103 protein-coding genes, 1 tRNA gene and 1 pseudogene (1 of these 105 cut by a window edge) are annotated in these 115343 nt (G+C 70.6%); 65 read left to right on the forward strand and 40 right to left on the reverse strand.

Going from position 1 to position 115343, the window contains the following annotated elements:
- Nucleotides 1-10: 10 nt before the first annotated feature.
- Both OG574_RS35580 and OG574_RS35585 read right to left on the reverse strand, forming a co-directional pair.
- On the reverse strand, nucleotides 11-1408 hold the full coding sequence (locus OG574_RS35580; protein ID WP_100598145.1) for a GntT/GntP/DsdX family permease: 1398 nt from the start codon (nucleotides 1406-1408) through the stop codon (nucleotides 11-13).
- A 38-nt stretch (nucleotides 1409-1446) separates the two neighbouring features.
- Complete coding sequence (locus tag OG574_RS35585; RefSeq protein WP_100598146.1) at nucleotides 1447-1992, reverse strand: gluconokinase; 546 nt, start codon at nucleotides 1990-1992, stop codon at nucleotides 1447-1449.
- 130 nt (nucleotides 1993-2122) lie between these two features.
- Between OG574_RS35585 and OG574_RS35590 the strand changes: the two genes are divergently transcribed.
- A complete protein-coding gene (locus OG574_RS35590) occupies nucleotides 2123-2824 on the forward strand; it encodes a FadR/GntR family transcriptional regulator (RefSeq protein WP_100598147.1) in 702 nt (233 codons plus the stop codon).
- Between the two features lie 15 nt (nucleotides 2825-2839).
- Here OG574_RS35590 and OG574_RS35595 read toward each other — a convergent pair whose 3' ends face one another.
- From OG574_RS35595 to OG574_RS35630, 8 genes are all read right to left on the reverse strand, one after another.
- A complete protein-coding gene (locus tag OG574_RS35595; RefSeq protein ID WP_100598148.1) occupies nucleotides 2840-3232 on the reverse strand; it encodes a YchJ family protein in 393 nt (130 codons plus the stop codon).
- Between the two features lie 55 nt (nucleotides 3233-3287).
- Nucleotides 3288-5549 carry a glycoside hydrolase family 3 N-terminal domain-containing protein gene (locus OG574_RS35600; RefSeq protein WP_326776549.1) on the reverse strand — a complete coding sequence of 754 codons (2262 nt, stop codon included), beginning with the start codon at nucleotides 5547-5549 and terminating at the stop codon, nucleotides 3288-3290.
- Nucleotides 5546-7480, reverse strand: a complete 1935-nt coding sequence (locus OG574_RS35605) for a glycoside hydrolase 5 family protein (protein WP_326776550.1) — start codon at nucleotides 7478-7480, stop codon at nucleotides 5546-5548. Before OG574_RS35605 ends, OG574_RS35600 begins: the two co-directional genes overlap by 4 nt.
- Nucleotides 7481-7514: 34 nt before the next feature.
- Nucleotides 7515-8552: a LacI family DNA-binding transcriptional regulator gene (locus OG574_RS35610; protein WP_326776551.1), complete on the reverse strand. Its 1038-nt coding sequence runs from the start codon at nucleotides 8550-8552 to the stop codon at nucleotides 7515-7517.
- Nucleotides 8549-9394 carry a carbohydrate ABC transporter permease gene (locus tag OG574_RS35615; protein WP_326776552.1) on the reverse strand — a complete coding sequence of 282 codons (846 nt, stop codon included), beginning with the start codon at nucleotides 9392-9394 and terminating at the stop codon, nucleotides 8549-8551. The genes OG574_RS35610 and OG574_RS35615 overlap by 4 nt, the downstream gene beginning before the upstream one ends.
- 14 nt (nucleotides 9395-9408) lie before the next feature.
- Entirely contained in the window at nucleotides 9409-10347 is a 939-nt protein-coding gene (locus OG574_RS35620) for a carbohydrate ABC transporter permease (protein WP_326776553.1), read from the reverse strand.
- A gap of 41 nt (nucleotides 10348-10388) precedes the next feature.
- On the reverse strand, nucleotides 10389-11666 hold the full coding sequence (locus tag OG574_RS35625; protein WP_326778736.1) for an ABC transporter substrate-binding protein: 1278 nt from the start codon (nucleotides 11664-11666) through the stop codon (nucleotides 10389-10391).
- Nucleotides 11667-11827: 161 nt separating this feature from the next.
- A complete protein-coding gene (locus tag OG574_RS35630) occupies nucleotides 11828-12742 on the reverse strand; it encodes a helix-turn-helix transcriptional regulator (protein WP_326776554.1) in 915 nt (304 codons plus the stop codon).
- Nucleotides 12743-12935: 193 nt separating this feature from the next.
- Here OG574_RS35630 and tkt point away from each other — a divergent pair, with 193 nt between their 5' ends.
- The 15 genes and pseudogenes from tkt to OG574_RS35705 all read left to right on the forward strand — a co-directional run.
- Nucleotides 12936-15020, forward strand: coding sequence for a transketolase (gene tkt / locus OG574_RS35635; protein WP_326776555.1), 2085 nt, complete (start codon nucleotides 12936-12938; stop codon nucleotides 15018-15020).
- A 38-nt stretch (nucleotides 15021-15058) separates the two neighbouring features.
- Entirely contained in the window at nucleotides 15059-16195 is a 1137-nt protein-coding gene (gene tal, locus OG574_RS35640; protein WP_398377215.1) for a transaldolase, read from the forward strand.
- Entirely contained in the window at nucleotides 16192-17724 is a 1533-nt protein-coding gene (gene zwf / locus OG574_RS35645; RefSeq protein WP_326776557.1) for a glucose-6-phosphate dehydrogenase, read from the forward strand. Before tal ends, zwf begins: the two co-directional genes overlap by 4 nt.
- Nucleotides 17721-18656, forward strand: a complete 936-nt coding sequence (gene opcA / locus OG574_RS35650; RefSeq protein ID WP_326776558.1) for a glucose-6-phosphate dehydrogenase assembly protein OpcA — start codon at nucleotides 17721-17723, stop codon at nucleotides 18654-18656. The genes zwf and opcA overlap by 4 nt, the downstream gene beginning before the upstream one ends.
- Nucleotides 18649-20295, forward strand: a complete 1647-nt coding sequence (gene pgi, locus OG574_RS35655) for a glucose-6-phosphate isomerase (protein WP_326776559.1) — start codon at nucleotides 18649-18651, stop codon at nucleotides 20293-20295. The genes opcA and pgi overlap by 8 nt, the downstream gene beginning before the upstream one ends.
- A 17-nt stretch (nucleotides 20296-20312) precedes the next feature.
- Nucleotides 20313-21188, forward strand: a complete 876-nt coding sequence (gene gnd / locus OG574_RS35660) for a phosphogluconate dehydrogenase (NAD(+)-dependent, decarboxylating) (RefSeq protein ID WP_326778737.1) — start codon at nucleotides 20313-20315, stop codon at nucleotides 21186-21188.
- Between the two features lie 19 nt (nucleotides 21189-21207).
- Complete coding sequence (locus OG574_RS35665; protein ID WP_326776560.1) at nucleotides 21208-21807, forward strand: histidine phosphatase family protein; 600 nt, start codon at nucleotides 21208-21210, stop codon at nucleotides 21805-21807.
- A gap of 112 nt (nucleotides 21808-21919) precedes the next feature.
- On the forward strand, nucleotides 21920-23611 hold the full coding sequence (locus OG574_RS35670; protein WP_326776561.1) for a carbohydrate binding domain-containing protein: 1692 nt from the start codon (nucleotides 21920-21922) through the stop codon (nucleotides 23609-23611).
- Nucleotides 23612-23840: 229 nt separating this feature from the next.
- On the forward strand, nucleotides 23841-24707 hold the full coding sequence (locus OG574_RS35675; protein WP_326776562.1) for an ROK family protein: 867 nt from the start codon (nucleotides 23841-23843) through the stop codon (nucleotides 24705-24707).
- A 31-nt stretch (nucleotides 24708-24738) separates the two neighbouring features.
- Complete coding sequence (locus OG574_RS35680) at nucleotides 24739-26433, forward strand: ABC transporter substrate-binding protein (protein WP_326776563.1); 1695 nt, start codon at nucleotides 24739-24741, stop codon at nucleotides 26431-26433.
- Nucleotides 26434-26443: 10 nt separating this feature from the next.
- The gene (locus tag OG574_RS35685; protein ID WP_100599079.1) at nucleotides 26444-27433 is read left to right on the forward strand and encodes an ABC transporter permease; all 990 of its coding nucleotides are present in this window, start codon (nucleotides 26444-26446) and stop codon (nucleotides 27431-27433) included.
- A gap of 7 nt (nucleotides 27434-27440) precedes the next feature.
- The gene (locus OG574_RS35690) at nucleotides 27441-28364 is read left to right on the forward strand and encodes an ABC transporter permease (protein ID WP_326776564.1); all 924 of its coding nucleotides are present in this window, start codon (nucleotides 27441-27443) and stop codon (nucleotides 28362-28364) included.
- Nucleotides 28357-29328, forward strand: coding sequence for an ABC transporter ATP-binding protein (locus tag OG574_RS35695; RefSeq protein ID WP_326776565.1), 972 nt, complete (start codon nucleotides 28357-28359; stop codon nucleotides 29326-29328). The genes OG574_RS35690 and OG574_RS35695 overlap by 8 nt, the downstream gene beginning before the upstream one ends.
- Complete coding sequence (locus tag OG574_RS35700; protein ID WP_326776566.1) at nucleotides 29325-30311, forward strand: ABC transporter ATP-binding protein; 987 nt, start codon at nucleotides 29325-29327, stop codon at nucleotides 30309-30311. The genes OG574_RS35695 and OG574_RS35700 overlap by 4 nt, the downstream gene beginning before the upstream one ends.
- Nucleotides 30308-31468: pseudogene (locus OG574_RS35705) on the forward strand (ROK family protein); the annotation flags it as partial. The gene OG574_RS35700 and the pseudogene OG574_RS35705, both read left to right, overlap by 4 nt.
- A gap of 67 nt (nucleotides 31469-31535) precedes the next feature.
- On the opposite strand, the gene OG574_RS35710 reads toward OG574_RS35705, so the two are convergent.
- Nucleotides 31536-31623, reverse strand: a tRNA-Leu gene (locus tag OG574_RS35710).
- A 188-nt stretch (nucleotides 31624-31811) separates the two neighbouring features.
- Here OG574_RS35710 and OG574_RS35715 point away from each other — a divergent pair.
- The 3 genes from OG574_RS35715 (at nucleotide 31812) to OG574_RS35725 (ending at nucleotide 34359) form a co-directional block, all read left to right on the forward strand.
- Complete coding sequence (locus OG574_RS35715; RefSeq protein WP_326776567.1) at nucleotides 31812-33137, forward strand: M20/M25/M40 family metallo-hydrolase; 1326 nt, start codon at nucleotides 31812-31814, stop codon at nucleotides 33135-33137.
- A 152-nt stretch (nucleotides 33138-33289) separates the two neighbouring features.
- Nucleotides 33290-33523 (forward strand): chaplin, encoded by a 234-nt coding sequence (locus tag OG574_RS35720; protein WP_100599074.1) that lies wholly within the window; start codon nucleotides 33290-33292, stop codon nucleotides 33521-33523.
- Nucleotides 33524-33663: 140 nt separating this feature from the next.
- Entirely contained in the window at nucleotides 33664-34359 is a 696-nt protein-coding gene (locus OG574_RS35725) for a chaplin (protein ID WP_326776568.1), read from the forward strand.
- A gap of 76 nt (nucleotides 34360-34435) precedes the next feature.
- Here OG574_RS35725 and OG574_RS35730 read toward each other — a convergent pair whose 3' ends face one another.
- On the reverse strand, nucleotides 34436-34624 hold the full coding sequence (locus OG574_RS35730) for a DUF5703 family protein (protein ID WP_067429589.1): 189 nt from the start codon (nucleotides 34622-34624) through the stop codon (nucleotides 34436-34438).
- A gap of 47 nt (nucleotides 34625-34671) precedes the next feature.
- Between OG574_RS35730 and OG574_RS35735 the strand changes: the two genes are divergently transcribed.
- Nucleotides 34672-35373 carry a hypothetical protein gene (locus OG574_RS35735; RefSeq protein WP_326776569.1) on the forward strand — a complete coding sequence of 234 codons (702 nt, stop codon included), beginning with the start codon at nucleotides 34672-34674 and terminating at the stop codon, nucleotides 35371-35373.
- Nucleotides 35374-35471: 98 nt separating this feature from the next.
- Here the strand turns inward: OG574_RS35735 and OG574_RS35740 are convergent, their stop codons facing one another.
- Both OG574_RS35740 and OG574_RS35745 read right to left on the reverse strand, forming a co-directional pair.
- The gene (locus OG574_RS35740) at nucleotides 35472-37751 is read right to left on the reverse strand and encodes a helix-hairpin-helix domain-containing protein (protein WP_326776570.1); all 2280 of its coding nucleotides are present in this window, start codon (nucleotides 37749-37751) and stop codon (nucleotides 35472-35474) included.
- The gene (locus OG574_RS35745; protein WP_326776571.1) at nucleotides 37748-38731 is read right to left on the reverse strand and encodes an aldo/keto reductase; all 984 of its coding nucleotides are present in this window, start codon (nucleotides 38729-38731) and stop codon (nucleotides 37748-37750) included. The genes OG574_RS35740 and OG574_RS35745 overlap by 4 nt, the downstream gene beginning before the upstream one ends.
- Nucleotides 38732-38859: 128 nt before the next feature.
- On the opposite strand from OG574_RS35745, the gene OG574_RS35750 reads away from it, so the two are divergent.
- Both OG574_RS35750 and OG574_RS35755 read left to right on the forward strand, forming a co-directional pair.
- Nucleotides 38860-39915: an LLM class F420-dependent oxidoreductase gene (locus tag OG574_RS35750; protein WP_326776572.1), complete on the forward strand. Its 1056-nt coding sequence runs from the start codon at nucleotides 38860-38862 to the stop codon at nucleotides 39913-39915.
- A 235-nt stretch (nucleotides 39916-40150) separates the two neighbouring features.
- Nucleotides 40151-40939: a ferritin-like domain-containing protein gene (locus OG574_RS35755; protein ID WP_326776573.1), complete on the forward strand. Its 789-nt coding sequence runs from the start codon at nucleotides 40151-40153 to the stop codon at nucleotides 40937-40939.
- Between the two features lie 20 nt (nucleotides 40940-40959).
- On the opposite strand, the gene corA is transcribed toward OG574_RS35755, so the two are convergent.
- Nucleotides 40960-41958, reverse strand: coding sequence for a magnesium/cobalt transporter CorA (gene corA / locus OG574_RS35760; RefSeq protein WP_326776574.1), 999 nt, complete (start codon nucleotides 41956-41958; stop codon nucleotides 40960-40962).
- Between the two features lie 136 nt (nucleotides 41959-42094).
- Between corA and OG574_RS35765 the strand changes: the two genes are divergently transcribed.
- The 5 genes from OG574_RS35765 to mshC all read left to right on the forward strand — a co-directional run bounded on the left by OG574_RS35765 (nucleotide 42095) and on the right by mshC (nucleotide 46142).
- Nucleotides 42095-42781, forward strand: a complete 687-nt coding sequence (locus OG574_RS35765; RefSeq protein WP_326776575.1) for a histidine phosphatase family protein — start codon at nucleotides 42095-42097, stop codon at nucleotides 42779-42781.
- 100 nt (nucleotides 42782-42881) lie between these two features.
- Nucleotides 42882-43472 (forward strand): DUF3090 domain-containing protein, encoded by a 591-nt coding sequence (locus OG574_RS35770; protein WP_100599066.1) that lies wholly within the window; start codon nucleotides 42882-42884, stop codon nucleotides 43470-43472.
- Entirely contained in the window at nucleotides 43436-44272 is an 837-nt protein-coding gene (locus OG574_RS35775) for an SCO1664 family protein (RefSeq protein ID WP_326776576.1), read from the forward strand. Before OG574_RS35770 ends, OG574_RS35775 begins: the two co-directional genes overlap by 37 nt.
- 107 nt (nucleotides 44273-44379) lie before the next feature.
- Nucleotides 44380-44820: an SRPBCC domain-containing protein gene (locus OG574_RS35780; RefSeq protein WP_159032687.1), complete on the forward strand. Its 441-nt coding sequence runs from the start codon at nucleotides 44380-44382 to the stop codon at nucleotides 44818-44820.
- A 92-nt stretch (nucleotides 44821-44912) separates the two neighbouring features.
- Nucleotides 44913-46142 carry a cysteine--1-D-myo-inosityl 2-amino-2-deoxy-alpha-D-glucopyranoside ligase gene (gene mshC / locus OG574_RS35785; RefSeq protein ID WP_326776577.1) on the forward strand — a complete coding sequence of 410 codons (1230 nt, stop codon included), beginning with the start codon at nucleotides 44913-44915 and terminating at the stop codon, nucleotides 46140-46142.
- A gap of 160 nt (nucleotides 46143-46302) precedes the next feature.
- Here mshC and OG574_RS35790 read toward each other — a convergent pair whose 3' ends face one another.
- The 13 genes from OG574_RS35790 to OG574_RS35850 all read right to left on the reverse strand — a co-directional run bounded on the left by OG574_RS35790 (nucleotide 46303) and on the right by OG574_RS35850 (nucleotide 58315).
- The gene (locus tag OG574_RS35790; protein WP_326776578.1) at nucleotides 46303-47343 is read right to left on the reverse strand and encodes a PAC2 family protein; all 1041 of its coding nucleotides are present in this window, start codon (nucleotides 47341-47343) and stop codon (nucleotides 46303-46305) included.
- A 184-nt stretch (nucleotides 47344-47527) separates the two neighbouring features.
- Entirely contained in the window at nucleotides 47528-48199 is a 672-nt protein-coding gene (locus OG574_RS35795) for a FadR/GntR family transcriptional regulator (protein WP_100599061.1), read from the reverse strand.
- 136 nt (nucleotides 48200-48335) lie between these two features.
- Entirely contained in the window at nucleotides 48336-49364 is a 1029-nt protein-coding gene (locus OG574_RS35800; protein ID WP_326776579.1) for an aromatic ring-hydroxylating dioxygenase subunit alpha, read from the reverse strand.
- 4 nt (nucleotides 49365-49368) lie between these two features.
- Nucleotides 49369-49593 carry a recombinase-like helix-turn-helix domain-containing protein gene (locus OG574_RS35805; protein ID WP_100599058.1) on the reverse strand — a complete coding sequence of 75 codons (225 nt, stop codon included), beginning with the start codon at nucleotides 49591-49593 and terminating at the stop codon, nucleotides 49369-49371.
- A gap of 20 nt (nucleotides 49594-49613) precedes the next feature.
- Nucleotides 49614-50558: a PDR/VanB family oxidoreductase gene (locus OG574_RS35810; protein WP_326776580.1), complete on the reverse strand. Its 945-nt coding sequence runs from the start codon at nucleotides 50556-50558 to the stop codon at nucleotides 49614-49616.
- A gap of 15 nt (nucleotides 50559-50573) precedes the next feature.
- Nucleotides 50574-52202 carry a thiamine pyrophosphate-binding protein gene (locus tag OG574_RS35815; protein ID WP_326776581.1) on the reverse strand — a complete coding sequence of 543 codons (1629 nt, stop codon included), beginning with the start codon at nucleotides 52200-52202 and terminating at the stop codon, nucleotides 50574-50576.
- A 10-nt stretch (nucleotides 52203-52212) separates the two neighbouring features.
- On the reverse strand, nucleotides 52213-52995 hold the full coding sequence (locus OG574_RS35820; RefSeq protein ID WP_326776582.1) for an SDR family oxidoreductase: 783 nt from the start codon (nucleotides 52993-52995) through the stop codon (nucleotides 52213-52215).
- Between the two features lie 19 nt (nucleotides 52996-53014).
- On the reverse strand, nucleotides 53015-53767 hold the full coding sequence (locus OG574_RS35825; RefSeq protein WP_326776583.1) for an SDR family oxidoreductase: 753 nt from the start codon (nucleotides 53765-53767) through the stop codon (nucleotides 53015-53017).
- On the reverse strand, nucleotides 53760-54281 hold the full coding sequence (locus tag OG574_RS35830; RefSeq protein ID WP_100599053.1) for a cupin domain-containing protein: 522 nt from the start codon (nucleotides 54279-54281) through the stop codon (nucleotides 53760-53762). The genes OG574_RS35825 and OG574_RS35830 overlap by 8 nt, the downstream gene beginning before the upstream one ends.
- 10 nt (nucleotides 54282-54291) lie before the next feature.
- Entirely contained in the window at nucleotides 54292-55071 is a 780-nt protein-coding gene (locus OG574_RS35835) for an alpha/beta fold hydrolase (protein ID WP_326776584.1), read from the reverse strand.
- Nucleotides 55068-55865 carry an aspartate dehydrogenase domain-containing protein gene (locus OG574_RS35840; RefSeq protein WP_266739654.1) on the reverse strand — a complete coding sequence of 266 codons (798 nt, stop codon included), beginning with the start codon at nucleotides 55863-55865 and terminating at the stop codon, nucleotides 55068-55070. The genes OG574_RS35835 and OG574_RS35840 overlap by 4 nt, the downstream gene beginning before the upstream one ends.
- Nucleotides 55862-56806, reverse strand: coding sequence for a VOC family protein (locus OG574_RS35845; RefSeq protein WP_326776585.1), 945 nt, complete (start codon nucleotides 56804-56806; stop codon nucleotides 55862-55864). The genes OG574_RS35840 and OG574_RS35845 overlap by 4 nt, the downstream gene beginning before the upstream one ends.
- A 24-nt stretch (nucleotides 56807-56830) precedes the next feature.
- A complete protein-coding gene (locus tag OG574_RS35850; protein WP_326776586.1) occupies nucleotides 56831-58315 on the reverse strand; it encodes an aldehyde dehydrogenase in 1485 nt (494 codons plus the stop codon).
- Between the two features lie 299 nt (nucleotides 58316-58614).
- Here OG574_RS35850 and OG574_RS35855 point away from each other — a divergent pair, with 299 nt between their 5' ends.
- Nucleotides 58615-59979 (forward strand): MFS transporter, encoded by a 1365-nt coding sequence (locus OG574_RS35855; RefSeq protein ID WP_326776587.1) that lies wholly within the window; start codon nucleotides 58615-58617, stop codon nucleotides 59977-59979.
- A 106-nt stretch (nucleotides 59980-60085) separates the two neighbouring features.
- On the opposite strand, the gene OG574_RS35860 is transcribed toward OG574_RS35855, so the two are convergent.
- Entirely contained in the window at nucleotides 60086-61216 is a 1131-nt protein-coding gene (locus OG574_RS35860; protein WP_326776588.1) for a TetR/AcrR family transcriptional regulator, read from the reverse strand.
- A 170-nt stretch (nucleotides 61217-61386) separates the two neighbouring features.
- Nucleotides 61387-62481, reverse strand: coding sequence for an XdhC family protein (locus tag OG574_RS35865; protein WP_326776589.1), 1095 nt, complete (start codon nucleotides 62479-62481; stop codon nucleotides 61387-61389).
- Nucleotides 62482-62598: 117 nt separating this feature from the next.
- Here OG574_RS35865 and OG574_RS35870 point away from each other — a divergent pair, with 117 nt between their 5' ends.
- The 5 genes from OG574_RS35870 to OG574_RS35890 are packed head-to-tail and all read left to right on the forward strand — an operon-like array spanning nucleotide 62599 to nucleotide 67703.
- The gene (locus OG574_RS35870) at nucleotides 62599-63468 is read left to right on the forward strand and encodes an FAD binding domain-containing protein (RefSeq protein WP_326776590.1); all 870 of its coding nucleotides are present in this window, start codon (nucleotides 62599-62601) and stop codon (nucleotides 63466-63468) included.
- Nucleotides 63465-64037, forward strand: a complete 573-nt coding sequence (locus OG574_RS35875) for a (2Fe-2S)-binding protein (RefSeq protein ID WP_326776591.1) — start codon at nucleotides 63465-63467, stop codon at nucleotides 64035-64037. The genes OG574_RS35870 and OG574_RS35875 overlap by 4 nt, the downstream gene beginning before the upstream one ends.
- 5 nt (nucleotides 64038-64042) lie before the next feature.
- Nucleotides 64043-66442: a xanthine dehydrogenase family protein molybdopterin-binding subunit gene (locus OG574_RS35880; RefSeq protein ID WP_326776592.1), complete on the forward strand. Its 2400-nt coding sequence runs from the start codon at nucleotides 64043-64045 to the stop codon at nucleotides 66440-66442.
- Nucleotides 66443-66480: 38 nt separating this feature from the next.
- On the forward strand, nucleotides 66481-67110 hold the full coding sequence (locus tag OG574_RS35885; RefSeq protein WP_326776593.1) for an SRPBCC family protein: 630 nt from the start codon (nucleotides 66481-66483) through the stop codon (nucleotides 67108-67110).
- A 56-nt stretch (nucleotides 67111-67166) separates the two neighbouring features.
- Nucleotides 67167-67703, forward strand: coding sequence for a MarR family winged helix-turn-helix transcriptional regulator (locus tag OG574_RS35890; protein ID WP_100599042.1), 537 nt, complete (start codon nucleotides 67167-67169; stop codon nucleotides 67701-67703).
- Nucleotides 67704-67752: 49 nt separating this feature from the next.
- Here OG574_RS35890 and OG574_RS35895 read toward each other — a convergent pair whose 3' ends face one another.
- The 5 genes from OG574_RS35895 to OG574_RS35915 form a co-directional block, all read right to left on the reverse strand.
- Complete coding sequence (locus OG574_RS35895) at nucleotides 67753-68811, reverse strand: LLM class flavin-dependent oxidoreductase (RefSeq protein ID WP_326776594.1); 1059 nt, start codon at nucleotides 68809-68811, stop codon at nucleotides 67753-67755.
- Nucleotides 68812-68935: 124 nt separating this feature from the next.
- Nucleotides 68936-70558 carry a glycerol-3-phosphate dehydrogenase/oxidase gene (locus OG574_RS35900; protein ID WP_100599040.1) on the reverse strand — a complete coding sequence of 541 codons (1623 nt, stop codon included), beginning with the start codon at nucleotides 70556-70558 and terminating at the stop codon, nucleotides 68936-68938.
- Nucleotides 70559-70561: 3 nt separating this feature from the next.
- The gene (gene glpK / locus OG574_RS35905) at nucleotides 70562-72106 is read right to left on the reverse strand and encodes a glycerol kinase GlpK (protein WP_326776595.1); all 1545 of its coding nucleotides are present in this window, start codon (nucleotides 72104-72106) and stop codon (nucleotides 70562-70564) included.
- Nucleotides 72107-72167: 61 nt separating this feature from the next.
- A complete protein-coding gene (locus OG574_RS35910) occupies nucleotides 72168-72959 on the reverse strand; it encodes an MIP/aquaporin family protein (protein ID WP_326776596.1) in 792 nt (263 codons plus the stop codon).
- A 366-nt stretch (nucleotides 72960-73325) separates the two neighbouring features.
- Entirely contained in the window at nucleotides 73326-74090 is a 765-nt protein-coding gene (locus OG574_RS35915) for an IclR family transcriptional regulator (RefSeq protein WP_326776597.1), read from the reverse strand.
- Between the two features lie 286 nt (nucleotides 74091-74376).
- Here OG574_RS35915 and metH point away from each other — a divergent pair, with 286 nt between their 5' ends.
- The 4 genes from metH (at nucleotide 74377) to OG574_RS35935 (ending at nucleotide 82385) form a co-directional block, all read left to right on the forward strand.
- Nucleotides 74377-77898 carry a methionine synthase gene (gene metH, locus OG574_RS35920; protein WP_326776598.1) on the forward strand — a complete coding sequence of 1174 codons (3522 nt, stop codon included), beginning with the start codon at nucleotides 74377-74379 and terminating at the stop codon, nucleotides 77896-77898.
- Between the two features lie 150 nt (nucleotides 77899-78048).
- On the forward strand, nucleotides 78049-78744 hold the full coding sequence (locus OG574_RS35925) for an HAD family hydrolase (protein WP_100597129.1): 696 nt from the start codon (nucleotides 78049-78051) through the stop codon (nucleotides 78742-78744).
- A gap of 369 nt (nucleotides 78745-79113) precedes the next feature.
- Complete coding sequence (locus tag OG574_RS35930; protein WP_326776599.1) at nucleotides 79114-80718, forward strand: ABC transporter substrate-binding protein; 1605 nt, start codon at nucleotides 79114-79116, stop codon at nucleotides 80716-80718.
- 77 nt (nucleotides 80719-80795) lie between these two features.
- Nucleotides 80796-82385 carry an ABC transporter substrate-binding protein gene (locus tag OG574_RS35935; protein ID WP_326776600.1) on the forward strand — a complete coding sequence of 530 codons (1590 nt, stop codon included), beginning with the start codon at nucleotides 80796-80798 and terminating at the stop codon, nucleotides 82383-82385.
- A 66-nt stretch (nucleotides 82386-82451) separates the two neighbouring features.
- On the opposite strand, the gene OG574_RS35940 is transcribed toward OG574_RS35935, so the two are convergent.
- Nucleotides 82452-83123, reverse strand: a complete 672-nt coding sequence (locus OG574_RS35940) for a response regulator (protein ID WP_018535046.1) — start codon at nucleotides 83121-83123, stop codon at nucleotides 82452-82454.
- Nucleotides 83124-83161: 38 nt separating this feature from the next.
- Complete coding sequence (locus OG574_RS35945; RefSeq protein WP_100597126.1) at nucleotides 83162-84019, reverse strand: RecB family exonuclease; 858 nt, start codon at nucleotides 84017-84019, stop codon at nucleotides 83162-83164.
- A 206-nt stretch (nucleotides 84020-84225) separates the two neighbouring features.
- On the opposite strand from OG574_RS35945, the gene OG574_RS35950 reads away from it, so the two are divergent.
- The 3 genes from OG574_RS35950 to OG574_RS35960 all read left to right on the forward strand — a co-directional run bounded on the left by OG574_RS35950 (nucleotide 84226) and on the right by OG574_RS35960 (nucleotide 87517).
- Complete coding sequence (locus OG574_RS35950; protein ID WP_326776601.1) at nucleotides 84226-85752, forward strand: site-2 protease family protein; 1527 nt, start codon at nucleotides 84226-84228, stop codon at nucleotides 85750-85752.
- 61 nt (nucleotides 85753-85813) lie between these two features.
- Nucleotides 85814-86719, forward strand: a complete 906-nt coding sequence (locus OG574_RS35955; protein ID WP_100597125.1) for a tRNA (adenine-N1)-methyltransferase — start codon at nucleotides 85814-85816, stop codon at nucleotides 86717-86719.
- 219 nt (nucleotides 86720-86938) lie between these two features.
- Nucleotides 86939-87517: a hypothetical protein gene (locus OG574_RS35960; protein WP_100597124.1), complete on the forward strand. Its 579-nt coding sequence runs from the start codon at nucleotides 86939-86941 to the stop codon at nucleotides 87515-87517.
- Nucleotides 87518-87617: 100 nt separating this feature from the next.
- On the opposite strand, the gene OG574_RS35965 is transcribed toward OG574_RS35960, so the two are convergent.
- Nucleotides 87618-87932: a ferredoxin gene (locus tag OG574_RS35965; protein ID WP_100597123.1), complete on the reverse strand. Its 315-nt coding sequence runs from the start codon at nucleotides 87930-87932 to the stop codon at nucleotides 87618-87620.
- A 254-nt stretch (nucleotides 87933-88186) separates the two neighbouring features.
- On the opposite strand from OG574_RS35965, the gene arc reads away from it, so the two are divergent.
- The 6 genes from arc to prcA all read left to right on the forward strand — a co-directional run bounded on the left by arc (nucleotide 88187) and on the right by prcA (nucleotide 94217).
- On the forward strand, nucleotides 88187-89953 hold the full coding sequence (arc, locus tag OG574_RS35970) for a proteasome ATPase (protein ID WP_100597121.1): 1767 nt from the start codon (nucleotides 88187-88189) through the stop codon (nucleotides 89951-89953).
- A 278-nt stretch (nucleotides 89954-90231) separates the two neighbouring features.
- Entirely contained in the window at nucleotides 90232-91743 is a 1512-nt protein-coding gene (dop, locus tag OG574_RS35975) for a depupylase/deamidase Dop (RefSeq protein WP_398377075.1), read from the forward strand.
- A gap of 120 nt (nucleotides 91744-91863) precedes the next feature.
- Entirely contained in the window at nucleotides 91864-92082 is a 219-nt protein-coding gene (locus OG574_RS35980) for a ubiquitin-like protein Pup (protein ID WP_016325855.1), read from the forward strand.
- Nucleotides 92083-92344: 262 nt separating this feature from the next.
- Complete coding sequence (locus OG574_RS35985) at nucleotides 92345-92602, forward strand: endonuclease VII domain-containing protein (RefSeq protein ID WP_326776602.1); 258 nt, start codon at nucleotides 92345-92347, stop codon at nucleotides 92600-92602.
- Nucleotides 92554-93396 carry a proteasome subunit beta gene (gene prcB / locus OG574_RS35990; protein ID WP_326776603.1) on the forward strand — a complete coding sequence of 281 codons (843 nt, stop codon included), beginning with the start codon at nucleotides 92554-92556 and terminating at the stop codon, nucleotides 93394-93396. Before OG574_RS35985 ends, prcB begins: the two co-directional genes overlap by 49 nt.
- A gap of 62 nt (nucleotides 93397-93458) precedes the next feature.
- A complete protein-coding gene (gene prcA, locus OG574_RS35995; protein WP_326776604.1) occupies nucleotides 93459-94217 on the forward strand; it encodes a proteasome subunit alpha in 759 nt (252 codons plus the stop codon).
- A 66-nt stretch (nucleotides 94218-94283) separates the two neighbouring features.
- Here prcA and OG574_RS36000 read toward each other — a convergent pair whose 3' ends face one another.
- Entirely contained in the window at nucleotides 94284-95318 is a 1035-nt protein-coding gene (locus tag OG574_RS36000) for a LacI family DNA-binding transcriptional regulator (protein ID WP_326776605.1), read from the reverse strand.
- A gap of 124 nt (nucleotides 95319-95442) precedes the next feature.
- Between OG574_RS36000 and OG574_RS36005 the strand changes: the two genes are divergently transcribed.
- From OG574_RS36005 to OG574_RS36085, 17 genes are all read left to right on the forward strand, one after another.
- Nucleotides 95443-96702 (forward strand): MFS transporter, encoded by a 1260-nt coding sequence (locus OG574_RS36005; protein WP_326776606.1) that lies wholly within the window; start codon nucleotides 95443-95445, stop codon nucleotides 96700-96702.
- Between the two features lie 9 nt (nucleotides 96703-96711).
- Complete coding sequence (gene pafA, locus OG574_RS36010) at nucleotides 96712-98073, forward strand: Pup--protein ligase (RefSeq protein ID WP_100597114.1); 1362 nt, start codon at nucleotides 96712-96714, stop codon at nucleotides 98071-98073.
- A 136-nt stretch (nucleotides 98074-98209) separates the two neighbouring features.
- A complete protein-coding gene (locus OG574_RS36015) occupies nucleotides 98210-99226 on the forward strand; it encodes an FKBP-type peptidyl-prolyl cis-trans isomerase (RefSeq protein WP_326776607.1) in 1017 nt (338 codons plus the stop codon).
- Between the two features lie 59 nt (nucleotides 99227-99285).
- On the forward strand, nucleotides 99286-99660 hold the full coding sequence (locus OG574_RS36020) for an FKBP-type peptidyl-prolyl cis-trans isomerase (protein WP_100597112.1): 375 nt from the start codon (nucleotides 99286-99288) through the stop codon (nucleotides 99658-99660).
- Nucleotides 99661-99887: 227 nt separating this feature from the next.
- Nucleotides 99888-100841, forward strand: coding sequence for a helix-turn-helix transcriptional regulator (locus OG574_RS36025; RefSeq protein WP_326776608.1), 954 nt, complete (start codon nucleotides 99888-99890; stop codon nucleotides 100839-100841).
- A gap of 15 nt (nucleotides 100842-100856) precedes the next feature.
- Nucleotides 100857-101813: a helix-turn-helix transcriptional regulator gene (locus OG574_RS36030; protein ID WP_326776609.1), complete on the forward strand. Its 957-nt coding sequence runs from the start codon at nucleotides 100857-100859 to the stop codon at nucleotides 101811-101813.
- 148 nt (nucleotides 101814-101961) lie between these two features.
- Complete coding sequence (locus OG574_RS36035) at nucleotides 101962-102207, forward strand: hypothetical protein (RefSeq protein WP_199841987.1); 246 nt, start codon at nucleotides 101962-101964, stop codon at nucleotides 102205-102207.
- 9 nt (nucleotides 102208-102216) lie between these two features.
- Entirely contained in the window at nucleotides 102217-102414 is a 198-nt protein-coding gene (locus OG574_RS36040) for a hypothetical protein (protein WP_266566293.1), read from the forward strand.
- A 255-nt stretch (nucleotides 102415-102669) separates the two neighbouring features.
- Nucleotides 102670-102957, forward strand: a complete 288-nt coding sequence (gene tatA / locus OG574_RS36045) for a Sec-independent protein translocase subunit TatA (protein WP_326776610.1) — start codon at nucleotides 102670-102672, stop codon at nucleotides 102955-102957.
- A gap of 50 nt (nucleotides 102958-103007) precedes the next feature.
- Nucleotides 103008-103952 (forward strand): twin-arginine translocase subunit TatC, encoded by a 945-nt coding sequence (tatC, locus tag OG574_RS36050; RefSeq protein ID WP_100597106.1) that lies wholly within the window; start codon nucleotides 103008-103010, stop codon nucleotides 103950-103952.
- Between the two features lie 30 nt (nucleotides 103953-103982).
- Complete coding sequence (locus tag OG574_RS36055) at nucleotides 103983-104873, forward strand: diacylglycerol kinase (RefSeq protein ID WP_326776611.1); 891 nt, start codon at nucleotides 103983-103985, stop codon at nucleotides 104871-104873.
- Between the two features lie 138 nt (nucleotides 104874-105011).
- A complete protein-coding gene (locus OG574_RS36060) occupies nucleotides 105012-107837 on the forward strand; it encodes a DEAD/DEAH box helicase (RefSeq protein WP_100597104.1) in 2826 nt (941 codons plus the stop codon).
- A 626-nt stretch (nucleotides 107838-108463) separates the two neighbouring features.
- Nucleotides 108464-110086, forward strand: coding sequence for a sensor histidine kinase (locus tag OG574_RS36065; protein WP_326776612.1), 1623 nt, complete (start codon nucleotides 108464-108466; stop codon nucleotides 110084-110086).
- The gene (locus tag OG574_RS36070) at nucleotides 110083-110490 is read left to right on the forward strand and encodes a roadblock/LC7 domain-containing protein (RefSeq protein ID WP_100597102.1); all 408 of its coding nucleotides are present in this window, start codon (nucleotides 110083-110085) and stop codon (nucleotides 110488-110490) included. The genes OG574_RS36065 and OG574_RS36070 overlap by 4 nt, the downstream gene beginning before the upstream one ends.
- Nucleotides 110487-110897 carry a DUF742 domain-containing protein gene (locus OG574_RS36075; RefSeq protein WP_326776613.1) on the forward strand — a complete coding sequence of 137 codons (411 nt, stop codon included), beginning with the start codon at nucleotides 110487-110489 and terminating at the stop codon, nucleotides 110895-110897. Before OG574_RS36070 ends, OG574_RS36075 begins: the two co-directional genes overlap by 4 nt.
- On the forward strand, nucleotides 110878-111510 hold the full coding sequence (locus tag OG574_RS36080) for a GTP-binding protein (RefSeq protein WP_326776614.1): 633 nt from the start codon (nucleotides 110878-110880) through the stop codon (nucleotides 111508-111510). The genes OG574_RS36075 and OG574_RS36080 overlap by 20 nt, the downstream gene beginning before the upstream one ends.
- A 76-nt stretch (nucleotides 111511-111586) precedes the next feature.
- Complete coding sequence (locus tag OG574_RS36085) at nucleotides 111587-113077, forward strand: cytochrome P450 (protein WP_326776615.1); 1491 nt, start codon at nucleotides 111587-111589, stop codon at nucleotides 113075-113077.
- Nucleotides 113078-113095: 18 nt separating this feature from the next.
- Here OG574_RS36085 and OG574_RS36090 read toward each other — a convergent pair whose 3' ends face one another.
- Complete coding sequence (locus tag OG574_RS36090; RefSeq protein WP_326776616.1) at nucleotides 113096-114070, reverse strand: RluA family pseudouridine synthase; 975 nt, start codon at nucleotides 114068-114070, stop codon at nucleotides 113096-113098.
- A 78-nt stretch (nucleotides 114071-114148) separates the two neighbouring features.
- Between OG574_RS36090 and OG574_RS36095 the strand changes: the two genes are divergently transcribed.
- On the forward strand, nucleotides 114149-114745 hold the full coding sequence (locus OG574_RS36095) for a GNAT family N-acetyltransferase (RefSeq protein ID WP_326776617.1): 597 nt from the start codon (nucleotides 114149-114151) through the stop codon (nucleotides 114743-114745).
- 174 nt (nucleotides 114746-114919) lie between these two features.
- On the forward strand, nucleotides 114920-115343 hold the 5' portion of the coding sequence (locus OG574_RS36100; RefSeq protein ID WP_326776618.1) for a PadR family transcriptional regulator. Its footprint extends 257 nt past the window's final position; 424 of the gene's 681 nt are visible here — the first part of the coding sequence; it begins with the start codon at nucleotides 114920-114922; its stop codon lies beyond the right edge, outside the window.

A 115343-nucleotide genomic window follows, 5' to 3' on the forward strand; every position in this document is an offset into this window, starting at 1 on the left:
ACTCCCGTCGCTAAATGACCAGGGACAGCAGCAGGACCAGGCCACCGGCGACGACCGAGATGATCGTCTCCATGACGGACCAGGTCTTGATGGTCTGCCCGACGTTCAGGCCGAAGTACTCCTTCACCAGCCAGAAGCCCGCGTCGTTCACGTGGCTGAAGAAGAGCGAGCCGGCGCCGATCGCGAGGACCAGCAGGGCCGTGTGCGCGGTCGACATGTCGGCCGCGAGCGGCGCCACGAGACCGGCCGCCGAGATGGTCGCGACGGTGGCGGAGCCCGTGGCGAGGCGTATGACGACCGCGATCAGCCAGGCGAGCAGCAGGGCCGGGATCGCCCAGTCCTTGGAGATGTCGAGGACCATCTGGCCCACGCCGGAGTCGATGAGGGTCTGCTTGAAGCCGCCGCCCGCGCCGACGATGAGGAGGACGCCCGCGATCGGGGCGAGCGACTTCTCGACGGTGGAGGACAGCCTGTCCTTGGTGAACCCGGCCGCGCGGCCCAGCGTGAACATGCCGACGATCACGGCGGCGAGCAGGGCGATCAGCGGCGAGCCGATGACGTCGAAGACGCGCTGCACGGTGTGCTCGGGCTTGTCCACGACGATGTCGACGAGTGCCTTGGCGAGCATCAGGACGACGGGGAGCAGGATCGTGGCGACGGCCGCGCGGAAGCTGGGACGCTTCTCCAGGTCGTCGCTGGCCCGCGCCGGGGTCATCTTGTCCGGGGCCTGGACGTCCACCCAGCGTGCGGCGACCTTCGAGAACAGCGGACCCGCGATGATCACCGTCGGGATGGCGATGAGGACACCCAGGGCGAGCGTGACGCCGAGGTTGGCGCCGACGGCGTCGATCGCGACGAGCGGGCCGGGGTGCGGCGGAATCAGGCCGTGCATGACCGACAGGCCGGCGAGGGCCGGGATGCCGATACGCATCAGCGAGTAGTTGCCGCGCTTGGCGACCATCAGGACGACCGGGATCAGCAGCACGATGCCGACCTCGAAGAACAGCGGCAGACCGATCACCGAGGCGATCAGGACCATCGCCCACGGCATGGCGCGCCCGCCGGCCTTGGCGAGGATCGTGTCGACGATCTGGTCGGCGCCGCCGGAGTCGGCGAGCAGCTTGCCCAGGATCGCGCCGAGCGCGATCAGCACACCCACACCGGCCACGGTGGAACCAAGGCCCGCGGTGAAGCTGACGATGGTCTTGTCGAGGGGGGCGCCCGCGAAGGCTCCCAGGGCCAGAGAACCGATGGTCAGCGCCAGGAAGGCGTGGACCCGGAACTTCGTGATGAGCAGAACGATGACAGCGATGCCCGCGAGGACGGCGATCCCCAGCTGGGCGTGGCCCGCCGAGGTGATCGGTTCGACGGCATCCGCTGCCAGCGTCTCGACGCTGAGACTGGTCACGGCTTTTCCTTGGTGGTGGTGGGGACTTCTGGGCTACTTCAGCGCCGGGCGCTGGGGGACGGGGACCGGCCTTCGAGGCTGTCGAGGGCCGCGACGGCCCGCTCCGTGATCTCCTCGGGGCTGCCCGACACATCGACGTCGACGCCCGCCTCGTCCGCCGCGAGCGGCTGGAGCGTGGCGAACTGCGAGTCCAGCAGGGCCGTGGGCATGAAGTGCCCCTGGCGGTGCGACATCCGGTCCTCGATGAGGGCGCGGTCACCCGTGAGGTGGACGAACACGACTCCGGGGGCCTCGGCCCTGAGCCGGTCGCGATAGCTCCGCTTGAGCGCGGAGCTGCTGACGACGCCGCCGAGTCCCGCCCGTCCGTGCGCCCACTCGCCGATGGCGTCGAGCCACGGCCACCGGTCGTCGTCGGTCAGGGGGGTGCCGGCCGACATCTTGGCGATGTTCGCCGGCGGGTGGAAGTCGTCGCCCTCGGCGTACGGAACGCCGAGCCTGTCTGCGAGCAGGGGGCCGATCGTGGTCTTGCCGGTCCCTGCCACGCCCATGACTACGACGACGTGGGGGGTGCGTCGTGTCTTCATCGCGTCCTCGCTGTCTTCTTCGACATCGCTGTGTCACGCCACTGAAACCTAAATGGTCGGACAAATTCAAGAGACTGTGACACAAAAGTCTGACTTTTTATTCCGTCGGCCCGCCTCGTACGCTGACGTCATGACCACACAGGGCCGGGGGCTGCACGCCCACGTACTGGAGAACCTCGGCCCCGCCATCACCGCGGGGGAGTACCCACCGGGCAGCGTGCTGCGCACGGACGAGCTGGCCCAGCGCTACGAGGTGTCGCGCTCCGTCATGCGGGAGGCCGTACGGGTGCTCGAGTCGATGCACCTCGTGGAGTCCCGGCGCCGGGTCGGCGTGACCGTACGGCCCACGCAGGAGTGGAACGTCTATGACCCGCAGGTCATCCGCTGGCGGCTGGCCGGCGCGGACCGGCCGCGGCAGCTGCGCTCTCTCACGGTGCTGCGTTCCGCGGTCGAGCCGGTCGCGGCCGGACTCGCCGCGACCCACGCCACGGCCGAGCAGTGCGCGGCGCTCACCGAGTGCGCGCTCGGCATGGTCGCCACGTCACGCGGCCATCAGCTGGAGGCGTACCTCGTCCACGACATCGAGTTCCACCGGGTCGTCCTGAACGCGTCGGGCAACGAGATGTTCGCCCGGCTCGGCGATGTGGTCGCGGAGGTCCTCGCGGGCCGCACGCACCACCAGGTGATGTTCGAGGACCCGGACCCGGCGGCCGTGTCACTGCATGTGCACGTGGCCGAGGCCGTCCGCGAGGGGGACGCGATCCGCGCGGAGGCGCTCACGCGCGAGATCGCGGTGGGTGCGCTCCAGGAACTGGACATCCTCGCGCCCTGATTGCAGGGCCGGGCCCTACTCGATGAAGTCGCCGTCCACGTACACCCAGGCGCCGTCGAGCCGTATGAACCGACTGCGCTCGTGAAGCGAGCCGGGCCGCCCGCCGTCGGTGTAGCGGGCCCGGAAGGTCACGGTGCCGGTGGTGTGGAAGGCCGACCCCTCGCTCGTCCCCAGGATCTCCAGACCGGTCCACTTCGTCCCCGGCTCGAAGGTGATGGCCGGGGGCCGGGTGGCCGGGTGCCAGGTCCGCAGCAGATACGCGGCGTCCTTGACGGCGAAGGCGCAGTAGCGGGACCGCATCAGGGCCTCGGCGGTGGGCGCGTTCGCCCCTCCGGAGTGATACCGGCCGCAACAGGCGTCATACGCGGAGGGGAGCCCGCAGGGGCAGGTGGGGGCGGGGCGTGACATACGGACGATTCAACCAGCTCCGCGGCCGATCACCCGGCCCCCACCCCCACCCCTGTCACCGCGTCACGGTCAGTGCCGTGCCCCGCGTGCGGTCCGACGAGGGTCCCGTCTCGATCGAGAACTCGCCGGGCTCCACGGCGAGGTCCAGGCCGCGGGTGACCGAGGCGAGCACCTCGGCGTCGAGGGCGAACACGGCCTCGGCGCTCCCGCCGGGCTCCAGGTCGAGCCGTACGAACCCGCGCAGCTCCCGCGCCCGCGGCCACGACGTACCGCCCGACACCCGGCGCACATACAGCTGCACCGTCTCGCGCACGGGCCGCGTCCCGGTGTTGGTCACGGTGACGGAGCACGTCGTGCCGGGTTCACCGGCCGTGACGGTGGAGTGCGCGAGGCGGGGCGCCGCGTACTCCACCGTCGAGTAGGACAGGCCGTGACCGAAGGCGTGCCGCGCGGTGGCGCTCTGGTCCACGTAGCCGCGGTAGTCGTGGTCCTTGGCGTTGTAGAACACCGGCAGCTGCGCGGCGGACCGCGGCACCGACACCGGGAGCCGGCCCGCCGGCGACGCGGCCCCGAACAGGACGTCGGCCACGGCCCGTCCGCCCCACGGCCCCGGATACCAGGCGCACAGCACGCCCTTCGCCTTCCCCGTGAGGTCGGGCAGCGCGTGCGGGCGGCCCTGGACCAGGACCACGACGACCGGGGTGCCCGTCGCCGCCACCGCGTCGAGCAGCGCCGACTGCCCGTCCGGCAGGCGCAGATCGGCCAGGTCGACGCCTTCGCCGCAGGTCATGCCTACCGGGTTCCCCGAGGAGACGACGGCCGCCCCGTTGGCCTCGAAGCGCGTGTCGCCCTCGCGGGCGCTCGACCCGCCGAGGACGAGCACGGCCACCTCGGCCGACGCGGCCAGAGCGACCGCCTCCGGCACGCCGGACAGGTCGCCGCCGACGAGCTCGCACCCGCGCGCGTACGTCACTTCGGCGCCGGGCGCGGCCCCCGCCCGGATCCCGTCGAGCACGGTGACACCCGAGCCGGGCCGCTGCGGCGCGGTGTAGTCACCGATCTGGCCGGGAACGGAGTCCGCGCCGGGGCCCATGACCGCGATGCGGCGCAGGGAAAGGCCGAGTGGCAGCGTCACCCCGTCGTGCTCCAGGAGCACGATCGACTCACGTGCCAGGCGCTCGCTCAACTTCCGGACACCGGACGGCTGTTCAGGCCTGCCGACGTACGGCCGCTCGAAGAGGCCGAGCCGGAACTTGAGCGCGAGGACGCGCTCCACCGCCGAGTCCACGGTCGCCTCCGCGACGAGCCCCCGCTCGACGGCCTCGCCCAGTCGCGGGAAGCAGTCGTCCCACAGGCTCAGATCGGTGCCCGCCGCCAGGGCGAGCGCGCCCGCCGCCGCGGGATCGCCGGCCAGGCGCGTCAGCCGGTCGAGCGCGCCCCCGTCGGCCATCACGACGCCGTCGAACCCCCAGCGCTCCCGCAGGAGTTCGGTCAGGAGATACCGGCTCGCGGCGCACGGCAGACCGTCGAACTCGTTGTACGCCGCCATCACGCCCGCGGCGCCCGCGCGGACCCCCGCCCGCGCCGCCGCCAGATGGATCTCGTGCAGCTCGCGGACCCCGAGCTCGGTGGCCGCGCTGTTGCGCCCGCCCACCGAGGAACCCTGGCCCGCGAAGTGCTTCAGCACCACCCCGACCCCGGCCCGCCGCATGCCCCGTACGAGCGCCTCGGTGAACCGGGCCGCCAGATACGGGTCCTCGCCGAAGCACTCCTCGGCCCGGCCCCAGCGCGGGTCGCGGACGAGGTCGAGCGCCGACACCAGGGCCAGATGGCCGCCCCTGGCCCGCAGTTCGGCCCCGGCCCCGGCCGCCGCCTCCTCGTAGAGGTCCGGGTCCCACGTCGAGCCGACGGCCAGGTTCACCGGCAGGACGGTGCCGTCGAGCGCCTGGTGGCCGTGCGGGACCTCCTCGACCAGCAGCACGGGGATGCCGAGCCGCGTCTGTTCGACCATGTGCCGCTGTACCGCGTCCGCGACACCCGCCGCGTCCGCCGCCGTGATCCCGTCGGCGAAGGTCACCCCGGACCACGGGTCCGCGCGCTGGAGCCCGTACAGGGCGCCCATGCCGTCGTACGCGGCGACCTCGGAGCGGAACGCGTCCGTCAGCCGGTGGCCCGAGCCGGTGCGCCGGTACGCGTGCCAGCCGTACATCCGCTGGTTGAGCTGCCCGACCTTCTCGGTGAGCGTCATCCGGCCGAGCAGATCCCGCACGCGCTCGCGCACTGGGGCCGCCGGGTCGCGGTACAGCGGCTCGTTCATCGCAGTTCCAGAACGCGCACGCCGTACGGGTCCAGGGTGACGTCCGTGACGGGCTCGCCCGTCCCCGCGTCGTGCAGCGTCCCGGCGGCCTGCGGGCGCGACGTCATCTCCTGCCCGGACTGGCTCACCAGCCACACGAACCGCCGCCCGTCCTCGTGGACCAGCACATCGGCCGACGCATACGGGCTCTCGACCGTCACGGGCCGTGCCACACCGGCGACCTCGGCGAGCGCCGCGTACAGCCGGTGCGTCTGCTCCGGGTTGACGTGCGCCGTGCGGGCGGCCATGTGCTCCAGCGGATACGTCGCGAGGACGGTGCGGCCGAGGCCCGTGGCCCGCGAGAGGAGTGCGGGGCGGCCGTGCGCGTCGACGGCGACGACCTCCGCGTCGCGCGCCTCGACCGGCAGGTACGCCCGGCTGTCCTCGTTGCCCGCGACCGGGAAGCGCAGGGTCTCACCGGCCCTGATGCCCCCGAAGTCCCCCGTGAACGTCATCTCCAGGACGTCGTCCTCGATCGGCTCGGCCACCCCGTACGACAGCTGCATCTCGACGCCGAACAGCCCGTCCAGGTCGTCGAACCACGGCCCGCGCGTCCCAGGGTGCTCGCCCGAGCAGAACGACAGGTAGACCGTGGCTCCCTCGGTGGCCCGCCGAGCCAGCGCGCGCCGGGTGCGGGTCGTCAACTGCCTTGTCGCGGGCAGGAGATAGAGCTGCGCGTCCTCGCTGAGGCCGTCCGCCTCCCGGGTGAGGCCCACCGCCAGGTCCGCGGCGCGCGCCGCGACGTACCCCTGGTGGAGCGAGGTGAAGATGAGCGGGCGGTCGGCGGGGCGGCTGTACGGGTAGCCGCGCTCCAGGAACGCGGGCACGACGAGCGCGGCCCCGGCGTCCGAGCGGCGGCAGCGCGTGAAGTCGACCTGCTCCAACACCTTCGCGAACGCGGCGAGTTCGACGAGCGGGGCCTTCGGGGCGCCCGCGCTGTCCGTGATGCCGAAGTGCATCTCGAAGGGGTGGTGGTCGTAGGGGGACCGGTCCCACAGGTCGTCGTAGTCCGTGTTGTTCCAGGCGACCCAGCCCGTCGCGCCGCCGAGCAGTGAGTTGTGCAGGGTCTGGCGGTAGTACACGCCCGCGTTCTCGGCGGACACCGTGTCCGTCGACAGGCCGAACTCCTCCAGGACCACCGGCTGCCCCGTGACGGCCGCGAGCTCGCACTCGAACGCGGCGCGGTAGTGCTGGCGCGGCCGGTCCGTGTCGGAGCGGTAGACGTGCGGGCCCACGAAGTCGACGTACTCGGCGGTGTCCCGCAGCGAGAAACCGTTGTCGCGGCCCGTGACCTCGATGCCCCACGCGCCGTCGCCCAGGGAGACGGGCTGGGTGCCGCCGGCCGCGCGCACGGCGTTGCACATGGCCTGCGCCCACGCCGTGACGACGTCACTGGAGGGCGGATCGACCTGGTAGATCCGCCCGTAGCCCGGCATCTCGTTGGTGATCAGCCAGCCCGTGACGGCCGGGTGGTCCTTGAAGCGGCGCGTCATCTGAGACACGAACCACGCCTGGCGGCCGACCATCCACACGTCCTCGTACAGGTCCCGGCCCCCGCGCCAGGCCGGATCCCAGTTCTCGCCGGACATGTGGCCGACGATGAACGTCGGCACGGTGCCCATGCCCGCCTCGGTGTGCGCGTCGAGGAAGTCGCGGAAGCGCTCGCACAACTCCTCGTCGATCCGGTGCGGTTCGGGGTGGAAGTCGGGCCAGTAGAAGAACGAGCGGGTCATGTTCAGACCGTGCTCGCGCAGCACCGCCAGTTCCTCGCGCACCGTCTTCGGCTCGTAGTCGCGCCACATCAGGGGACCGCCGGTGCGGGACCAGAAGTTGGCGCCGAGCCAGGGCAGGACGGCGGAGTCGTGGGTGAGGTGGGCGCTGTGGCGTCGCATGGTGGTACCTAGCTCCGTTGGAATGCGGGACTTGTCAGGGGGTTGCGGGGCCGGTCGACTCGCGGACGACCAGGTGCGGGCGCCCTTCGAGAGGTGTCTCGGGAACGTCCTCGCCGCACCGGGCGAGCAGCACGCGCGCGGCTGCCGCGCCGACCCGCTGCACCTGCTGGTCGACGGTCGTCAGGCGCGGGTGCAGCCAGCTGCCGAGCGGGAGGTTGTCGTAGCCGACGACGGACAGGTCGTCGGGCACGCGCAGGCCGGCGCGCTGGGCGGTTCCGATGCCGCACACGGCCATCGAGTCGTTGGCGTACACGATCGCGGTGGGCCGCTCGGTGCGCCCGATCAGCTCCTCGGTCGCGGCGACGGCGGCCCCCTCCGAGAAGTCGGTGCTCAGGACGGCGACGGGCCGGAGCCCGGCGAGGCCGAGCGTCTCCTCGAAGACCGTGCGCCGCAGCCGGGTGTGCTGGAGCTCGGCGGGCCCGCAGACGTACGCGATGCGCCGGTGGCCGAGCCCGAGCAGATGGTCGACCGCCTCGTGGACGCCCGACCCCTGGTTGCCGAGGCCGACGGTCGGCACGGTGGCCTCCGGGTCGGGTGCGCCGAGCAGTACCGACGGAAGCCCGATGCGGCGCAGCAGGGCCGGGCGCGGGTCGTCGGCCCGCGCGTCCGTGAGGACGGCCCCGTCGACCCGTCCCTCCGCGGCGAGCCGCTCGTACAGGGCGCTCTCCTCGTCGACACCGGCCACCAGATGCAGCAGCAGACCGTAGCCGCGCGGCGCCAGCTCTCCCTCTATGCCGGTGATCAGCTCACTGAAGTGCGGGTCGGCCCCGAGCACGTCGGTGGGCCTGCGCACGACGAGCGCGAGCGTACGGGTACGGGCGCTGCGCAGCGCCGCCGCCGACGCGCTCGGCGACCAGCCGAGCTCCGCCGCCGCGTCGAGGATCCGCCGCCTGGTCGGCTCGGCGAGGCGCCCCTTGTCGTTGAACGCCTGCGACACCGCCGCCGTCGACACACCGGCCGCGGCCGCCACCGCCTTGATGGTCGGCCGGCTTCCGGTACGGGCCTTGCTCACATCTTCACCGCCCCACTGACGAGTGCCTGCTGCATCCGCTTCTGGAGCACCGTATAGACGATCCACACCGGTACGAGGGTGAGGACGGTCCCCGCGGTCAGGACCCCGTAGTCCGTCCCGGTGATGGACTTCAGCGTGGGCAGCGCCACTTGGACCGTGCGCTGAGCGGGGTCAGGGCCGATGATCACGAGCGAGTACAGGTACTCGTTCCAGAACGTCAGGAAGTTCAGGAGCAGCACGGTCGCGATGCCGGGCAGGCACATCGGCGTGTACACGTGCCGGAGCACCGCGAAGGTCGAGGCGCCGTCCATACGGGCCGCCTCCTCCATCTCCCTGGGGACGGTCCGCATGAACTGGACCAGGATCACCACCGAGAGCGGCATCGCCGTGGCCGGCAGGAAAAGGATCATGAACGTGCGGGTGTGGAACAGGCCGGTGGCCGCGGCCAGCAGGAACGTCGGGAAGAGCGCCGCGAACGTCGGGATCAGGAACCCCAGCGAGAAGACACTCTCGACCACGGAGGCGAGCCGGCCCGTCGAGCGGGCCAGCGCGAACGCCGCCGGTATCGCGAGCGCGAGCGTCAGGACGAGCGAGAACACCGTCACCAGCGCCGAGTTGACGACCGCGAGCCCAAGGCCGGCGCTGTGGAAGGCGGTACTGAAGTTGCCGAGGCCGAACGACGACGGCAGCGCGAACGGACTGGCGAAGATCTCCTCGTTCGTCTTGAACGCCGAGGCGACGAAGTAGTACAGGGGGATGACCAGGAGCACCGCGTACAGCCAGACGAGGATGTGCGCGGGCAGCCAGGACCTGCCGAGGCGGCTGTGCTTGGCGGACTTCATGGCGACGGCTCCGATCAGTGGTTCTGGCGGAACGCGCGCCGGATGGCGAGCAGTCCGACGAGCCCGGCGAGGAAGAGGAAGACACCTACGGTCTGGCTGTAGCCGAGGTCGGCCGCGATGAACGCCTTCTGGTAGACGAGGAACGACAGCGTTGTCGACGAGCTGCCCGGGCCGCCCTGCGTCAGCAGCAGCACATGCTGCGCCGAGCCGAACAGCGTCCACAGGAACTGGAGCATCGTCACGACGCCCACATAGTCCTTGATCACCGGGAAGTGGATGCGCCACATGGTCCGCCAGTGCCCGGCTCCGTCGAGCTGTGCGGCCTCGCCCAGCTCGTCCGGCACACTGCCGAGCCGCGCCGCGAACAGCACCGCCGTGAACCCGATCCCGGCCCAGATGTCCAGCGCGATCAGAGACGCGAGGGCGGTCGAGGGCGAGGCGAGCCACGCGTCGGCGAGCGAGCCGAGACCGACCGCCTTCAGGCCGCCGTTGACCAGGCCGTCGGGGGAGAGGGCCGCGTAGAAGACCATGGCCTTCGCCGGGGTCGAGATCAGCCCGGGGATGAACAGCAGATACCGGATGGCCTTGTGGCCGGGCGGCTTCTGCGCGACGTAGTAGCCCAGCATGTACGCGCACACCACCATCACCGGGACGGCGACGACGAGCTGGATCGCCGTGTTGCTCACCGCGTCCCAGAACACCGGGTCGGCGAAGACCGTGCGCACGTTGTCGAACCCGGCGAACGACACCGGCTGCAGCATGCCCGGCCAGTGCAGCGCCGCCACCACGAAGATGGCGACCAGCGGGCCGACCATGAACACGAGGTACCAGACGAGCGCGGGCAGCGCGAGGATGGTGCCGCCCTGGCGGCGCGGCCGCCGGGCGGCGTCCGGGGAAGACGGGGTGGGGCGGCGGACCGCGGTCTCGCCCGCTGTCGACGTCATCGTCGTCATGAGCAACTCCCTTACCTATGAGGAGAGATGGGGGCGGGCGGTCAGACGCCGCGGTACGCGGCCTCGAGTACCGAGCGGACCCTGGCCGCGCTCGTGCCGCGCGTGAAGGACGTACTCGTCGCCGTGATCAGCGGCTGTGTCGCGGCCGGCGGGACGAACAGGTCGGGCAGCAGGACCTGGCCCACATCGCCGCCGAGCCCCTGCGCCGCCGCCACCAGCGGGAAGTCCGAGCTGACCGTGTCGGACCGCAGCGCCATGTCGCGCCCGGCCTCCTCGATGAAGCGGGAGACGGTGTCCGCGCGGTACATGAACCGCAGGAACTTCTCGACGGCGTCGATCTTCTTCGTGCCGTTCGGGCTGATCCAGAAGCCGATCAGCGTGTACGTGCGCAGGATCGTCGGCTTGTCGTGTGCGGCCCCTGGCGCCAGCGGCCAGCCACCCACGTCCGTGTGGCGTGCCACCGGCTCCGGAACCTTCGCGAGCGCCGACGACATCGCCGACTGCATCGCCGCGGCCTGCGTGTTGAACTGCGTGGTCATCGAATCCGAGGTGAGGCCCTGGGCCTTGTCGGCAAACACCCCGGCGTCGCGCAGCTCGACGAAGTAGTCGATGCCCTGTCGTGCGCCCCGGCTGCCGAAGTCCCCGGTCGCGTAGACGTGCCTGGCCTCGTCCTCGGTCAGGAACGTCTGGATGATCTGCGCGAGCAGCTTCTGCCCGGTCCAGTCGTTGCCGCCGACGGTCACCGGCGCGATGTTCTTCCTGCGCAACTTCCGTGCGGCGGCGATGAGCTGGTCCCCGGTGGCGGGGATCTCGCCGACCCCCGCCTTGTCGAGGAGCGCCCGGTTGAAGGCGACCGGCCAGTTCGTGGCGAAGTACGGGAACGCGCGCAGCCGTCCCTTGCCGTCGGTCCACGCGTCCAGGGCCACGGGCAGCACGCGCTCGCGCAGCCCCCAGTCGTCCAGGTAGCCCTTCACGTCCACGGTGGCGCCGACATCGGTCCAGGCCAGCGTCTTGTCGTAGAGGTTCACCATGACGACGTCCGGCTCCTTGCGGGCCAGTCGCGAGGTCTCGTAGACCTGTGAGAGGTCGTCGCCGTTGACGAGGTTGCGCACCTTGAGGCCGGTCTCCTTGCGGAACCGGTCCAGGGCCGAGAGATAGGTGGGGGAGCCGGGGGCCGTGGTGCCGAGCTGGCTGTGCACCACGAGCGTGTCGGGGTCGTCGTCGGCAGCGGCGAGGGCGGAGCAGCCGGACAGGGCGGAAGCGGCGGCGAGCGCGCCACCGGCGGCGAGGAATCCGCGCCGACTCATCGTCGAGGGCACAGAGGGCACAGCGGTATGTCTCCAACCGGGAGTGGTTAATCGATATACCTGTGGGAGGTGCGAGCACCGTAAGGGGCGGCAGGGGAACGGTCAACCCCCCGTTGCGCAGGGTGAAACGGGGCCGCCGCAGGCCGGTGCATACCCGGAGGAGAGGGCCCGTATCAGGCCTGTTCGGCCCGGAATGCCGCCGGTGTCACGCCCGTGTGCTGCTGGAAGTACTTCGAGAAGTTCGCCGAGTCGCCGATGCCGACGGCCACGCCGATGCGGCCCACCGGCAGGTCCGTGTGGGCGAGCAGGCGCTTCGCCTCCAGGGTCACCCGGCGGTCGATGAACGCCTTCGGGGTCTGGCCCGTCGCCGCCCGCACCGCGCGGACGAGGGTGCGCCGGGAGTAGCCGAGCTCGTCTGCGTACGCGCTCACGCTGTGGTTCGTGGTGAAGCCCTGCTCGACCGCCGTGCGGAAGCGGCTGAACGTCGTGTCCGGCTGCGGCCTGCACTCGTCCGCCGCCGCCTGCGCCGACACATGGGCGACCCGCAGCATGAAGGCCGTCAGGGAGTGCCGCAGGACCGATGTGTGCAGGCTGAGCGGGAGTGTCGCCGTGTCCAGGTACTCGCGCTGGAGTTGGTCCAGGGAGGCGTCCAGGGCGGCGAGCTGGGCCTCGTCGGGGTGGAGCAGGGGCGGCCGGTCGTAGCGGTACAGGCCCGTCGCCTCGACGATGGCGCGCGGCAGGAAGCCGGGCTGCATGGTGAGCGCGGTGCCGACGTAGCGCTCGCCCGTGGAGAAGCCGTGCACCTGGCCGGGCCGGATCCACAGGATGTCGCCGGCGCCGACCTCGTACTCCGTGAAGTCGATCATGTGGTGGACCGGGCCCTCGCGGAAGAAGAGCAGGACGTGGAAGTCGATCCGGTGCACGCGGCGCGACAGGCCGACCCCGCCCGCCCAGGGACCCTCCGTGCCCATCGGGCCGATCTGTATCCCGACCCCGGACACGCTGGCGCTCGGGTCGAAGGGATACGTACGGATGTGCTCCCCGGCTCCCATATGTGCGCTCGGATGTGCGCTGCCCTGCTCCGTCATCCACTTTCCTTGACTTAAACCGGCTCGGTCTCTCGTAGGTGTCCCATTTTCACCGAACGCTGGCGCGGGCGCACCTGCCGCGCCAAAAGTATGACCTTTAGATTCGTAGGTAGTTCGACCAGGGCTTTAGCCCCGGTCGGGTGGTGCCTTTCGGTACCTCGGATGCCATACGGATGCGAAGGAAGTCGTACAGATGAGCACGCAGACACCGGACGCCCTCGGCCCCTTCGAGTGGAGTGACCTCGACCGGCGTGCCGTCGACACCGCGCGCCTGCTCGCGGCCGACGCCGTACAGCAGGTCGGCAACGGCCACCCCGGCACGGCGATGAGCCTGGCCCCCGCCGCGTACACCCTTTTCCAGAAGGTCATGCGCCACGACCCGGCCGACCCCGAGTGGACCGGCCGCGACCGCTTCGTCCTCTCTCCGGGCCACACCAGCCTCACCCTCTACACGCAGCTCTTCCTCTCCGGCTACGAGCTGGAGCTCGACGACCTGAAGGCGTTCCGCACCCACGGTTCGAAGACGCCCGGCCACCCCGAGTACGGCCACACCGCCGGTGTCGAGACGACGACCGGCCCGCTCGGCCAGGGCGTCGCCAACGCCGTCGGCATGGCGATGGCCGCCCGCTACGAGCGCGGCCTCTTCGACCCCGAGGCCCCCGAGGGTGAGTCCCCCTTCGACCACACCATCTGGGCGATCGTCTCCGACGGCGACCTGGAGGAGGGCATCTCCGCCGAGGCATCCTCCCTCGCCGGCCACCAGAAGCTCGGCAACCTCGTCTTCGTCTACGACGACAACCACATCTCCATCGAGGGCGACACCGCCACCGCGTTCTCCGAGGACGTCCTCAAGCGCTACGAGGCCTACGGCTGGCACGTCCAGCGCATCGAGCCCAAGGCCGACGGCGACACCGACGTGCACGCCCTGTACGAGGCCCTGGCCGCGGCGAAGGCCGACACCGGCCGCCCGTCCATCATCGCGATGCGCACGATCATCGCCTGGCCCGCCCCGAACGCGCAGAACACCGAGGCCTCCCACGGCTCCGCGCTCGGCGCCGAGGAGATCGCCGCCACCAAGCGCGTCCTCGGCTTCGACCCGGAGCAGACGTTCGAGGTCGCCGACGACGTCATCGCCCACACCCGCGGGGCCCTCGACCGCGGCGCCGACGCGCACGCCGAGTGGGACAAGCGGCTCGGCGAGTGGCGCACGGCCGAGCCCGAGCGCTCCGCCCTCCTCGACCGCATCGTCGCCGGCCGCCTCCCCGAGGGCTGGGAGCAGGCGCTCCCGTCCTTCGACGAGGGCACGAAGGTCGCGACGCGCGCCGCGTCCGGCAAGGTCCTCCAGGCGCTCGGCCCGGTCATCCCCGAGCTGTGGGGCGGCTCGGCCGACCTGGCGGGCTCGAACAACACGACGATCGACAAGGCCAGTTCCTTCTTGCCCAAGGGCAACCCGCTGCCGGAGGCCGACCCGTACGGCCGCACGATCCACTTCGGTATCCGCGAGCACTCGATGGCTGCCGAGATGAACGGCATCGCGCTGCACGGCAACACCCGCATCTACGGCGGCACGTTCCTCGTCTTCTCGGACTACATGCGCAACGCCGTCCGGCTGTCCGCGCTGATGCAGCTCCCCGTCACGTACGTGTGGACCCACGACTCCATCGGCCTGGGCGAGGACGGCCCCACGCACCAGCCCGTCGAGCACCTCGCCTCCCTGCGCGCCATCCCGGGTCTGAACATCGTCCGCCCGGCCGACGCCAACGAGACCGCTGTCGCCTGGCGCGAGATCCTGCGCCGCGGCACCACGAAGCCCGCCCCGCACGGCCTCGCGCTGACCCGCCAGGGCGTGCCCACGTACGAGCTCGACGAGCAGGCGGCTAAGGGCGGTTACGTTCTGCGTGAGGCGTCCACCGCGACGCCCGGCCTCATCCTGATCGCGACCGGCTCCGAGGTGCACCTCGCCGTGGCCGCCCGTGAGCAGCTGGAGGCCGAGGGGGTCGGCACGCGCGTCGTGTCGATGCCGTCCGTCGAGTGGTTCGAGGAGCAGTCGCAGGACTACAAGGACAGCGTCCTGCCGTCGTCCGTGAAGGCGCGCGTCGCCGTCGAGGCCGGCATCGGTCTGACCTGGTACCGCTACGTCGGCGACGCCGGCCGCATCGTCTCCCTGGAGCACTTCGGCGCCTCCGCCGACGCCGCGACGCTCTTCGCCGAGTACGGCTTCACCGCCGACAACATCGCCGCCCAGGCGCGCGAGTCCCTCACCGCCGCCCGCGCCTGACCCGTACGCACCCGTACACCCGAAAGAAGATGAAGAACATGAGCAACGCCGACTCCACCGTCACGCCCCTCAAGTCCCTTGCCGGCGAAGGCGTTTCCATCTGGCTGGACGACCTGTCCCGCAAGCGCATCGAGTCCGGCAACCTCGCCGAACTGATCGAGAACAGCCACGTCGTGGGCGTCACGACGAACCCCTCGATCTTCCAGGCGGCCATCGGCTCCGGTGAGGGTTACGAGGAGCAGCTCGCCGACCTCGCCACCCGCGGCGTCACCGTCGACGAGGCGGTCCGCATGATGACCACCGCCGACGTCCGCGCCGCCGCCGACATCCTGCGCCCCGTGTACGACGCGACGCAGGGCCGCGACGGCCGCGTCTCCATCGAGGTCGACCCGCGCCTCGCCCACGACACGACGGCCACCGTCGCCGAGGCCAAGCAGCTGTCCTGGCTGGTCGACCGCCCGAACGTCATGATCAAGATCCCTGCGACGAAGGCGGGTCTCCCGGCCATCACCGAGGTCATCGGCCTCGGCATCAGCGTCAACGTCACCCTGATCTTCTCCCTCGACCGCTACAAGGCCGTCATGGACGCCTACCTCGCGGGCCTGGAGAAGGCGCAGGCCGCGGGCATCGACCTGGCGGGCATCCACTCCGTCGCCTCCTTCTTCGTCTCGCGCGTCGACGCCGAGATCGACAAGCGGCTCGACCAGGTCGGCAGCGACGAGGCCAAGTCCCTCAAGGGCAAGGCCGCCCTCGCCAACGCCCGTCTCGCGTACGAGGCGTACGAAGAGGTCTTCGCCTCCGAGCGTGCGGGCAAGCTGGAGGCGGCCGGCGCCAACAAGCAGCGCCCGCTGTGGGCCTCCACCGGCGTCAAGGACCCCGCGTACAAGGACACCCTGTACGTCGACGAGCTCGTCGCCCCGGGCACGGTCAACACCATGCCGGAGGCCACCCTGAAGGCCACCGCCGACCACGGCGTGATCACCGGCGACACGGTGACGGGCGGCTACGAGCAGGCGCGCACCGACCTCAAGGCCGTCGACGCGCTCGGCATCTCCTACGACGAGGTCGTGCAGCAGCTGGAGGACGAGGGCGTCGCCAAGTTCGACGTGGCGTGGAACGACCTGCTCGGCACGGTCGCCGGCCGCCTCGCCGACAAGGAGGCGCAGGCCAAGTGAGCACCACTGCTTGGCAGAACCCGCTGAGGGACCCCCGCGACCGCCGCCTGCCGCGCATCGCGGGCCCCTCCGGCCTCGTCATCTTCGGCGTCACGGGCGACCTGTCCCGCAAGAAGCTGATGCCGGCGGTCTACGACCTCGCCAACCGCGGACTGCTGCCGCCGGGCTTCTCGCTCGTCGGCTTCGCCCGCCGCGACTGGGAGGACCAGGACTTCGCCCAGGTCGTCCACGACGCGGTGCGCGAGCACTCCCGCACCGAGTTCCGCGAGGAAGTCTGGCAGCAGCTCGCCGAGGGCATGCGCTTCATCCCCGGCGACTTCGACGACGACACGGCCTTCAAGCAGCTGCGCGAGGCCGTCGACGACCTCGACGAGAAGCGCGGCACCAGCGGTAACTACGCCTTCTACCTCTCCGTGCCGCCGAAGTTCTTCCCGCAGGTCGTGCAGCAGCTCAAGAAGCACGGCCTCGCCGACGGACCCGAGGGCTCCTGGCGCCGCGCCGTCATCGAGAAGCCGTTCGGCCACGACCTGGCCAGCGCCCGCGAACTCAACGCGATCGTGCACGACGTCTTCGCCCCGGACCAGGTCTTCCGCATCGACCACTACCTCGGCAAGGAGACCGTCCAGAACATCCTGGCCCTCCGCTTCGCCAACCAGATGTACGAACCCATCTGGAACCGGAGTTACGTCGACCACGTGCAGATCACGATGGCCGAGGACATCGGCATCGGCGGCCGCGCCGGCTACTACGACGGCATCGGCGCCGCCCGCGACGTCATCCAGAACCACCTCCTCCAGCTCATGGCCCTCACCGCCATGGAGGAGCCGGCCTCCTTCGACGCCGAGTCGCTCCTCACCGAGAAGCTCAAGGTCCTCAAGTCGGTGCGGCTGCCCGAGAACCTCGGCGAGCACACCGTCCGCGCCCAGTACGCGGCCGGCTGGCAGGGCGGCGAGAAGGTCCCCGGCTACCTCCAGGAAGACGGCATCGACCCCAAGTCGAAGACCGACACCTATGCGGCCGTCAAGCTGGAGGTCGACAACCGCCGTTGGGCGGGCGTCCCCTTCTACCTGCGCACCGGCAAGCGCCTCGGCCGCCGCGTCACCGAGATCGCCGTCGTCTTCCAGCGCGCCCCGCACTCCCCGTTCGACTCCACCGCCACGGAGGAACTCGGCCAGAACGCCGTGGTCATCCGCGTCCAGCCCGACGAGGGCATGACCGTACGCTTCGGCTCGAAGGTCCCGGGTACCTCGATGGAGATCCGGGACGTGTCGATGGACTTCGCCTACGGCGAGTCCTTCACCGAGTCCAGCCCGGAGGCGTACGAACGGCTCATCCTGGACGTCCTGCTCGGCGATGCCAACCTCTTCCCCCGCACGGAGGAGGTGGAGGAGTCCTGGAAGATCCTCGACCCGATCGAGGGCCACTGGGACACCCACGGCCGGCCCGCGCAGTACGCCTCGGGAAGCTGGGGCCCGAAGGAAGCGGACGAGATGCTCGCACGAGACGGACGGAGCTGGCGCAGGCCATGAAGATCGACCTCACCGACACGACGGCAAGCAAGGTCAACAAGGCCCTGGTGGAAGGCCGCAGGGCGATTGGCACCCCGGCCGTGGGCATGGTCCTCACGATGGTCATCGTGACCGACGAGGAGAACGCCTACGACTCCATCAAGGCCGCCGAGGAGGCCTCCCGCGAGCACCCCTCGCGCACCCTCGTCGTGATCAAGCGGCACGCCCGCTCGCCCCGCGACCGCCAGGGCAACCGCCTCGACGCCGAGGTGCGCGTCGGCGCGGACGCCGGCACCGGCGAGACCGTCCTGCTGCGCCTGTACGGCGAGGTCGGCCAGCACGCCGACTCCGTCGTCCTGCCGCTGCTGCTCCCGGACGCACCCGTCGTCGTCTGGTGGCCGGTCGACGCCCCCGATGTCCCCGCCAAGGACCCCCTGGGTGCGCTCGCCCAGCGCCGTATCACCGACGCGTACGCCGTCGAGGACCCGCTGTCCGCGCTGGCCGCCCGCGCCGCCTCGTACGCCCCCGGCGACACGGACCTCGCCTGGACCCGCCTCACGCCGTGGCGCTCCATGCTGGCCGCCGCCCTCGACCAGGCCGGCGCCGAGATCACTTCGGCGGCCGTCGAGAGCGAGGCCGAGAACCCCAGCGCCGAACTGCTCGCCCGCTGGCTGGGCGCCCGCCTCGGCGTGCCCGTCGACCGCGTCACCACCGCGGGCCCGGTCGTCACGGCCGTCCGCCTCGGCACGGCCGGCGGCGAGATCCGCATCGACCGTCCCGAGGGCCCCCTCGCGCAGCTCACCCTGCCCGGCCAGCCGCAGCGCACCCTGGCCCTCAAGGTCCGCACCACCTCCGAGCTGATCGCCGAAGAACTCCGCCGCCTCGACGCGGACGAGATGTACGCCGTCGCTCTGCGCGGCGACGGCACCAAGGAGCGCGTTCAACATGCCTGACACCACCCCGCACCTGACGGTCCGCCCCCAGTGGACGGCCCTTTCGGACCACCGCGCGAAGCAGCGCCAGGTCCATCTGCGGGATCTGTTCACCACCGACCCGGACCGCGCCGCGCGCTACACGGTCGAGGTCGGCGACCTGCACATCGACTACTCCAAGCACCTGATCACGGACGAGACGCTCGCCCTGCTCCAGGAACTGGCCACCGCCACCGATGTGTTCGGGCAGCGCGACGCCATGTTCCGCGGCGAGAAGATCAACACGACGGAGGACCGGGCCGTGCTGCACACGGCGCTGCGGGCCCCACGCGATGCGGTGATCGAGGTCGACGGCGTCGATGTCGTCCCGCAGGTGCACGCCGTGCTGGACAAGATGGCCGCCTTCGCGGACAGGGTCCGTTCGGGCCAGTGGACGGGCCACACCGGCAAGCGCATCAAGAACGTCGTGAACATCGGCATCGGCGGTTCAGACCTGGGTCCGGCGATGGCGTACGAGGTGCTCCGCTCCTTCACGGACCGGGACCTGACGGTCCGATTCGTGTCGAACGTGGACGGTGCGGACCTGCACGAGGCCGTCCGGGATCTCGACCCGGCCGAGACGCTGTTCGTCATCGCGTCGAAGACGTTCACGACGATCGAGACGATCACCAACGCGACCTCCGCGCGCAGCTGGCTGCTCGACGCGCTCGGCGACGACTCCGCGGTCGCGAAGCACTTTGTCGCCCTGTCGACGAACGCCGAGAAGGTGGCCGACTTCGGCATCGACACGGCCAACATGTTCGAGTTCTGGGACTGGGTCGGCGGCCGCTACTCGTACGACTCGGCCATCGGCCTCTCGCTGATGATCGCGATCGGTCCGGACGCCTTCCGCGAGATGCTCGACGGCTTCCACCTCGTCGACGAGCACTTCCGCACCGCCCCCGCCGAGGCGAACGCCCCTCTTCTGATGGGCCTGTTGGGCATCTGGTACGGCAACTTCCACGGCGCCCAGTCGCACGCGGTCCTGCCGTACTCGCACTACCTGTCCAAGTTCACCGCGTACCTCCAGCAGCTCGACATGGAGTCCAACGGCAAGTCCGTGGACCGCGAGGGCCGCCCGGTGGACTGGCAGACGGGCCCCGTCGTCTGGGGCACCCCCGGCACCAACGGGCAGCACGCCTACTACCAGCTCATCCACCAGGGCACGAAGCTCATCCCGGCCGACCTGATCGGCTTCGCCCGCCCGGTCGGCGAGCTCACGGCTCAACTGGCGGACCAGCACGACCTGTTGATGGCCAACCTGTTCGCGCAGGGCCAGGCCCTCGCCTTCGGCAAGACCGCCGACGAAGTCCGAGCCGAAGGTGTCCCCGAGGCGCAGGTGCCGCATCGCACCTTCAAGGGCAACCACCCCACGACCACCGTCCTGGCGAAGGAACTCACCCCCTCCGTCCTGGGCCAGCTCATCGCCCTCTACGAGCACAAGGTGTTCGTCCAGGGCGCCGTCTGGAACATCGACTCCTTCGACCAGTGGGGCGTCGAACTCGGCAAGGTCCTCGCCAGGCGCGTCGAACCCGCCCTCACCCAAGACGCCGACGTCCCCGGCCTCGATGCCTCCACCCAGGCGCTCGTCGCCACCTACCGCACGCTCCGGAAGAAGTGAAGACAGACATGACCGCGATACAGCTCGGACTCATCGGCCTCGGCAAGATGGGCGGCAACATGCGTGAGCGCATCCGCCGCGCCGGCCACACCGTCATCGGCTACGACCGCAACCCCGACCTCGCCGACGTCGGCAGCCTCGCCGAGCTCGTCGAGCAGCTCGAGGGCCCGCGCGTGGTCTGGGTGATGGTCCCCGCGGGCGCCGCCACCCAGTCCACGATCGACGAGCTCAAGGAGCTGCTCTCGCCCGGCGACATCGTGGTGGACGGCGGCAACTCGCGCTGGACCGACGACGAGAAGCACGCCGCCGAGCTCGCCACCAAGGGCATCGGCTTCGTCGACGCCGGTGTCTCCGGCGGCGTCTGGGGCCTGGAGAACGGCTACGCCCTCATGGTCGGCGGCGACAAGGAGCACATAGCCCGCGTCCAGCCCGTCTTCGACGCCCTCAAGCCCGAAGGCGACTTCGGCTACGTCCACGCCGGCAAGGTCGGCGCCGGGCACTTCTCCAAGATGGTTCACAACGGCATCGAGTACGCCATGATGCAGGCCTATGCCGAGGGCTGGGAGCTCCTGGAGAAGGTCGACTCCGTCACCGACGTGCGTGAGGTCTTCCGCTCCTGGCAGGAGGGCACGGTCATCCGTTCCTGGCTGCTCGACCTGGCGGTCAACGCGCTGGACGACGACGAGCACCTGGACAAGCTGCGCGGCTTCGCCGCCGACTCCGGTGAGGGCCGCTGGACGGTCGAGGCGGCCATCGACAACGCGGTGCCGCTGCCCGCGATCACCGCTTCCCTCTTCGCGCGCTTCGCGTCGCGCCAGGACGACTCGCCGCAGATGAAGATGATCGCGGCCCTGCGTAACCAGTTCGGCGGCCACGCCGTCGAGACGAAGTAAGCAGGGGGAGACGACAGCCATGGGCGACCTCCTCCTGGTCCGCCACGGCGAAACGGAGTGGAGCCTGTCCGGACAGCACACCAGCTGGACGGACAAGCCCCTCACCCAGCACGGCGAGGAACAGGCCAAGTCCCTCGCCCCGCTCCTCGCCGGACGTCCGTACGCCCTCGTCCTCACCAGCCCGCTCGGCCGCGCGGTCCGCACCGCGGACCTCGCGGGCCTGAGCGGGGCCAGGCCCGAACCGGATCTCCACGAGTGGCACTACGGCGCCTACGAAGGCGTCACCACCCGCGAGATCCACCGCACCCGCCCCGACTGGGACCTGTGGACCCAGGGCGTCCCGCAAGGGCCCGAAGACGGGCCCGGCGAGTCCCCGGGGGCCGTGGGGGAGCGGGCCGACCGCGTCCTGGCCCGCGTGGCGGCCGCGCTCGCGGAGGGCGATGTGGTCGTCGTGGCCCACGCCCATGTCCTGCGCGTGCTCACGGCCCGCCGCCTGGGTCTCGCCCCGGCGGACGGCCGCCTCTTCCAGCTGGCGACCGGGACGGTGAGCCGCCTGTCGACGGAGCACGGGCGACCGGTGATCGCGGAGTGGAACGTGCGGGCACCCGGACACGAGTGAGCCGAGTGAACGCGGGGTCTTGACAAGGGGATTGGTCCATACCAACTTGGTGGTCGCGCCTCGCGCGCCGCTGGTGTCCGGTCCAATCCCCTTGCCCCCACCGGGAGTTCGTGTGTTCTCCAGACGCAAGAGACGCTCCGCGAGGCCCCGCCTCCTCGCCCTCATCGGATCCGCCGCACTCGCCGTGGCCGGCGCGGTCGCCCTCCCCACCACCGCTCAGGCCGCGAACGTACTGTCCAACGCGGGCTTCGAGAGCGGCAGCACGAGCCCGTGGACCTGCTCCGGCGGGCTCGGCTCGGTCGTTTCCAGCCCGGTCCACGGCGGCACCAAGGCCCTGTCGGGGGCGGCCGGCTCCAGCGACAACGCGAAGTGCAGCCAGACCGTCTCCGTCCAGCCGAACACCGCGTACACCCTCTCGGGCTGGGTGCGTGGCAACTACGTCTACCTCGGCGTGGACGGCGGGGCCTCGACCTGGACGCAGTCACCGACGGCCTACAGTCAGCTCACGGTGCAGTTCACGACCGGCGCCTCCCAGACCAGCGCCACCATCTACACCCAGGGCTGGTACGCGCAGGGCACCTACTACGCCGACGACATCAGCCTCGACGGGCCCGGCGGCGGGGGCGGCGACACCCAGGCGCCCACCGCCCCGACGGCGCTGAAATCCACCGGCAAGACCTCGACGAGCGTCTCCCTGTCCTGGACCGGGGCGAGCGACAACGTCGGCGTCACCGGCTACGACATCTACAGCGGCGGCAGCAACAAGCTCCTGACGGTCTCCGGCACGAGCGCCACCGTCAGCGGCCTCTCCCCGAGCACCGCGTACGCCTTCACGGTCAAGGCCCACGACGCGGCCGGCAATGCCTCGGCCGCCTCCAACTCGGTCTCCGTGACGACCGATCAGGGCTCCGGCGGCGGCACCGGATTCAAGCAGGCGGCCCCGTACTTCTACACCGGCTGGGGTGACCCGCCGAGCCCGGCCACGGTCATGAACGCGACCGGCGTCAAGTGGTTCACGATGGCGTTCATTCTCTCCTCCGGCGGCTGCAACCCCGCGTGGGACGGCCAGCGCGCCCTCACCGGCGGCCAGGACCAGACCGCGATCAACGCCATCCGCTCCGCGGGCGGCGACGTCGTCCCCTCCATCGGCGGCTGGAGCGGCAACAAGCTCGGCCCCAACTGCTCGACCCCCGAAGCCCTCGCGGGCGCCTACCAGAAGGTCATCGACGCGTACGGGCTCAAGGCCATCGACGTCGACATCGAGAACTCCGACGAGTTCGAGAACGAGGCCGTCCAGGACCGCATCCTGGGCGCCCTGAAGATCGTCAAGGCCAACAACCCGGGCCTGCGCACGATCCTCACCTTCGGCACCTCGACGACCGGACCGACGTACTACGGCAACCGCCTCATCGAGCAGTCCAAGGCCCTGAACGCGGACATCGACGTCTTCACGATCATGCCGTTCGACTTCGGCGGCGGTTCCGACATGTACGGCAACACCGTGAATGCCGCCGACGGCCTCAAGACCAAGCTCAAGTCGGTCTTCGGCTGGGACGACACGACGGCGTACGGGCACATCGGCATCTCCGGCATGAACGGCATCAGCGACCAGCAGGAGACCACGACGCCGGCGATCTGGACCCAGGTCAAGGACTGGTCCAACAGCCATCACATCGCACGCCTCGCCTTCTGGTCGGTCAACCGCGACCGGCCGTGCGCGGGCGGGGGAGTGGCGGAGAACTGCTCCGGCATCAGCCAGGACAACTGGCAGTTCACGAAGATCACCGCCGGATTCACCGGCTGACCACGCGCGCACCGAACAGGCAGGCCCCCGGGATCTCCCGGGGGCCTTGCCGTTGCCCGAACACTCCGAACGCTCCGAACGCTCAGATTGCTATGGAGGCCCCGAAAGATCATCAACTCCGTTGTGGGCAAGAGGGCTTACGCGCGAGGCGCATCGAGCGTACAGTCCGGGCCACCTCGTTTAGTTACGTAACTTTACTGGCGCCTCCCTCCCGCGTGAGGAGCTCCATGTGAACGTGCCTCCATCCTCGCCCGTCGTCCTCGCCCTAGATTTCGGCGGCACCAAGACGGCCCTGACCGTCGCAGACCAGCACGGCACGCGGTTGCACGACCTCACCGTCGAGACCGCGGCGGAGCACGGCGCACAGGCAGGCCTCAAAAGGGCCGTGGGCGCCGCCCGCTCCCTCCTCGACGGCCGCGAACCGGTCGCCGTCGGGGTGTCCACCATCGGCATCCCCGGCGACGACGGGGTCGCCCTCGCCCCGAACATCCCCGGCTGGGAAGAGCTCGCCCTCGGGCGTGAACTCGCCCTGGAATTCCCGGATTCGGAGCTGCGCCTGGCCACCGACGTCAAGGCCGCGGCCCGCTACGAATGCGATGCCGGAGCGTTGAAAGGCTGCGACCCGGGCGTGTACGTCAACCTCGGCACCGGCCTCGCCGTCGCGATCGTGGCCGGCGGCACGGTCCTGACCGGACGGCACGGCGCGTCCGGCGAGATCGGCTACAACCTGCGGGCAGCCGCCGATGTCGGCCTGGTCTCCGGAGACCGGATCCCGCTGGAGGACGTCGTCAGCGGCAAGGCCCTCAGCCGGGCCGCGCAGGCACAAGGATCTACCGAACTCGCCGGTCATATCGGTGAGTTCATCGACGAGCTGGCCTTCCATCTCGTCAACCTCGCCATCGCCGTCGATCCCGAGCGGATCGTCGTCGGCGGCGGCATGGTCCGCTCCTGGGAGGCGCTGCACGACAGGCTGCGCCACGCCCTGGACGCGGCCGTGCCCTATCCGCCCCAGCTCGTACCCGCAGCGCATCCGTACGACGCGCCCCTGCTCGGGGCACTCGCGCTGGCCGTCGAGGCCGCGCGCACCGGAACCTGACGCACCCGGCCCACGAAGGGACTGGCAGGACATGAGGCCCACGCGCATCCTCGCCGCAGCGGTCATCGGCGCGCTCGCCGTGACGGCGACGGCCTGTTCGGAGACCAAGCACAAAGGCGACTCCGACGGCAACAACGCCACACAGAGCAGCGGCCCGAAGAAGAAGGGCGGCACGGTCACCATCGCCAACACGGCGGGGCAGACCTGGACCTGCAACTTCAATCCGTTCAACCCGGCCGTCTACAACACGTCCATCGGCTTCGTCTACGAACCCCTGATCTACGTCAACACGCTCAAGGACGCGGCCGAGACGCCGATGCTCGCCAAGAGCTACAAGTGGAACGCCGACAAGACGCAGATCGACTTCACGGTCCGCTCCGGCGTGAAGTGGAACGACGGCAAGCCGTTCACCGCCAACGACGTCGCGTTCACCTTCAACCTCATGAAGCGCGTCCCGTCCACCGACCTGTACGCGCTCTGGACCACGGCCGGACTCCAGTCGGCCACCGCCTCCGGTGACAAGGTCACCCTGAAGTTCGAGAAGGCGGCACAGCCCTACTTCTACGCCTTCGCCCACCAGGTCGCCATCGTGCCCGAGCACGTCTTCGGCACCGGCGCGGCCGCCGCCCACCCCGACACCTGGGTGGACAAGAAACCCGTCGGCACCGGCCCCTTCGAGGTCAACCCCTGCTCGCCGAACAACATCCAGTACACGGCCAACCCCGACTACTGGCAGCCGGGCAAGCCGTACATCCAGAAGGTCGAGTACCCGGCCTACCTCGACAACGGCCCCGCCAACCTCGACCTCGCCAACGGCAAGGCGCAGTGGGGGAGTCAGTTCATCCCGGGCATCAAGCAGTTCTACCTCGACAAGTCGGCCGACAACCACACCTGGTCGCCGCCCGTCCTGAACGTGAGCATCCACCCGAATCTCGACCCGTCCCACAAGATGACCAGCAACCTCAAGGTCCGCCAGGCGATCTCCCTCGCCATCGACCGGGACAAGGTCTCCAAGATCGGTGTCGGCGGCCAGGAACCGGCCGCGAACCAGTCGGGCATCGTGACACCGACGTTCGACAAGTACTACGACAAGGCGGCCGTGGAAAAGGCCGGCTTCGACAAGCCGGACCCGGCCCGCGCCAAGAAGCTTCTCGGCGAGCTCGGCTACTCCCCGTCCAAGCCGCTCAAGCTCAAGATCATCACGATCACCGGCTACACCGACTGGGACGCCTCGCTCAACGTCATCAAGCAGAACCTGAAGGCCGTCGGCATCGACCTCGCGGTCCAGGACCTCGCGCAGCAGACCATGATCGGCCACCTCTACACCGGCGACTACGACCTGGCGTACTACGCCCAGCAGACCAGCGGCCCCACCCCCTACTACGAGCTGCGCCAGATGCTGCACTCGGCCAACACCGCCCCGCTCGGCAAAAACGCCGCGAGCAACTGGGAGCGCTACAAGAACCCGAAGGTCGACCAGTTGCTCAACGACTACGCGTCGGCGAACGAGACGAAGCAGGTCGAGATCGTCAAGCAGGTCGCCCAGTACATGATCGACGACGTCCCGGTGATCCCGATCGTGGAGTCGGTGGACTGGTTCCAGTACAACACCAAGGACATCGCCGGCTGGCCCACCGAGGACAACCCCTACGCCCAGCCCGCGGCCTACAACTTCCCCGACACGGGCCAGGTGCTCACCCACCTGTACTCCAAGTCGGCCCAGTAGGCGGTGACTTGTGCGCTTCATACTGCGCCGCCTGGGGTTCTTCCTGCTGACGCTCTGGGCGGCCCTCACCCTGAACTTCTTCATCCCGCGCTTCATGCCGGGCGACCCCGTCGACGCGCTCGTCGTGCGCACCCGCGGCCGGGTCTCCCGGGACGCGCTCGAACAGATGCTGACGTCGTTCGGCTTCAAGCCCGACCAGAACGTGGCGGTCCAGTACTTCGACTATCTGGGCCACATGTTCACCGGCAACTGGGGCCGCTCCATCGGCCAGACGCTGGGCGAGCCGGTCACCAAGCTGATCGGCGGCGCCCTGCCCTGGACCCTCGGCCTCGTCGGCATCACCACGGTCCTCGCCTTCGTGCTCGGCACACTCATCGGCACGGTCTCGGGCTGGCGCCGTGGCGGCGCCCTCGACGCGGTCCTCCCGCCGATCTTCGTGATCACGTCGGCGCTGCCGTACTTCTGGGTGGGCCTGCTGCTGATCCTGGTCTTCTCGCAGGGCACCGGCGGCTGGCTCCCCGCCAACTTCAACTACGACACCTCGATCGTGCCCGGCTTCTCCCCGGGCTTCGTCGGGAGTGTGCTCTCCCACGCCGTACTCCCGGCGGCGACGCTGCTCATCACCACGATCGGCGGCTGGATCCTCACCATGCGCAACAACATGATCACGACCCTGGCCGAGGACTACGTCCGGATGGCCCGCGCGAAGGGCCTCGGGTCCCGCCGGATCATGTACGGCTACGCGGCCCGTAACGCGATCCTGCCCAACCTGGCCGGCTTCGCCATGTCGCTCGGCTTCGTCATCTCGGGCGCGATCCTCATCGAGTACGTCTTCAACTACCCCGGGATCGGCTACCTCCTCTACAACGCCGTCCAGAACGTCGACTACCCGCTGATGCAGGCCCTGTTCATGCTGTTCACCGTCGCGGTGCTGGTGGCGCTGCTGGCCGTGGACATCGCGACCGTGTGGCTCGATCCACGAGCCAGGGCGAAGGGGTGAGCGCCCGATGACCACCACCGCCATCACCGCCCCGCCGCCCGAGAAGGCCTCCGCCCGCACCCGGGCGGGAGGCGGCCTGTGGAGGGCGGTCCGCGGCAACCGCAAGGCCATGGCCGGTGCGGTGATCCTGCTGATCTTCACCGTCGTCGCCGCGTTCCCGGGCCTGTTCACCTCCGTCGACCACCCCGACGAGGCGAACTTCGCCCCGCGCCTCGACCCGTCCACCGCCCATCTCCTCGGCACGACGGCGCTCGGCCAGGACATCTACTCCCAACTCGTCTACGGCACACGGGAATCACTCGTCATCGCCGTCGTGGCCGGCGCGCTCGCCACCGTCCTGTCCGTGATCGTCGGCGTCTCCGCCGCGTACCTCGGAGGCATCGCCGACGACCTCCTGTCCCTGCTGACGAACGTCGTCCTCGTCATCCCCGCGTTCCCCCTGGTGATCATCCTCGCCAAGTACGCCGGCAAGGGCTCGCTCACCGTGATCCTCGCCGTGCTCGTCCTCACCGGCTGGTCCTACGGCGCCAACCAACTACGCGCCCAGGCACTGTCGTTGCGCAACCGGGACTTCCTGGAATCGGCCCGGGTGCGCGGCGAGCGACGCTCGTACATCATCGTCTTCGAAGTCCTGCCGACGATGACGTCCCTGATCGTCGCCAACTTCCTCGGTGCCGCGCTCTATTCGGTGCTGAGTGCGGCCGGCCTGCAGTTCCTCGGCCTCGGCGACCCGAACTCGCAGAGCTGGGGCACGATGCTCTACTGGGCCCAGAACCAGCAGGCCCTGCAGACCGGCACCCCGCTGTGGTCCATCGCCCCCGGCCTCTGCGTCGCCCTGCTCGGCGTCGCGTTCGCCCTCGTCAACTACGCCTTCGACGAGATCGGCAACCCGGCCCTGCGTCCCGTACGAAGGAGGCGCAAAGGTGCCTGAACCCCTACTGAGTGTCACCGACCTGACCGTCGTCTACGACACCGCGCGCGGCCCTGTCACAGCCGTCGACCACGTCGAACTCATCGTGGAGAAAGGGCAGTTCACTGCCGTCGTCGGCGAATCCGGCTGCGGCAAGTCCACCCTGATGTTCGCCGTCGCGCAGCTGCTCAACCCGCCCGCCCGCATCGCCGGCGGCGCTGTCCGCTTCCGCGGCGAGAACCTCGTCACCCTCGGCGAACGCGAACTCAACGCCCTGCGCTGGCGCGACTACTCCGTCGTCCTGCAGTCCGCCATGAACGCCCTGAACCCGGTGGCCACCCTCGCCGCCCAGTACAAGGACGCCATGGCGGCACACGGCACCTACACCAACGAGGAGATCCGAGCCCGCTCCACCGAGGTCCTCGACCTCGTCGGCATCGACCCGGTCCATCTGCACAGCTACCCGCACCAGCTGTCCGGCGGCATGCGCCAGCGCGCCATGATCGCCATGGCGCTGCTGCTCACCCCGGACCTGGTCATCATGGACGAACCGACCTCGGCGCTCGACGTCGTCGCCCAGCGCTCTCTCATGGTCCAGATCAAGGAACTCCAGCAACTCCTCGGCTTCGCCGTTGTGTTCGTCACCCACGACATGTCCCTCGTCAGCCACTTCTCCGACCAGCTCCTCGTCATGTACGCGGGCCAGGTCGTCGAGCAGGGCCCCACCCGCACCGTCTTCGACCACCCCTCCCACCCCTACAGCCGCGGGCTCCTCGAAGCGTTCCCCTCGATCCGTGGCCCCCGCGTCCCCCTGAAGGGCATCCCCGGCAGTCCGCCCGACCTCGCCGCACCGCCCGCGGGCTGCCGCTTCACCCCGCGCTGCCCCCTCGTCCACGAGCAGTGCCACGACACCGAGCCCGCCCTGTACGAAGTCGGCACGGCCCGCTCCCGCTGCCTGCTGCACCTCACGGAGGCCGTCTCATGAGCCCTCTGCTCGAAACGATCGGCCTCACCCGCCACTTCAAGGTCGGCACCGGGCTCACCCGCCGTGTCCTGCACGCCGTCGACGACGTCGACCTCACCATCGGCGCACGCGAGATCGTCGCCCTCGTCGGCGAGAGCGGCAGCGGCAAGTCCACACTCGCCCGTCTCGTAGCCCAGGTCCACAGGCCCACCAGCGGCGAGATCCGGTACGAGGGACAGCCGCTGACCGCCCAGCGCGGCCGCAAGGCGAAGCTCGCGTACCGCGGCGACGTCCCCATGGTCTTCCAGGACCCCTTCGCCTCCCTCAACCCCGCCTACCGCGTCTCCCACGGCATCCTGCGCGGTCTCAAGCTGCACCGCCCCGAACTGAGCGGCGCCGAGCGCCAGGCAGAGGCCGAGCGTGTCGTCGAAGCGGTCGGCCTCACCCCCGCCGCCGACGTCCTGGCCCGCTTCCCGTACGAACTCTCCGGCGGCCAGCGCCAGCGCATCGGCTTCGCCCAGGCCCTCGCCCACCGCCCCAAACTGATCCTCGCCGACGAACCCGTCTCCATGCTCGACGTCTCCATCCGCATCGGCCTGCTCAACGTCATGGCCGACCTGCGCGAGACCGAGGGCGTCTCCATCCTCTACATCACCCACGACATCGCCGGCGCCCGCTACCTCTCCGACCGGATCGCCGTCATGTACGGCGGCCACGTCGTCGAGACCGGCCCCACCGAGGACGTCCTCGCCCGCCCCCGCCACCCCTACACCGAGCTGCTCCTGTCCGCCGTCCCCGACCCGCGCGCCCCCCTCGACGTCGACGCGGCCGCCGCCAAGACCGACCCGCCCGTCGTCATCGACCCCACCCCCAGCTGTCGCTTCCGCACCCGCTGCCCGCTCGCCGTGGACGAGTGCCACCACGTCACCCCGCGCCTGCAGCCGGTCGGCAGGGGTCACACGGCGGCCTGCCACGTCACCGCCCCGCCCGAGGGCGCCCAGTGACCACACCCCCCTGGAACCGCCTGCGCCTGCGCAGCAACAACGAATGGCTGCTCCTCGAACGCCTGCGCCTCGAAGGCCCCGCCTCCCGCGCCCAACTCGCCCGCGACAGCGGCCTGTCCAAGCCCACCGTCTCCTCCGCCCTCGCCGCCCTGGAACGCGCCGGCCTGGTCCGCGAGGCCGGCACCCACGCCCAGAGCCGGGGACGCGTCGCCGTCCTCTACGAACCCGACCCGCGCGCCGGACACGTCCTCGGCATCGACATCGGCCGCGCCCGCCTGCGCACGGCGGTGGCCGACCTGACGGGCGCGATCGTCTCCCGTACGGAGGTACGCAACCGCGGCCGCAGCGCGGGAGCGGTCGCCGACGCCGCCGTCACGTGTGCCGAACAGGCTCTCGCGGACGCCGGGCTGAGCCAGGCCGACATCGTGCACACCGCCGTGGGCACCCCCGGAGTCTTCGACCGCCACACCGGCCGGGTCCTCTATGCCGTCAACCTGCCCGGCTGGGGCCGCCCCGGCCTCATCGAGCGCATGCGCGACCGCCTCGGCACCCCGCTCTCCGTCCACAACGACGCCAACCTCGCCGCGCTCGGCGAATACACCTTCGGCGCGGGCGCCGACAGCCACCTCTTCGTCTACGTCCTGATCGGCACCGGCCTCGGCATGGGCGTCGTCGCCGACGGCGAACTCTTCCTCGGCGCACACGGCGCCGCGGGCGAGATCGGCTTCCTGCCACTGGACGGCGTACCGGCGTCGGGGGCGGCACCCCGGCGCGGCATGCTGGAGGACGCGGTCTCCGCCGACGCCGTCGTCCGCGCCGCCCGCACCCTGGGCATGACCGGCCCGCTCACCGCCAAGCGCGTCTTCGACGCCGCCCGCACCGGCGACACCGCCGCCCTCGCCGCCGTACGCCAGGAAGGCGAGCGCCTCGCCCTCGCCGTCGCCTCCGTGACCGCAGTCCTCGACCCCGATCTGGTGGTCCTCGGCGGCGGCGTGGGCCGGGGCGCGGACCTCCTGCTCGCCACGGTCGGCGAGACCCTGCACCGCCTCACCCCGCTGCGCCCCCGCGTCGAACCCAGCAGGACAGGAGCGGACGCGGTGCTTCTCGGAGCGATCACCACGGCCCTGCGCGCGGCCCGCCCGCTGCTCTTCGAGCGCCTGACGGGGAGAGGGCCCGCGAGAGTTCCGGAAACGCAAAAGACCCCAGGTGAACTGGGGTCTCAGCTGGTGTCCGAGGGGGGACTTGAACCCCCACGCCCGATAAAGGGCACTAGCACCTCAAGCTAGCGCGTCTGCCATTCCGCCACCCGGACAAGGTGTCTGTCTTCGCGGGGTGTTCCCCGCGGCGACAGAGAGAACATTACCAGGCCCGAAGGGGTGCCAGATCCCGCCACCCCTCCGCTGTGAACGGCCGATGACGACCCCCGCCCGCCCTTGGGCCGCGGCCCCCGGAGAGAGAGGATGAGGGGGACCACCAGCAACGACAGTGGGAGGAACAGGCGTGAGCGAGTCGAGCACGGGCAGGACGGTCTCGGGCGAGGACGAGGTCGTCGACCTCTGTCGTGAGCTGATCCAGATCGACACCAGCAACTACGGCGACCACTCCGGTCCCGGCGAGCGCAAAGCCGCCGAGTACGTGGCGGAGAAGCTCGCCGAGGTGGGCCTCGAGCCCCAGATCTTCGAGTCGCACCCGGGCCGGGCCTCGACGGTCGCCCGCATCCAGGGCGAGGACCCCTCGCGGCCCGCGCTCCTGATCCACGGCCACACCGACGTGGTACCGGCCAACGCGGCGGACTGGACCCACCACCCCTTCTCCGGCGAGATCGCCGACGGGTGCGTCTGGGGCCGCGGCGCCGTCGACATGAAGGACATGGACGCGATGACCCTCGCGGTCGTCCGCGACCGGCTGCGCAGCGGCCGCAAGCCCCCGCGCGACATCGTCCTGGCCTTCCTCGCCGACGAGGAGGCGGGCGGCACGTACGGCGCGCGACACCTCGTCGACAAGCACCCGGACCTCTTCGAGGGCTGCACGGAGGCGATCAGCGAGGTGGGCGGGTTCTCCTTCACCGTCAACGAGAAGCTGCGGCTCTACCTCGTCGAGACGGCCCAGAAGGGCATGCACTGGATGAAGCTGACCGTGGACGGCACGGCCGGACACGGTTCGATGATCCACAAGGACAACGCGATCACCGAGCTGTCCGAGGCCGTCGGCCGCCTGGGGCGCCACAAGTTCCCGGTGCGGGTCACCAAGACGCTGCGGCACTTCCTCGACGAGCTCGGCGACGCGCTCGGCACCGAGCTCGACCCGGAGAACATGGACGAGACGCTCGCCAAGCTCGGCGGCATCGCCAAGCTGATCGGCGCCTCGCTGCAGAACACCGCCAACCCGACCCAGCTCGGCGCCGGCTACAAGGTGAACGTGATCCCCGGGCAGGCCACCGCGCACATCGACGGCCGCTATCTGCCGGGCTACGAGGAGGAGTTCCTCGCCGACCTCGACCGCATCCTCGGCCCGAACGTCCAGCGCGAGGACGTGCACGCGGACAAGGCCCTGGAGACCACCTTCGACGGCGCGCTCGTCGACGCCATGCAGACGGCGCTCCGGGCCGAGGACCCGATCGCCCGCGCGGTGCCGTACATGCTCTCCGCCGGCACCGACGCCAAGTCCTTCGACGACCTCGGCATCCGCGGGTTCGGCTTCGCTCCGCTGAAGCTGCCGCCGGAGCTGGACTTCGCGGGCATGTTCCACGGCGTTGACGAGCGGGTTCCGGTCGACGGACTCAAGTTCGGCGTGCGCGTGCTCGACCGGTTCATCGACGCGTCCTGACCCGAGGGGCCCGCGCGGCCGGTTATTCGGCCGCGCGTGCGTACTGGACTGAGAAGAGTGAAAGGAAACATAGGCTCGTAGCCTCATCAGTCCCTCCTCGTTACAGGGAGTGCAGTCCGCGGCTGGGACTGCATTGCCAACAAGGAGGAATAATGATCAAGAAGGTCGTCGCTGCTGCGGCTGCCACTGGTGGTCTCGTGCTCGCTGGTGCGGGCATCGCCGCTGCCGACGCCGGGGCTCAGGGTGCCGCCGTGAAGTCTCCCGGCGTCATCTCGGGCAACGTCATCCAGGTTCCGGTCCACATCCCGGTGAACGCCTGTGGCAACACGGTGTCCGTGATCGGGCTGCTGAACCCCGCCTTCGGCAACGCCTGCGTCAACAAGTGACGTCGTTGTGCATCGCCCCGTGAGGGCCTGAGTCCATCGGCCCCGGAGTGCGCGCCATGCGCTCCGGGGCCGATTGGTCATTCCGCGCACGTGTATGGATGCCCGTGCGCATTCTGCAAGGCATAAGGCAGGTTAAAGCTATGCGACAGGTCACGCGCAAAGGCCTGATCACCGTGGCGGCCGCGACCGGCGTACTCGCCGTGTCCGGGGGCTACGCACACGCAGACTCCGGTGCCGAGGGAGGCTCGTCGGGATCGCCCGGCGTCCTCTCCGGCAACACGATCCAGCTCCCTGTGGACGTCCCGGTCAACGCGTGTGGCAACACCGTGAACGTCGTCGGGCTGCTCAACCCCACGGCGGGCAACGACTGTGCCAACACGTCGAAGCCGGGAGGTGGCCACCCCGGTGGGAGCCATCACGGCGGCGGCGCCACGGCCGAGGGGGGCACGAGCGATTCGCCCGGTGTCGGCTCCGGCAACCATGTGCAGGTCCCGGTCCATGTGCCGGTCAACGCCTGCGGCAACAGCGTCTCGGTCATCGGGCTGCTCAACCCCGCGGGGGGCAACGACTGCGCGAACTCGCCGGGAGGCGACGAGCCGACGACCCCGCCGACCAAGCCGCCGACGCAGCCGGAGCCGAACACGCCCGCGCCGCCGAAGCCGGTGACCCCCAGCACCCCGAACCACCCGGGGACGCAGACCGTCACCCAGCCCGAGGGTTCGGAGCAGCTCGCCGAGACCGGCAGCTCGATGCCGCTGGGAACGGTCCTGCCGGCCGGTGCGGGCGCCCTGCTCGCAGGCGCGCTCCTCTACCGGCGGGCGCGGGCAGGCGTGTGACCGCCGTGTGACACGGCGTGACCGAGCAGGTGCGGAACGGAGCGGGCCCAGCAGTGACGGGGCCCGCTCCGCTCACTCACCACGTGGCGCGAAGCTGGCGGATGATCCGCCGGCGCAACCGCACCCTGCGGCTGCCGTCGCGCAACAGGCTCAGGCGGTCCAACTCCCAGTGTCCGTACTCGGCATGGTCGGTCAGCAGGCGTGTGGCGTCCTTGCGGGAGACCCCGCGCGGGACGTACACGTCGACAAATTCGTATTCCGGCATCGCATCTATTGTGCGGGCACGGGCCGTGTACGGATAGCGTCTGCACTATGTCTGATGCTGCGCAGCCCACCGCTGCCGAGGTACGCGCCGCCGCCGAGGCGGTCAAGGCTGCGCTCGACCGCCACCTGGCGGCTGTCGAGCGCAGGTCGGGTGAGGACGATCCGGCCGTCTACGAAGCGTTCAACGAACTGGCCGCGGCGGCCGAGGAGTACGACGAGCTCCTCTACGACCGCTACGACGAGGTCACCCCCTTCGAGATTCCCGGTACGGAGGACTCGCTGCCCCCGTACACCGGCCCCGAGGAACCGAACGCCCTGAGCGTGCTCATCCGCCGCGACTACGCCGTGGTGGAGCCGCAGCGACTGCTCGCGCAGGCCCAGCGGGTCGCCGACGTGGAGGCCGACTCGGATCTCGTCGACGGGGCCGCGGCGGCCGTCGGGACCATCGGGAACAGCGTGCACGCTGCTCTCGGTGTCCTCTTCGGAGAGTTCGAACCCGACGAGATCGCCTCCCGGCACAAGGAGTTCGGCCTGGAGGAGGGCGACTCCACACTGTGGGTGACGGCCTCGGACGAACCGGCTGAGCCGGGGGAGTGGCTGGACGCGCCGTTCGACCAGGCCGATCCGCAGCAGGTCGTCTGCCGCTTCGACGTGAGCTCCGTCTTCGACGACGAGCTGGACGGCGACCTCGCGGACGACGGGCCCGGCGCGGTCGCGGGCGCGACGGAGGACGAGCTGGAACCGACCTGACGCGGTCCGCACACGCGGGCCGGTGACGGTGTGAGCGAGTGAGCGGGAGGGGCGGGCGGACTTCGGTCCGCCCGCCCCTCCCGCTTGCCGCTGTGTGCCTACTGTGCCGTGGGGACCTGCGCGCGCAGCAGGGTCTGCAGACGCGTCGTACGCGGCTTGGCCGGGACCTCGGCCACGGCGCGCGGCAGGGCCGCGTCGGCGCCGTGCACCACCGAGAGATGCCGCTCACCGCGGCCGAACGCCGTGTACACCCACGGGCGGCTCAGGGCCTGCGTCGCGTCGCCCGGCAGTACGACCACCGCCGCGGGCCACCGCAGCCCCACCGCCTGGTGCGCGGTCAGCGCCCACCCGTGCCGTACGGTCCGCTCCACCGCGTCCTGCGGCACGACGACCGGGGTCCCGGCGCAGTCCAGGTGCAGGCCCTCAGCGTCGGCCCGCACGACCCGGCCGGGCACGGTACGGCCTGGGGTCGGTGCGTACGCGACCCGGTCGTCCGGGTCGAAGCCGCCGAAGCGGCCGGGGCCGGGGTTGAGGCGCTCCTTGAGGGCCGCGTTCAGCGCGCGCGTCCCGGCGGCGCCCCCGTGGCCCGGGGTGATGACCTGGGTCTGTTCGGAGGGCACACCGATCGCGCGCGGCACCGAGTCGGCGACCAGCTGTACGGCACGGTGGATCGCCTCGGCGGCGTCGCGCACCGGCACGATCACCACCTCCTTGCCGGGGGCCTCCACCTGGTTCAGCTCGCCCACGCCGATGCCGGAGACCAGCTCGCCGACCGGGCCGGGGTCCGGGGTGCGGGAGGCGATCTGAGGGCACACGCGGGCCGCCAGGAGGTCCGCGAAGACCCGGCCGGGGCCCGCGGACCACAGGACGGACGGGTCACCGCTGAGGACGAGCCGCGCGCCGTCCGGGAGCGACTCGGCGAGCATCGCGGCCGTCTCCACGTCCAGCTGCGGCGCGTCCAGGACGACCAGGAGGTCCACCGCGAGCGCGCCGTCCCGGTCCCGGCCCGGGCCCTCGGCGCCGGACAGCAGGCCGGACACGGTGACCGCAGTGCCCTCCGGGGCGCCGGGGCCGAAGTGCTCGGCGAGGCGGCGCCGCCCGTCGACGGTGTGCGCCGCGGCGCACACGCGCAGGCCGAGGCGGGCCGCGGCCTGGACGAGTGCGGCGGGTTCGGCGCGGGCCGCCTCGGCGCCCGTGTGCAGCACGAGGCCGTGTCCGGCGGACGCCCTGATCAGCTCGGCGGTGGAACCGGACGCGGCCGCCGCGGCAGGCTCCCAGTCCGCGAGGGCCTGTGAACTGTCTTCCTTGGAGAGAGAGTTGACCAGCCGGGCGAGTCCGTCGGCGAGGCTCTCCTCGGCGAGCGCGTACCGCTCGAGGCCGACGAGCACCCGGACCGGCCGCGCGGCTTCCTCACCGTCCTCAGGGCCGTCTTCCGAGCCGTCCTCGGCCCCGTCCTCCGCGGCGGTCTTCCGGGCGCTCTCCGGGGCGCGGTCCGGACCGCCGGGCGGCTCTTCCAGCGCGTCCTGGAATACGAGCGCGTCGCCCTCCGCGATGGCGCTCTGCACCGCCTCGTCCGGATCGGGCACGGCGCGCTTGCCCAGCGCCTGAGTGAGCAGCGGCGCGTCCAGGGCGGTGTGCCCCGCGACCGCGGCCTGTTCCAGCAGCCATACGGTGACGGCGCGGCCCCTGCGCTCGTCGTCGGGGCCGCACTCGGCGCCGAGCAGCGCGCGGGCGAAGCCGTCCGCCTGCTCGGGGCGCACGCCAGGGATCCGCAGAAGCTGCCAGGGGTCGTCCCGGAGCGCGCTGTCCGCGCCCTCGCCGAGTGTCGCGGCGGCGGGAGCGGCGAGCGAGACGGGGGCGCCGCCCTCGGTCAGGACGGCCCGCACGGCGTCGACGGCCGCCACGGCCGGTTCGGCACGCCCCGCGGGCGCGGCGGCCGGCGCACGGCGGACAGGCTCGGCGACGACCTTGCGGGGAGCCGGTGCCGGCTCGCTGAACACGGCGGCGGGCCGCTCACCGCTCTCGACGGCCCGGACCGCGGCGAGGAGATCGGCGGCCGTACCGCTCAGCTTCCCCCCGGCCGCGATGGGCCCTTCCTTGGCCGCCTTCCGCTGGGCGATCCGCTCCTGCAACTCACGTTGCGCGGCGATCTCGGCGGCGGCCTCGGACGCGCCTTCGTCTTTGCCTTCGGCGGTGGCTCCGTCCTGATCCGCGGCGGCGCCGGAGCCTTCGTCCGTCTCGTCCGGATCAGGTGTGCCGGTCCCTTCCTCGGGGCCGGTCTCCTCGGGGCCGGTGGCCTCCGCGCCTTGCCCGGCGCGGGGCGCGTCGGTGTCGGCCGGGCCCGGGTGGCCCTCCGCGGCAGCGGGCTCCGTACTCACAGCGTGCTCCAGTCCTGATCGGGATATCGGTGCACGGGCGCCGACACATCGTCGAGCGCCTGGCAGATCTCGTCAGGAAGACTAAGGGCCTCCACTGACAATGCCGCCGTGAGCTGCTGCGAGTTGCGCGCGCCGATGATGGGGGCGGCCACGCCCGGCCGGTCGCGGACCCATGCGAGGGCGACCTGGAGCGGCGTCACCGCGAGGCCGTCCGCCGCCGTGATGACCGCGTCGACGATGCGGGTCGCGGCGTCGTCGAGGTACGGCGCGACGAAGGGCGCCATGTGGTCGGACGCGCCCCGCGAGTCGGCGGGCGTGGCCTTGCGGTACTTGCCCGTGAGAACCCCGCGGCCGAGCGGCGACGACGGGAGCAGGCCGATGCCGAGGTCGAGCGCGGCCGGCAGCACTTCCCGTTCGACCCCGCGCTGGAGCAGCGAGTACTCCATCTGCGTACTGGCGAGCCGGGTGCGTATCCCCGGTGCGGCGAGCTGCCACGTGCCGGCCTTGGCCAGCTGCCAGCCGCAGAAGTTGGAGACGCCCGCGTACCGGGCGCGGCCGCTGCTCACGGCGATGTCGAGGGCCTGGAGCGTCTCGTCGAGCGGGGTGGCCGTATCGAAGGCGTGGACCTGCCACAGGTCGACGTAGTCCGTGCCGAGGCGGGCGAGGGACGCGTCGAGGGCGGCGAGGAGATGTCCGCGGGAGCCGTCGAAGCGGCGGTCCGGGTCGGGCACGCTGCCCGCCTTCGTCGAGATGACCAGATCGCGCCGCGGCACGAGGCCCTCGACGAGCTGCCCGAGGAGATACTCGGCCTCCCCGCCCCCGTAGACATCGGCCGTGTCGACGAGTGTGCCGCCCGCTTCCCAGAAGGTCTTCAACAGGTCCGCGGCGTCGTGCTCGTCGGTGTCGCGGCCCCATGTGAGGGTGCCGAGCCCGATCCGGGACACTCGCAGGCCGGTGCGGCCGAGATGCCTCTGCTCCATGGGCGCTGAGATTACTGGCCGGAAGTCGGTTATTGGGGGCCTGTGGACAACCGGCCTGCGCCGACCGCCGAACCGGCGCGCTAGGGTGCCCGGACAAAGGACGTTACTGAGCAGTAAGGGGATCGGCCATGGAGCTCGGCATCAACCTCGGCTACTGGGGCGCCGGAATGGACGCGGACAACCTGGCCGTCGCGCGGGAGGCCGACAAGCTCGGCTACGCCGTCTGCTGGGCCGCGGAGGCCTACGGCTCGGACGCGCCCACGGTGCTCGCCTACGTCGCCGCGCAGACCGAGCGCATCGACATCGGCTCCGCGATCATGCAGATCCCCGCCCGCCAGCCCGCGATGACCGCGATGACGGCCGCGACCCTCGACTCCCTGTCCGGCGGCCGCTTCCGCCTCGGCCTCGGCGTCTCGGGCCCGCAGGTCTCCGAGGGCTGGTACGGCGTGAAGTTCGACAAGCCGCTCGCCCGCACCCGCGAGTACGTCGACATCGTGCGCCGCGCGATGAGCCGCGAGCGGCTGTCGTACGAGGGCGAGCACTGGACGCTGCCGCTGCCGGGCGGCCCGGGCAAGCCGCTCAAGCTGACCGTGCACCCCGAGCGCGAGCACATCCCGCTCTACATCGCGGCGATCGGCCCGAAGAACCTGGAGCAGACCGGCGAGATCGCCGACGGCGCCCTGCTGATCTTCCCGGCCGCCGAGCACCTGGAGGAGACCGCCCTGACGCACCTGCGGGCGGGGCGCGAGAAGGCCGGCAAGACGCTGGAGGGCTTCGACGTCGTCCCGACGCTGCCCCTCGCGCTCGGCGCCGACAAGGACGTGCCGGCGCTCGCCGACATGTTCCGCCCGTACACCGCCCTGTACGTCGGCGGCATGGGCAGCCGGAAGCAGAACTTCTACAACCAGCTCGCCCAGCGCATGGGCTACGAGAAGGAAGCCGCCGAGATCCAGGACAAGTACCTGGGCGGCGACAAGGAGGGTGCGGGGGCCGCGGTGCCGCACCAGCTCATCGACTCGACGACGCTGCTCGGCTCCGTGGAGCGGATCGCCGAGCGGATGCAGGCCTACGCGGCTGCCGGGGTGACGACACTGACGCTGGCCCCCGCCGGCTTCACGCTCGACGAGCGGATCGCGGCCCTGCGGGCCGGTACCGAGGCCCTGGAGCGGGCCGGACTGGCGTAACCGCGGGGGAGGAAAGTTCTGCGGCCGTGGTGGGGGCTCGGGGGTCTTCCCCGCCACGGCCGTCACGGGTAACAACGCCTCATCGGGCACCTGGTTACGCCCAAGGACCCTCTCCCGGGGTCCTTCCTTCGGCCGACTGGCCCCATACAGCTGTTGCCTGGTCCGGCATGCCGTATTTGACTCGTTTTCGGCGGAACCCCGCACGGAATGCGCGGCGCGCACGGAGGTGCCAGAGATGCTGTCGGCCAAGAGCCTGTTCCAGGAGATCCTCGACGACGACGAGTCCTTCCGGCTCTTCTGCTCCATCGCGGCGAGCGGGGAGTCGCAGGGAGGCTGGGAGAACGGCCGTATCGCCGCGCTCGTCCCCGCCGGCGAGCGTGACCTCGCGCCCAAGGTGGCGCGGCACGGTGCCGACGAGGACAAACACGGGCGGATCTTCAACGCCCTGATGAAGAAGCGCGGCCTGAAGCCCGTGGACGTCCCGCCGGAGACCGACTACACGATGCTCCTGGAGAAGCACGGCATCGGCCTCGCGCACGAGCAGCTCAAGGCCGACGAACCGCTCACCGTGCGGGACATCGTCACGTATCTCGCCCACAGCCGGGTCACCGAGCAGCGGGCCTCCGAGCAGATGGACCTGCTGCGCAAGTACTTCGCGGACGACCCGGACATCGGCCGCGCGGTGAAGATGATCTCGGCCGACGAGGACAACCATCTCGCGTACTGCCACGAGGAGCTGCTGCGCTTCGCGTACGCGGGCCACGGCCGCGACATCCAGCGCATCCTGCGCGAGTGCGCCCTGGAGGAGATCCGCGTCTACCGCGGCGTCAGCCTCGCCGTGATGCACCACATGGGGCACATCCTGCGCTGGCCGAAGCCCAAGGCGGCCCTGCTCGCGGCGGGTATCCACGCCATGTACGCGTACGAACGTCTGGTCGGCTGGCGGCGGATGGTGTCCCTGGAGATGCCGGAGCGGCGCAACGCGCTGGGCGGGCCCGCGACGAGCGCGGTCGAGTTCGCGTAGGCCCCCGCGGGAGGCGCGCGCTACAGCCAGCCGCGCCGCTTGAACGTCCGGAACAGCAGCAGCTCCAGGGAGATCATCAGGAGGATCACCAGCGGATACGACCACGTCCAGTGCAGCTCCGGCATGTGGTCGAAGTTCATGCCGTAGACGCCCGCGATCAGTGTCGGGACCGCGACCATGGCGGCGTACGCCGAGATCTTCCGCATGTCGTCGTTCTGCCGCACGCCCATCTGTGCCAGATGCGCCGACAGGATGTCCGAGACGAGCCGGTCCAGGGAGTCCACGGACTCGTTGACGCGCAGGAGGTGGTCGCTGACGTCGCGGAAGAACGGCCGCGCCGATTCGTTCACGAAGGGCACGGGTCCCATGGACGGGCCGGTTCCGGAAAGCTTGGCCAAGGGGGGCATCAGCGGGCCCGTGGCCCTGCGGAACTCCAGGATCTGGCGCTTGAACGTGTAGATCCTGGACGCCGTGTTGCGCGAGCCGCCCCCCTCCGGCGAGAACACCTCAGCCTCCAGCTCCTCCATGTCGGTCTGGAGCTCGGTCGCGACCTCCAGGTAGTGGTCGACGGTCGCGTCGGCGATCGAGTACAGGACCGCGGTGGGCCCGTGCCGCAGCACATCGGGATCGGCTTCGAGCCGCTTGCGTACGGCTTTAAGGGGCGCGCCCTCGCCGTGCCGGACGGTCACCACGAACGAGTCGCCCATGAAGAGCATGACCTCACCGGAGGACACCTTGTCGCTGTCCGGCTCGTACACGACCGGCTTGAGCACCACGAACAGCGAGTCGTCGTACACGTCCAGCTTCGGCCGCTGATGCGCCTTGAGCGCGTCCTCGACGGCCAGCGGATGCAGCCCGAACTCGTCGCTGACCCGCGCGAACTCGTCCTCCGTCGGTTCGTAGAGGCCGATCCAGACGAAGGAGTGACCCTCGACCCTGGCCTCGGCGAGCGCGTCGGAGAAGTCCGCGGGCCCTTCGGTCCTGCGCCCGTCGCGATAGATGCCGCAGTCGACGATCACCCTTCGCATTCTTCCCAGGTGGCGCCGGGCCCGCATGTCGCGAGGCGAGGGGGCGTCTGAAAGTTCCCGTGGAGCAAGGAGTGCCGGTCGTCGGGACGCCGCGGGGAACCTTCAGACACCCCCTAGGCTTGCCCGCATGCCCACGCTGATTCTCGTCCGGCACGGACGCTCCACCGCCAACACCGCGGGCCTGCTCGCCGGCTGGACCCCCGGTGTGTCCCTCGACGAGCGCGGCGCCGCGCAGGCCGCCGCGCTGCCGGGGCGGCTGGCCGCGGTGCCCCTCGCCGAGATCGTCACCAGCCCCCTCCAGCGCTGTCAGGAGACCCTGGCCCCGCTCCTCGCCGCCCGCCCGGAGCTCACCCCCCACACCGAGGACCGCATCGGCGAGTGCCACTACGGCGACTGGTCGGGCCGCAAGCTCGCCGAGCTCGTCGACGACCCGCTGATGGAGGTCGTGCAGCAGCACCCGTCGGCCGCCGCGTTCCCCGGCGGCGAGTCCATGCGGGCCATGCAGCACCGGGCCGCAGAGGCCGTACGCGAGTGGAACGCGCGCGTGGAGCGCGACCACGGCCCCGACGCCACCTACCTGATGTGCTCGCACGGCGACATCATCAAGTCGCTCGTCGCGGACGCCATAGGGCTTCATCTGGACCTCTTCCAGCGCATCTCCGTGGAGCCCTGCTCCGTCACCGCGATCCGTTACACCCGGCTCCGCCCCTATCTCGTACGCCTCGGCGACACCGGCGACTTCGCGTCGCTCGCCCCGCGCGAGAAGCCGGCCGAGGGGGACGCACCGGTCGGGGGCGGTGCGGGCGCCCCGTGATCGTCCGCCGCAGTAGGGTGAAGCCGTCGCAGTAACTGCAGTTGTTGCCGCGCCCGATCAAGCGGTCGGTCCCAGCAGTCGATTCCAATGGAGACAGGACGTGTCCCGTCAGGTGTTCCTCTACGACCCCCCGGAGCGCTTCGTGGCCGGCACGGTCGGGCTCCCCGGGCGCCGCACCTTCTTCCTCCAGGCCTCGGACGGCGCCCGTGTGACGAGTGTGGCCCTGGAGAAGACCCAGGTCGCCGCGCTGGCCGAGCGCATGGACGAGCTCCTCGACGAGGTCGTGCGCCGCAGCGGCGGGAACGCGCCCGTGCCCGCCGTCGTGCCCACGGAGATCCACGACACCGCGCCCCTGGAGTCGCCCGTCGACGAGGAGTTCCGGGTCGGCACGATGGCCCTCGCCTGGGACGGCGAGGAGGAGCGGATGATCGTCGAGGCGCAGGCGCTCGTCGAGCTCGACGCGGACACCGACGAGGACCTCGCGGAGGCCGAGGAACGGCTGCTCCAGGACGAGGAGAACGGCCCCCCGATGCTGCGGGTCCGGCTCACCGGCGTACAGGCGCGCGCGTTCGCCAAGCGCGCCCTGGACGTCGTGAACGCCGGGCGTCCGCCGTGCCCCCTGTGCAGTCTGCCGCTCGACCCGGAGGGACACGTATGCCCGCGTCAGAACGGATACCGGCGAGGAGCGTGACCGTCTCGGACACGGACCTCCTCATCAGGGGCGAGCTGGCGGTCCGGGGGCGCATCCGCGAGGCGTCGAACGCGGTGCTCCTGTGCACGGTCACCCACGAGGGCCGCGAGGCGTCCTGCGTGTACAAGCCCGTCGCCGGTGAGCGCCCCCTGTGGGACTTCCCCGACGGCAATCTCGCCCGGCGCGAGGTCGCCGCCTACGAGGTGTCCCAGGCCCTCGGCTGGAGCCTCGTACCGCCGACCGTCCTGCGCGACGGGCCCTACGGCGAAGGCATGTGCCAGCTGTGGATCGACCAGCCCGACGAGCCCGTCGAAGGCGGTGAGCTGCTCGCCCTCGTGGAGGGCGAGGAGCCGGGCGACGGCTGGAAGGCCGTCGGGTTCGCGGAGGTCGGCGAGGGGCGCACCGCGCTGCTCGTGCACTCCGACGACGTACGGCTGCGGCGCCTCGCCGTGCTCGACGCGGTGATCAACAACGGCGACCGCAAGGGCGGCCACCTCCTCGTCGACGCCGAAGGGCGCCTGTTCGGCATCGACCACGGCGTCTCCTTCAACACCGAGGACAAGCTGCGCACGCTTCTGTGGGGCTGGGCGGGGGAGCCCCTGACCGGGGAGGCGACCGAGGCCCTCAAGACGCTCACGGGCGCTCTGGGGACCGGGAAACCCCTCGCGCTGCGGCTCGCGGAGCTGATCACCGAGGCCGAGCTGCAGGCCGTACGCGCACGGGTCGACGCGATGCTCACGACCGGGAAGCACCGGGAGCCGAGCGGGGAGTGGCCCGCCATCCCCTGGCCGCCCGTCTGAGCCCACCCTTGTGCGCCCTGCGGTCCGCGCTGTCCGGGGGCGCATGTCAGCGGCTGCGGCTACGTTCGAAGAGACCCTCGAGGGGTCCCTGGAACGGAGGCCATGCCGTGAAACTGATCGTCGAGGACCGGATCGACCGGCCCGTGAAGGACGTGTTCAACTCCATCGTGAGCCCGGAGGGGCTGTCCAGTTTCTTCACGGCTGACGCCTCCGCCCCGATGATCCCCAACACCACGGTGACCTGGCGTTTCGGCCATGTCGACGCGACGTTCGACGTCGCGGTCGGGCCCGTGGAGACGGACCGGCTGATCTCGTGGAGCTGGCCCGGGGGAGACGTGACCATCGAGCTGGAGCGGGCCGACGACGGCGCGGCCACCCTTCTCACGATCACCGAGCAGCCCATGGGGCAGAGCCTGGAGGGCGCCGCGCGCGCCGTCGGGCAGACCCAGGGGTGGACATACTTCGTGACGGGGCTCAGAGCCCATCTGCTGCACGGCATCCGCCACTTCGGACTCTCGGGATCCATCCGTGCCACCGTCGAGGCCTGACATGGCACCCCGGCGGACCGCAAGAGGGCCTTCCCGGCCATCGGACCAGGTCCGGTTCGTATGCGGAAGCTCCGTCCGGTTAGGCTCATGGCATGCATGCCTGGCCCGCTTCTGAGGTCCCCGTCCTGCCTGGCAAGGGCCGCGACCTGAGGATCCACGACACCGCGACCGATGGCCTCGTCACCCTCGAGCCCGGTCCCGTCGCCCGTATCTACGTCTGCGGGATCACCCCGTACGACGCGACCCATATGGGTCACGCGGCGACCTACAACGCGTTCGACCTCGTTCAGCGCGTGTGGCTCGACACCAAGCGGCAGGTTCATTACGTCCAGAACGTGACGGACGTCGACGATCCGCTGCTCGAGCGCGCGATCCGTGACGGCGTCGACTGGACCGGACTCGCAGAGCGCGAGACCGCCCTCTTCCGCGAGGACATGACCGCCCTGCGGATGCTGCCGCCGCAGCACTACATCGGAGCCGTCGAGGCGATACCCGGCATCGTGCCGCTCGTCGAACGGCTCCGGGACATGGGCGCCGCCTACGAACTCGAGGGCGACGTCTACTTCTCCGTCGAGTCCGACCCCCACTTCGGCCAGGTCTCCCGCCTGGACGCCGCGGCGATGCGGCTGCTGTCCGCCGAGCGCGGCGGCGACCCGGACCGCCCGGGCAAGAAGAACCCGCTCGACCCGATGCTGTGGATGGCCGCCCGCGAGGGCGAGCCCAGCTGGGACGGCGGCTCGCTGGGCCAGGGGCGTCCCGGCTGGCACATCGAATGTGTCGCCATCGCCCTCGACCACCTCGGCATGGGCTTCGACGTCCAGGGCGGAGGGTCCGATCTGGCCTTTCCGCACCACGAGATGGGCGCCTCGCACGCGCAGGTGCTCACCGGCGAGTTCCCGATGGCCAAGGCGTACGTCCACGCCGGCATGGTCGCGCTCGACGGCGAGAAGATGTCCAAGTCCAAGGGCAACCTCGTCTTCGTCTCGAAGCTGCGACGCGACGGGACCGACCCGGCCGCGATCCGCCTCGCGCTCCTCGCGCACCACTACCGGGCCGACTGGGAGTGGACCGACCAGGTCCTGAGCGACGCTGTCGAGCGGCTTGGCCGGTGGCGTGCCGCCGTCTCCCGGCCCGACGGACCGTCCGCCGCGGCGCTCGTCGAGGAGATCCGCGAAGCGCTGTCGAGCGACCTCGACGCACCGGCGGCGCTGCTCGCCGTGGACCGCTGGGCCGCCCTTCAGGCGGAGCAGGGCGGTACGGACGAGGGGGCGCCCGGCGTGGTGTCCCGCGCGGTCGACGCCCTGCTCGGAGTGGCGCTCTAGACACCCGGGTCCCGGGCCCGGCCCCGGGATGCAAACAACCCCAACCGCCCCCGAACTCCACGGAGTTCGGGGGCGGTCACCTTTGCCCCGGGCCATGGCGGTCACAGTTAAAGGGCGGTGCACACCGTGTGTGCACCGCCCCTGCTGAGCCGTCGTCGCGCTACTCCGGCGAGTCCTCGGAGGAATCGTCCCCGGAGTCCGAGGACGTGTCCGTGTCATCCGTTCCGCCGGGGGTGTCCGTGCCCGGATCGGGGCGCTGGGGCCGCGGCGGCCGGGTGCGCTCGCTCGGGGTGTCCCGCAGGTACGACGCCGTGTCGCCACCGTCCGTCGCGTGGCCGGCCGGACCGCCCGGAGGGCCGCCGCCGTCCCTGCGCCGCAGATAGCGCTCGAACTCACGGGCGATCGCCTCACCGGACGCCTCGGGAAGCTCCGCCGTGTCCCGGGCCTCCTCCAGCGACTGCACGTACTCGGCGACCTCGCTGTCCTCCGCCGCCAGCTGGTCCACGCCCAGCTGCCACGCCCGGGAGTCCTCGGCCAGCTCGCCCAGCGGGATACGCAGGTCGATCAGGTCCTCCAGCCGGTTGAGCAGCGCCAGCGTCGCCTTCGGGTTCGGCGGCTGCGACACGTAGTGGGGCACCGCCGCCCACAGGGAGACCGCGGGGACGCCCGCGTGTGTGCAGGCCTCCTGGAGGATGCCGACGATGCCCGTCGGACCCTCGTACTTGGTCTCCTCCAGGTCCATGGTGCGCGCCAGGTCCGCGTCGGACGTGACGCCGCTGACCGGCACGGGCCGTGTGTGCGGGGTGTCGCCGAGCAGCGCGCCCAGGATGACGACCAGCTCGACGCCCAGCTCGTGCGCGAACCCGAGCAGCTCGTTGCAGAACGAACGCCACCGCATCGACGGCTCGATGCCCCGGACCAGGACCAGGTCGCGCGGCTTGTCGCCGCCGACCCTGACCACGGAGAGCCGGGTCGTCGGCCAAGTGATCTTGCGCACGCCGCCGTCGAGCCACACCGTCGGCCGGTTGACCTGGAAGTCGTAGTAGTCCTCGGCGTCGAGCGCCGCGAACACCTCGCCCTTCCACTCCTTGTCGAGATGCGCGACCGCGGCAGAGGCGGCGTCACCGGCATCGTTCCAGCCTTCGAACGCGGCCACCATGACCGGGTCGACCAGCTCGGGAACCCCCTCGAGCTCGATCACCCAGCGCCTCCTTCCGACGTTCCCCCAGTGCCCTGATGGCCTGGGGGGACCCCCCATCGCGTACCTGCCCACCTTACGGCGTCCGCGAGGGCCATCCGCAGCCCCCTTGTACGGGGGAGTGACCGGATCACTGCCCCACGATCCGCCCTCGCACTCCCCCTTCACGCCCGTAGCGGAACCCGTATCAGAGTGTCGAGCGCAGCCACTGCTCCACGCTCGCGATGTGCACCGTCGCCCACGACCGGGCCGCCTCCGCGTCACCGTCGCGCAGCGCCGCCAGGATCGCCCGGTGCTCGTGCAGGGTCCGGCTGACCGCGTCCTCCTGCGTCAGGCCACGCCAGACGCGGGCCCGGGTCGTCGGGCCGGACAGGCCGTCGAGGAGCGAGCACAGGACCGAGTTGCCCGAGCTCTGCACGATGCCGCGGTGGAACTCCAGGTCGGAGGCGACGAGTTCCTCCACCGAGGGCGCGGGGCCGAGCGCGTCCAGCTGGGCCGCGAGCGCGTCGAGCCGCGCCTCGTCGATCCGGGTCGCGGCCATCGCGGTCGCGGCCGGCTCCAGGATGCGGCGCACCGCGAGGAATTCGAGGACGGTGTCGTCGCGGTGGAAGTCGACGACGAAACTCAGGGCTTCGAGGAGGAGTTGGGGGTCGAGGCTCGTGACGTACGTCCCGTCGCCCTGCCGCACGTCGAGGATGCGGATGAGGGACAGGGCGCGGACGGCCTCGCGCAGGGAGTTGCGGGAGAGGCCGAGGTCGGCGGCGAGTTCGCTCTCCTTCGGGAGGCGGTCGCCCGGGCGCAGGGCGCCGGAGACGATCATGCCTTTGATCTTCTCGATGGCCTCGTCGGTGACGGCCATGGCGGCCTCCCTGTCCTCGGTTGGAGCGCCACCGTCTGGAGCGCCAATACCTCCGATGTATCGGCCCATTATGTGGGTAGTGAGGGGGTGCGCGGTGCCGGTGCCGGCGTACTCGTACCGGCACCGCGCCCGGACGTCAGCCCGCGGCGCCCGCCTGGGCCTGCGCGGCCGCCCGGTACATGCGGCGCAGGCGCACCACGCCCAGGTCGTGCTGGTAGAGGTTCTCGCGCTGGTCGGCGTCCGCCGGCATGGCCTCCAGCATCACGCGGTCCTGTTCGAGCACCTCCCAGTGGCGCTCCTCGATGAGGGTCTTGTAGAGGAAGCGCCAGGTGTCGCGCTGCCAGCCCTCGACCCGGCGGTAGCGCCAGAAGAAGACACCGCAGCGCTGCTCGTCGACCGGGCAGACCATGCCGACGATCCCGAACGGGCCGCCGGGACCGGCCGACGGCGGGTACGGAATCGACAGGTCGACCCAGTCGATGCCGGTGTGGCACAGCTCGACCCAGTCGAAGTTGACGCCCCGCTGGTCGGTCTTCTCGAAGAAGTAGCCCCGGTCGGTCTCCCGGATGCGGAACTTGGCGGTGGTGTCACCGTCGTACATGGTGTGCGAGTCGTGGTGCAGGAAGGCGCCGTGCATCGGGTCGAGGAGGTTCTCGACGGCGTAGCGCCACGGCACCTCCCACTCCGCGTAGCACAGGATCGCGTCGGTGCCGGGGTCGGTGAGCGGCTCGGGGAGCGTCAACTCGGCCGATTCCGGGTGCTGTTCGTCGCCGAAGTAGGCGAGGATCGCACCGCCGACCTCGCGCACGGGCAGCGACCTGACGAGCTTCTTGCCCTCCAGGTTGCAGCCGGGCAGGCCGGGCACCGAGGAGACGGTGCCGTCCCCCTCGACCTCGACGCCGTGGTACCAGCACGCCACCCGGTCGCCGAGGTGTTTGCCGAGCGACAGGGGCGCGCCGCGGTGCGGGCAGCGGTCCGCGAGCATGGACAGCGTGCCGTCGGAGCGGCGGAACAGGAGCCACTGCTCGCCGAGCGCGGTCACCTTGCGCATGGCGCCGGGCGCGACGAACGAGGACGGCACGACGGGGTGCCACTGGTTGCGCAGGCCCGTCGCATAGATGTGATCGGCGGTGGAAGCTGCCGAAGCGGTCGTCGTGGCGGTCATCAGGTCACGCTCCCAGTCGGTGCATCTCGGCGCGGAACGAGTCCTCGGTCCACGGGGCGCCGTCGGGGGCGTGGACCTGACGGGCGTTCAGCCCGCGGATGACATCAGCGAGTTCGTGGCCGTCCTTGGTGAAGACCTCTTCGAGGGTGGCGGCCAGCTTGTACTCGTAGGGGGTGGGTTCGTGCGTACGGGACTGGTGGACGTCCAGGTACGGCCAGGTGGTGGTCACACGTGCCTCCAGGGAAGGGGTTACAGGTCGAGGGCCAGGCGGCCGGAGGCGCAGCGCGAGACGCAGATCATCATCGAGGCGCCCGCGGCCCGCTCGGCATCGGAGAGCAGGAAGTCGCGGTGGTCGGGCGTGCCGTCGAGCACCCGGGTCTCGCAGGACCCGCAGATCCCGTCGCGGCAGGAGCTGGCCACATCCAGGCCCGCCGCCTCCGCCGCCTCCAGGATCGAGGTATCCGCGCCGACCGTGAGGGTGAGCCCGGAGGCGCGGCACTCGACCTCGAAGCCCTCGTCGTCCGCGGAGCGCTCGACGACCGGGGCCGCGAACCGCTCGACGCGCAGCCGGTCCGCCGGGCAGAGGGCCTCGATGGCGGCGAGCAGCGGCTCGGGCCCGCAGCAGTAGACGAGCGTCCCGTCCGGCAGCCCGTCGAGAGTGGACGCGAGGTCGATGTGGCCCTGCTCGTCCTGCGGCACCACCGTCAGATCGCCGCCCAGCGCGGCGAGTTCGTCGACGAACGCCATCGACGCACGGCTGCGACCGCCGTACACCATGCGCCACGCGGCACCCCGGCGCGCGGCCTCGCGGGCCATCGCGAGGATCGGCGTCACACCGATGCCGCCCGCGACGAAGACGTAGCCCGGCGCGTCCTGAAGCGCGAAGTGGTTGCGCGGCGCCGACACCGTGACCCGCCCGCCGGGGCGCAGCTTCGTGTGCACATGGCGCGAACCCCCGCGTGACGACGGTTCGTTGAGGACACCGATGCGGTACGACGTCGGGGTGCGCGGGTCTGAGCACAGGCTGTACTGGCGGACCTGCCCGCCCACGTGGACGTCGAGGTGCGCGCCGGGCTCCCACGCGGGCAGGGGCTTGCCGTCCGGGTGGGTCAGTTCGACGGACAGGACGCCGTCGGCCTCCCAGGTCATGCGGTGTACGAGGAGGTCCAGGAGGGTCTCGTCGGTTGCGGTCATGGCTGCGGGGCCTCCCTACGCGGTGGGGATCTTCACGGGCGGGGTGAACGGGTTCTTCATCGGGCCGAGCGACGCGAGGTCGACCTCGACGAGCGTCGGCCCCTCGGAGGCGACGGCCTCGGCGATGACGGGCTCCGCGTGCTCGGCGGCGGCGATCCGCAGATACGGCAACCCGCAGGCCCGGGCGAGGAGTTCGAAGTCGGGCGTGGCGAGGTCGACACCGGAGCGGCGGTCGCTGTGCCGGTCCTGCATGTTGCGCAGGACGCCGTAGCCGCCGTCGTTGAACACGAGGAGGGTCAGGCGCGGGCGCTCCTGGGCGAGGGTGAGCAGTTCGCCGAGGTGCACGGCCAGCCCGCCGTCACCGGCGATGACGACCGTGGGCGCGTCGGGCCTCGCGAGCGCGGCCCCGATGCCCATGCCGAGGCCCTGCCCGATGCCGCCGCCGCGCGGGAAGACGTTGTCGCGCGGGTCGTACATGTCGAGGAGCCGGTTGCCCCAGCTGCTGGACGGGATGGTGACGTCGCGGGCGACGACGGCCTCGCGTGGGAGCGCGTCCCGGATCGCGTCGCAGATGGCCGCCTGCGGGCCGATGTTGTCGTGCAGGGTGGCGCGCACGTCGTCGCGGACGGCGGTGACCCGCGCCGTCCAGCCCGGCTCGGCGGGCTTCGCGTACGGGAGGAGCCGTTCCAGTACGTCGGCGGCGTCGCCGTGGAGCGCGTGCCGGGCCGGGTACACGCGGCCGAGCGCGGCCGCGTCCAGGTCGATCTGGATGTGGGCGGCGGGGAGTTCGAGGCCGTAGTCGGCTGTCTCGTTGGACCGGAAGTGGGTGCCGATCGTGAGCAGCACGTCGGCGTCGGCGAGCAGGGCGCGCCCGGCCGGCGTCGTCGCGAAGTTGCCGACGACCTGCGGGTGGTCCTCGGGGACGGCGCCACGGCCGGAGTTCGACGTCAGGAGAGCGGCGCCGGTCGCGGCGAGCAGGTCCGCGAGCTGGGTACGGGCGCGCGTGGCACCGCCACCGGCCCAGATCACCGGGCGCTCGGCCGAGGCCAGCAGGGCGCCCGCGGCGGCGAGTTCGTCGTCACCCGGCGCGGGCACGGCGGCCTCCGTGAACTCCTCGACGGCGGTGTCGGTCTGGGCCGCGTACTGGAGGTCGACCGGCCACTCCACGCTCGCGGGGCCGCCCGGCGCGGTGAGCGCGGCGCGGGCCGCCTCGCGCAGGACGCGGCCCGCCGCGTCGGCGGACGGCACGGTCGCGGCGTACTTGGAGACCGCCGTCAGCATGCCCAGCTGGTCCTTGGTCTCGTGGATGAAACCGCGCCCGCTGCCCAGGAACTCCGACTCGACCTGCCCGGTGATGTGCAGGACGGACGTGCCGGACGCCAGCGACTCGATCAGGGAGCCGGCCGCGTTGCCCGCGCCCGTCCCGGTCGAGGTGAGGGCGCAGCCGAGCGTGCCGCGGGCCCTGCCGTAGGCGTCGGCCGCGTTGACGGCGGACGCCTCGTGGCGCACGGGCACGAACCGCAGCTCGCGGTCGACGGCCTCGACGAGCGGCAGGTTGTGCACGCTGACGATCCCGAAGACCGTGTCGATGCCCAGTTCCCGCAGAACGGCGACGAGGAGATCGCCTCCGGTGTCGTAACGCATGGTGGTCTCCTCAGAGGATGGAGCGGCCGACTCCGCCGCAGACGTCGATGCTGGTTCCGGTGATGTACGAGGCACGCGGCGAGAGCAGCGCGACGATCGCGTACGCGACCTCCTCGGCCCGGCCGAGCCGGCCGAGCGCGATCCCGCGGTCGGCGGCGAGCTCCGCCTGCCAGTCCTCGTAGGAGAGCCCGGACTCCGCGGCGGCGTGCCGGCGGGTCCACTGGCCCGTGTCGACGAGGCCGAGGCAGACCGAGTTGACGCGGATCCCCTCGGGGGCGAGCTCGGTGGCGAGGGACTTGGAGAGGTTGAGGATGCCCGCGCGGGCGGCGCTCGTCGTGATCAGCCGGGTCTCGGGCTGCTTGGCGAGGACGGCGTTGACGTTCACGACGGACGCGGCGTCCGAGGCGGCGAGGTGTGGGCGGGCGGCGTGCAGCGGGTTGAGGACGCCGGAGAACTTCAGCTCCAGCTCGTCGCGCCAGTCGTCGGCGGTCGACTCGTCGAGGCTCTTCATGCGGGACTGGCCCGCGTTGTTGACGAGCCCGTCGAGGCCCCCGAAGGTGTCGGCGGCATGCCGGACGAAGCCCTGTACGGCCGTCGCGTCCCGCACGTCGCAGACGCCGGTCAGGAGGCGGTCGCTGCCGAGGCGCGCCGCCGCCTTCGCGAGGCGGTCGGCGTCACGGCCACAGGTCGCGACGCGCGCGCCCTCGTCGAGCAGGGCGCGGACCGTGGCCAGGCCGACGCCCGAGCTGCCGCCGGTGACCAGGACGGTCCGGTCGGCGAGGCCCAGATCCATGATTGTGCACTCCTGTGGGTCAGTTCATCGTGAAGCCGCCGTTGACGGCGATCACTTGTCCGGTGAGATAGCGGGACTCCTCGCCGAGCAGGAAGGCGACGAGACCGATGAGGTCGCCGGGCTCCTGCGGCCGCGAGATGGCCCGGCCCGAGCGGTAAAGCTCGTGCCGTTCCTCGGGCACGGTCTCGGTGGCCTCGCACTCGGTGAGGCCGGGCGCCACCGCGTTGACGGTGATGCCCTTGTCGCCGAGCTCCCTGGCCATCGCCCGGGTCAGCGCGATGACCGCGCCCTTCGAGGCGATGTAGTGGGCGAGGCGGGGCGAGCCGTAGAGCGCGGCGTCCGACGCGACGTTCACGATCCGGCCCGGCGAGCCGAAGAGCGGGTACAGGGCCTTGGACACCAGCCAGGGGCTGCGGGCGTTGACCGTCATCAGGCGGTCCCACACCTCGACGTCGATGTCCTGGAACTCCTTGCCGCCGACGCCGTTGGCGAGAGCCGCGTTGTTGATCAGGCCGTACAGCGGACCCAGTTCCCGTACGCGAACGGCGAGTTCGTCGACCGACTCGGGGTCGGCCACGTCGCAGCGCACGAAGTGGGCGTCGAGTCCGTCACCACGCAGTTCCTCGGCCGCGTGGGTCCCGCGCTCGGTGTCGAGCTCGGCGACCACGACGCGGAAGCCGTCCTCGGCCGCCCGGCGGGCCATGGCCAGTCCCAGGCCACGGCCCGCCCCGGTGACGACGACGGTGCCGGCGCCCCCTGAGGGGTCAGTCACGGGTGACACCGTGCATCGGCGAGTGCTCCGGGTACGTCGGGACCTGCGGCTTCTGCGTGCCGATGACGACGCAGAACAGGGCGTCGGTGTCGCCCTCGTTCTTCAGGGACCGGGCCACGCCCGCCGGGACGACGATCATGTCGCGGTAGCCGAGGGTGCGGTACTCGACCTCGTCGGCGCCGCGGTGGATACCCACGCGGACCTGGCCCTCCAGGACGAAGAAGGCCTCCTCGACGTCGTGGTGGGTGTGCTCGGGGCCCTCGGCGCCGGGCGGGAGCAGCATGTTGGAGAAGGTGAAGCCGCCGGACGGGAGGATCCGGGAGTCGTTCTCGTGGTTGCCGGTGGCGCCGGAGCCGACGTAGCGGATCTGGCCGCGGCGGTACTGCGGGCCCGCCTTCTCCTGGAAGGAGAGCGTGTTGAAGTCCGCGACACGGGACTCCTTGGTGGCGATGAGCGAGTCGGTGTACTTGCCGAGGTCGCTGCCGTTGTCGTAGTCGGTGGTGGTCAGAGGCATGGCTGGACTCCTACTCGGGGATGCGGGCGGTGATGCGGAGGTGGGACAGGACCCAGGCGTCGAAGCGCGCGGGCTGTTCCTGGTTGGCCAGGTGACCGGCGTCCTTGACGATCACGTAGGCGGTCTTGTGAAGGGCGCCGGCGAGGACCTGAGAGGCCTCGACGCCGGTGACCTGGTCCTGGTCGCCGCACAGGACGAGGGTGGGCGCGGCGATCTCGGGCAGTTCGGGCCGCAGGTCGGCCGAGGCCATGGACTCGGCGGCGTAGGCGTAGCCGGGCAGCCGCACGGACGAGGCCATGGTGTCGACGACGCGCTGTACGAGTTCCTCGGGCGCCCCGCCGGACACGAGCCGCGGCCCGCGCTTCTCGGCGAAGGCGCGCGGTCCGAGCTCGGCCAGCTCGGCGGCCCGCGCCCGCATGCCCTCGGCCTTGGCGGGGTCGGTGCCGGAGCCCGCGCTGGAGTCGGCGACGACGAGGGACTCGACCAGATCCGGGTGGCGGGCCGCGAGCCGCAGCGCGATCACCCCGCCCCAGGAGACACCGAGGACGTGCGCGCGTCCGCCGCGCTCCCGGATGACCTCGGCCGCCGCGTCCGCGAACCCGTCCAGGTCCAACGGCCCTTCAGGATCCGGCGACTTGGCGTAGCCGGGCGCGTCCCAGGCCACGACCCGCGCGTACGCGGACAGCTCGGCGAGCTGCGGGGCGAACGCCGCCGACGAGGAGCCGATGCCGTGCAGGCACAGCAGCAGGGGGCCGTGGTCGCCCGCCTCCTCGACATGGACGGCGCTCACAGGATCTGGCCCGTCCGCCCGGCCAGCGCCGCCAGGCTGCGCAGCACCGCGTACGGCACGACCTGGCTGGTCGCGGGGTTGCCCGGGTCCGGCAGGTGCGCGACGTCGAAGCGGTACGCGCCGTGCGCGCCGGACGCCTCGACGACGTGCCGCGTGTGGCGGGCGCCGGGGTCGGCGACGACCCGGACCCGCACAGCGTCCAGGTCGCCGACGGCGAGGGCGACCGAGGCGGCCACGTTCGTCGACTTGGGGAACTTCACGGGGATGTCGCGCGCCGTGCCGGACATGACCTCGACGGGCCCGGTCGCCGTCCGCAGCCTGGACAGCAACTCCTCGTCCATCCAGGGCTGTTCGAGGGTGGACGGCAGCTTGGTGGTGGTGAGCCGCACCTCGTCGAGGGGGCCGAGGGAGCGCACCGCCTGGAGAAGGTCGAGGCCGCCGACCGCGCCGCCGGTGAAGTAGACCCGGCCGGGGCCCGCCGCGAGCAGCCGCTTGGACAGCTCGTCGTCGGTCAGCGCCCCGGTCGACGCGACGAGCAGATCGGTGCCGGAGGCGAGGACCCGCTCACCCCATTCCCGTACGACACCCTGCCCGGCCGCCTCGACGATGAGGTCGCAGCACTCCAGGGCCTCGTCGAAGGTCCGCTGGGGCGCGGGCGCCGTGTCGCCGAGGGGGCGGTTGTCGATGATGCACGTCAACTCGGCGCCGGGAACCTGCTGTTCGGCGAGTGCGGTGCCGACGACGCGACCGATCGCGCCCCAGCCGACGAGGCCGACCTTGCGTACCGTGCTCATGCGGGGACCTCCTGGGAGACGGATGTGTGCGGGCCGGGGTCCGGGGAGCCGGCCATGTGACAGCGGATCTCCTTCGACGGCGGGCCCGCCGTGCCCCACAGGTCGGACAGCTCGGGCACGCGCCGCCACACCCGCGCGATCCAGGCGTCCTCGACGATCTGCGCGACCTCGGACGTGTACTCGCACACGAGGCCGGACGGGTCGGTGAAGTAGGAGAAGGTGTTGTTGCCGGGGCCGTGGCGGCCCGGGCCCCACTGCGGGTCGATGCCGTGGTGCTTGAGCCGGCCGAGCCCCCGCATGAAGTGGTCGACCGAACTCATCTCGTACGCCACGTGGTTGAGGGAAGCCCACTCGGCCTGGTTGAACGCGATGCAGTGGTGGTCGGCGTTGCAGCGCAGGAACGCCATCTGGTGCTCGGACCAGTCGGAGACGCGCAGGCCGAGGACGTCGCAGTAGAACGCGACGGAGGCGTCGATGTCGGCGGTGTTCAGGACGGCGTGTGTGACGCCGACGGGTACGGCGGCGTCCCTGCCGCGCGGCGCGACCGCCTCCACCTGCGCGCTGATCTCCACGAGCCGCTGCTCGGGGTCGGTGAAGCGCAGGCCGTAGCCGCCGCCCACCTGGTCGAGCGGTCCGGGGCCGAAGACCGGGGCGATCCCGCGGGCCTCCAGACGCCGGGCCGCCTCGTCGACCTCGGCGGGCGTGGCGACGGCGAACGCGAGCCGGCCGAGCCCCGTGCGGTCCGCGCGGGTGAGGTGCAGGACGTGGTGCTCCTCGCCGGTGCCGCGCAGCCAGGCCGCCGCGCCGCGCTCCGCCTCGACGGTCCGCAGGCCCCAGACCTCCTCGTAGAAGTCGGCGGCCTCGGTGAAGGCGGGGGTGAGCAGCTCGACGTAGCGCAGGGAGCGCAGGCGGGCGACGGGTCCTGGCGATGGGTGGGGCATGAGTGTCTCCAGACGACGGGGCGGTCAGTTGGCCCAGGGCAGGGGCGCGTCCGAAGTGCCCCAGTACAGGGACTTCTGGCGCTGGTAGGCGCGGATGGCGTCGCGGCCCTTCTCCGTACCGAGACCGCTGTCCTTCATCCCGCTGAACGGGGTGGACGCGCTGAACTGCTTGTACGTGTTGATCCAGACCGTCCCCGCCTCGATCCGGCGGGCCAGGCGCCACGCGGCCCGGTGGTCACGGGTCCAGATCCCGCAGGCGAGCCCGTAGACGGAGTCGTTGGCCTGGCGGACCAGGTCGTCCTCGTCGTCGTAGGGCAGGGCGACCAGGACGGGTCCGAAGATCTCCTCCTGGCAGGTCCGTGAGGTGTTGGGGAGCCCGTCGAGGACGGTGGGCAGGTAGTACGCGCCGTCCCGGTACGTGTCGCCCTCGGGCGCCCGGCCGCCGCACAGCACCCGGGCGCCCTCGGAGCGGGCCAGATCGACATAGGCGGCGACGGAGTCCCGGTGCCGGTGGTGGACCAGCGGCCCGACCTGGGTTCCGGGGTCCGTGCCGGGACCGACGCGCAACTTGCTCACCCGCTCGACGAGTTCGCCGACGAAGCTGTCGTAGATCTCGCGTGCCACGAAGAGCCGCGAACCCGCGATGCACGACTGGCCGCTGGACGAGAAGATCCCGAACATCACGCCCGCCAGTGCCTGCTCGACGTCCGCGTCCGCGCGCACGATCGTCGGCGACTTGCCGCCGAGTTCGAGGGAGGCGGGGATCAGCTTCGAGGCCGCCACGGCCGCGATGGACCGGCCGGTCTCCGTGCCGCCGGTGAAGCCGATCCTGGTCACCAGGGGGTGGTGCACGATCGCGTCCCCGACGACCCGGCCGCTGCCGGGCAGGACCGACAGCAGGGCGGTCGGCAGTCCGAGTTCGCCGAGCGCCTGGTGGATCAGGCGCCCGAGCGCGAGGGAGACCAGCGGGGTCCAGGCGGCGGGCTTCAGCAGGACGGCGTTGCCGCCGGCGAGGGCGGGCGCGATCTTCTGCGCGTCGCTGGCGACCGGCGAGTTCCAGGGGTTGATCGCGCCCACGACGCCGATCGGCTCGTACACGCTCATCGTCACGTACGGGCCGCGGGACGGGGTGAGGGTCTCCTCGGCCGTCTCCAGGGCCGCCGCCATGTACCGGAAGGTGCCGGCCGCGCTGAGCGCGAGGGCCTTCGTCTCGGTGAGGGTCTTGCCGGTGTCGGCGGTCTGGAGGGCCGCGAGCTCGCCGGCGGCCTCCTCGGTCAACTCCGCGATCCGGTACAGGAGTCGGGCCCGCTGGTGGGGGAGGAGATCGCGCCAGGCCGGGTCGGCCACGGCGCGCGCGGCGGCCCGAGCGGCTTCGTCGACCTCGTCGGCGGACGCGGAGTGGACGGTGGCGAGCACCTCTCCGGTCGCCGGGTCGACGGTCTCGACCGCCTCGCCCGCGCCGCGTCGCCACTGGCCCGCGATCAGGATGTCGGTGGGGTGGTGAGGCACGGGCGGGACCTCCAGGCGGTCTACGGCCAACGGGTACGGGGGAGTTGGGCTCACCGAGGCGCTCACTCACGTTGGTTGCGCCTACCGGCTTGCTCAGTGCTAGAAATCTAAGCGCTTAAGTATTTTCCCGCAAGACCCTGCGGCGAAGTCGTCGCGCGACGGTGTCCGAGGTGGGTTACGTAAGGGTGACGGTGAGGTCACTTCCGATGTATCTAAGCCATTAATCATTGACCCCTTAGATAAGTCCTCTTAGTGTCTGCGCAACTCCTCTGTTCGCGTTGTCGCGGAAGGACCCCCTCATGACGACTGTGGCCGGCAAGTCAGGCCTCGGCTCGATAGCAGCCCGACTCGAACGACTCCCGCAATCCCGCTGGCACGTGAAGGTCCGGTTCCTGATCGGCGCCGTGACGTTCTTCGAGGCGTTCGACCAGCTCCTTGCCGCGTCCGCGCTGCCCGTCCTGATCAAGGACTGGCACCTGAGCACGGGCCAGGCCACCTTCGCGGTGACCACGGGCTCCGTCGGCATGCTGCTGGGCGCCCTGGTCGCCGGGTGGCTGGGCGACCGGATCGGCCGGGTGCGGACCGTGGCCCTCGGTGTCGCCGTCACCGCGCTCGGGAGCCTCGCCGTGGCCTTCTCGAACGGCATCGAGCTCTTCTCGCTCTTCCGCTTCGTCCAGGGTCTCGGCATCGGCGGAGTCGTCCCCGTGGCGGCCACGTACATCAACGAGATCGCCCGCTCCGACAAGCGCGGGCGCTTCGTACTGATCTACGAGATGATCTTCCCGGCCGGTCTGGCCGCGGCCACCCTCGTCGCCGTGTGGGTGGTGCCGAACCTCGGCTGGCGCGCGATGTTCGTGATCGGCGCCCTGCCCGTCCTGCTCGCCGCCGCCCTGCCCAAGCACGTCGCCGAATCACCGCGGTGGCTGCTCTCCCAGGGCCGCACCGAGGAGGCCGAGCGGGCCATCGCACGGATCGAGGAGGAGGTCGCCGCCGCCACCGGGGAACCCCTGCCGCAACCGGCCGCGGACCGGGCGGAGGAGACCTCCCGGGGCCGCCTGCGCGAGCTGTTCACCGGCCGCTACCTGCGCCGCACGACCGTGGTCTCCGGGCTCTGGTTCGTCGCGTACTACGTCAACCACGGCATCTCCACCTGGCTGCCGTCGCTCTACACCAAGAACTTCGGGCTCGACCTGACCACCGCGCTCGTCTACACGCTGCTCAGCAATGTGACGGGACTCCTCGGCACCCTCGCCGTCGCCCTCGTCATCGACCGCGTGGGCCGGCGCCCCGCCCTCGTGGCCGCACTCGGCGGCACCACCTTCACCCTCGCGACGCTCGCCCTGGTCGGCGTGACATCGGGCAGCCAGGTCGCGATCTTCGCCTCCTGCACGACGTTCTTCGTGTACGCGATCAACGCGGGCCTCTACCTCTACTCGCCCGAGCTGTACCCGACGCGCAACCGCGCCAAGGGCGCCGCGTTCGGCGGCCTCTGGAACCGCCTCGGCGTCATCCTGGGCCCGATCACGGTCGGCGCGATCATCGGCGGGGGCGGCAGCCTGACCCTTGTCTTCGCCCAGCTCGCCGGGGTGGCCGCGGTGGGTGCGGTGATCGCGCTGTTCGCGGTGGAGACGAAGGGGAAGACGCTGGAGGAGCTCAACTCCTGAGGGATGGTCAGGTGTTCGGCGTCGGTCTGTCGCGCGGGGGGTGCGACGGGGCCGGCGCCGTTCGCGTGCCCGCCGTGCGGGCTCAGCCCTGTTCCGCCGTGCGGGCTCAGCCTTGTCCCTCCGTCATCGACCGTCCCAAGCCGTCCAGCAGCGCCGCGAGTTGCCGCTGTTCGCCCGGCACCAGCCCCGCGAGCAGCTCCCGTTCGTGTGCGCGGCGCTCCTCGGCCACCCGGCCGACCAGGTCGGCCCCGGCCGGGGTGAGGCGGAGATGGACGATGCGGCGGTCCTGGCCGTCACGTTCGCGTTCGATGAGGCCGGCCTCCACGAGGCGGTCGGCCTGCTGGGTGACACCGCCCGCGCTGACCGCGCCGGCCGCAGCGATCTCGCCCATCGTGCGCCGGTACGGGGCGCTCGTCGCGTGCAGCGCGGACAGCACTTCGAAGGCGGCCAGGCTGATGCCGTGCCGCTTCACGACGCGGCCGATCAGGGTCCGGTAGTGCGCGGCGCAGGCGTTGAGCGCGGCGAACACGGCGGGGCCGGACGCGCCGGGGGCCTCGCGCACAAGCGGGCGGGGGGCTGCCGCGGGATCCGGTTCCGGGGCCCGCCGCTCCGGGATCCGCCCGGTCAGCGCCGCTGTCAGGACGTCCGCGAGGACGGGCTCCAGGGTGCCCGTCGGCACCGAAGTGGCCGGTTCGTGGGCGAACAGATAGCGCTCCATGATCACGCCGAAGAGGATGCTGCGGATCATGGCGATCCGTGCGTCCGCCGCGTCGCAGTCGCCGAGCAGTCGCCGCAGGGGCTCGCTCACCTGCCGGTCGAGGATCGTGGACAGCAGCTCGGCGCTGGGGGGATGGCTGAGCCCCGAGCGGATCAGCGCCGGCCAGGGGTCGTGCGCGGGGAGCCGGTCCCAGCGGTCGAGATAGTCGTGGGCGAGCGCGTGCGGCAGCTCCTCCCGGCCGACCGAGGGGTCGTCGAGCACGCCCTCGGTGACCCCGGTCCCGCCGCCGACCACCTCGCGGAACAGTCCGTCCTTCGAGCCGAAGTACGCCATGACCAGGCCGGGGGTGACGCCTGCCTCAGCGGCGATGGCCCGGATGCCGACCCCCTTGTAGCCCTGGGCCGCGAAAAGCCGACGCGCCGCCTCCAGCACGGCGCTGCGCCGACCCTCGGGGTCGTGGGAGCGGCCGCGACGGGGCTCGGGGGCGGTCCGGTCCGGGGTGCTGTGCTCTGCGTCCACGTGCCTCAGATTAAACGAGTGTTCAGAATGGGGTGTTCGGGCCGGTCGTGGCGGGCGACCGCCCAGGCCGCCGCCGTCGCCGTCGCCCGCCACTGCCGACGTGCCTGTCCGGAGCACTCTCGCGGGGTACGACCGGAACGGCCGTTCAAAAACGCCCGTTCAAAAATGGCTCACGACGCGTGCACCGGCCCCGCGAGGCCGCTCAGCGCCCGCCCGCTGCCGCCCCGCCGCACCGCGATGAGCTCCGCCGCGATGGACACGGCCGTCTCCTCCGGCCCGCGCCCGCCCAGATCGAGGCCGATCGGAGAGCGCAGTCGAGCGAGTTCGGCCTCGCCGAGTCCGGCGGCCCGCAGCCGTGCCAGCCGGTCCTCGTGGGTGCGCCGGCTGCCCATGGCGCCCACGTACCCGGCCCGACTGCGCAGCGCCAGTTCGAGGACGGGCACGTCGAACCGGGCGTCATGGGTCAGCACGCACACGGCGGTGGCCGCGTCCACCTGGTCCTCGTGTGCCGCGAACCAGCGGTCCGGCCAGTCCACGACGACCTCGTGCGCGTCGGGGAAACGGGCGGCCGTCGCGAAGGTCGGGCGGGCGTCGCACACGGTCACCCGGTGTCCGAGCAGCGCTCCGATCCGTACGAGGGGGCGTGCGAACTCGACCGCCCCGCACACCAGGAGGTGCGGTGGCACCCCGAAGGCCTGCACGAACAGTTCCCGCTCGGGCGCGCACGACGGGTCCGAGCCCGGCTCGCCGACGCGTATGAGGCCGCTCGTGCCGCGGGCGAGCAGCGCTTCGGCCGCCTGAGCCGCAGCCCGGTCGAGCCGTGCGTCGCCCAGCGTCCCGCTCACCCCGGACGCACCGGCGGCGAGGCTTCCCGGCCCGCCCTCCGCCGGCGTCACCAGCGCCACCGGGACATGGGCCGCGAGGTCGGCGGCCACCCGGGCGAGCGGTGCGTCGCCGGTGACCTCGCGTATCAGCACCTCTATGGTTCCGCCGCAGGTCAGACCCACCGAGAAGGCGTCGTCATCGCTGACCCCGTACGTCTCGCGGGCGGGCCCCGCACCGGCGAGGACGTCCTCCGCGACCGCGCACACCGCGGCCTCCACACAGCCGCCGGAGACGCTGCCGACGACGCGGCCGTCCTCGGCGACCAGCATCGACGTGCCCGCAGCGTGCGGGGCGGAGCCCCAGGTGCGGACGACCGTCGCCATCGCGAAGCGGGTCGTGGAGGCCTGCCACGCGGCTGCCTGGTCGATCACGTGTCGCATGTCGCTCACCTCGAGCACATCGAATCGGCTGCACCCTCTTGCCAAGAAGAAACTTTAGTGTAAATCATTTTAGGCGTTAGATAGATGCGTCGACCCGAGAGGCCTGGTGGAAGCCGGTTGAAACCGACACCCTTTGACTACAGCGCTCCAGGCAGCGTCGCCGAGGTGCTCGCCCTCCTCGCCGACGAGGAGCGGGAGGCCAAGGTCCTGGCCGGCGGCCAGTCCCTGATCCCCATGCTCAGCATGCGCCTCGCCCGCCCGGGACTGCTCGTCGACATCACGCGGGTCCCCTGCCTCGACCGCCTCTACGTCGACGCGTCGGGCGCCCTGCACGTCGGCGCCGCCGTCCGCCAGTCCCGGGCCGCGGACGACCCCGCGGTGCACGACGGGTGGCCCCTGCTCGCGGCGGCGATCCGGCGCATCGGGCACCCGCAGATCCGCCACCGCGGCACGGTCTGCGGCAGCCTCGCGCACCACGACCCCGCCGCCGAACTGCCGACCGCCGCGCTCGCCCTCGACGCCCGCTTCGTGATCGCCGGACCCGGCGGCACCCGTACCGTCGGCGCCGCCGACTTCTTCGTGGCCACTTTCCAGACCGCCGTGGCACCGGACGAGCTCCTCACCGAGGTGGTCCTGCCGCCGCGGGCCGGTGACGGCTGGGCCTTCGAGGAACTCGCCCGCAGACATGGTGACTTCGCCACAGTCGGCGTCGCGGTCACCCTGCGCCGGGCGCCGGACCGGCGCACGGTCGCAGCCGCCCGCGCGGTCTTCTGCGGCGCGGGCCCCGTCCCCGTCCGCCTGCCCGCCGTCGAGGAGGCGCTGACCGGGACCGACGCGGGAGCGGCGGCCCTCGACGCGGCCGCGTCCGCCGCGCTCGCCGGGCTCACACCCGCCGACGACGTCCACGCCACGGCCGCCTACCGCCGCGAGGCCGCCGCCCATCTCCTCGTCCGTGCCTGCACCCTCGCCTGGGAGCGCTGCTCATGACCACCTACCTCGCCACCCCCGACCCGGCGACGGCCACCCACGCCGCCCCGCCGCCGCTCGCCGAACCCTCCGGCTGGCACGAGATCCGCCTCACCGTCAACGGCGCGCCCGTGACCGCCCAGGTGGAGTCCCGGCTGCTGCTCAGCGACTTCCTGCGGGACCGGTTGCGCCTCACCGGCACCCACGTCGGCTGCGAGCACGGTGTCTGCGGTGCCTGCACCGTCCTCGTCGACGGGGAGCCGGCCCGCTCCTGCCTGACCCTGGCCGTGCAGTGCACGGGCGCCGAGCTGCGCACGGTCGAGGGCCTCGCCCCCGGTGACGCCCCGCTCACCCCCGTACAGCGGGCGTTCCACGAGTGCCACGGGATGCAGTGCGGCTTCTGCACCCCCGGATTCGTGATGACGGCGACCGCGCTGACCGAACAGCCCGAGCGGCCCGACGCTGCTGATGTCGCCGACGCCCTCAGCGGACACCTGTGCCGCTGCACGGGGTACCGCAACATCCGCCGTGCCGTGTGCCAGGCGCTGGACGAGCGCTTCGCCGGCGGCCCCGCCGGGCGGGGGGAGTGACCCGTATGTCCCACGGACCCCAGCAGCCCACGCCGGACGGCGGCCCCTGGACCGGCCGCCCCGTTCCGCGCGTCGAGGACGACCGCCTCCTGCGGGGCAACGGCCGCTACGTCGACGACGTCGCCCTGCCCGGTGCCGCCGAGGCCGCCTTCCTGCGCAGCCCGCACGCCCACGCCCGCATCCGGTCGGTCGACGTCACCGCCGCGCTCGCCGCCCCCGGGGTCGTCGCCGTCTGGACCGGCGCCGACGTGGCCCACCTGCCCGCCATGCTCAACAGGGAGGAGCTGCGCACCCCGCCCGGCCTCGCCGAACTCCTCGACCCGTACGTCGCGATCACCCCGATGCCGCTCCTCGCCACGGACAGGGTCCTCTACGTCGGCCAGCCCGTCGCGGTCGTCCTGGCCGAGAACCGCTACCTCGCCGAGGACGCCCTCGAACTCGTCGACGTCCGCTACGCGCCCCTGCCCGTCCTCGTCGACCCCGACCAGGCGCTGACCGACGGCGCGCCGCTGCTCCACGACGAGCTGCGCGACAACACCGCCGTCGCCGTGGCCACCAAGGTGGGCGACCCCGACGCGGCGTTCGCCTCGGCCCACACCGTCGTCAGTGAGGAGTTCCGGGCCCACCGCTATGTCGCCTCGCCCATCGAGACCCGCGCGGTCTCGGCCCAGGTCGACCCGTACAGCGGCGAGCTGACCGTCTGGTCCAACACCCAGACCCCGCACCGGGTGCGGGAGGCCACGGCGCACACGCTCGGCCTCGACGCGGAACGCGTCCGCGTCATCGCCACCGATGTCGGCGGCGGCTTCGGACAGAAGGGCATCCTCTACGTCGAGGAGATGCTCGTCCCGTACGCGGCCCGCGTCCTGGGCCGCCCCGTGCTCTGGCGCGAGGACCGCAACGAGAACCTGACGGCCTCCTCGCACGCCCGAGAGCAGATCCACCGCATCGAACTGGCCGCGGACGCGCAGGGCCACCTCCTCGCCGTACGCGACCGCATCACCGTCAACTTCGGCGCGTACAACATGACCGGCCTGGTCGTGCCCTACAACTCGGTGTGCCACCTCCTGGGGCCCTACCGCGTGCCGCACGTGGACATCGACGTCGTCGGCGTCCTCACCAACACCACCTTCGCCACTCCCTACCGGGGAGCGGGCCGCCCCGAGACCGTCTTCGCGATGGAGCGTGCGATGGACCGCCTCGCCGCCGAACTCGGCCTCGAACCCGCCGAGTTGAGGGCCCGCAACCTCGTGGGTCCCGACGAGATGCCCTACGCGACGGGCCTCGTCGACCGCTCCGGCAAGCCGCAGTCGTACGACTCCGGGGACTTCCCCGAGCTGCTGCGGCGCGCCGTCGCCAAGGCCGATGTCGAAGGGGTGCGCGCCCGGCAGCGCGAGGGCGCCCGCGACGGCAGGCTCGTCGGGGTCGGCTTCGCGATGTACATCGAGGCGACGGGACTCGGCCCGTTCGAGACCGCGCGCATCGACATCGCGCCCAGTGGCCGGGTCAAGCTGGCGATCGGCGCGCCTTCCCAGGGGCAGGGACATCGCACGTCCATGGCGCAGATCGCCGCCGACGCGATAGGGGTGCCCTTCGACGTCGTCGACGTGGTGGGCGGGGACACCTCCGCCACCCCGTTCGGCGTCGGCACCATCGCCAGCCGGGCCCTCGTCAACGCGGGCAACGCCACGCACCGGGCCGGCCGCCTCGTCCGCGAGAAGATCATCGAGGCCGCGGCCCGCCGGCTCGGTGTCCCCGCCGACGCCCTCGACCTGCGCGAGGGCGTCATCACGTCCAAGACCGCCGAGGAGCCGGCCCTCACCCTGTCCGAACTCGCCGGCCGGGCCCCCCTCCCCGGCACCCCCGAGCCCACCGACGGCCGGCACGGCACCGAGCTCAGCGAGACCGTGCACTTCCGCCCGCCCGGCTTCGCCGTCTCGAGCGGCGCGCACGCCGTCGTCGTCGAGGTCGACGAACACACCGGCGAGACCGAGATCCTGCACTACGTGGCCGTCCACGACGCGGGCGTCATCGTCAACCCGATGATCGCCGAGGGTCAGGTCACCGGCGGTATCGCCCAGGGCATCGGCGGCGCGCTCTACGAGGAGATGGTCTACGGCCCCGACGGCCAGCCCCGTACCGGCACCTACATGGACTACCTGGTGCCGACCTCGTCCGAGATACCCGACCTCGACCTCGACGAGATCCACTCCCCGAGCCCGATGAACGACCTCGGCGTCAAGGGTCTCGGCGAGGGCGGCGCCATCGCCCCGCAGGCCGTCATCGCAAACGCCGTCGAGGACGCGCTGCGCCCCTTCGGCGTGGTGGTCCGGCGCGGTCCCCTCTCACCCAGCCGCGTACGCGACCTGCTCCGCGAGGCCGGCCGGCCCACGGCCGCCCGCTGACCCGGCTCCGCTCCACCCCGACGATCGGACACCCACCCATGCGACTCGACCACTCCTTCACCGTCCCGGCCGCGCCGGACGACGCGTGGAAACTCTTCCTCGACCTCGGCCGTGTGGCCCCCTGCATGCCGGGCGCCGTGCTCGACACCCTCGACGGCGACGCGTTCACCGGACGCGTCAAGGTGAAGGTCGGCGCCGTGCAGATGAGCTACCGCGGCGAGGGCACCGTGACCCGCGACGAGAGCGGCCGCTCGATGGTCCTCGACCTCAGCGGCAGCGAGACCCGGGGCGCGGGCACCGCGTCCGCCACCGTCACCGCGTCCCTCACCGCCGACCCGGCGGGCACCCGGGTCCGCGTCCGCACCGACCTCGACATCACCGGCCGCCCCGCCCAGTTCGGCCGCGGCATCATGACCGAGGTGGGCGACCGCATCGTGCGGCAATTCGCCGACCGCCTGCAGGAGTTGCTGAGGGAACCGGCCACCATGGAACCGGCGGCGGCGCTCTCGTCCCCGGCCCGCGAGCCCGAGGCGGTGGATCTCGGCGCGGCCGCGCTGCCCGTCCTCCTTCGGAAGGCCGCCGTCCCGGCCGCGGCCGTGCTCGTCACGATCGCCGTGATCCGCCTCTTCGCCCGACGCGCTTCCACCCCCCGATCCCTTCAGGGGTAGGATTTTCAGGGGCGTAGGACATCGCGTCACGCCCGGGAGCGGCCGAGGGGACGGGGATGACTGAACGGAAGGCGGCACGGCGTGATGCCGTGGCGGAGGTCATCGAGGACTGGGCGCGTGAGCGGCCCGAGCTGGACACGACCCCACTGGAGGTCCTCGCCCGGCTGCACCGCTCGTTCCTGCGGTACAACACCAAGCTCATCGCGTCGATAGAGCGGCACGGGCTCTCCGTCGCCGGATTCGACGTGCTGACCGCGCTGCGCCGCTCCGGCGAGCCGTACCGCCTGACCGCGGGGCAGCTCGCCGACCAGGGGCTCGTCTCGTCGGCCGGGGTCACGCTGCGCATAGACCGCCTGGAGAAGGACGGCCTGATCGTCCGGGAGCGCGACGCCGGTGACCGCAGGGTCGTCTACTCGCGGCTCACGGACGAAGGGCTCGCCAAGGTCGACGAGGTCTTCACCGAGCACCTCGACAACGAACGCCGGATGCTCGGCGAGCTCTCCCCGGCAGAGCGCCGCCAGCTCGCGCGGCTCCTGCGCAAGCTGGAGAACTCCATCCTCGCCTCGGACACCCCGGACGAAGCGGCTTCTTAGCGACGAAGCGGTTTCCCGGCGACGATGCGGTTTCCCGGAACGGGGGCGCTCACTCCCACAGGGAGCTGGGCGCCTCCCTCCTGATCACCGGCGCGATCTCCTCGGCGAACCGCTGGAGCGTCTCGACCTGCTCGCCCGTCCCCTGCCCGAAGGTGTCGACGGTGACCGACTGGAGGTCGTGCCGGTACACCTCGTGGTAGCCGAGGATCTTGTCGATGATCTGCTGCGGCGAACCGATCAGCTGGGGCCCGTCCGCGATGGCCTCCTCGATCGTGCGGAACGGCGTGTTGTACCCCGCCCTGCCCTCCAGGTGCGGCTTGAAGGACTGCGCGACCTTGGCCTCGTACAGCTCCTTGAAGCGCGCCACCGCCCGCTCGTGCGAGTCCGCGATGAGCAGGCCGCCCGAGCCCGCCGCGACGTGCGCCCGTGCCGGATCGTGCCCGTACGCCTCGAACCGCTCCCGGTAGTGGTCGATGAGCTTCGCGTAGGCCGCCCGCGGCTGGATGGCGTTGGCCGTGAACAGTGGATCACCGTGCCGGGCCGCCAGCTCGGGGGAGTTGAGCGAGGTCGCCGAGCCGTGCCAGACGCGCGGCCGTCCGTCGTACGGGCGCGGCACCGTCGTCACGTTCTTCAGGGCGGGCCTGAACTCCCCTTCCCAGTCGACGCCTTCCTCGCTCCACAGCCGCCGAAGGAGCTCGTACTTCTCCCTCTGGAGGTCCCACTGCCGCTCCTCGTCGAGCCCGAAGAGGTCGAAGTGGCCGGCTTCGGCGCCCTTGCCGATGACCAGCTCGACGCGACCGCGGGAGAGTTGGTCCAACGTCGCGTAGTCCTCGGCGACCCGCACCGGATCGAGGATCGCGACGACCGTCACGCCGGTCAGCAGCCTGATACGGGACGTACGGGCGGCCAGCGCACCGAGGATCACCGTCGGGCTCGACGAAAGGAACGCCCCCGCGTGCCGCTCGCCGACCGCGTACGCGTCGAAGCCGAACTCCTCCGCCGCGACACCGACGTCGACGACCTGCGTCAACCGGTCGGCGGCGGAGGGGAGTTCACCGGTGAGGGGGTGCGGCGCATGGCCGATGATCGACAGGACCTGGAACTTCATGCGTCCACTCTCGCGCCCGGGCATTGCGGGCGTATGTACGCGGCATGGCAGTGCACCAGGACATGCGAGAGGGGCGGCACCCCCCGTGGGAGCCGCCCCTCAAGTCACGTGAATCCAGGGGTGCCTACTTCTTGTCGAGCACGTCCTGGACCTTGGCGCGCACGTCGTCCGTGGCCAGGCCGCGGATCGTCAGCGTGGTGCGGCGGCGCAGCACGTCGTCCGCCGTCTCGGCCCACTCGTGGTCGCGGGCGTAGGCGACCTGCGCCCAGATCTCCGGGGCGTCCGGGTGGACCCGCCGGCCGAGCTCCGGGTTCTCGTTGGCCATCCGCGCGATGTCGAAGGCCAGCGAACCGTAGTGCGTGGCCAGGTGCTTGGCCGTGTCGGCCGCCATGCGCGGACCCGGGGCCGGGTTGTCGACCAGGAGGCGGTGCGCGACGGCGCGCGGGTTGGCGACACCCGGCAGCGGCATCCGCTTCGGCAGCTCCTTGACCGGCTCGAAGTCCTCGCCCAGCGGGTGGCCCGGCAGGGACTCCAGCTTCTTCATCACCGTGCGGCCGATGTGGCGGAACGTCGTCCACTTGCCGCCGGCGACGGACAGCATGCCGCCGCGGCCCTCGGTGACGACCGTCTCGCGCTTGGCCTTCGACGTGTCCCCGGGCCCGCCGGGCAGCACGCGCAGACCCGCGAACGAGTACGTGATCAGATCCCGCTTCAGCTGCTGGTCCCGTACCGAGAAGGCCGCCTCGTCGAGTATCTGGTCGGTGTCCTTCTCGGTGACCGACACGTCGCGCGGGTCACCCTCGTACTCCTCGTCGGTCGTGCCGAGGAGCAGCATGTCCTCCCACGGCAGAGCGAACGTGATGCGGTACTTGTCGATCGGCGTCGCGAGCGCGGCCTTCCACGGGGAGGTGCGCTTGAGGACGAGGTGCGCGCCCTTGGAGAGGCGGATGGAGGGGGCCGCGTTCGGGTCCTCCATGGCGCGCAGGTGGTCGACCCAGGGGCCGGTCGCGTTCAGCACGAGCCGGGCGTTCACGCCGAACTCCTCGCCGTCGACGCGGTCCTTGAGGTCCGCGCCCGTGACCCGGCCCCGGGTGAAGCGCAGGCCCGTGACCTCGGCGTGGTTGAGGACCACGGCGCCCGAGTCGACGGCCGCGCGGACCGTCATCAGGGCCATGCGCGCGTCGTTCATCTGGTCGTCGCCGTACACGGCCACGGCCTTGAGGTTCTCCGTCCGCAGCTCGGGCACGTCCTGCTGTGCCTTCGCGGGGGAGAGCAGGTGCCCGACACCGTCACCGAACGCCGACAGGGCGCTGTACGCGAACACGCCCGCGCCCAGCTTCGCGGCGCCGTGCGGGCCGCCCTTGTAGACGGGCAGGTAGAAGGTGAGCGGGTTGGCGAGGTGCGGTGCCACCTGACGCGACACCGCACGCCGCTCGAAGTGGTTCTCCGCCACCAGCTTCACCGCGCCGGTCTGCAGGTAGCGCAGACCGCCGTGGAGGAGCTTGGAGGAGGCGGAGGAGGTGGCGCCGGCGAAGTCACCGGCGTCCACCAGGGCCACCCGCAGTCCCGACTGCGCGGCATGCCAGGCGGTGGAGATGCCCAGGATTCCGCCGCCGATCACCAGGAGGTCGTACTGCGCCTTGGAGAGCTGCTCCCGGGTCTCGGCGCGGCTCGCTGCCTTGAACGACGCAGTCGAGCCGACGGCCGGATGCGTCCCGAGGGCAGGGACGCTCTGCAGGGTGGTCATGTCTTACTCCTCGCCACTTTCGTCGAGCCAGCCCATGGAGCGTTCAACGGCCTTGAGCCAGCTCTTGTACTCACGGTCGCGCTTCTCCGCGGCCATGTTGGGGGTCCACTCGGCGGCCCTGCGCCAGTTGGCGCGCAGCTCGTCGGTCGAGGACCAGAAGCCGACGGCGAGACCGGCGGCGTAGGCGGCACCGAGGCAGGTGGTCTCGGCGACCATCGGGCGCACCACAGGGGCGTCCACGAAGTCCGAGAGCGTCTGCATCAGCAGGTTGTTGGAGGTCATGCCGCCGTCGACCTTGATCGCCGCGAGCTCGACGCCGGAGTCCTTCGTCATGGCGTCGGTGATCTCACGGGTCTGCCAGGCGGTGGCCTCGAGCACGGCGCGCGCGAGGTGCGCCTTGGTGACGTACCGGGTCAGGCCGGCGATCACACCGCGGGCGTCGGAGCGCCAGTACGGGGCGAACAGACCGGAGAAGGCCGGCACGAAGTACGCGCCGCCGTTGTCCTCGACCGACGACGCCAGCGTCTCGATCTCGGCGGCGGTGGAGATCAGGCCCATCTGGTCGCGCATCCACTGCACCAGCGAACCGGTGACGGCGATCGAGCCCTCCAGGGCATAGACCGCCTTCTGGTCGCCGATGCGGTAGCCGACGGTGGTCAGCAGGCCGTTGTACGAGTTGACGGGCTTGTCGCCGGTGTTCATCAGCAGGAAGGTGCCGGTGCCGTACGTCGACTTGGCCTCGCCCTCGGAGAAACAGGTCTGGCCGAACAGGGCCGCCTGCTGGTCGCCGAGCGCGGACGCGACGGGAATGCCGCCGAGGAGTTCGCCGAGAGGGCCGCCGCTGACCTCGCCGTACACCTCGGCGGACGAGCGGATCTCCGGCAGCATGGCCAGCGGGACGCCGATGGACTCGGCGATCTTCGCGTCCCACTCCATGGTGTGGAGGTTCATCAGCATGGTGCGGGAGGCGTTGGTGACGTCGGTGACGTGCTTGCCGCCGTTGACACCGCCCGTCAGGTTCCAGATGACCCAGGAGTCCATCGTGCCGAAGAGGATGTCGCCGGCCTCGGCGCGCTCCTTGAGCCCCTCGACGTTGTCGAGCAGCCAGCGGGCCTTGGGACCCGCGAAGTAGGAGGCCAGCGGGAGGCCCGTCTCGCGGCGGAAGCGGTCCTGGCCCACATTGCGCCCGAGTTCCTTGCACAGGGCGTCGGTGCGGGTGTCCTGCCAGACGATGGCGTTGTGGACGGGCTCACCCGTGTTCTTGTCCCACAGCAGCGTCGTCTCGCGCTGGTTGGTGATGCCGATGGCCTTGATGTCGTCCCGGGTGATGCCGGCCTTCGTGACGGCCCCGGCGACGACCTCCTGGACGTTGGTCCAGATCTCGGTCGCGTTGTGCTCGACCCAGCCCGGCTTCGGGAAGATCTGCTCGTGCTCCTTCTGGTCGACGGAGACGATCCGGCCGTCCTTGTCGAACACGATGCAACGGCTGGAGGTGGTGCCCTGGTCGATCGCTGCGATGAACGGGCCCGCGGTGTGTGCGTCGGTCACGGTCTGCTCCTGGAAGTTCTCGGTGCGGCTCTGGCGGAGGGTGCGTAGGGGGGTCTGTCGCCTACTTGAAGGCGATGTTGTAGAGACCGCCCGCTATGGCGCCGCCGATGAGAGGGCCGGCGACCGGGATCCAGGCGTACGTCCAGTCGGAGCCGCCCTTGTTCGGCAGGGGCAGCAGGGAGTGCACGATGCGGGGTCCGAGGTCGCGGACCGGGTTGATCGCGTAGCCCGTGGGCCCGCCGAGGGAGAGGCCGATACCGACCACGACGAACGCGGTGACCATGGCGCCGAGGACGCCCAGGCCGTTGCCTCCGTCATTGAGGCCCTGCGTGAGGATGGCCAGGACGAGCACGACCGTGGCGATGATCTCCGTGATGAGGTTCTGCGCCACGTTCCGGATCTCAGGACCGGTCGAGAAGATGCCGAGCACCGGGCCCGCCTTGGGCGAGACCTTCTCCTGGATCATGCCTTCCTCGGCCGGCGGGGCGGCGAGGATCTCCGGGTCGGTCAGATGCGCGTGGAACTGGCCGTAGTACGTCGCCCAGACCAGCAGGGCACCGATCATCGCGCCCAGGAGCTGCGAGCCCAGGTAGAGCGGAACATCGCTCCACTTGGTGCCGCCCTCGATGGCGAGACCGATGGTGACCGCCGGGTTCAGGTGGGCGCCTGACACGCCCCCTGCCAGGTAGGCGCCGGTCAGTACGGCGAAGCCCCACCCGAAGGTGATCGCGAGCCAGCCGGCGTTGCGCGCCTTTGAGTTCTTCAGCGTGACGGCGGCGCACACGCCACCGCCGAGCAGGATGAGTACGGCGGTACCGATGGTCTCGCCGATGAAGATGTCGGAGCTGGACACCCGCGACTCCTTTGTCCTTCGTCCAGGGAAGCCGAACCCCGGGTCCCTCTCCGGTGGTTCGCGCCCTCAGGTGAGGGCGTTTTCGGCCCTGGCTTGCCACACTCTAACGCCTGTTGCCGGTAGGTGTTCGACAATGCCGACCGATGGACGCGAGTCTCACCCCGGGGTTACTTACTAGTCAATGGTTTCGGTTATCGAAAACTCGATCGTTATTGATCGGGTCGGGCTATCGGTTGCGTGTCTGGACTGCACGTCCGTCGATCGTGGCCCGTAAAGCTGCGGCCTGCACGCTGAAACGGCGAAGGCCCCGCCGGGAAGCGGGGCCTTGCGTTCGTCCGGAGTGCGCCCTCGAGGCGGCGCGGGCGCTCAGAAGCGGCTGGCGCCCAGGTCCCGGGAGACGGCGCGGGCGCAGTCCCGCACGGCGGCGACGAGCTCGGGGCGCAGGTCTCCGTCGACGCACACGCGCTCCACGGCGCCGGTTATGCCGACCGCGCCGACCGGCATGCGCCGCCGGTCGTGGATCGGGGCCGCGACGGAGGCGACGCCCTCCCAGGTCTCCTCGACGTCGTCCGCGTAGCCGCGCGCGCGGGTCAGGTCGAGGAGCGTCTCGAACTCCACGATGTCGCTCACGGTCCGCCCGGTGAACGCCTTGCGGTCCACCTCGACCACCTCGCTGTGCGCCACCGGGTCGTACGCCGAGAGGACCTTGCCGAGCGCCGTGGAGTGCAGCGGCTGCATCGCCCCGACCTCCAGGACCTGACGGCTGTCGTCGGGCCGGAACACGTGGTGCACGATCAGTACGCCCTGCTGGTGCAGTACGCCGAGATAGACGCTCTCGCCGCTGGAGCGCGCCAGGTCGTCCGTCCACACCAGCGCGCGCGCCCGCAGCTCGTGCACGTCCAGATAGCTGTTGCCCAGGCGCAGCAGCTCCGCGCCCAGCTGGTAGCGGCCCGACGGGGCGTCCTGCTCGACGAAGCCCTCGTGCTGCAGCGTCCGCAGGATGCCGTGCGCCGTGCCCTTGGCCAGCCCCAGTGCGGAGGCGATGTCCGAGAGGCCGAGCCGGCGCTCACCGCCCGCAAGGAGCCGCAGCATGGCGGCTGCCCGCTCGAGTGACTGGATGTTCCGTGCCATCCCAGCCCTTCCTCCTCGATCCTCTCGCCGAGCAACGTTCGACAATGCTGAACACTATCGGTCGTTGCCGACCTCGTGCGAATACGCGAGGAGCCTATATTTCGCCCCGTTTGGCTCGACGCCCCGGTTCGGGTCACTCCTGTGCGCACCCGCACCCTGCGCCACATGGTGTTCCGTCCAGTGGACGCCTCCGCGGAGAAACCACCGGCCCGGCTACCCTGGCCGGGTGCGCCTCCTCCATGGGAGCCGCAAAGCCGACAGCCGTCGCACCTCAGGGAGCACTTTCATGGCCTCGTTGCCAACGCCCGTCCCGTCCACCGACCCCGCCGGCCGGACCCGAGCCGACGCCCTCCGTGAAGCCCTGGCCACCCGTGTGGTCGTGGCCGACGGTGCGATGGGCACGATGCTCCAGGCGCAGGACCCGACTCTCGAGGACTTCGAGAACCTCGAGGGCTGCAACGAGATCCTGAACGTCACCCGCCCCGACATCGTGCGTTCCGTCCACGAGGAGTACTTCGCGGTCGGCGTCGACTGCGTCGAGACGAACACGTTCGGCGCAAACCTCGCGGCCCTGGGGGAGTACGACATCCCCGAACGCGTCTTCGAGCTCTCCGAGGCCGGCGCGCGTATCGCCCGCGAGGTCGCCGACGAGTTCACGACGAGCACCGGTCAGCAGCGCTGGGTGCTCGGCTCGATGGGCCCCGGCACCAAGCTGCCCACCCTCGGCCACGCCGCGTACACCGCGCTGCGCGACGCCTACCAGCAGAACGCCGAGGGCATGATCGCCGGCGGCGCTGACGCGCTCCTCGTCGAGACCACGCAGGACCTGCTCCAGACCAAGGCCTCGATCATCGGCGCCCGCCGCGCCCTCGACGCCACCGGCGCGAACCTCCCGCTGATCTGCTCGGTCACGGTCGAGACCACCGGCACGATGCTCCTCGGCTCCGAGATCGGCGCGGCGCTGACCGCCCTGGAGCCCCTCGGCATCGACATGATCGGCCTGAACTGCGCCACCGGCCCGGCCGAGATGAGCGAGCACCTGCGCTACCTCGCCCGCCACTCCCGCATCCCGCTGTCCTGCATGCCCAACGCCGGCCTGCCCGTCCTCGGCAAGAACGGCGCGCACTACCCGCTGACCGCTCCCGAGCTGGCCGACGCCCAGGAGACGTTCGTCCGCGAGTACGGGCTCTCGCTCGTCGGCGGCTGCTGCGGTACCACGCCCGAGCACCTGCGCCAGGTCGTCGAGCGCGTCCGCGACCTGACGCCCGCCGTTCGCGAGCCGCGTCCCGAGCCGGGTGCCGCCTCGCTGTACCAGACGGTCCCGTTCCGTCAGGACACCGCGTACATGGCGATCGGGGAGCGGACGAACGCGAACGGCTCGAAGAAGTTCCGCGAGGCGATGCTGGAGGCCCGTTGGGACGACTGCGTGGAGATGGCTCGCGACCAGATCCGCGAGGGCGCGCACATGCTGGATCTGTGCGTGGACTATGTGGGCCGTGACGGCGTCGCCGACATGGAGGAGTTGGCCGGCCGCTTCGCGACGGCGTCGACGCTGCCGATCGTCCTGGACTCCACGGAGGTCGAGGTCCTGCGGGCCGGGTTGGAGAAGCTCGGTGGTCGCGCGGTCATCAACTCGGTGAACTACGAGGACGGTGACGGTCCCGAGTCCCGTTTCGCGAAGGTCACCCGGCTCGCGCAGGAGCACGGCGCGGCGCTGATCGCGCTGACGATCGACGAGGAGGGTCAGGCTCGCACCGTCGAGCACAAGGTCGCCATCGCCGAGCGTCTGATCGACGACCTGACCGGCAATTGGGGTATCCATGAGTCGGACATCCTCATCGACTGCCTGACCTTCACGATCTGCACGGGTCAGGAGGAGTCCCGCAAGGACGGTATCGCGACCATTGGCGCGATCCGTGAGCTGAAGAAGCGCCATCCGGACGTGCAGACGACGCTCGGTCTGTCGAACATCTCCTTCGGTCTCAATCCGGCCGCCCGTATCCTCCTCAACTCGGTGTTCCTGGACGAGTGTGTGAAGGCGGGCCTGGACTCGGCGATCGTGCACGCGTCGAAGATCTTGCCGATCGCGCGGTTCAGCGAGGAGGAGGTGCAGACGGCGCTCGACCTGATCCATGACCGTCGTGCCGAGGGTTACGACCCGCTGCAGAAGTTGATGGCGCTGTTCGAGGGCGCCACCGCGAAGTCTCTCAAGGCCGGCAAGGCGGAGGAGCTGGCCGCGCTGCCGCTGGACGAGCGCCTCAAGCGCCGCATCATCGACGGTGAGAAGAACGGCCTGGAGGCCGATCTCGACGAGGCCTTGCAGTCCCGCCCGGCGCTGGGAATCGTCAACGAGACGCTTCTGGACGGTATGAAGGTTGTCGGCGAGCTCTTCGGGTCGGGCCAGATGCAGTTGCCGTTCGTTCTCCAGTCCGCCGAGGTCATGAAGAACGCGGTGGCGTATCTGGAGCCGCACATGGAGAAGTCCGATGCCGAGGGCAAGGGGACCATCGTCCTGGCCACCGTGCGTGGCGACGTTCACGACATCGGCAAGAACCTCGTCGACATCATCCTGTCGAACAACGGCTACAACGTGGTGAATCTGGGCATCAAGCAGCCCGTCTCCGCGATCCTGGAGGCCGCCGAGGAGCACCGGGCCGACGTCATCGGTATGTCCGGACTCCTCGTCAAGTCGACGGTGATCATGAAGGAGAACCTGGAGGAGCTCAACCAGCGCAAGATGGCCGCCGACTTCCCCGTCATTCTGGGTGGCGCGGCGCTGACGAGGGCGTATGTCGAGCAGGACCTCCACGAGATCTATGAGGGCGAAGTCCGTTACGCGCGCGACGCGTTCGAGGGCCTGCGTCTGATGGATGCCCTGATCGCCGTCAAGCGGGGCGTGCCGGGTGCGACACTGCCGGAGCTCAAGCAGCGTCGGGTGAAGGCGGGCAACGTACAGATCGAGGAGCGGCCCGAAGAGGGGCCCGCACGCTCCGACACGTCCACCGACAACCCGGTCCCCGAGCCGCCCTTCTGGGGCACCCGCGTCATCAAGGGCATCCAGCTCAAGGAGTACGCCTCCTGGCTCGACGAGGACGCGCTGTTCAAGGGCCAGTGGGGCCTCAAGCAGGCACGCACCGGCGACGGGCCCACGTACGAGGAGCTCGTGGAGACCGAGGGCCGCCCGCGCCTGCGCGGCTGGCTCGACGAGCTGCACACCAAGAACCTGCTGGAAGCGGCCGTCGTCTACGGCTACTTCCCGTGCGTGTCCAAGGGCGAGGATCTGATCCTCCTCGACGACCAGGGCAATGAGCGCACCCGCTTCACGTTCCCGCGCCAGCGCCGCGGCCGCCGCCTGTGCCTCGCGGACTTCTTCCGCCCGGAGGAGTCGGGCGAGACCGATGTCGTCGGCCTCCAGGTCGTCACCGTCGGCTCCCGGATCGGCGAGGAGACCGCCAAGCTCTTCGAGTCGAACTCGTACCGCGACTACCTCGAACTGCACGGCCTGTCCGTCCAGTTGGCCGAGGCGCTCGCCGAGTACTGGCACGCACGCGTCCGCTCCGAGCTGGGCTTCTCCGGCGAGGACCCCTCCGAGATGGAGGACATGTTCGCGCTGAAGTACCGCGGCGCCCGCTTCTCGCTCGGCTACGGAGCGTGCCCGGACCTCGAGGACCGCGCCAAGATCGCTCAGCTCTTGGAGCCCGAGCGCATCGGTGTCCAGCTCTCCGAGGAGTTCCAGCTCCACCCGGAGCAGTCCACGGACGCGATCGTCATCCACCACCCGGAGGCGAAGTACTTCAACGCGCGGTAGCGCGGTAGCGCGGCGCGACGGGTGCCCCGGAGGCGTCGTCGCGCGCATTGATCCGTATGCGACGTACACTGGTCGGTCCAGTGCAGGCCGGTTGCCTTCCCGTCAAAAGGAGGCAGCCGGCCTTCTCGTCCCTCACGGAGGTGTGCCCGGATGACCAGTACGGTCCCCGCTCTCGGTACCCGAACGGCCGAAGGCTCCGCCCTGCAGGCTGTGCTCCTCGACATGGACGGCACTCTGGTGGACACCGAAGGCTTCTGGTGGGACGCCGAGGTCGCCGTCTTCGGCTCGCTGGGGCACGCGCTCGACGAGGCGTGGCGCGAAGTCGTCGTCGGTGGCCCCATGACCCGCAGTGCCGGCTTCCTCATCGAGGCGACCGGCGCGGACATCACGCTCCCCGAGCTGACCGTGCTGCTCAACGACGGCTTCGAGGAGCGCATCAGCAGCGTCCTGCCGCTCATGCCGGGCGCCGCGCGGCTGCTCGCCGAACTCGCCGCCCACGAGGTGCCCATGGCCCTCGTGTCCGCCTCCCACCGGCGCATCATCGACCGGGTCCTGACCTCGCTCGGTCCCGAGCACTTCGCGCTCACCGTCGCAGGTGACGAGGTCGAGCGGACGAAGCCGTACCCCGACCCGTATCTGCTCGCGGCCGCGGGTCTTGGTGCGGATCCGGCCAGATGTGCCGTCATCGAGGACACCGCGACCGGTGTCGCCGCCGCCGAGGCTGCCGGCTGTCATGTGGTCGCCGTACCCTCCGTCGCCCCGATCGCACCCGCCCACCGGCGCACCGTCGTCCCCTCGCTCGAACATGTCAACCTGCCTTTCCTGCATGGCCTGATGGGCTACTGAACCTTCGGTAACACCGCTCGCGCGTGGCCGAAATGCAGCGCCCATCAACCCAGTTGAGCATGTGACCTTTCCCACTCGATGTGGGGTCGACAGGTATACGGACCTGTGCTGCGGCCCCACCCCCCACTGCACCCCTAGTGACCTTGTGTCCCGATTGGTCGGACCCTGAGCCGAAGAGACCCCTGTGGGGTTATCGGTGTGTCCACGCCCGGTTTCGCAGCGTGATGAAGCCGTGGCTCCGGCCCCTTCGGGACCCTTCGCCGTGCGCACTAATCTCGTGGCGAGAACATCGCCGTAACCCCTCGTGTCCCGTCGACACCACCCCCGTTGCCGGGCCCACGGGATCGACAGCTCTGGAGAACTTCGAGCATGAACCGCAAGACTTTGGTGTTGCCGGCCGTCATCGGCCTGCTCGCGCCTGTGCTCGCCGCCTGCGGCGGGTCCGACAGCGGGGGCAAGGACGGCAACCCGATCGCCGTCGGTACCACCGACCGGTTCGTTGCCTCGAAGGCGGTCCCGGCCCCGTTCGACCCCGCGTACGCCTACGACGCGGGCTCCTGGAACGTGCTGCGCCAGACCATCCAGACCTTGATGGCCATGCCGCGCGGCGGCGGCGATCCGGTGCCCGAGGCCGCCCAGACCTGCGGCTTCACCGACACCGGCAACGAGCGCTTCTCCTGCACCCTGCGCAAGGGCCTCGCGTTCGCCGACGGCACCCCCGTCACCGCCTCGGACGTGAAGTTCTCCATCGACCGTGTGCTCGGCATCAAGAGCGACAGCGGCTCCTCCGCGCTGCTCTCCAGCGTCGACACGATCGAGACCAAGGGCCGCAACGAGGTCATCTTCCACCTGAAGAGCCCCGACGCCACCTTCCCGTACAAGCTGGCCACACCCACCGCCGGCATCGTCAACCCCGACGACTACACGAAGGGGAAGCTGCGCAACGGCTTCTCGGTCGACGGCTCCGGCCCGTACACCCTCGACGCCCAGGTCAAGAACAACACCCTCGTCAAGGCCGTCTTCACCAAGAACCCCCACTACAAGGGGCAGTTGAAGCCGAAGAACGACAAGGTGGAGCTGGTCTCCTTCGCGGATGCCGACGCCATGGGCAAGGCCCTCGAAAAGGGCGACGTCGACATGATGACGCGCACCATGTCGCCGGAGCAGATCAAGCAGCTCTCGGACAACCCGAGCAAGAACATCAACCTGGTCGAGATGCCGGGCATGGAGATCCGCTACCTCGGATTCAACACCAGCGCACCCGTGGTCAAGAGCAAGGCCGTCCGCCAGGCCATGGCCCAGGTCGTCGACCGCGGCCAGCTCACGGCCGACGTCTACGGCACCTCCGCCGAGCCGCTCTACTCGCTCGTGCCCGCCGGCATCACCGGCCACACGAACTCGTTCTTCAACAGGTACAGCGAGCCGAGCCGCTCCAAGGCCGCCTCGATCCTTTCCCGGGCCGACATCACCACGCCGGTGAAGCTGACCCTGCACTACACGACCGACCACTACGGCTCCGCCACCAAGCGGGAGTTCGAGTTGCTCAAGCAGCAGCTCAACTCCAGCGGCCTGTTCAAGGTCGGCATCAAGGGCGACGCCTGGGACACGTACCGCGCCGCCGAACTCAAGGGCAAGTACGACGTCTACGGCCTCGGCTGGTTCCCCGACTTCCCCGACGCCGACAACTTCATCGCGCCGTTCCTCGACAAGGACAACTTCCTCGCGTCCCCGTACGCGAACAGCACGATCCGGGACCAGCTCATCCCCGAGTCCCGTCGTGAGGCCGACCGGCTGACCGCCTCCAAGAGCCTCACGAGCATCCAGAACATCGTCGCCGACGACGTGCCGGTCCTCCCGCTCTGGCAGGGCAAGCAGTACGTCGCCGCCCGCGACGACATCACCGGAGTCGAGTGGGCGCTGAGCTCCTCCTCGATCCTTCAGCTCTGGGAGCTCGGCCGCGGAGTGAGCGGCTGATCCCAGCGCGAGCCGGCCTTCCCGTCAAGGGCGGCCGGCTCGCCCGACTTCCGCACCACTGACGACAAGGCACGTACGTGAGAATGCGCAACCAGTGGCTGGTCCTGCCCCTCGGGACGGGACTCACCGCGGCCCTGCTGGCCGGCTGCGGCTCCGACCAGGGCGATGCCGCCGGGCAGGGCGGGGCCGTGGTCATGGGAATGTCCGACGACATCCAGGCCACCGATCCGGCGTCCGGCTACGACCCGGGGTCGTGGCTGCTGTTCAACAACGTGTTCCAGTCGCTCCTGAGCTTCCCCAAGGGCAGCACGGAGCCGGAACCCGAAGCCGCCAAGGAGTGCTCCTTCACGGACTCCGGCACCCGCGTCTACTCCTGCACCCTGCGCGACGGCCTCACGTTCAGCAACGGCCACAAGCTCACCTCGAAGGACGTCAAGTTCTCCTTCGACCGCATGATGAACATCGGTGACGACGCCGGCCCGGCGATCATGTTCCCCATGCTCGACAAGGTCGAGACGCCGAACGCCAAGACGGTCGTCTTCAAGCTGAAGCACGCGGACGCCACCTTCCCCAGCAAGATCGCGTCCGGCGCCGGATCCATCGTCGACCACGCCGCCTACTCCATGGACGGCTTGCGCACGGACGGCAAGGCCGTCGGCTCCGGCCCCTACAAGCTGGACTCCTTCGACAAGAAGAAGGCCGTCTTCTCGGTCAACCCGGGCTACAAGGGCACCGCGAAGGTCCAGAACTCCGGCATGACCATCAAGTTCTTCCACGGCGACCAGGCGGGCCTGAAGAAGGCCCTCGTCGGCGGCGACATCGACCTCGCCTACCGCGGACTCGCCGCCAAGGACATCGCCGGCATCGAGAACTCCACCTCGACGAGCAAGCCCATGGACGTCGTCGAGGGCACCAGCGCCGAGGTCCAGCACCTGGTCTTCAACATGAAGGACCCCGTCGCCGGACGCCTGTCCGTGCGCAAGGCCATGGCCTACCTGATCGACCGGGACGCCCTGGTCGACGAGGTCTACCAGGACACCGCCACCCCGCTGTACTCGATCATCCCGGCGGGCATCAGCGGCCACAACACGGCCTTCTTCGACACCTACGGCGCCCACCCGTCGCCCGCCAAGGCCCGCGCCGCGCTGCGTGCCGACGGCATCACCGGCAAGGTGAAGATCACCCTCTGGTCGACGCCCTCGCGCTACGGCCCCGCCACCGACCAGGAACTCGCGGCCGTCGCCAAGCAGCTCAACGCGAGCGGTCTGTTCGAAGCCGACATGAAGTCCATCGAGTTCGGCCAGTACGAGAAGGACATCAAGACGGGCAAGTACGGCGTGTACGTGAAGGGCTGGGTCCCGGACTATCCGGACCCCGACAACTTCACCCAGCCGTTCTTCGGCGCCGGCAACGTGCTCGGGAACAACTACACCAACAGCACCATCACCGGGAAGATCATCCCGGAGACCGGGGCGCAGAGCGACCGTGCCTCCACCGACCGGGACTTCGAGCAGCTCCAGAACATCGTCGCCGACGAGCTGCCGGTCCTGCCCGTCTGGCAGGCCAAGCAGTACGCCGTCGTCCGCGACAGCGTCTACGGCCTGGAGTCGTGCCTCGACGCGTCGACCGTGTTCCGCTTCTGGGAGATCAGCAAGGGCACCGAGTGACAGAACGGTGGCCGCCTCCTTTCGCGGGAGGCGGCCACCGGCCTGGTCTTTCAGCTGTTGCCGTTCCTACTGGGCGCCGGGACGCACCAGACCGCTCTCGTACGCGTACACCGCCGCCTGCACGCGGTCGCGCAGCCCCAACTTCGTCAGCACATGGCCGACATGGGTCTTCACCGTCGTCTCACTGACGAACAGATCCGCCGCGATCTCCGCGTTCGACAGGCCGCGGGCCACGAGCTTGAGGACCTCGACCTCACGCTCGGTCAGCGTGTGCAGTGTGTCGGGCACCGGCTCGTCGCCGGACGGCAGATGGTCCGCGTACTTGTCGAGCAGCCGCCGCGTGATGCTCGGCGCGAGCATCGCCTCGCCCGCCGCGACCACCCGGATCGCCTGCACCAGCTCATTGGCCGGAGCGTCCTTCAGCAGGAAGCCACTGGCGCCGGCACGCAGCGCCTCCACCACGTACTCGTCGAGGTCGAACGTCGTCAGGACGAGCACCTTCGCCGGACCGTCCCGTCCGGGGCCCGTGATCTGCCGGGTCGCCTCGACACCGTCCATCCGCGGCATACGGATGTCCATCAACACCACATCGGGCTGCAGGGCACGGACCTGGTCGAGCGCCTGCAGGCCGTCTCCGGCCTCGCCGACGACCGCGATGTCCTGCTCGGCCTCCAGAATCATCCGGAACCCGGTACGGAGCAGCGGCTGGTCGTCGACCAGTAGGACGCGGATCGCCACGTAACTCTCCTTAGGTAGTCCGGGCCCATTCTGCCCTGCTAGCTGCTCTCCGACCCGGGCACCCCGATCTGAAGCGGATACGGCGGGGGAGTCCCACCGAACTCCGGGCAAACCGCCTGATGGTCGCACCATCCGCACAGCTTCGTCGGGCGCGGCCGCCACTCGCCCGTCTCCGTGGCCAGCTGGATCGCCTCCCACAGCGCGTGCAGCTTGCGCTCCACCCGCTCCAGGTCCGCCACCACCGGGTCGTACGTCAGCACATCACCGCTGCCCAGATAGACCAGCTGGAGCCGCCGCGGCACGACCCCCTTCAGGCGCCACACCACCAGCGCGTAGAACTTCATCTGGAAGAGCGCGCCCTCCGCGTACTCGGGGCGCGGGGCCTTGCCCGTCTTGTAGTCGACGATCCGGACCTCGCCCGTCGGCGCCACGTCGACCCGGTCGATGATGCCGCGCAGCTTCAGGCCCGAGTCCAGCTGGGCCTCGACGAACAGCTCCCGCTCGGCGGGCTCCAGACGCGTCGGGTCCTCCAGCGTGAACCAGCGCTCGACGAGCTGCTCGGCCTCACCGAGCCAGCGCGCCATCCGCTCGCCCTCGCCGTCGTCCGCGAACAGCTCGGCCAGCTCCGGCTTCACCTCACGCAGCCGATCCCACTGGCCGGGAATGAGCGACTTGGCCCGCGGGGCCGTCCGCTCGCCCGCGGGCGCGTCGAACAGTCTCTCCAGCACGGCGTGCACCAGCGTGCCGCGCGTCGCCGCCTCGCTCGGCTTCTCGGGCAGCTTGTCGATCACCCGGAACCGGTAGAGCAACGGGCACTGCATGAAGTCGCTCGCGCGCGACGGCGAGAGCGACGCAGGGCGAGCGGCCGCGGCGGCCCCTTCGGTGCTGGTTTCCATGACGACAGACCTTACGGGCAGCCACTGACAGTCAGGTACGAACGCGTCACGGGCGTCCTGGGAAGCGGAGCCCTGCGGTGCCGCAGGGGAGTCGACGAGGGCCGCGCCACACCGGACGCATACCATCGACGGCAGACCCCCTCGCCCTGCATGATCGTGCAACGGCAGGAGCGAGGGATTTCTAACGAGGGGACCGAGGGATCACCGTGGACGACAGCGGCCGGCCGCAGCCCGGCAGCGGCACGACGGACGACCACCAGGCCGCCCGCCCCGGCCCCACGCCCCCCGTGCCCCCAACACCCGTGAACGGCGCGGCCCGAGCGAACTCCGTGCCGCACGCGCCCCAGGACCCGGAAGAGCCCCCGCACACGGAACACCCCGACCCCGCCGCCCCGGCCGACGGCGAGGACGCCACCCCGGCCGACCAGAGCGAGACCTCCGACAGCGCGCCTGACACCGCCCCCGGCCCGGACCCGTTCACCGAGCCCGCCTCCGCCGACGGCGACGACACGCGCCCGGCCGACCCCGAGCCCCCGGCCCGCACCCCCGCGACAAGCGGCCGCCGCCCCACCAAGGCACCCGAGCCCCGAGGCGGGCTGCTCATGGGCCGCCCCTTCGGCGTCCCCGTCTACGTCGCGCCCAGCTGGTTCCTCGTCGCCGCCCTCATCACCTGGGTCTTCGGTGGCCAGCTCGACCACGTCCTGCCCGAACTCGGCGCCGCCCGCTACCTCGTCTCCCTCTTCTTCGCGGTCGCGTTCTACGCGTCCGTACTCGTCCACGAACTCGCGCACACCGTCGCCGCGCTCCGCTTCAAGCTTCCGGTGCGCCGCATCCAGCTGCAGTTCTTCGGCGGCGTGTCCGAGATCGAGAAGGAGTCCGAGACACCGGGACGCGAGTTCGTGCTCGCCTTCGTCGGACCGCTGCTCTCCCTCGTCCTGGCCGGCGTCTTCTACCTCGGCATGCTCGCCGTGGAACCCGGCACCGTGCCCGGCGTCCTGCTCGCGGGACTGATGATCTCCAACCTCATCGTCGCCGCGTTCAACCTGCTGCCCGGCCTGCCCCTCGACGGCGGCCGCATGCTCCGCGCGATCGTCTGGAAGATCACCGGCAAGCCCATGAGCGGCACCGTCGCCGCCGCCTGGGTCGGCCGCGCCCTCGCCGTCACCGTCCTCCTCGGACTGCCCCTGCTCACCCAGTCCGGCGCCCTCGGCGAAGGCGCCGCGGACGTCAGCGGCATGGACACCGTCACCGACGCCCTGCTCGCCGCCATCCTCGCCGCGATCATCTGGACCGGCGCCGGCAACAGTCTCCGCATGGCCCGCCTGCGCGAACACCTCCCGGAACTGCGCGCCCGCACCCTCACCCGCCGCGCCGTCCCCGTGGAGAGCGCCACCCCACTCTCCGAGGCCCTGCGCCGCGCCAACGAGGCGGGCGCCCGCGCCCTCGTCATCGTCGACGCCGACGGAGAACCCAGGTCCCTCGTCCGCGAGGCCGCCATCGTCGGCGTACCGGAACACCGCCGCCCCTGGGTCGCGGTGAGCGGCCTCGCCCAGGACCTCACCGACGGCATGCGCGTCTCCGCGGAACTCGCCGGCGAGGAACTCCTCGACACCCTCCGTGCCACCCCCGCCACCGAGTACCTCGTCGTCGAGGAGAGCGGCGCCATCTACGGCGTCCTGTCCGCCGCCGACGTGGAGCGCGCCTTCGTCAAGGCCATGGCCCGCCCCTCCTGACCGGGCCCGCACCCCCGCGCCCCTGGTCCGCGGGCCCCCAGCGGACCGGTAGGCTGGTCACATGTCCGAACCGACCGGTGCCGCCCGCCGACGCGGGCCCTTCAAGGTCGGGGACCAGGTACAGCTGACCGACCCCAAGGGCCGCCACTACACGTTCACGCTCGAGGCCGGGAAGAACTTCCACACCCACAAGGGTTCCTTCCCGCACGACGAGCTGATCGGCGCTCCCGAGGGCAGCGTTGTCCGCACCACCGGAAACGTCGCCTACCTCGCGCTGCGCCCCCTGCTCCCCGACTACGTCCTGTCCATGCCCCGCGGCGCCGCCGTGGTCTACCCCAAGGACGCGGGGCAGATCCTGGCCTTCGCCGACATCTTCCCCGGCGCACGCGTCGTCGAGGCAGGCGTCGGCTCCGGCTCGCTGAGCAGCTTCCTGCTGCGCGCCATCGGCGACGAGGGCATGCTGCACTCCTACGAGCGCCGCGAGGACTTCGCCGAGATCGCCACGCAGAACGTGGAGCGCTACTTCGGCGGCTCCCACCCCGCGTGGCAGCTCACCGTCGGCGACCTCCAGGACAACCTGAGCGACGCCGACGTGGACCGCGTCATCCTCGACATGCTCGCCCCCTGGGAGTGCCTCGAGGTCGTCTCCAAGGCCCTCGTCCCCGGCGGCATCCTCTGCTGCTACGTCGCCACCACCACCCAGCTCGCACGGACCGTCGAGTCCATCCGCGAGATCGGCTGCTTCAACGAGCCGACGTCCTGGGAGTCGATGATCCGCAACTGGCACGTCGAGGGCCTGGCCGTCCGGCCGGACCACCGCATGATCGGCCACACCGGCTTCCTCCTCACCGCCCGCCGCCTCGCGGACGGCGTCGAGCCGCCCATGCGCCGCCGCCGCCCCGCCAAGGGCGCGTACGGCGAGGACTACTCGGGCCCGAACGCCGACGGCGGCAACGCCGGACGCTGACCCGAACACCCGAGACAACGCACAGGCGCCGCCGTCGAGTTCCCCGCACACCCGGGGAACTCGACGGCGGCGCCCGTTCGTTGAGAAGCGGCGCGCACGATACGGCAAGGACACGTGAGGAAGCTGAGAATCAGCGGACCCTGACGTTCCCCCACGGTGTGAGGTATGGCACGATGCTGGCCACCCCCACCGGCACAGCCCTCACAGGAGATACTCCTAGTGCAGCACCCCGCCGTCCCGGAACTGGCGCACACCACCACCCGTCCCATCCACTGGCTCGCGACCGCCGCGGCCGTATCGGCCGTCGTCGCGGTCTCCTCGTTCCTGCAGCCCGGCGCGGCCACCGCGGCCCAGCCGGCGACGCAGTCCGTCGGCACCAGAACCACCGCCGCACCGCCCGACCCGGCCGCCGTCCACTTCCCGCTCGAGTGCGGCCCCGCCAAGATCCTCGTGGTGAAGAAGGCCACCGGGGACCTCGACGGTGACGGCAGGCCGGAAACCGTCGCCGTGGTCCGCTGCGACGCCGGCTCCGGCACCCCGCCGAACGGCGTCTACGTCCTCACCCAGCCCCACGAGGCCAACGCCGCGCCGCGCATCGTCGCCACCCTCGTCGACCCGAAGGACCGGCTCACCGCCGACGACGTAGCGGTACGCGACAAGGCCGTCACCGCCACGCTCCTCGGCTACTCCAGCGCCGCCGTCCCCAGTTGCTGCCCCGACACCCAGGACAAGGCCAAGTGGCAGTGGAAGGGCGACGCGTTCGTGCGCTCCACTCCCGCGGAGGCCCGCAGCATCTGACGCGCACCATACGAAAGGGGCCCGTGCCCGCCGGGAACGGCGGCACGGGCCCCTTTCGTTGGCCCTTCCCTACGTCGAGTGACGCCCAGGAACCTCGCGGTCACTCCGCGTCAGGACCGTAGACCTCCACCCTGTCCGAAACACGACGTACATGAATGCAGTCGCCCGGGCACTCCTTCGCGGAGTCCACGACATCGTTCAACAGCGGCAGCGGCACCGGGGTGGTGGCCCCCTGCGCCTGCAACAGCTCGTCCTCCGCGCCCTTCACATAGGCCAGTCCGTCGATGTCCAGCTCGAAGACCTCCGGCGCGTACTGCGCGCAGATCCCGTCGCCGGTGCAGAGGTCCTGGTCGATCCACACCTCAAGGGCGACACCGCTGTCGATGCCGGATCCGGCCTCCTGCTGCACGCTCATATCTCCTGCCGTTTCCTGCCTCGAACCGCCCCGCGTACCAGCAAGTCGGGCCAGCTCCGACGGGTGTTGAACACTTCGACCCTACAACCGCCCGCTTCCCAATCATGTTGGGTGGGTATTCCCCTGGCGTGAGGGAGAGCGCAAGGGTGAAGATCGGACACACCCCCATCGTCTTTTTGATCTAGGGGTTTCAATCGACACCCACCCAGGTAGGGTCTGGAAGCGTCCAGCTCCCCTTGGAGGAGGTGAGGACCGTGGCAGCCCACGACGACGACATGAACCGCGGCATCCGCCCGGGAAGAGGGTCCGACGACCCCGCCGGTCAGATTGCCTATCTTGAGCAGGAGATCGCCGTCCTGCGACGCAAGCTCGCCGACTCTCCGCGTCATACGAGGATTCTCGAGGAGCGGATCGTCGAGCTGCAGACCAACCTGGCCGGCGTGTCCGCACAGAACGAGCGGCTCGCCAACACGCTCAGGGAGGCCCGCGACCAGATCGTGGCCCTCAAGGAGGAAGTCGACCGGCTCGCACAGCCGCCGGCCGGCTTCGGAGTCTTCCTCGTGGCGAACGAGGACGGTACCGCCGACATCTTCACCGGCGGCCGCAAGCTCCGGGTGAACGTGAGCCCCAGCGTGGAGCTCGAAGAGCTCAGGCGCGGCCAGGAAGTGATGCTCAACGAAGCGCTCAACGTGGTCGAGGCCATGGAGTACGAGAGCGTCGGCGACATCGTCACCCTCAAGGAGATCCTCGAGGACGGCGAGCGCGCCCTGGTGGTGGGGCACACCGATGAAGAACGTGTGGTCCGGCTCGCCGAACCTCTCCTCGACATCAACATCCGCCCCGGCGACGCCCTCCTGCTCGAACCCCGATCCGGCTATGTCTACGAAGTCGTACCCAAGAGCGAAGTCGAAGAGCTCGTCCTCGAAGAGGTCCCGGACATCGGCTACGAGCAGATCGGCGGCCTGGGCAACCAGATCGAACTGATCCGCGACGCGGTCGAGCTCCCCTACCTCTACCCGGACCTGTTCAAGGAGCACGAGCTGCGGCCGCCCAAGGGCGTCCTGCTCTACGGGCCTCCCGGCTGCGGCAAGACCCTGATCGCCAAGGCAGTGGCCAACTCCCTTGCCAAGAAGGTCGCGGAAGTGACCGGACAGGCCACGGGCAAGAGCTTCTTCCTCAACATCAAGGGTCCCGAACTGCTCAACAAGTACGTCGGCGAGACCGAGCGGCAGATCCGCCTCGTCTTCCAGCGAGCGCGTGAGAAGGCCAGCGAGGGCACACCCGTCATCGTCTTCTTCGACGAGATGGAGTCCCTCTTCCGCACCCGCGGATCCGGCGTCAGCTCGGACGTGGAGAACACCATCGTCCCCCAGCTGCTCGCCGAGATCGACGGCGTGGAAGGTCTGGAGAACGTGGTCGTGATCGGCGCCTCCAACCGTGAGGACATGATCGACCCCGCGATCCTGCGGCCCGGACGACTCGACGTGAAGATCAAGATCGAGCGCCCGGACGCCGAAGCGGCCAAGGACATCTTCGCCAAGTACCTGACCGCCCGCCTCCCGCTGCACTCCGACGACCTCGGAGAGCACGGCGGCGACCGCGCCAGCACGGTCCACGGAATGATCCAGACCGCCGTGGAGCAGATGTACGCGGAAAGCGAGGAGAACCGCTTCCTCGAGGTCACGTACGCCAACGGCGACAAGGAAGTCCTGTACTTCAAGGACTTCAACTCGGGCGCCATGATCGAGAACATCGTCGGACGCGCCAAGAAGGCAGCCATCAAGGCCTTCCTCGAACACAACCAGAAGGGCCTCAGGGTCTCCCACCTCCTCCAGGCTTGCGTGGACGAGTTCAAGGAGAACGAGGACCTGCCGAACACCACGAACCCGGACGACTGGGCTCGCATCTCCGGTAAGAAGGGCGAACGGATCGTTTACATCCGTACGCTCGTCACCGGAAAGCAGGGCGCAGACACCGGCCGCTCCATCGACACGGTGGCGAACACCGGGCAGTACCTGTAAAAGGCAGGGCGGCTGCGGGTGCCTCTACCGGGTACCCGCAGCCAACTGTTTTCCAGGCAACAATTCCGGCCGACTTTCCGGTTTCCCGGCAACGGCCGACTCGCAGGCACAGCGACAGCAATGACGGTAATGATCTCCCCACCGGCGCATAGGCGTTCTAGGCTCTTCGGTACCGCCGAGTCGCGCAGCGCGGGGACGGGCACCGCACGCGCACTGGAGAACCAGCGGTACTTGAGCGCCGCCCCCGAACGGGGGCGCCGCCAGGCAAGGAGGGCCGCATGACCGTACGGCGAGTAATGGGCATCGAGACGGAGTACGGGATCTCCGTCCCCGGCCACCCCAACGCCAATGCCATGCTCACCTCATCCCAGATCGTCAACGCCTACGCGGCGGCGATGCACCGGGCGCGCCGCGCCCGCTGGGACTTCGAGGAGGAGAATCCGCTGCGCGACGCGCGAGGCTTCGACCTCGCCCGTGAGGTCGCCGACTCCAGCCAGCTCACCGACGAGGACATCGGCCTGGCCAATGTCATCCTCACCAACGGTGCCCGCCTGTACGTCGACCACGCACACCCCGAATACAGCGCCCCCGAGGTCACCAACCCGCGGGACGCCGTCCTGTGGGACAAGGCCGGCGAGCGCATCATGGCCGAGGCCGCCGAGCGCGCCGCCCAGCTCCCCGGCGCCCAGCCGATCCACCTCTACAAGAACAACACCGACAACAAGGGCGCCTCCTACGGCACGCACGAGAACTACCTGATGAAGCGGGAGACCCCCTTCTCGGACATCGTGCGCCACCTGACGCCCTTCTTCGTCTCCCGCCAGGTCGTCACCGGTGCAGGCCGCGTCGGCATCGGCCAGGACGGCCACGAGCACGGCTTCCAGCTCAGCCAGCGCGCGGACTACTTCGAGGTCGAGGTCGGCCTGGAGACGACCCTCAAGCGCCCCATCATCAACACCAGGGACGAGCCGCACGCCGACGCGGAGAAGTACCGCCGCCTGCACGTGATCATCGGCGACGCGAACCTCTCCGAGATCTCCACCTATCTCAAGCTGGGCACGACGGCCCTGGTCCTCTCCATGATCGAGGACGGCTTCATCGCCGTCGACCTGGCCGTGGACCAGCCCGTACGCACCCTCCACCAGGTCTCCCACGACCCCGGCCTGCAACACCTGGTCACCCTCCGCAGCGGCCGCACACTCACCGCGGTGCAACTCCAGATGGAGTACTTCGAGCTGGCCAGGAAGTACGTCGAGGAGCGCTACGGGGCGGACGCCGACGAGCAGACCAAGGACGTCCTGACCCGCTGGGAGGACGTACTCGGCCGCCTGGAGACCGACCCGATGAGCCTGGCCGGAGAGCTCGACTGGGTCGCCAAGCGGCAGCTCATGGAGGGCTACCGTCGCCGCGACAACCTCGACTGGGACGCCGCGCGGCTCCACCTCGTCGACCTGCAGTACGCCGACGTACGGGCCGAGAAGGGCCTGTACAACCGTCTCGTGGCCCGCGGCAGGATGAAGCGGCTCCTGGACGAGTCGGACGTCGAGAGGGCCCGTACGAAGCCGCCGGAGGACACCAGGGCGTACTTCCGCGGGCGCTGCCTCGAGCAGTACGCGGACGACGTCGCCGCGGCCTCCTGGGACTCGGTGATCTTCGATCTCCCCGGCCGCGACTCCCTGCAGCGCGTCCCAACCCTCGAACCCCTTCGCGGAACGCGTAATCACGTGAAGGAGCTGCTCGACCGGTGCCGCACGGCCGAAGATCTGGTCCGGGTGCTGTCCGGAGGCTGAAAAGCCGGCGGCAGGGGAATCACATGGGTGGGCCTCGCACGTTGGACGAACTGCGGGGCCGATGTCGGACCCGGATTGTAGGGTCTGATCAAGAACGTCGAACCGAGCGGGGTGAGGTAGATGGCGACCAAGGACACCGGCGGCGGACAGCAGAAGGCGACGCGTTCCACCGAGGAGGTCGAGGAGCAGGCGCAGGACGCGCAGGCTTCCGAGGACCTCAAGGAACGCCAGGAGAAGCTGAGTGACGACGTCGACTCGGTTCTTGACGAGATTGACGATGTACTCGAGGAGAACGCAGAGGACTTCGTTCGCTCCTTCGTTCAGAAAGGTGGCCAGTAGGCCACTCTTTCCTTCGATTCGAAGGCGAACGGGGTGGATGTGTGACGGAGGTGGGGAGTGCGAAGCGCTGCGTGCGGTGTGGTGAGGTCAAGCCGCGCGCGTGCTTCGCAGCCAAGCGGTCGAACCTCGATGGGCTGCAACAGCGTTGCCGCCGCACGGTGAATGGCATCAGTACAGCTCCTCCTCGGATGGTCTGGCGTCACGCTGCAAAGCCTGCAAGGCCATCCAAGACCGTGTAAGTCACCTGAAGACGCAATACGGCATGACCGAAGCCGAGCGTGACGAGATGATCGCCTCCCAGATGGGGATCTGCGTGATCTGTCTCAAGGCCCCCGCAGTTCATGTGGATCACTGCCACGAGACGGGTAGGGTCCGTGGCGTACTGTGCTTCAACTGCAATTCGGCCATCGGCAAGTTGGGAGATGATCCCGACGCCATCCGTCGGGCCGCCGCCTACGTGGAAGGAATCGCGTGGAAGCCAACACTCGTAGCACCGGGCGTCTACCAGCTGCCTTCCTGACGCCCGGGTCGTCGTCCTTCGTGGACTTTCTGGCCGTGCACCAGCCTGAAATCCTGCCCGGGAACCGCGCGTTGCCGGTGAAGGGCGCGATCGAGGCGCCGCACGGGACGACGATCGTGTCCGTCACGTTCCCCGGCGGTGTGGTCCTCGCCGGTGACCGTCGGGCCACCATGGGCAACATGATCGCTCAGCGCGACATCGAGAAGGTCTTTCCGGCGGACGAGTACTCGGCGGTGGGTATCGCCGGTACGGCCGGTCTGGCCGTGGAGATGGTGAAGCTCTTCCAGCTGGAGCTGGAGCACTTCGAGAAGGTGGAGGGCGCCCAGCTGTCGCTGGAGGGCAAGGCGAACCGGCTCTCGACCATGATCCGGTCGAACCTCGGCATGGCCATGCAGGGCCTGGCCGTGGTGCCGCTGTTCGCGGGGTACGACGTGGACCGCGGCAAGGGCCGCATCTTCTCGTACGACGTCACGGGCGGGCGGAGCGAGGAGCACGGGTACGCGTCGACGGGTTCCGGTTCGATCTTCGCGCGTGGGGCGATGAAGAAGCTCTACCGCGACGATCTGACGGAGTCGGAAGCGACGACGCTGGTCGTGCAGGCGCTCTACGACGCGGCGGACGACGACTCGGCGACGGGTGGTCCCGATGTGGCGCGCCGGATCTATCCGATCGTCACGGTGATCACGGACGACGGGTTCCGCAGGCTCACCGATGAGGAGGGTTCGGAGATCGCCCGTTCCATCCTGGAGCGCCGGCTGGAGCAGCCCGACGGCCCGCGGGCCGCGCTTCTCTGACTGGCCTGTATTCGCCGCAGACTTGAGTCACTGAGTCACTGACAGAAAGGGACGGTCAGCCGGTGTCGACGCCGTTCTATGTCTCACCCCAGCAGGCCATGGCCGACCGGGCGGAGTACGCCCGTAAGGGCATCGCCCGCGGTCGCAGCCTGGTTGTGCTGCAGTACGCCGATGGCATCGTGTTCGTCGGCGAGAACCCGTCCCGTGCGCTGCACAAGTTCAGCGAGATCTATGACCGGATCGGTTTCGCGGCCGCCGGTAAGTACAACGAGTACGAGAATCTGCGGATCGGCGGTGTGCGCTACGCCGACCTGCGGGGTTACACCTACGACCGCGACGATGTGACGGCGCGTGGCCTGGCGAATGTGTACGCGCAGACGCTGGGCACGATCTTCTCGAGCAGCGCCGAGAAGCCGTACGAGGTGGAGCTGGTGGTCGCCGAGGTCGGGTCCGAGCCCGAGGGTGACCAGATCTACCGTCTTCCGCACGACGGCTCGATCGTCGACGAGCACGGCTCGGTCGCGGTCGGGGGTAATGCGGAGCAGATCAGTACCTATCTGGATCAGCGCCATCGGGACGGGATGACTCTCGCGGAGGCGTTGAAGCTGGCGGTGCAGGCGCTGTCGCGGGACACCAGTGGCAGTGAGCGGGAGATCCCCGCGGAGCGGCTCGAGGTGGCGGTTCTTGACCGCACGCGCCCGCAGCAGCGGAAGTTCAAGCGCATTGTGGGGCCGCAGTTGTCGCGGCTGCTCGAGGCCGGTGCGGCGACGTCCGCGGAGCCGGTGGAGAGCAGTGACGCGGAGTCCGACGACGAGGAGTGAGCAGGGTTTCCTGCTGAAGTGTGCGGCGCCCCGATCGCAGTAGTGGTCGGGGCGCCGTTCGTTGTATCAGCGGGCGGGCGCGGCTGTGGAGCCGCGGACGACCAACTCGACGGGGAGTGCGGTGGTTTCCGGGGCACGGCCGTCCAGGACGGCGAGGAGCGCGGCCATGCCTCGCTCGCCGAAGAGTTCCGCGGGGAGTCGGACGGTGGTGAGTTCGGGTTCGACGGCGGTGGCGAGGGAGAGGTCGTCGAAGCCGGTGACGGAGAGGTCGTCGGGGATGCGCAGGCCCAGTGTGCGGGCGGCTTTGTAGGCGCCGGTGGCGAGTTTGTCGTCGTCGCAGACGATGGCGGTGGGGCGGGGGCCGGGGGCGGCGAGTGCGGCCTGTGCGGCGGTGCGGGCTGCCTCGACTGTCAGGTGTGAGTGCACGGTGTGGACGTGGGTGTCGGGGACGCGGGCGGTGCGGTCGGCGAGTTCGTGGGCGCGTACGTCGAAGGTCCAGGAGGGCACGGCGGACGCGAGGTGCAGGAACCGGCGGTGGCCGAGGGCGAGCAGATGGTCCGTCACCTGGCGCATTCCGTCGGCGATGTCGAGGTTGACGGTGGCGGCGCCGGTGGCGGCCGTGTCGTCGGGGTCACTGTCGAGCATGACGAGAGGGAGTCCGTCGCCGCGGATGGCGGTGACGGCGTCGGAGGCCATGGAGGAGGCGAGTACGCCGTCGAGGGCCGCGCGTGCGGAGTCGAAGGGGTCGCGGGCGGGGCCGATGCCTTCGGGGGAGGGGTAGAGCACGACGCCGAAGCCGTGCTGGGCTGCGACGCGGGCGGCGCCGGTGTAGACGCCGGCGAAGAATTCGTTGGTGAGGGCGGGGACCACGAGGAGGGCGGTGCGGGTGCGGCCGAGGCGGAGGTTGCGGGCGGCGAGGTTGGGGCGGTAGCCGAGGTCGCGGGCGGCGGTGCGGACGCGTTCGGCGGTGGCTTCGGCGACGCGGCCGCGCCATTTGTCGCCGAGCACGAGGGAGACGGCGGCCTGGGAGACTCCGGCGGCGCGGGCGACGTCGCGGCTGGTGGGGCGCGCGGGGGCCGTCTCGTCTGACCCGGTCGTCACTCATGCCTCCGTGGGGTGTGTGGCGGGGCCTTCGGGTGGACCCGTGGCCTGCGGACATGGTACGTATGACCCTCGAAGTTATACGTAAAACCTAGGGCGCCTCGGGGCGGCGAGAGGGCGGGCGATGGCCGCGGGATATGCGGAGATCCTCAAGGCGCGGCACGCGACGCGGCTGCTGGTGGGCACCCTGGTGGGGCGGCTGCCGAACGCGACGGCCGCCATCGCGATCGTGCTGTTCGTCCGCGCGGAGGGCGGCACGTACAGCCTGGCCGGGGCGCTCGCCGCGGTGTACGGCGTCGCCAACGCGGTGGGGCAGCCGCTGCTCGGCCGGCTCGTGGACCTGCGGGGCCAGCCGAGAGTGCAGCTCCCGGCGGCGCTGGCGTCGGCCCTCGCCATGACCGTCTTCGCCTTCGCCGGGACCGGATCACCGGCGCTCGCGTACGTCGCGGTGGCCGCGGCCGGACTGTTCACGCCGCCGCTCGAGGGCGGACTGCGCGCGCTGTGGCCGAATGTGCTGCCGCGCGAGGATCAGGTCCACACCGCGTACGCGATGGACGCCGTGGCGCAGGAAGTCATGTTCACCGTCGGGCCGTTGCTCGTCACTGTGTGCGTGTCCCTGTGGTCGGCGCAGGCCGCGCTCGTCGTCCTGAACGTCGTCGGTGTGCTCGGGGCGCTCTCGGTGGTGGTGTCGCAGCCGTCGCGCGCGTGGCGCTCGGCGCCGCGTGAGGCGCACTGGCTGGGCGCCCTGCGCTCGCCGGGACTCCTGGCGCTCCTCGGTGCGTTCCTGTTCATCGGGACGGCGCTGGGCTCGATCACGGTGGCGGGTGTCTCGTACGCGGACGGGCACGGCGGTGACGTGACGTACGGCTGGCTGATGGCGGCGCTCGGGCTGGGCGCGCTGGCCGGTGGCTCCGTGTACGGGGTGCGGCAGTGGGCCGGCGTCCCCGAGCGGCGGCTGCGGTGGCTGGTGGCCCTGCTGGCCCTCTTCTACGTGCCGCTGGTGCTGATGCCGGGCGTCGTGGCGATGACAGCGCTGACGGCGCTCGCGGGTGTGTTCCTCGCCCCGTCGATCGCGTGCGCGTTCATCATCGTGGACCGGCATGCGCCGCGGGGCACGGTGACGGAGGCGTTCTCGTGGCTCGTGACGACGTTCACGGTGGGTACGTCGGTCGGAACCGCCGTGGCCGGACCGGTCGTCGAGTGGGGCGGTACGGTGTGGGGCTTCGCCGTTCCCGGAGCGGCCGGGGTGGCCGCGCTGCTCGTGCTCCTCGCCACCGGACGGGTCCTCGCAGCTCCCCGTGGCGCCGGGCGTGTCGCGGGCTCATCGGAAAATGATCGAAACGGTGCTGTCGAACCCGGTTTCAGTACAGGGCATCAGGCGTAATGTTCACTCATGGACCGCCGCATTTTCGGGCTGGAGAACGAGTACGGCGTCACATGTACGTTTAGGGGACAGCGCCGCCTGTCTCCTGACGAGGTGGCGCGGTACCTCTTCCGCCGTGTCGTGTCATGGGGCCGCAGCAGCAATGTCTTTCTGCGGAACGGCGCCCGCCTCTATCTCGATGTCGGGTCACATCCGGAATACGCAACTCCTGAATGTGACAACGTGACCGAGTTGGTCACGCACGACAAAGCGGGCGAGCGCATTCTGGAAGGCCTGCTCGTCGACGCCGAACGCCGCCTGCACGAGGAGGGAATCGCGGGCGACGTCTATCTCTTCAAGAACAACACCGACTCGGCGGGAAACTCCTACGGCTGCCACGAGAACTATCTGGTGGCCCGTCACGGGGAGTTCTCGCGACTCGCGGACATCCTCATTCCGTTCCTGGTCACACGGCAACTGCTGTGTGGCGCGGGCAAGGTGCTGCAGACTCCGCGCGGTGCCGTGTACTGCGTGAGCCAGCGTGCCGAGCACATCTGGGAGGGCGTGTCCTCCGCGACCACGCGTTCCCGCCCCATCATCAACACCCGCGACGAACCGCACGCGGACGCCGAGCGCTACCGGCGCCTGCACGTCATCGTCGGCGACTCGAACATGTCCGAGACGACGATGCTCCTCAAGGTGGGCGCGACCGACCTCGTGCTCCGCATGATCGAGGCGGGCACGGTCATGCGTGACCTCACACTGGAGAACCCGATCCGGGCCATCCGCGAGGTCAGCCACGACATCACCGGTCAGCGCAAGGTGCGTCTGGCCAGTGGCCGCGAGGCATCCGCCCTCGAGGTGCAGCGCGAGTACTACGAGAAGGCCGTGGACTTCTGCGAGCGCCGCGGGATCCGCACCGGCACCGTTGAGCAGGTCCTCGAACTGTGGGGCCGCGTTCTCGACTCGATCGAGGCCGAGGACCTCGACCGGATCGGCACCGAGATCGACTGGGTGATGAAGTACAAGCTCATCGAGCGGTACCGGGCCAAGCACAACATGACCATGTCGCATCCGCGGGTCGCGCAGATAGACCTCGCGTATCACGACATCCACCGCCGCAGGGGCCTCTACTACCTTCTGGAGAGGAAGGGACAGGCGGCCCGCATCTGCAACGACCTCAAGATCTTCGAGGGCAAGTCGGTGCCACCGCAGACCACGCGCGCGAGGCTGCGGGGCGACTTCATCCGCAGGGCCCAGGAACAGCGCCGTGACTTCACGGTCGACTGGGTGCACCTGAAGCTGAACGACCAGGCGCAGCGGACGGTGCTGTGCAAGGACCCCTTCCGGTCGGTGGACGACCGGGTGGAGAAGCTGATCGCCGGAATGTAGGACGACCGTCGCCCCGGGGCCCCGTACATGATCCGTGTACGGGGCCCTTTGGTGCGTGTGCGGTACCCCGGGTGAGGGACGGGAGGGCCTACAGTGGCTGAACCGTACTCACGTAACCCGCAACCTGAGGATCACTGTGCGACGCCGACTTGCTGCTCTGCTCATCGTCCCGGCTCTGGCGCTGACCGCGACGGCGTGCGGGGGTGATGACAACAAGAAGAGCGACACGGACAAGGCGGATTCGGCGTCCGCCTCGCCCAAGGCCGAGGCGGCCGCGCCCAAGCCCGTCGACTCGGCGTCGCCCATGCCGCAGATCAGCGGCGACTTCGGCAAGCAGGCCACGATCACCGTGCCGAAGGCCGAGCCGAGCGGCAAGTTCGTCGTGCACACGCTGTCGCAGGGTGACGGCGCCGTGGTCAAGAAGGACGACCTGGTGTCGATGAACTTCACCGGCAAGGTCTGGAAGAGCGGCAAGGACCTCGGCAGCTCCTACCAGTCGGGCGGCAGCCCGCAGCTGATCACCGCGGGTTCGAAGTCCGTCATCCCGGCGTTCGCGGACGCCCTGGTCGGCCAGAAGGAGGGCAGCCGCGTCCTCGTCGTCGCGCCGCCCGCCGCCGGCTTCGGCAGCCAGGGCAACCAGCAGGCGGGCGTCACCGGCACCGACACGCTGGTCTTCGCGATCGACGTCGGCAAGGTCACCCCGAAGATGGTGACGGGCACGCAGGCGTCCATTCCGTCGAACCTGCCGCAGATCAAGGCCGACAAGCCGGAGCCCGCGACGATCTCCGTGCCGAAGAACGACCCGCCGAAGAAGCTGGTCGACAAGGTCCTGATCCAGGGCAAGGGCGCCGAGGTCAAGAGCGGCAAGACGGTCACCATGCAGTACAGCGGTGCCGCCTGGAAGATCAACGAGGGCAAGCCGAAGGCTACGCTCTTCGACTCGTCGTGGAACACCGGCCAGCCCTTCACCACGGTGATCGGCCAGGGCCAGGTCATCCCGGGCTGGGACAAGGGTCTCGTCGGCAAGCACGTGGGCGACCGCGTCCTCCTGGTGATCCCCGCCGACCAGGCGTACGGCAAGGAGGCCAAGGGCGACACGCTCCCGGCCAACTCGACGCTCGTGTTCGTCGTCGACATCCTGGCCACGTCCTGACCCTGCGGGATGCAAGACTGTCCGGGTTGCCCAACCGTTTAGCAGCAGGAGCAAGAGACGTGAGCATCGAGAAGCCCGAGATCGACTTCCCCGAGGGCCAGCCGCCGGCTGACCTGGAGATCAAGGAGATCTGGGAGGGTGACGGCGCTGTCGCCAAGGCCGGCGACTACGTCAAGGTCCACTACGTGGGCGTGGCCTTCTCCACCGGTGAGGAATTCGACGCCTCCTGGAACCGCGGCAACCCGCTGGAGTTCCAGCTCGGCGCCGGCCAGGTCATCACCGGCTGGGACAAGGGCATCCAGGGCATGAAGGTCGGCGGCCGCCGTCGGCTGACCATCCCCGCCCACCTCGCCTACGGCGAGCGCGGTGCCGGCGGCGGCGTGATCGCCCCCGGCGAGACGCTGATCTTCGTCTGCGACCTGGTCGCGGTCTGATCGTCACCGACGCGGTCGCACTCTGATCAGGCTGTGACCGCAAGCGGTCGACCGAGGGCCCATGCCTCCTGGCATGGGCCCTCTCGTCTGCCTCCACCGCCCTCAACCGAATCCCTTTGGGATGCACCCCTTGTCCTCGGCTTTTGCCACGACACCCCGGAGCGGTACGGTCGACGTTCGGATGGGGGAGAGCCAGGGGGCTCTCGAAGAGAGGACGTAGGGCGTCGATGGCCATTGCGAAGGCCGAGCGGCTGATGAATCTGGCGCTGTGTCTGCTCGGGACGGGACGCCCGCTCAGCAAGCGTGAGCTGCGCGGTTCCATCGAGGCCTACCTGGAAGCGGGCTCCGACGACAGCTTCAACCGGATGTTCGAGCGGGACAAGGACGACCTGCGCGAGCTCGGCCTGGTCATCGCGACCGTGGAGAGCCTCGACGGCGAGATCGGCTACCTCGCCCGCCGCGACAGCAACCGGCTGCCGCCCGTCACCCTCGACGCCGAGGAAGCCGCAGCGCTCGGCCTCGCCGCGAAGGTCTGGCAGCAGGCCCGCCTCGCCGGCGCCGCCAGCGGAGCCCTGCAGAAACTGCGGGCCGCGGGCCTGCCCGAGGACGTCGACCCTTACGAGGCGCACTCCGCCCTCGAACCACGCATCCCGGCGCACGAGGCGTCGTTCGAGCCGCTGATGCTGGCCTGCCGCGACCGCCGGCCCGTCGTCTTCGACTACCGCAAGGCCACCGCTGCGCGGCCCGAGCAGCGGCATGTCGAGCCGTGGGCGCTCGAATGCTGGCGCGGCCACTGGTATCTCGCCGGCTGGGACCGCGACCGCGGTGCCGAACGCGTCTTCCGGCTCTCCCGCATCACCGGCAAGGTCCGCTCCCGCGCCGGCCGTTTCACCGCAGACGTGCCCGACGTCGTGACCGTCCGCGAGACCGTCGCGAGCTGGGCCGGCGAGACCGCCGACCGCACGGCCCTCATCAGGTTGCGCTCCGGCTCCGGCTATCCGCTGCGCGCCAAGGCCTCGGCCGTACGCGATCTCGGCGACGGCTGGGACGAGCTGGAGATTCCATACGGGCACGGGCTCGACGCCTGGCTGGTCGAGTTCGGACCCGACGTGGTCGTCCTCGAACCCGCCGAGCTGCGGGCCGAGGTCGTCGACCGGCTGCGCGCCGTGGCCAAGGGCTGAGGGGAACGAGGACCAATGGCCACGAACGCCATCGACCAGACCCGGCGGATGCTGTCCCTCGTGACGTATCTGCGGGAGCGACCCGGAGCCCGTGTCGAGGATGTCGCCCGCGCCTTCGGGATCACCGAGGACGAGCTGATCTCGGACCTCGACATCCTGCCGCTGTGCGGGACGAGCTTCCGTGGGGGCGACCTCCTCGACATCGACACGGACGGCGACCGCATCTGGTGGCACAACCCGGACGATGTCGCCGCGCCGCTGAGGCTCGCCGCCGACGAGGCGACGGCGCTGCTCGTCGCCGCGCGCGCCGTGTCCACGCTGCCCGGCCTCAGGGAGAGCGACCGGCTCGCGCTCCTTCGGGCCACCGCGAAGCTGGAGGCCGCGGCCGGCGAGGCGGCCGGGGCGAGCGCCCGGCTCTCCGTGACCTTCGAGTCCGAAGGCGGCGTCTTCGCCGACGTCGACCGGGCCATCTCGGAGCGGCGCCGGCTGTGGATCCGCTACTACTCGCCGGCCCGTGACGAGCTCACCGAGCGGGAGATCGACCCCATCCGCCTGGTGAGCGTCGGCCACACCTACGTGGAGGCCTGGTGCCGGCGCTCCGAGGCGCGGCGCACCTTCCGCCTCGACCGGGTCGCCGAGATCCGGATCCTGGACGAGCCGTCCGCGCCGCCGCAGATCGAACTGCGGGACCTGTCCGAGGGGCTCGTGCAGCCCGCGGCCGAGGACCCCGAGGTCGTGGTCGAGGTCGGTCCTGGCGGACGCTGGGTCGCGGAGTACTACCCGCACGACAGCGCCGAGGAGTTGGCGGACGGCGGCCTGCGGATCACGCTGCGCACGCCGGACCCCTCCTCGCTGAAGCGGCTGGCGCTCCGGCTCGGCCGCGACGGGCGCATCGTGTCGCCGGTCGGGCTCGCCGAGAGTGCGCGGCAGGCCGCCGGGGAGGCGCTGGCCGCGTACGACGGGCAGGGGTAGGGCCGTTGGCCGCGGGCGGGGTCTGTGGCGACCCTCATGCGCGCGGTCCGGCGAGAAGGGTGGGCGTGCCGTTGACCGCGGTGCGGCCCGGGGGAGCCAGAAGTTCGAGAAGTTCTGACGAGTCTCCGAAGAGTCTGGGATGGTCGAAATGGGTGGATTGTCCGCGGTGGTGGGTCCGGTGCTGTTCAAGGCCGCCTGCCCCGACTGCCGTGAGCGCTTCGAACTCTCCGCTGGGGCCCTGCGCCTGGCGATCGGCGCCACCCGCCGCACCACGTTCTACTCGTTCACCTGTCCCGAGTGCGGCGCTTCCGTACGCAAGCCGGCCGGGGAGCGCATCATCGAACTCCTCACCGGTGGAGGGGTGAGCACGCTCCGCCTCCATCAGACCGTCTAGGCTCGGCGCATGTTCTGGGCGATGCTGGCGATTGCTGTGGGGTTCGTGGGACTCGCCGTGCTCGGCGTACTCGCGGTCAAGGTCTTTGTCGAGGCCCAGCGCCTCGGGCGCCAAGTCGCCGACACCACACAGCAGATCAACCGCGCGGCGGAGGACCTGGAGCGGGCGGCGACCAGCACGGCCCGCACGAGCCGCGAACTGCTGTAAGCCGCACCGCGTGTGACGTGCGCAACGGGATGGTAAGCGCTTTACCCGTGTGGCCTGTCCGGTTGTCGGGGCGGGCGGGTACGCTGCCAGACGCGGCCCGAAGAGCGAGGCGCGGCCCGCAACTGGGAGTACGCAGAGGGATTGCCCCCTGTTCACCCCCACGGGATACGATCGCTGCCAGCACGGTGGTCGGACATCAGTCCGACCTGTACCGGCAGCCCCGCCCCTGCCGCCTCGGTGAGAAGGTAAACGCATATGTTCGGAAAGATCGGCGCCCCTGAGATCATTCTGATCCTCGTCGTCATCGTCCTGCTGTTCGGCGCGAAGAAGCTTCCCGACATGGCGCGCTCGCTGGGCAAGTCGGCCCGCATCCTCAAGAGCGAGGCCAAGGCGATGAAGTCCGACGGTCAGCAGACCGCGCCCACGGACCCGCCGAAGAACGACGAGCAGCCCCCGGCTCAGCGCACCATCAAGGCCGCCCCCGGCGACGTGACCAACGCGCGCCCGGTCACCGAGCCGACCGACCAGACTTCGCAGCGCTGATCCCGGGCCGCCCCGCGAAGGCGGCCTGTCGCACGAGATGAGGACGTGGGTTGCTCAAGTCTGCCCGCAAGACGGAGAAGGATCCCGAGGGGCGGATGCCGCTCGCGGAACACCTGCGTGAGCTTCGCAACCGGCTCACGAAGGCTCTGCTGGCCATCGTCGTCGTCACGATCGTCGCCGCCTTCTTCTACAAGGACATCATCGAGTTCTTCACCAACCCGGTGCTCGACTCGGTGGGCTGCAAGTCGAGCTTCGCCGAGCTCGCCGAGCAGGCGAACAAGGGACAGCACGACGAGACGTGCGCGCGGATCGTGCTCAACGGCCTGCTGACGCCGTTCACGCTCGCGCTGAAGATCTCGCTGATGGCGGGTGTCGTCCTCGCGTCGCCGGTCTGGCTCTACCAGCTGTGGGGCTTCGTCGCGCCGGGCCTGCACCGGCACGAGAAGAAGTACGCGACCGCCTTTGTCGCGACCGGCTTCCCGCTGTTCCTGTGCGGCGCCTTCTTCGCGTACAAGACCCTCCCCACGATGGCGAGGGTGTTGCTCGACTTCTCGCCCGGCGGTGTCGACAACCAGCTGCCGCTGGACGATCTGCTCGACCTGATCACACGCATGGTGGTCGTCTTCGGGCTCTCATTCGAGCTGCCGCTGCTCCTCGTGATGCTCAACCTCACCGGGGTGATCACGGGCAAGCGGATGATCGGCTGGTGGCGCGGCATGATCATGGGCATCACGGTCTTCGCGGCCGTGGCCACGCCCAGCACCGACCCGCTGAGCATGTTGGCGCTCGCCGGACCCATCTGGGTCCTGTACTTCGCGGCCGCCGGTTTCTCCCTGCTCAACGACCGCCGCAAGGCCAGGGACCGCGAAGACCTCGACGACGACGAGGCCTCGAACGTGGACCTCACGCCCGAGCCCGTCTCGGCCAGCCGCGCGCTGCCCGAGCAGGCGAGCTCGGACCATGACCGGGTCAACGGTTATGACGACGTGACCTGACAGGGCGGCACGATCTTGTAAGGTCCGCCCGTGACCAGCGAGATCACCCTCTTCGTCAATCCCACCGCCGGACGCGGCCGGGGCGCCCAGGCGGCGCAGCCGGCCGCTTCCGCGTTGCGGGCGGCCGGCTTCTCCGTGCGTACGGTCGTGGGGGAGGACGCCGATGATGCCCTCACACGCGCCCGTGCCGCGGTCCGCGACGGCACCGGAGCGCTCATTGCCGTCGGCGGTGACGGCATGGCCAACCTCGCGCTTCAGGCCGTCGCGGGCACCCGCACCCCGCTCGGCGTGATCGCCGTCGGCACCGGCAACGACTTCGCCCGCTCCCTCGGACTGCCCGTACGGGACCCGGCTGCCGCAGGCGCCCTCATGGCCGACGCCCTCAAGGGCGCGCGGATCCGCGAACTCGACCTGGGGCGGGCCGGCGGCCACTGGTTCGGCACCGTCCTGGCCTCGGGTTTCGACTCCCGGGTCAACGACCGGGGCAACCGGATGCGCTGGCCCGGCGGCCGCTTCAAGTACGACCTCGCGATCCTCGCCGAGCTCGCCGCGTTCAAGCCCATCCCGTATCGGATCACCCTGGACGACGGCCCCGCGCTGGAGGTCGAGGCCACGCTCGTCGCCGTGGGCAACGGGACGTCGTACGGGGGTGGCATGAAGATCTGTGCCGGCGCCGACATGACCGACGGGCTCTTCGACATCACGGTCGTCGGGGACTGCTCGCGGACGACGCTGCTCAAGGTCTTCCCGCGCGTCTACAAGGGGACTCACCTCGACCACCCCGTGGTCACCGTCCACCGCGCGAAGAAGGTCGAGCTGGCTGCCGAGGGGATCACCGGCTACGCCGACGGGGAGCCGCTCGGAAGCCTGCCCCTGACCGCCGAGTGCGTGCCGCAGGCCGTCCGGGTCATAGGGCCCTGACCCCCTGAGATCTTGGGGCCCGGACCCCTGAGATCATGGCGCCCCGACCCCGCAAATCATGGGCCCCCTGCCCTGGAAGGGGCCGATCACAATAAAGATCGTCCGTTGTCAGTGGTGGCCGGTAGTCTCGAAAGCACGATGACAGAGGACCTCTCACCGGCCGAGCGGTACGCGGCAGCACGTAAGCGCGCTGCCGAGCAGGCCACCGCGCTCGCCGACTTCCGCGAGATGTACGACTTCGGCCTCGACCCCTTCCAGATCGAGGCGTGTCAGGCTCTCGAGACGGGCAAGGGCGTCCTGGTGGCCGCGCCCACCGGCTCCGGCAAGACGATCGTCGGCGAATTCGCCGTCCACCTGGCCCTCCAGCAGGGCAAGAAGTGCTTCTACACGACACCCATCAAGGCGCTGTCGAACCAGAAGTACGCCGACCTCGCCAAGCGGTACGGCGCCGACAAGGTCGGCCTGCTGACCGGCGACAACAGCGTGAACGCGGACGCTCCGGTGGTCGTCATGACCACCGAGGTCCTGAGGAACATGCTGTACGCGGGCTCGCAGACCCTCCTCGGCCTCGGCTACGTGGTCATGGACGAGGTGCACTACCTCTCCGACCGCTTCCGCGGCGCCGTCTGGGAAGAGGTGATCATCCACCTCCCGGAGTCCGTCACCCTGGTCTCCCTCTCGGCGACGGTGTCGAACGCGGAGGAGTTCGGCGACTGGCTCGACACCGTGCGCGGCGACACCGAAGTGATCGTCTCCGAGCACCGGCCCGTGCCCCTGTTCCAGCACGTGCTCGCCGGGCGCCGGATGTACGACCTCTTCGAGGAGGGCGAGGGCCGCAAGAAGGCCGTCAACCCGGATCTGACGCGCATGGCCCGCATGGAGGCCAGCCGTTCGTACAACCCGCGCGACCGCCGCAAGGGCAAGATGGTGCGCGAGGCGGACCGCGAGCGCGAGCGCAGACAGCGCTCCCGGATCTGGACGCCCGGCCGCCCCGAGGTCATCGAGCGCCTCGACAGCGAGGGGCTGCTGCCCGCGATCACGTTCATCTTCAGCCGCGCCGCCTGCGAGGCCGCCGTACAGCAGTGCCTGTACGCGGGCCTGCGGCTCAACGACGAAGAGGCCCGCGCCCGCGTCCGCGAGATCGTGGAGGAGCGCACGGCCGCGATCCCCGACGAGGACCTGCACGTCCTCGGCTACTTCGAGTGGCTCGAAGGCCTGGAGCGCGGCATCGCCGCCCACCACGCGGGCATGCTGCCGACGTTCAAGGAGGTCGTCGAGGAGCTCTTCGTACGGGGCCTCGTGAAGGCCGTCTTCGCGACGGAGACCCTCGCCCTCGGCATCAACATGCCGGCCAGGTCCGTCATCCTGGAGAAGCTCGTCAAGTGGAACGGCGAGCAGCACGCCGACATCACACCCGGCGAGTACACCCAGCTCACCGGCCGGGCCGGCCGGCGCGGCATCGACGTCGAGGGCCACGCGGTCGTCCTGTGGCAGCGCGGCTTCAGCCCCGAGCACCTGGCGGGACTCGCGGGCACGCGCACGTACCCGCTGCGCTCCAGCTTCAAGCCGTCGTACAACATGGCGGTGAATCTGGTCGAGCAGTTCGGCCGGCACCGCTCGCGCGAGCTGCTCGAGACGTCCTTCGCGCAGTTCCAGGCCGACAAGTCGGTCGTCGGGATCTCCCGCCAGGTCCAGCGCAATGAGGAGGGCCTGGACGGCTACAAGGCCTCCATGACCTGCCACTTGGGGGACTTCGAGGAGTACGCGCGGCTGCGCCGCGAGCTCAAGGACCGCGAGACGGACCTCGCCAAGCAGGGGGCGGCCCAGCGGCGCGCCGCGGCGGCCGCCGCCCTGGAGAAGCTCAAGCCGGGCGACGTCATCCACGTCCCCTCCGGCAAGTTCGCCGGCCTCGCCCTCGTACTCGACCCCGGCATCCCGGCCGGCCGGTCGAACGGACACCGTGGCTTCGAGCAGCACGACGGCCCGCGCCCGCTGGTCCTGACCGCCGAACGCCAGGTCAAGCGGCTCGCGTCGATCGACTTCCCGGTGCCCGTCGAGGCGCTGGAGCGGATGCGGATCCCCAAGTCGTTCAACGCGCGTTCGCCCCAGTCGCGGCGGGACCTCGCGTCCGCGCTGCGCACCAAGGCCGGCCACATCGTGCCCGACCGGCACCGCAAGAACCGCGCGGCGGCGGCCGACGACCGGGAGATCACGCGGCTGCGCGCCGAGCTGCGCGCCCACCCCTGTCACGGCTGCGACGAGCGCGAGGACCACGCCCGCTGGGCCGAGCGCTACTACCGCCTGCGGCGTGACACGCAGCAGTTGGAGCGCCGCATCGAGGGCCGGACGAACACCATCGCCCGCACCTTCGACCGCATCGTGGCCCTGCTGACCGAGATGGACTATCTGCGCGGCGACGAGGTCACGCAGAACGGCAAGCGCCTCGCGCGCCTGTACGGCGAACTCGACCTGCTCGCCAGCGAGTGCCTGCGCGACGGGATCTGGGAAGGCCTCAGCCCGGCCGAACTGGCCGCGTGCGTCTCGGCGTTGGTGTTCGAGGCCCGCGCCGCCGACGACGCGCTCGCACCCAAGCTGCCGTCCGGCAAGGCCAAGGCGGCGCTCGGCGAGATGGTCCGCATCTGGGGCCGGCTCGACGCCCTGGAGGAAGAGTTCAAGATCAGCCAGACCGAGGGCGTCGGCCAGCGCGAACCCGATCTGGGCTTCGCCTGGGCCGCGCACCAGTGGGCGTCCGGCAAGGGGCTCGACGAGGTCCTGCGCGAGGCGGACATGCCTGCCGGTGACTTCGTGCGCTGGTGCAAGCAGGTCATCGACGTGCTCGGCCAGATCTCGGCCGCGGCGCCGGCCGTCTCCGGCGCGGGGGGCGGGGACACGGTCGCCAAGAACGCCCGCAAGGCGGTGGACGCGTTGCGGCGCGGCGTGGTGGCGTACTCGTCCGTCGGGTAGGTGGGCGGCCGCTTGTGGCCGGTCGGCCGGTGTCCCCGCGTCCCTGACGGATGCGGGGACACCGGCCGCCGTGCTGCGTGCCGCCGAACTCAAGGACAGCCACGCGCAGTTGCAACCGCCATCGACCAGGTCCTGCGCTCGCCGGGGGTGAACTCTCCCCTCGTACCGATCTGCTCTCCGGCGTGACCGAAGGCGTCATTCTCGTGCACCGCCGCGATCCCGAACGCTCCGTACCGGTCGCCGCCCCGGTCCTCGCTGCGGCGACTGCGCACCGGCCCCGCGCATCGCGGGCCTCTGACCTCACACACGTCACGCGCCGAAGGCCCAACAGCCCCGCCGTGACGGGGATTTCGCACGGGCGGACGTGATCACTCCATGTGTGCGAACCGCCGCTGAGCGTGCAAATGGAGCCGAGTCTATTCCTCCCGTCCGGCCATTTCAGGTGCTTGCGGAATATGACACAGCGGTGATTCCACCGGACTAAGCTCGCCCGCAGCGCACCGAGTTGGCACATATTCGTGCGTTTGTTCCCAATCTTGCAGATGGTTCCAGTTCATCCCCACGCGTACGTCAGCACGTATCCCGTAACGCATATTTCCCCCGATCCGACCGTTCAGAGGGCATACATGGTGAGTGTTCAATCGCCTCCCGGTGGCCGAGAAATCCCCTACACACGCGTGCTGTTGCTGCCCGCCGTGGCCATGGCCGCGGCGACCGGAGCCGCCGTCGCGGTGGTGGCGCAGCCCGCGCGGCTCGCCGTCGCCCTGTGCGGCGGCCTCGCCACGCTTCTGCTGATCCTGGTGGCCGCCGAGGCGGTACGCCGCGGTCGCACGATCAAGTGGGAGCGCGCCCAGTCCGCCCGGCACGTCGAGCACCTGGAACGCAGCCTCGCCGCCCGTGACGACGAGGCCCAGTGGATGGCCAGGTATCTGCTGCCCGAGTCCCTGTACCGGCTGCGCTCCGGCGACACGGCCTCCGAGGCCGTCAAGGTCGTGGTCGAGGTCGACCCCGCGCACGCCCAACTCCCCGACGCGCAGCGCAGGTTGATGGCCGAGGTGCTCAGCGTCATCGACCGCGAGGAGAACATGCGCGACGCCGCGCAGCGCGCCTTCGTCTCCATCGCGCGCCGCGTCCAGTCCATCGTGCACAAGCAGAACGCCGAACTGCGCGAGATGGAGGAGGACCACGGCCGCAATCCCGAGGTCTTCGACGACCTCCTGCGCATCGACCACGGCACCGCGCTGATCGGCCGCCTCGCCGACTCCATCACCGTCCTCGGCGGCGCCCGCCCCGGCCGCCAGTGGCCCCGGCCCGTGCCGCTCTACAGCGTGCTGCGCGGCGCCATGTCGCGCATCCTCGAATACCCCCGCATCGAGCTGCACTCGATCGCCAAGATCGCCATCCGCGGCATCTCCGTCGAGCCGCTCATCCACGCGCTGGCCGAACTCATGGACAACGCGACGCGCTACTCGCCGCCCCAGACCAAGGTGCACGTCACCGCGGTCGAGGTGCAGACCGGCATCGCCATCGAGATCGAGGACGGCGGCGTCAGCCTCAGCGAGGAGGCCCGCGGCCGCGCCGAGGAGATGCTCGCCCGCGCCAAGGCCGGTATCGACCTCAACGACCTCGGCGAGAACCCCCGCCTCGGCATGGCCGTCGTCGGCCGGCTCTCGCAGATGTACGACATGCAGATCGCGCTGCGCCAGTCCGCGTACGGCGGTGTCCGCGCCGTTCTCATCGTGCCGCGGATCATGGTGACGAGCGACGCCGCGCCCGGTCTCGCCCACGGCATCGGCGCCTCCGGTGTGCCTCGCGTCAACAACGACGGCGAGCCCATCGTGGAGGAGCCCCGTAAGAAGAAGCTGCGCCGCCCCACCACGGGCCCCCGCCCCTCCGCGCCGCTGGTGGCCGCCATGGAGGACGACGTCCCCGTCGTCACCGAGTGGCGCGCCAACGGACTGCCGCAGCGCCGCAGGAAGGTCGACACGAAGGTCATCGACCAGCAGATCATCGTGACGCCCAGGGCGCCCGAGAACGGCAGCGGGGCGGCGCCCCGTGCGGACCAGCCCCCGCAGTGGACGCCCATCCCGGTGCCGGCCTCCGAGGCCGAACCCGAGAAGCCGGACCAGCCCGAACCGGGCCTGTGGGTCGAGGCGTTCATGAACGGGCTCAAGGGTGACGGGCAGGGCGACGCGTCGGGCGAGACCGGCGAGACCAATCAGCAGGTCGACGAGGGAGACCGCCAGTGATCCAGCAAAGGGCAAACTTCGACTGGATGCTCAAGGAGCTCGCCGACGGCGTGCCCCAGACACGGCAGGTCGTGGTGCTCTCCGCTGACGGCCTGCGCATCGCCCGCTACGGCGGAGACCCCGACGCCGCCGACCGCATCGCCGCCGCCTGCGCCGGACTCCAGAGCCTCGCCACCGCCGTGGCCAGCGAGATCCCGGACAGCGACGGCCGGATGAGCATGGTCATCATCGAGGTCAGCGGAGGGTTCTTCTACCTCATGGCCGCGGGCAAGGGCGCGTACCTCGCGGTCCTCGCCGACGCCCACGTGGACGCCGGACTCATCAGCAACCGCATGCGCGACCTCGTCGTACGCATCGGTGCGCACCTCACCAGTCCGCCCCGGCGCAACGGGCAGACCGTATGACACACCCCCCGCAACCCTCCCGAGCGCAGCCGCAGCCGCAGCCGCCGCAGCGCGAGCGCCGCGGGCCGGACGGCAAGGGCGCCAACCCCGAACGCCTGTACACCATCACGGGCGGCAGCGAGGGGGCCGAGCGCGCGCCGCTCGACCTGGTCACCCTGATCATCGCGCGCGCCGACCCCCCGCCCGCTGCGCCGCCCGAGCAGGCAGCCCTGTTACGGCTGTGCAAGTCACCCCTGTCCACGGCCGAGATCTCGGCCTACCTCAGTCTGCCGTTCAGCGTGGTCACCGTGCTGCTCGGCGAACTCCTCGCGGCTGAACTGGTTCAGGCGCGCGCCCCTGTCATCCGCGGCGCCGTCGCCGACCGTTCCCTCCTCGAAGCGGTGATGCATGGACTTCAAAAGCTCTGACACGCTCCGGGACGGACCCCGCATTCCGGGGCCCCGGAGGGAGGACCACCTGCCCGACACGGTCTCGGCCGCCGTGAAGGTCGTCATCGTCGGCGGATTCGGCGTGGGCAAGACCACGATGGTGGGATCCGTCAGCGAGATCAGGCCGCTCACCACCGAAGAGACCATGACCCAGGCGGGCATCGGAGTCGACGACAACTACGGCTCCGAGACGAAGACCGCCACCACGGTCGCCATGGACTTCGGACGCATCAGCATCACGGACGAGCTGGTGCTCTACCTCTTCGGCACCCCGGGCCAGGAGCGCTTCTGGTTCCTGTGGAACGGCCTGTTCGAGGGCGCACTCGGCGCCGTCGTGCTCATCGACACCCGCCGCCTCGAAGTCAGCTTCGACGTGATCGGGCGCCTGGAGGAGCGCGGCGTGCCGTTCGTCATCGCCAACAACGCCTTCCCCGACGGCCCGCGCTACCCCGCCGAAGAACTGCGCCAGGCCCTCGACCTCGACCCGGACGTCCCGATCCTCGAGTGCGACGCCCGGCGCCGTGCCTCCAGCCGGGACGTCCTGATGACGCTGATGCGCTATCTGCACGAACTGGCGCTCACCCGCGTCTGACCCGGCCGGTGCCGGCCCTCTCTGCTGCAACACAGCCTTTTCCACACAGCCTTTCCACACCACCGGAGCGATCACCGTGACGACTCCCTCCCACTCACACGCCGGCACGGACGAGGCCGCGCTCAGTCCGCCGCCCGGCTGCCCGGCCCACGCCCTGGGCCCCGGCGGCCTGCGCCGGCTCTACGGTCCCGAGGCGGACGACGACATCGCGGCCGTGTATGAGAAGCTGCGCGCCGAACACGGCCCCGTCGCCCCCGTCCTGATCCACGAAGACGTGCCGATGTGGGCGGTCCTCGGGCACGGCGAGAACCTGCACATGGTCCGCTCGACCTCGCAGTTCAACCGCGACGCGCGCCACTGGAACGCGGTCCTCGACGGCAGCGTCACGCCCACCAACCCCCTCGCGCCCGTCTTCAGCTGGCAGCCCATCTGCAGCTTCGCCGAGGGCGCCGACCACCAGCGGCTGCGCGGGGCGGTCACCGGGGCGATCGGCACGATCGAGTCCCGTGGCCTGCGGCGCTTCATCAACCGCGCCTCGAACGAGCTGGTCAACAAGATCTGCGAGATCGGCGAGGCCGACGTCGTCAGCCAGTTCGCCGAGCATCTGCCGATGATGGTGATGTGCCGGATCTTCGGCATGCCCGAGGAGTACAACGAGCGGATGGTGCAGGCCGCCCGCGACATGATCAAGGGCACCGAGACCGCCATCGCCAGCAACGAATACATCATGGGCGTCCTCACCAGGCTCACCGCCCGTCGCCGTGCCAACCCCGAGGCCGACTTCACCAGTCACCTCATCGCCCAGCCCGCCGCACTCGACGACGACGAGGTCGCCCAGCACCTGCGCCTCGTCCTGATCGCCGCGTACGAGGCCACGGCCAACCTCATCGCGAACGTGCTGCGCGTGGTCCTCACCGACCCCCGCTTCCGCGCCCAGCTCAACGGCGGCCAGATGACCGTGCCCGAGGCGGTCGAGCAGTCCCTGTGGGACGAGCCGCCGTTCAGCGCGATGGTCGGCTACTTCGCCAAGGAGGACACCGAGCTCGGCGGCCGGCACATCCGGCGCGGCGACGGCCTGATCTTCGGCATCGCGCCGGGCAACGTCGACCCCGTCGTACGCCCCGACCTGTCTGCCAACATGCAGGGCAACCGCTCGCACCTCGCCTTCGGCGGCGGACCGCACGAGTGCCCCGGACAGGACATCGGCCGCGCAATCGCCGACATCGGCGTCGACGCGCTCCTGATGCGCCTGCCCGACGTCGAACTCTCGGTGCACGAGCACGAGTTGCGCTGGCGCTCCTCGATCCTCTCGCAGCACTTGGTGGAGCTGCCGGTGAAGTTCGAACCGCGCCCGCCGCAGGACGTCGTCGCCAAGCCGGGCCACCGGCCGGTCCCGGAGCAGCGCGACGACTGGCAGGTGTCGACGCACGCCCCGCCGGCCCCGCAGCCCGCCCCCGTTCCGGCTGCCGCCCCGGCGCCGGAGCAGCCGCCCGTCGCGTTCCCGGAGCCCGCCGCACCGCCGCAGGGCGCCTGGCGTCGCTTCCTGCGCTGGTGGCGCGGCTACTGACCGTGCCGTATCCAGGTGTTACGAGGGGTGCGCGGGCGCCGTCGGACTGCCGCCCGCCCACTCCTCGTACGCCGACCAGGCCTCCAGTACCCGCCCGCTGTCGAAGCGGTGCTCCCGGCCCGTCACCGGGTCCCTGAACTCCAGGGTCCGTGCCAGGAGTTGGAGCGGGCGGCGGAAGTCGTCGGGCGCCACCGCGTCGGCGACCACGGGGTAGATCGGGTCGCCGAGGATCGGCAGGCCGAGCGCGTTCATATGGACCCGCAGCTGGTGGGTGCGGCCGGTGTGGGGGAGTAGCCGGTAGCGGCCGAGGCCGCCGCGCTCCTCGACGAGCTCGATCCGGCTCTCCGCGTTCGGCTCGCCGCCCGGCACCTCGCGCGCGGCGAGCACCCCGCGCTCCTTCTCGATCCGGCTGCGCACGGTCCTCGGCAGCGCGACTCCGGGGTCGTGGGCGGCCACCGCCTCGTACTCCTTGCGCACCAGCTTGTCGCCGAACAGCGTCTGGTACGCGCCGCGTTCCTCGGGTCGGACGACGAACAGGACGAGGCCGGCGGTGAGCCGGTCGAGCCGGTGCGCCGGCCCGAGCGCGGGCAGGTCCAGCTCCTGCCGCAGGCGCGCCAGCGCGGTCTGCGTGACATGGCTGCCGCGCGGCGTCGTGGCCAGGAAGTGCGGCTTGTCGGCGACCACGATGTGCTCGTCCCGGTACACGATCCCGATCGGGAACGGCACGGGCACCTCGGGTGCGAGGTCGCGGTGGAACCACACCCAGGCGCCCGGGACATAGGGCGCGTCCGACGTCACCGCGGCCCCGTCCGCGCCCACGATCCGCCCCTCGCGCAGCATCGCGTCGATCACCCCGGGCCCGGCCGCGAGCCGTTCCACGAGATGGTCGCGCACCGTGCTCCAGGCGCCGTCGAGCGGCAGCATGACCCGGAAGGCGTCGATGCCGTCGCGCTGCGGCAGCGGGGAGGGCGGAATGCGCCGCTTACGTCTCATCGCGGCCCAGCCTACGGGCGGCCGCCTGCCCCCTTGAACCACGGACGGAGGCCGGACGCCGGGGGCAGGATGGGGCGCATGCCGATGACGATCTCGCAGGTCCTGGCCGCCGGCACGCTCGCCCGCGGCCCCCAGCCCACCATCGAGGCCGAGGGCGGCCTCCTCCTGCGGCCCTGGCGGGACGAGGACGTGCCGGCCGTGTACGCGGCGTTCCGTGACCCGGCGATCCAGCACTGGCACGTGCGGGTCGCGGAGTCCGAGGACGAAGCGCGCGGCTGGATAAGGGAGTGGCGGGACGGCTGGGACGGCGAGCAGAGGGTCGGCTGGGCGGTCGCCACGGCGGACACCGACGAGGTGGTGGGACGCATGGGGCTGCGCTCCCTCTCGCTGCACGAGGGGGTGGCCGAGGTCGCGTACTGGGTCCTGCCCGCGGCCCGGGGTGCCGGTATCGCCCCGCGAGCCGTCGCCGCACTGTCTCGCTGGGCGCTGGACGAGGTCGGCTTCCACCGTCTCGAACTCCAGCACGCCGTCGGCAACATGGCGTCGTGCCGGGTCGCCCTCAAGTCGGGTTTCGCCCTGGAGGGCACGAAGCGCAGCGCGCTCCTGCACGCCGACGGCTGGCACGACTCCCACCTCCACGCGCGCGTGCAGGGCGACCGCCTTCCGGGGGCGTGACGCTGCCGTATCGGGCCCGCCGAAGTCCCACCCCTTGTGCGTCCACATCATTCGCGATACATCGTGTATTGACGCCTTGTCGTCCATCGCGATATGTTCGGCTACGGATATTCGGATACGAGGTGCGGCGCTTCCAGGTGAGGGGCGCGAGGCGCGAGGGGAGAGGTGAGTTCGGTGGCCACCAAGCGGCGCAAGCTGGGCAATCCGCTGGCCCTCGCGGTGATGGTGCTGCTCATGGAGAAGCCCATGCACCCGTACGAGATCGCGCAGACTCTGCGCCGGCGCGGCAAGGACACCACGACGAAGATCAACTACGGCTCGCTCTACACGGTCGTCCAGAACCTGGAGAAGCACGGCTTCGTCGAGGTCGCGGACGTGCAGCGGCAGGGGAACCGGCCGGAGCGCACGCTCTACGGGATCACCGACGACGGCAGGGAGGAAGCGCTCGAGTGGCTCTCCGACCTGCTCGCCGTGCCCGCGCGTGAGTATCCGATCTTCGAGACGGCGCTGTCCCTCATGGGGGTCATACACCCCGACGAGGTGACGCGGCTGCTGGAGGAGCGGCTCGCCTCGCTGGAGGTTCAGGCGGCGAGCGCGC

Source organism: Streptomyces sp. NBC_01445 (genome assembly GCF_035918235.1).
Taxonomy (GTDB): domain Bacteria; phylum Actinomycetota; class Actinomycetes; order Streptomycetales; family Streptomycetaceae; genus Streptomyces.

What these genes read in the sequence shown, in the direction of transcription:
- OG574_RS35815 (WP_326776581.1), bottom strand. Translation starts at nt 52,202, where the DNA reads ATGCGTTACGACACCGGAGGCGATCTCCTCGTCGCCGTTCTGCGGGAA.
- OG574_RS35810 (WP_326776580.1), bottom strand. Translation starts at nt 50,558, where the DNA reads ATGACCGCAACCGACGAGACCCTCCTGGACCTCCTCGTACACCGCATG.
- OG574_RS35895 (WP_326776594.1), bottom strand. Translation starts at nt 68,811, where the DNA reads ATGAAGTTCCAGGTCCTGTCGATCATCGGCCATGCGCCGCACCCCCTC.
- OG574_RS36030 (WP_326776609.1), top strand. Translation starts at nt 100,857, where the DNA reads ATGGCCACGAACGCCATCGACCAGACCCGGCGGATGCTGTCCCTCGTG.
- OG574_RS35630 (WP_326776554.1), bottom strand. Translation starts at nt 12,742, where the DNA reads ATGACGGAGCAGGGCAGCGCACATCCGAGCGCACATATGGGAGCCGGG.
- OG574_RS35605 (WP_326776550.1), bottom strand. Translation starts at nt 7,480, where the DNA reads ATGCGACGCCACAGCGCCCACCTCACCCACGACTCCGCCGTCCTGCCC.
- OG574_RS35980 (WP_016325855.1), top strand. Translation starts at nt 91,864, where the DNA reads ATGGCGACCAAGGACACCGGCGGCGGACAGCAGAAGGCGACGCGTTCC.
- dop (WP_398377075.1), top strand. Translation starts at nt 90,232, where the DNA reads ATGACCGTACGGCGAGTAATGGGCATCGAGACGGAGTACGGGATCTCC.
- OG574_RS35985 (WP_326776602.1), top strand. Translation starts at nt 92,345, where the DNA reads ATGACCGAAGCCGAGCGTGACGAGATGATCGCCTCCCAGATGGGGATC.
- OG574_RS35820 (WP_326776582.1), bottom strand. Translation starts at nt 52,995, where the DNA reads ATGGATCTGGGCCTCGCCGACCGGACCGTCCTGGTCACCGGCGGCAGC.
- OG574_RS35855 (WP_326776587.1), top strand. Translation starts at nt 58,615, where the DNA reads ATGACGACTGTGGCCGGCAAGTCAGGCCTCGGCTCGATAGCAGCCCGA.
- OG574_RS35865 (WP_326776589.1), bottom strand. Translation starts at nt 62,481, where the DNA reads ATGCGACACGTGATCGACCAGGCAGCCGCGTGGCAGGCCTCCACGACC.
- opcA (WP_326776558.1), top strand. Translation starts at nt 17,721, where the DNA reads ATGAAGATCGACCTCACCGACACGACGGCAAGCAAGGTCAACAAGGCC.
- OG574_RS35945 (WP_100597126.1), bottom strand. Translation starts at nt 84,019, where the DNA reads ATGGAAACCAGCACCGAAGGGGCCGCCGCGGCCGCTCGCCCTGCGTCG.
- OG574_RS35965 (WP_100597123.1), bottom strand. Translation starts at nt 87,932, where the DNA reads ATGAGCGTGCAGCAGGAGGCCGGATCCGGCATCGACAGCGGTGTCGCC.
- OG574_RS35665 (WP_326776560.1), top strand. Translation starts at nt 21,208, where the DNA reads ATGGGCGACCTCCTCCTGGTCCGCCACGGCGAAACGGAGTGGAGCCTG.
- OG574_RS35955 (WP_100597125.1), top strand. Translation starts at nt 85,814, where the DNA reads ATGTCCGAACCGACCGGTGCCGCCCGCCGACGCGGGCCCTTCAAGGTC.
- tatA (WP_326776610.1), top strand. Translation starts at nt 102,670, where the DNA reads ATGTTCGGAAAGATCGGCGCCCCTGAGATCATTCTGATCCTCGTCGTC.
- OG574_RS36005 (WP_326776606.1), top strand. Translation starts at nt 95,443, where the DNA reads ATGGCCGCGGGATATGCGGAGATCCTCAAGGCGCGGCACGCGACGCGG.
- OG574_RS35765 (WP_326776575.1), top strand. Translation starts at nt 42,095, where the DNA reads ATGCCCACGCTGATTCTCGTCCGGCACGGACGCTCCACCGCCAACACC.
- OG574_RS35885 (WP_326776593.1), top strand. Translation starts at nt 66,481, where the DNA reads ATGCGACTCGACCACTCCTTCACCGTCCCGGCCGCGCCGGACGACGCG.
- OG574_RS35585 (WP_100598146.1), bottom strand. Translation starts at nt 1,992, where the DNA reads ATGAAGACACGACGCACCCCCCACGTCGTCGTAGTCATGGGCGTGGCA.
- OG574_RS35600 (WP_326776549.1), bottom strand. Translation starts at nt 5,549, where the DNA reads ATGAACGAGCCGCTGTACCGCGACCCGGCGGCCCCAGTGCGCGAGCGC.
- OG574_RS35745 (WP_326776571.1), bottom strand. Translation starts at nt 38,731, where the DNA reads ATGGAGCAGAGGCATCTCGGCCGCACCGGCCTGCGAGTGTCCCGGATC.
- OG574_RS35795 (WP_100599061.1), bottom strand. Translation starts at nt 48,199, where the DNA reads ATGGCCGTCACCGACGAGGCCATCGAGAAGATCAAAGGCATGATCGTC.
- OG574_RS35735 (WP_326776569.1), top strand. Translation starts at nt 34,672, where the DNA reads ATGTCTGATGCTGCGCAGCCCACCGCTGCCGAGGTACGCGCCGCCGCC.
- OG574_RS35915 (WP_326776597.1), bottom strand. Translation starts at nt 74,090, where the DNA reads ATGGCACGGAACATCCAGTCACTCGAGCGGGCAGCCGCCATGCTGCGG.
- OG574_RS36040 (WP_266566293.1), top strand. Translation starts at nt 102,217, where the DNA reads ATGTTCTGGGCGATGCTGGCGATTGCTGTGGGGTTCGTGGGACTCGCC.
- OG574_RS35800 (WP_326776579.1), bottom strand. Translation starts at nt 49,364, where the DNA reads ATGACCGCCACGACGACCGCTTCGGCAGCTTCCACCGCCGATCACATC.
- OG574_RS35595 (WP_100598148.1), bottom strand. Translation starts at nt 3,232, where the DNA reads ATGTCACGCCCCGCCCCCACCTGCCCCTGCGGGCTCCCCTCCGCGTAT.
- OG574_RS35680 (WP_326776563.1), top strand. Translation starts at nt 24,739, where the DNA reads ATGAGGCCCACGCGCATCCTCGCCGCAGCGGTCATCGGCGCGCTCGCC.
- OG574_RS36060 (WP_100597104.1), top strand. Translation starts at nt 105,012, where the DNA reads ATGACAGAGGACCTCTCACCGGCCGAGCGGTACGCGGCAGCACGTAAG.
- OG574_RS35725 (WP_326776568.1), top strand. Translation starts at nt 33,664, where the DNA reads ATGCGACAGGTCACGCGCAAAGGCCTGATCACCGTGGCGGCCGCGACC.
- OG574_RS35700 (WP_326776566.1), top strand. Translation starts at nt 29,325, where the DNA reads ATGAGCCCTCTGCTCGAAACGATCGGCCTCACCCGCCACTTCAAGGTC.
- OG574_RS36075 (WP_326776613.1), top strand. Translation starts at nt 110,487, where the DNA reads ATGACACACCCCCCGCAACCCTCCCGAGCGCAGCCGCAGCCGCAGCCG.
- OG574_RS35620 (WP_326776553.1), bottom strand. Translation starts at nt 10,347, where the DNA reads ATGACGACGATGACGTCGACAGCGGGCGAGACCGCGGTCCGCCGCCCC.
- tkt (WP_326776555.1), top strand. Translation starts at nt 12,936, where the DNA reads ATGAGCACGCAGACACCGGACGCCCTCGGCCCCTTCGAGTGGAGTGAC.
- OG574_RS35755 (WP_326776573.1), top strand. Translation starts at nt 40,151, where the DNA reads ATGCTGTCGGCCAAGAGCCTGTTCCAGGAGATCCTCGACGACGACGAG.
- OG574_RS36095 (WP_326776617.1), top strand. Translation starts at nt 114,149, where the DNA reads ATGCCGATGACGATCTCGCAGGTCCTGGCCGCCGGCACGCTCGCCCGC.
- OG574_RS35925 (WP_100597129.1), top strand. Translation starts at nt 78,049, where the DNA reads ATGACCAGTACGGTCCCCGCTCTCGGTACCCGAACGGCCGAAGGCTCC.
- mshC (WP_326776577.1), top strand. Translation starts at nt 44,913, where the DNA reads ATGCATGCCTGGCCCGCTTCTGAGGTCCCCGTCCTGCCTGGCAAGGGC.
- pgi (WP_326776559.1), top strand. Translation starts at nt 18,649, where the DNA reads ATGCCTGACACCACCCCGCACCTGACGGTCCGCCCCCAGTGGACGGCC.
- OG574_RS36080 (WP_326776614.1), top strand. Translation starts at nt 110,878, where the DNA reads ATGGACTTCAAAAGCTCTGACACGCTCCGGGACGGACCCCGCATTCCG.
- OG574_RS35720 (WP_100599074.1), top strand. Translation starts at nt 33,290, where the DNA reads ATGATCAAGAAGGTCGTCGCTGCTGCGGCTGCCACTGGTGGTCTCGTG.
- OG574_RS35590 (WP_100598147.1), top strand. Translation starts at nt 2,123, where the DNA reads ATGACCACACAGGGCCGGGGGCTGCACGCCCACGTACTGGAGAACCTC.
- OG574_RS36090 (WP_326776616.1), bottom strand. Translation starts at nt 114,070, where the DNA reads ATGAGACGTAAGCGGCGCATTCCGCCCTCCCCGCTGCCGCAGCGCGAC.
- OG574_RS35845 (WP_326776585.1), bottom strand. Translation starts at nt 56,806, where the DNA reads ATGCCCCACCCATCGCCAGGACCCGTCGCCCGCCTGCGCTCCCTGCGC.
- OG574_RS35615 (WP_326776552.1), bottom strand. Translation starts at nt 9,394, where the DNA reads ATGAAGTCCGCCAAGCACAGCCGCCTCGGCAGGTCCTGGCTGCCCGCG.
- OG574_RS35830 (WP_100599053.1), bottom strand. Translation starts at nt 54,281, where the DNA reads ATGCCTCTGACCACCACCGACTACGACAACGGCAGCGACCTCGGCAAG.
- OG574_RS35690 (WP_326776564.1), top strand. Translation starts at nt 27,441, where the DNA reads ATGACCACCACCGCCATCACCGCCCCGCCGCCCGAGAAGGCCTCCGCC.
- OG574_RS35730 (WP_067429589.1), bottom strand. Translation starts at nt 34,624, where the DNA reads ATGCCGGAATACGAATTTGTCGACGTGTACGTCCCGCGCGGGGTCTCC.
- OG574_RS36035 (WP_199841987.1), top strand. Translation starts at nt 101,962, where the DNA reads ATGGGTGGATTGTCCGCGGTGGTGGGTCCGGTGCTGTTCAAGGCCGCC.
- metH (WP_326776598.1), top strand. Translation starts at nt 74,377, where the DNA reads ATGGCCTCGTTGCCAACGCCCGTCCCGTCCACCGACCCCGCCGGCCGG.
- OG574_RS35875 (WP_326776591.1), top strand. Translation starts at nt 63,465, where the DNA reads ATGACCACCTACCTCGCCACCCCCGACCCGGCGACGGCCACCCACGCC.
- OG574_RS35775 (WP_326776576.1), top strand. Translation starts at nt 43,436, where the DNA reads ATGCCCGCGTCAGAACGGATACCGGCGAGGAGCGTGACCGTCTCGGAC.
- OG574_RS35840 (WP_266739654.1), bottom strand. Translation starts at nt 55,865, where the DNA reads ATGAGCACGGTACGCAAGGTCGGCCTCGTCGGCTGGGGCGCGATCGGT.
- OG574_RS36025 (WP_326776608.1), top strand. Translation starts at nt 99,888, where the DNA reads ATGGCCATTGCGAAGGCCGAGCGGCTGATGAATCTGGCGCTGTGTCTG.
- OG574_RS35900 (WP_100599040.1), bottom strand. Translation starts at nt 70,558, where the DNA reads ATGACCACCCTGCAGAGCGTCCCTGCCCTCGGGACGCATCCGGCCGTC.
- OG574_RS36065 (WP_326776612.1), top strand. Translation starts at nt 108,464, where the DNA reads ATGGTGAGTGTTCAATCGCCTCCCGGTGGCCGAGAAATCCCCTACACA.
- OG574_RS35880 (WP_326776592.1), top strand. Translation starts at nt 64,043, where the DNA reads ATGTCCCACGGACCCCAGCAGCCCACGCCGGACGGCGGCCCCTGGACC.
- tal (WP_398377215.1), top strand. Translation starts at nt 15,059, where the DNA reads ATGAGCAACGCCGACTCCACCGTCACGCCCCTCAAGTCCCTTGCCGGC.
- OG574_RS35930 (WP_326776599.1), top strand. Translation starts at nt 79,114, where the DNA reads ATGAACCGCAAGACTTTGGTGTTGCCGGCCGTCATCGGCCTGCTCGCG.
- pafA (WP_100597114.1), top strand. Translation starts at nt 96,712, where the DNA reads ATGGACCGCCGCATTTTCGGGCTGGAGAACGAGTACGGCGTCACATGT.
- OG574_RS35890 (WP_100599042.1), top strand. Translation starts at nt 67,167, where the DNA reads ATGACTGAACGGAAGGCGGCACGGCGTGATGCCGTGGCGGAGGTCATC.
- OG574_RS35750 (WP_326776572.1), top strand. Translation starts at nt 38,860, where the DNA reads ATGGAGCTCGGCATCAACCTCGGCTACTGGGGCGCCGGAATGGACGCG.